Source organism: Pantoea sp. SJZ147 (assembly GCF_007828605.1).
Taxonomy (GTDB): domain Bacteria; phylum Pseudomonadota; class Gammaproteobacteria; order Enterobacterales; family Enterobacteriaceae; genus Pantoea; species Pantoea allii.
Genome location: NZ_VIVB01000015.1, coordinates 1 through 110542 on the forward strand (window position 1 = coordinate 1; position 110542 = coordinate 110542).

The 110542-nt window shown below is 54.2% G+C and carries 118 protein-coding genes, 1 tRNA gene, 2 pseudogenes and 1 riboswitch (1 of these 122 cut by a window edge); of the genes and pseudogenes, 77 read left to right on the top strand and 44 right to left on the bottom strand.

Annotated features, from left to right (window positions below):
- Positions 1 to 729 precede the first annotated feature (729 nt).
- The 4 genes from FBY13_RS19650 (at position 730) to FBY13_RS19665 (ending at position 2370) form a co-directional block, all read left to right on the top strand.
- Positions 730 to 1038, top strand: coding sequence for a hypothetical protein (locus FBY13_RS19650; protein WP_063881032.1), 309 nt, complete (start codon positions 730 to 732; stop codon positions 1036 to 1038).
- 257 nt (positions 1039 to 1295) lie between these two features.
- Positions 1296 to 1535, top strand: a complete 240-nt coding sequence (gene ycgZ / locus FBY13_RS19655) for a regulatory protein YcgZ (protein ID WP_063877316.1) — start codon at positions 1296 to 1298, stop codon at positions 1533 to 1535.
- 142 nt (positions 1536 to 1677) lie between these two features.
- Positions 1678 to 1947, top strand: coding sequence for a hypothetical protein (locus FBY13_RS19660; RefSeq protein ID WP_063877315.1), 270 nt, complete (start codon positions 1678 to 1680; stop codon positions 1945 to 1947).
- A 150-nt stretch (positions 1948 to 2097) separates the two neighbouring features.
- On the top strand, positions 2098 to 2370 hold the full coding sequence (locus FBY13_RS19665) for a biofilm development regulator YmgB/AriR family protein (RefSeq protein WP_063877314.1): 273 nt from the start codon (positions 2098 to 2100) through the stop codon (positions 2368 to 2370).
- 106 nt (positions 2371 to 2476) lie between these two features.
- Here the strand turns inward: FBY13_RS19665 and FBY13_RS19670 are convergent, their stop codons facing one another.
- From FBY13_RS19670 to FBY13_RS19680, 3 genes are all read right to left on the bottom strand, one after another.
- Positions 2477 to 2674, bottom strand: a complete 198-nt coding sequence (locus FBY13_RS19670; protein ID WP_109716871.1) for a hypothetical protein — start codon at positions 2672 to 2674, stop codon at positions 2477 to 2479.
- A gap of 128 nt (positions 2675 to 2802) precedes the next feature.
- Positions 2803 to 3063, bottom strand: a complete 261-nt coding sequence (locus FBY13_RS19675; RefSeq protein WP_063877312.1) for a hypothetical protein — start codon at positions 3061 to 3063, stop codon at positions 2803 to 2805.
- A gap of 323 nt (positions 3064 to 3386) precedes the next feature.
- A complete protein-coding gene (locus tag FBY13_RS19680; RefSeq protein WP_145394939.1) occupies positions 3387 to 5315 on the bottom strand; it encodes a methyl-accepting chemotaxis protein in 1929 nt (642 codons plus the stop codon).
- A gap of 1010 nt (positions 5316 to 6325) precedes the next feature.
- On the opposite strand from FBY13_RS19680, the gene FBY13_RS19685 reads away from it, so the two are divergent.
- The 6 genes from FBY13_RS19685 (at position 6326) to FBY13_RS19710 (ending at position 14277) form a co-directional block, all read left to right on the top strand.
- Positions 6326 to 7870, top strand: a complete 1545-nt coding sequence (locus tag FBY13_RS19685) for a methyl-accepting chemotaxis protein (protein WP_145394940.1) — start codon at positions 6326 to 6328, stop codon at positions 7868 to 7870.
- A gap of 461 nt (positions 7871 to 8331) precedes the next feature.
- A complete protein-coding gene (locus FBY13_RS19690) occupies positions 8332 to 9810 on the top strand; it encodes a SulP family inorganic anion transporter (RefSeq protein ID WP_145394941.1) in 1479 nt (492 codons plus the stop codon).
- Between the two features lie 203 nt (positions 9811 to 10013).
- Positions 10014 to 11519, top strand: coding sequence for a transcription antiterminator (locus FBY13_RS19695; protein ID WP_253851870.1), 1506 nt, complete (start codon positions 10014 to 10016; stop codon positions 11517 to 11519).
- Complete coding sequence (locus FBY13_RS19700) at positions 11512 to 11985, top strand: PTS sugar transporter subunit IIA (protein ID WP_145394942.1); 474 nt, start codon at positions 11512 to 11514, stop codon at positions 11983 to 11985. The genes FBY13_RS19695 and FBY13_RS19700 overlap by 8 nt, the downstream gene beginning before the upstream one ends.
- A gap of 21 nt (positions 11986 to 12006) precedes the next feature.
- A complete protein-coding gene (locus FBY13_RS19705) occupies positions 12007 to 13416 on the top strand; it encodes a PTS fructose transporter subunit IIC (RefSeq protein ID WP_063877306.1) in 1410 nt (469 codons plus the stop codon).
- A gap of 3 nt (positions 13417 to 13419) precedes the next feature.
- Positions 13420 to 14277 carry a ketose-bisphosphate aldolase gene (locus FBY13_RS19710; RefSeq protein WP_063877305.1) on the top strand — a complete coding sequence of 286 codons (858 nt, stop codon included), beginning with the start codon at positions 13420 to 13422 and terminating at the stop codon, positions 14275 to 14277.
- Positions 14278 to 14502: 225 nt separating this feature from the next.
- Here FBY13_RS19710 and FBY13_RS19715 read toward each other — a convergent pair whose 3' ends face one another.
- Positions 14503 to 15087, bottom strand: a complete 585-nt coding sequence (locus tag FBY13_RS19715) for a phage repressor protein CI (RefSeq protein WP_063881031.1) — start codon at positions 15085 to 15087, stop codon at positions 14503 to 14505.
- 426 nt (positions 15088 to 15513) lie between these two features.
- Between FBY13_RS19715 and FBY13_RS19720 the strand changes: the two genes are divergently transcribed.
- The 17 genes from FBY13_RS19720 to FBY13_RS19795 all read left to right on the top strand — a co-directional run bounded on the left by FBY13_RS19720 (position 15514) and on the right by FBY13_RS19795 (position 25755).
- A complete protein-coding gene (locus FBY13_RS19720) occupies positions 15514 to 15894 on the top strand; it encodes a hypothetical protein (RefSeq protein ID WP_145394943.1) in 381 nt (126 codons plus the stop codon).
- Between the two features lie 68 nt (positions 15895 to 15962).
- The gene (locus FBY13_RS19725; RefSeq protein WP_063877303.1) at positions 15963 to 16181 is read left to right on the top strand and encodes a DUF2732 family protein; all 219 of its coding nucleotides are present in this window, start codon (positions 15963 to 15965) and stop codon (positions 16179 to 16181) included.
- Positions 16181 to 16408 (top strand): TraR/DksA family transcriptional regulator, encoded by a 228-nt coding sequence (locus FBY13_RS19730; protein ID WP_096011190.1) that lies wholly within the window; start codon positions 16181 to 16183, stop codon positions 16406 to 16408. Before FBY13_RS19725 ends, FBY13_RS19730 begins: the two co-directional genes overlap by 1 nt.
- The gene (locus FBY13_RS19735; RefSeq protein ID WP_255474511.1) at positions 16405 to 18501 is read left to right on the top strand and encodes a replication endonuclease; all 2097 of its coding nucleotides are present in this window, start codon (positions 16405 to 16407) and stop codon (positions 18499 to 18501) included. The genes FBY13_RS19730 and FBY13_RS19735 overlap by 4 nt, the downstream gene beginning before the upstream one ends.
- 206 nt (positions 18502 to 18707) lie before the next feature.
- Positions 18708 to 18899, top strand: a complete 192-nt coding sequence (locus tag FBY13_RS19740; protein WP_063881030.1) for a hypothetical protein — start codon at positions 18708 to 18710, stop codon at positions 18897 to 18899.
- Between the two features lie 720 nt (positions 18900 to 19619).
- Entirely contained in the window at positions 19620 to 19823 is a 204-nt protein-coding gene (locus FBY13_RS19745) for a tail protein X (RefSeq protein ID WP_063877299.1), read from the top strand.
- 5 nt (positions 19824 to 19828) lie between these two features.
- Complete coding sequence (locus FBY13_RS19750) at positions 19829 to 20053, top strand: HP1 family phage holin (protein ID WP_096011187.1); 225 nt, start codon at positions 19829 to 19831, stop codon at positions 20051 to 20053.
- Complete coding sequence (locus tag FBY13_RS19755) at positions 20037 to 20546, top strand: lysozyme (RefSeq protein WP_145394944.1); 510 nt, start codon at positions 20037 to 20039, stop codon at positions 20544 to 20546. Before FBY13_RS19750 ends, FBY13_RS19755 begins: the two co-directional genes overlap by 17 nt.
- Entirely contained in the window at positions 20543 to 20977 is a 435-nt protein-coding gene (lysB, locus tag FBY13_RS23790; protein ID WP_145394945.1) for an Rz-like lysis system protein LysB, read from the top strand. Before FBY13_RS19755 ends, lysB begins: the two co-directional genes overlap by 4 nt.
- Positions 20859 to 21134 (top strand): Rz1-like lysis system protein LysC, encoded by a 276-nt coding sequence (lysC, locus tag FBY13_RS23595; RefSeq protein WP_241568272.1) that lies wholly within the window; start codon positions 20859 to 20861, stop codon positions 21132 to 21134. Before lysB ends, lysC begins: the two co-directional genes overlap by 119 nt.
- Positions 21064 to 21534: a phage tail protein gene (locus FBY13_RS19765; protein WP_145394946.1), complete on the top strand. Its 471-nt coding sequence runs from the start codon at positions 21064 to 21066 to the stop codon at positions 21532 to 21534. The genes lysC and FBY13_RS19765 overlap by 71 nt, the downstream gene beginning before the upstream one ends.
- A 92-nt stretch (positions 21535 to 21626) precedes the next feature.
- Positions 21627 to 22211 (top strand): phage baseplate assembly protein V, encoded by a 585-nt coding sequence (locus FBY13_RS19770; protein ID WP_145394947.1) that lies wholly within the window; start codon positions 21627 to 21629, stop codon positions 22209 to 22211.
- Positions 22208 to 22558, top strand: a complete 351-nt coding sequence (locus FBY13_RS19775; RefSeq protein WP_063877293.1) for a GPW/gp25 family protein — start codon at positions 22208 to 22210, stop codon at positions 22556 to 22558. Before FBY13_RS19770 ends, FBY13_RS19775 begins: the two co-directional genes overlap by 4 nt.
- Positions 22559 to 22561: 3 nt before the next feature.
- Positions 22562 to 23470 carry a baseplate assembly protein gene (locus FBY13_RS19780; protein ID WP_063877292.1) on the top strand — a complete coding sequence of 303 codons (909 nt, stop codon included), beginning with the start codon at positions 22562 to 22564 and terminating at the stop codon, positions 23468 to 23470.
- Entirely contained in the window at positions 23463 to 24071 is a 609-nt protein-coding gene (locus tag FBY13_RS19785) for a phage tail protein I (RefSeq protein WP_145394948.1), read from the top strand. Before FBY13_RS19780 ends, FBY13_RS19785 begins: the two co-directional genes overlap by 8 nt.
- Positions 24068 to 25147 (top strand): phage tail protein, encoded by a 1080-nt coding sequence (locus FBY13_RS19790; protein WP_145394949.1) that lies wholly within the window; start codon positions 24068 to 24070, stop codon positions 25145 to 25147. Before FBY13_RS19785 ends, FBY13_RS19790 begins: the two co-directional genes overlap by 4 nt.
- Complete coding sequence (locus FBY13_RS19795) at positions 25147 to 25755, top strand: tail fiber assembly protein (RefSeq protein ID WP_145394950.1); 609 nt, start codon at positions 25147 to 25149, stop codon at positions 25753 to 25755. Before FBY13_RS19790 ends, FBY13_RS19795 begins: the two co-directional genes overlap by 1 nt.
- On the opposite strand, the gene FBY13_RS19800 is transcribed toward FBY13_RS19795, so the two are convergent.
- From FBY13_RS19800 to FBY13_RS19810, 3 genes are read right to left on the bottom strand one after another with little or no spacing between them, the layout of a single operon-like run.
- Positions 25718 to 25966: a tail fiber assembly protein gene (locus FBY13_RS19800; protein ID WP_145395015.1), complete on the bottom strand. Its 249-nt coding sequence runs from the start codon at positions 25964 to 25966 to the stop codon at positions 25718 to 25720. The two genes, FBY13_RS19795 and FBY13_RS19800, sit on opposite strands and share 38 nt — an antisense overlap.
- Positions 25967 to 26299: a hypothetical protein gene (locus tag FBY13_RS19805; RefSeq protein WP_145394951.1), complete on the bottom strand. Its 333-nt coding sequence runs from the start codon at positions 26297 to 26299 to the stop codon at positions 25967 to 25969.
- Positions 26299 to 26757 (bottom strand): phage tail protein, encoded by a 459-nt coding sequence (locus FBY13_RS19810; protein WP_145394952.1) that lies wholly within the window; start codon positions 26755 to 26757, stop codon positions 26299 to 26301. Before FBY13_RS19810 ends, FBY13_RS19805 begins: the two co-directional genes overlap by 1 nt.
- On the opposite strand from FBY13_RS19810, the gene FBY13_RS19815 reads away from it, so the two are divergent.
- Together FBY13_RS19815 and FBY13_RS19820 are read left to right on the top strand one after the other, a co-directional pair.
- Positions 26728 to 27435 (top strand): hypothetical protein, encoded by a 708-nt coding sequence (locus FBY13_RS19815; protein WP_145394953.1) that lies wholly within the window; start codon positions 26728 to 26730, stop codon positions 27433 to 27435. The genes FBY13_RS19810 and FBY13_RS19815 overlap by 30 nt on opposite strands.
- The gene (locus FBY13_RS19820) at positions 27432 to 27620 is read left to right on the top strand and encodes a hypothetical protein (protein WP_145394954.1); all 189 of its coding nucleotides are present in this window, start codon (positions 27432 to 27434) and stop codon (positions 27618 to 27620) included. Before FBY13_RS19815 ends, FBY13_RS19820 begins: the two co-directional genes overlap by 4 nt.
- A gap of 168 nt (positions 27621 to 27788) precedes the next feature.
- On the opposite strand, the gene FBY13_RS19825 is transcribed toward FBY13_RS19820, so the two are convergent.
- Positions 27789 to 28007, bottom strand: a complete 219-nt coding sequence (locus FBY13_RS19825) for a hypothetical protein (protein WP_145394955.1) — start codon at positions 28005 to 28007, stop codon at positions 27789 to 27791.
- 772 nt (positions 28008 to 28779) lie between these two features.
- On the opposite strand from FBY13_RS19825, the gene FBY13_RS19835 reads away from it, so the two are divergent.
- From FBY13_RS19835 to FBY13_RS19875, 9 genes are all read left to right on the top strand, one after another.
- On the top strand, positions 28780 to 29358 hold the full coding sequence (locus FBY13_RS19835; RefSeq protein ID WP_028722820.1) for a recombinase family protein: 579 nt from the start codon (positions 28780 to 28782) through the stop codon (positions 29356 to 29358).
- 80 nt (positions 29359 to 29438) lie between these two features.
- Positions 29439 to 30608: a phage tail sheath protein gene (locus FBY13_RS19840; protein WP_063881029.1), complete on the top strand. Its 1170-nt coding sequence runs from the start codon at positions 29439 to 29441 to the stop codon at positions 30606 to 30608.
- Positions 30609 to 30620: 12 nt separating this feature from the next.
- Positions 30621 to 31133 (top strand): phage major tail tube protein, encoded by a 513-nt coding sequence (locus FBY13_RS19845; RefSeq protein WP_063881028.1) that lies wholly within the window; start codon positions 30621 to 30623, stop codon positions 31131 to 31133.
- A 53-nt stretch (positions 31134 to 31186) separates the two neighbouring features.
- Positions 31187 to 31483, top strand: a complete 297-nt coding sequence (locus tag FBY13_RS19850) for a phage tail assembly protein (protein WP_109716888.1) — start codon at positions 31187 to 31189, stop codon at positions 31481 to 31483.
- 32 nt (positions 31484 to 31515) lie between these two features.
- On the top strand, positions 31516 to 31638 hold the full coding sequence (locus FBY13_RS19855) for a GpE family phage tail protein (protein ID WP_063881026.1): 123 nt from the start codon (positions 31516 to 31518) through the stop codon (positions 31636 to 31638).
- A complete protein-coding gene (locus FBY13_RS19860) occupies positions 31631 to 33718 on the top strand; it encodes a phage tail tape measure protein (protein WP_145394957.1) in 2088 nt (695 codons plus the stop codon). Before FBY13_RS19855 ends, FBY13_RS19860 begins: the two co-directional genes overlap by 8 nt.
- A 6-nt stretch (positions 33719 to 33724) precedes the next feature.
- Positions 33725 to 34228, top strand: a complete 504-nt coding sequence (locus FBY13_RS19865; protein ID WP_145394958.1) for a phage tail protein — start codon at positions 33725 to 33727, stop codon at positions 34226 to 34228.
- A gap of 1 nt (position 34229) precedes the next feature.
- Positions 34230 to 35387, top strand: a complete 1158-nt coding sequence (locus FBY13_RS19870) for a contractile injection system protein, VgrG/Pvc8 family (protein ID WP_145394959.1) — start codon at positions 34230 to 34232, stop codon at positions 35385 to 35387.
- Positions 35388 to 35460: 73 nt separating this feature from the next.
- Positions 35461 to 35682: an ogr/Delta-like zinc finger family protein gene (locus tag FBY13_RS19875; RefSeq protein WP_063881022.1), complete on the top strand. Its 222-nt coding sequence runs from the start codon at positions 35461 to 35463 to the stop codon at positions 35680 to 35682.
- Positions 35683 to 36061: 379 nt separating this feature from the next.
- On the opposite strand, the gene FBY13_RS19880 is transcribed toward FBY13_RS19875, so the two are convergent.
- On the bottom strand, positions 36062 to 36592 hold the full coding sequence (locus FBY13_RS19880) for a hypothetical protein (protein WP_145394960.1): 531 nt from the start codon (positions 36590 to 36592) through the stop codon (positions 36062 to 36064).
- Positions 36593 to 36731: 139 nt separating this feature from the next.
- Between FBY13_RS19880 and FBY13_RS19885 the strand changes: the two genes are divergently transcribed.
- The 4 genes and pseudogenes from FBY13_RS19885 to FBY13_RS23930 all read left to right on the top strand — a co-directional run bounded on the left by FBY13_RS19885 (position 36732) and on the right by FBY13_RS23930 (position 39257).
- Positions 36732 to 36923 (top strand): toxin-antitoxin system HicB family antitoxin, encoded by a 192-nt coding sequence (locus tag FBY13_RS19885; protein ID WP_145394961.1) that lies wholly within the window; start codon positions 36732 to 36734, stop codon positions 36921 to 36923.
- Between the two features lie 542 nt (positions 36924 to 37465).
- Positions 37466 to 37759: pseudogene (locus tag FBY13_RS19890) on the top strand (DUF1493 family protein); the annotation flags it as partial.
- Positions 37760 to 38796: 1037 nt separating this feature from the next.
- A complete protein-coding gene (locus tag FBY13_RS19900) occupies positions 38797 to 39162 on the top strand; it encodes a hypothetical protein (RefSeq protein WP_145394962.1) in 366 nt (121 codons plus the stop codon).
- Entirely contained in the window at positions 39159 to 39257 is a 99-nt protein-coding gene (locus FBY13_RS23930) for a tail fiber assembly protein (RefSeq protein ID WP_145394963.1), read from the top strand. The genes FBY13_RS19900 and FBY13_RS23930 overlap by 4 nt, the downstream gene beginning before the upstream one ends.
- 21 nt (positions 39258 to 39278) lie before the next feature.
- Here the strand turns inward: FBY13_RS23930 and FBY13_RS23795 are convergent, their stop codons facing one another.
- Positions 39279 to 39410 (bottom strand): hypothetical protein, encoded by a 132-nt coding sequence (locus FBY13_RS23795; protein ID WP_255474512.1) that lies wholly within the window; start codon positions 39408 to 39410, stop codon positions 39279 to 39281.
- Between the two features lie 79 nt (positions 39411 to 39489).
- Here FBY13_RS23795 and FBY13_RS19910 point away from each other — a divergent pair, with 79 nt between their 5' ends.
- Entirely contained in the window at positions 39490 to 39666 is a 177-nt protein-coding gene (locus FBY13_RS19910; RefSeq protein ID WP_145394964.1) for an ogr/Delta-like zinc finger family protein, read from the top strand.
- 73 nt (positions 39667 to 39739) lie between these two features.
- Here FBY13_RS19910 and FBY13_RS19915 read toward each other — a convergent pair whose 3' ends face one another.
- Positions 39740 to 39928 carry a hypothetical protein gene (locus tag FBY13_RS19915; RefSeq protein ID WP_063881017.1) on the bottom strand — a complete coding sequence of 63 codons (189 nt, stop codon included), beginning with the start codon at positions 39926 to 39928 and terminating at the stop codon, positions 39740 to 39742.
- A gap of 94 nt (positions 39929 to 40022) precedes the next feature.
- On the opposite strand from FBY13_RS19915, the gene FBY13_RS19920 reads away from it, so the two are divergent.
- Positions 40023 to 40700 carry a hypothetical protein gene (locus FBY13_RS19920; protein ID WP_255474513.1) on the top strand — a complete coding sequence of 226 codons (678 nt, stop codon included), beginning with the start codon at positions 40023 to 40025 and terminating at the stop codon, positions 40698 to 40700.
- 10 nt (positions 40701 to 40710) lie between these two features.
- Positions 40711 to 41139, top strand: coding sequence for a hypothetical protein (locus tag FBY13_RS19925; protein ID WP_063881016.1), 429 nt, complete (start codon positions 40711 to 40713; stop codon positions 41137 to 41139).
- 206 nt (positions 41140 to 41345) lie between these two features.
- Here FBY13_RS19925 and FBY13_RS19930 read toward each other — a convergent pair.
- Positions 41346 to 41421: transfer RNA gene (locus tag FBY13_RS19930), tRNA-Ile, on the bottom strand.
- Positions 41422 to 41729: 308 nt separating this feature from the next.
- On the opposite strand from FBY13_RS19930, the gene mug reads away from it, so the two are divergent.
- Positions 41730 to 42245: a G/U mismatch-specific DNA glycosylase gene (gene mug / locus FBY13_RS19935; RefSeq protein ID WP_063880980.1), complete on the top strand. Its 516-nt coding sequence runs from the start codon at positions 41730 to 41732 to the stop codon at positions 42243 to 42245.
- Positions 42246 to 42315: 70 nt separating this feature from the next.
- On the opposite strand, the gene rpoD is transcribed toward mug, so the two are convergent.
- The 3 genes from rpoD to rpsU all read right to left on the bottom strand — a co-directional run bounded on the left by rpoD (position 42316) and on the right by rpsU (position 46923).
- Complete coding sequence (rpoD, locus tag FBY13_RS19940) at positions 42316 to 44160, bottom strand: RNA polymerase sigma factor RpoD (protein WP_063880979.1); 1845 nt, start codon at positions 44158 to 44160, stop codon at positions 42316 to 42318.
- 685 nt (positions 44161 to 44845) lie between these two features.
- Positions 44846 to 46591 carry a DNA primase gene (gene dnaG / locus FBY13_RS19945; RefSeq protein ID WP_145394965.1) on the bottom strand — a complete coding sequence of 582 codons (1746 nt, stop codon included), beginning with the start codon at positions 46589 to 46591 and terminating at the stop codon, positions 44846 to 44848.
- A gap of 116 nt (positions 46592 to 46707) precedes the next feature.
- Positions 46708 to 46923, bottom strand: a complete 216-nt coding sequence (gene rpsU / locus FBY13_RS19950) for a 30S ribosomal protein S21 (RefSeq protein ID WP_001144069.1) — start codon at positions 46921 to 46923, stop codon at positions 46708 to 46710.
- A gap of 278 nt (positions 46924 to 47201) precedes the next feature.
- On the opposite strand from rpsU, the gene tsaD reads away from it, so the two are divergent.
- Positions 47202 to 48215, top strand: a complete 1014-nt coding sequence (gene tsaD / locus FBY13_RS19955; protein ID WP_145394966.1) for a tRNA (adenosine(37)-N6)-threonylcarbamoyltransferase complex transferase subunit TsaD — start codon at positions 47202 to 47204, stop codon at positions 48213 to 48215.
- 35 nt (positions 48216 to 48250) lie between these two features.
- On the opposite strand, the gene plsY is transcribed toward tsaD, so the two are convergent.
- Positions 48251 to 48850, bottom strand: coding sequence for a glycerol-3-phosphate 1-O-acyltransferase PlsY (plsY, locus tag FBY13_RS19960; RefSeq protein ID WP_063880976.1), 600 nt, complete (start codon positions 48848 to 48850; stop codon positions 48251 to 48253).
- A gap of 108 nt (positions 48851 to 48958) precedes the next feature.
- Between plsY and folB the strand changes: the two genes are divergently transcribed.
- Both folB and bacA read left to right on the top strand, forming a co-directional pair.
- The gene (folB, locus tag FBY13_RS19965) at positions 48959 to 49318 is read left to right on the top strand and encodes a bifunctional dihydroneopterin aldolase/7,8-dihydroneopterin epimerase (RefSeq protein WP_063880975.1); all 360 of its coding nucleotides are present in this window, start codon (positions 48959 to 48961) and stop codon (positions 49316 to 49318) included.
- 193 nt (positions 49319 to 49511) lie between these two features.
- Complete coding sequence (gene bacA, locus FBY13_RS19970) at positions 49512 to 50330, top strand: undecaprenyl-diphosphate phosphatase (RefSeq protein ID WP_063880974.1); 819 nt, start codon at positions 49512 to 49514, stop codon at positions 50328 to 50330.
- A 32-nt stretch (positions 50331 to 50362) separates the two neighbouring features.
- On the opposite strand, the gene FBY13_RS19975 is transcribed toward bacA, so the two are convergent.
- Both FBY13_RS19975 and FBY13_RS19980 read right to left on the bottom strand, forming a co-directional pair.
- A complete protein-coding gene (locus FBY13_RS19975) occupies positions 50363 to 51580 on the bottom strand; it encodes a multifunctional CCA addition/repair protein (protein WP_145394967.1) in 1218 nt (405 codons plus the stop codon).
- 157 nt (positions 51581 to 51737) lie between these two features.
- Positions 51738 to 52358 carry a TIGR04211 family SH3 domain-containing protein gene (locus tag FBY13_RS19980; protein ID WP_063880972.1) on the bottom strand — a complete coding sequence of 207 codons (621 nt, stop codon included), beginning with the start codon at positions 52356 to 52358 and terminating at the stop codon, positions 51738 to 51740.
- A 265-nt stretch (positions 52359 to 52623) separates the two neighbouring features.
- Between FBY13_RS19980 and FBY13_RS19985 the strand changes: the two genes are divergently transcribed.
- The 3 genes from FBY13_RS19985 (at position 52624) to hldE (ending at position 58311) form a co-directional block, all read left to right on the top strand.
- Positions 52624 to 53934, top strand: coding sequence for an inorganic triphosphatase (locus FBY13_RS19985; protein WP_145394968.1), 1311 nt, complete (start codon positions 52624 to 52626; stop codon positions 53932 to 53934).
- 29 nt (positions 53935 to 53963) lie between these two features.
- Positions 53964 to 56816 (top strand): bifunctional [glutamate--ammonia ligase]-adenylyl-L-tyrosine phosphorylase/[glutamate--ammonia-ligase] adenylyltransferase, encoded by a 2853-nt coding sequence (gene glnE / locus FBY13_RS19990; RefSeq protein WP_145395017.1) that lies wholly within the window; start codon positions 53964 to 53966, stop codon positions 56814 to 56816.
- A 70-nt stretch (positions 56817 to 56886) separates the two neighbouring features.
- Positions 56887 to 58311: a bifunctional D-glycero-beta-D-manno-heptose-7-phosphate kinase/D-glycero-beta-D-manno-heptose 1-phosphate adenylyltransferase HldE gene (hldE, locus tag FBY13_RS19995; RefSeq protein WP_145394969.1), complete on the top strand. Its 1425-nt coding sequence runs from the start codon at positions 56887 to 56889 to the stop codon at positions 58309 to 58311.
- A gap of 36 nt (positions 58312 to 58347) precedes the next feature.
- On the opposite strand, the gene FBY13_RS20000 is transcribed toward hldE, so the two are convergent.
- A complete protein-coding gene (locus FBY13_RS20000; RefSeq protein WP_063880968.1) occupies positions 58348 to 58680 on the bottom strand; it encodes an accessory factor UbiK family protein in 333 nt (110 codons plus the stop codon).
- A 171-nt stretch (positions 58681 to 58851) separates the two neighbouring features.
- A riboswitch (FMN riboswitch) is annotated at positions 58852 to 59000 on the top strand.
- 110 nt (positions 59001 to 59110) lie between these two features.
- Here FBY13_RS20000 and ribB point away from each other — a divergent pair.
- On the top strand, positions 59111 to 59767 hold the full coding sequence (ribB, locus tag FBY13_RS20005) for a 3,4-dihydroxy-2-butanone-4-phosphate synthase (RefSeq protein WP_063880967.1): 657 nt from the start codon (positions 59111 to 59113) through the stop codon (positions 59765 to 59767).
- Positions 59768 to 59951: 184 nt separating this feature from the next.
- Positions 59952 to 60734, top strand: coding sequence for a 4,5-DOPA dioxygenase extradiol (gene ygiD / locus FBY13_RS20010; protein ID WP_145394970.1), 783 nt, complete (start codon positions 59952 to 59954; stop codon positions 60732 to 60734).
- A gap of 39 nt (positions 60735 to 60773) precedes the next feature.
- Here ygiD and FBY13_RS20015 read toward each other — a convergent pair whose 3' ends face one another.
- The 3 genes from FBY13_RS20015 to tolC form a co-directional block, all read right to left on the bottom strand.
- A complete protein-coding gene (locus FBY13_RS20015; RefSeq protein ID WP_063880966.1) occupies positions 60774 to 61934 on the bottom strand; it encodes a glutathionylspermidine synthase family protein in 1161 nt (386 codons plus the stop codon).
- 8 nt (positions 61935 to 61942) lie between these two features.
- Positions 61943 to 62611 carry a DUF1190 family protein gene (locus tag FBY13_RS20020; protein ID WP_145394971.1) on the bottom strand — a complete coding sequence of 223 codons (669 nt, stop codon included), beginning with the start codon at positions 62609 to 62611 and terminating at the stop codon, positions 61943 to 61945.
- Positions 62612 to 62753: 142 nt separating this feature from the next.
- Positions 62754 to 64223 carry an outer membrane channel protein TolC gene (gene tolC, locus FBY13_RS20025; protein WP_063880964.1) on the bottom strand — a complete coding sequence of 490 codons (1470 nt, stop codon included), beginning with the start codon at positions 64221 to 64223 and terminating at the stop codon, positions 62754 to 62756.
- 211 nt (positions 64224 to 64434) lie between these two features.
- On the opposite strand from tolC, the gene nudF reads away from it, so the two are divergent.
- From nudF to parE, 5 genes are read left to right on the top strand one after another with little or no spacing between them, the layout of a single operon-like run.
- Positions 64435 to 65070: an ADP-ribose diphosphatase gene (gene nudF / locus FBY13_RS20030; protein ID WP_096011877.1), complete on the top strand. Its 636-nt coding sequence runs from the start codon at positions 64435 to 64437 to the stop codon at positions 65068 to 65070.
- A complete protein-coding gene (locus FBY13_RS20035; protein ID WP_063880962.1) occupies positions 65067 to 65492 on the top strand; it encodes a DUF1249 family protein in 426 nt (141 codons plus the stop codon). Before nudF ends, FBY13_RS20035 begins: the two co-directional genes overlap by 4 nt.
- Before the next feature lie 42 nt (positions 65493 to 65534).
- The gene (gene cpdA / locus FBY13_RS20040; RefSeq protein ID WP_145394972.1) at positions 65535 to 66362 is read left to right on the top strand and encodes a 3',5'-cyclic-AMP phosphodiesterase; all 828 of its coding nucleotides are present in this window, start codon (positions 65535 to 65537) and stop codon (positions 66360 to 66362) included.
- Between the two features lie 3 nt (positions 66363 to 66365).
- Complete coding sequence (gene yqiA / locus FBY13_RS20045) at positions 66366 to 66947, top strand: esterase YqiA (RefSeq protein ID WP_145394973.1); 582 nt, start codon at positions 66366 to 66368, stop codon at positions 66945 to 66947.
- A gap of 48 nt (positions 66948 to 66995) precedes the next feature.
- Entirely contained in the window at positions 66996 to 68891 is a 1896-nt protein-coding gene (gene parE / locus FBY13_RS20050) for a DNA topoisomerase IV subunit B (protein ID WP_063880959.1), read from the top strand.
- Positions 68892 to 68956: 65 nt separating this feature from the next.
- On the opposite strand, the gene FBY13_RS20055 is transcribed toward parE, so the two are convergent.
- Both FBY13_RS20055 and FBY13_RS20060 read right to left on the bottom strand, forming a co-directional pair.
- Positions 68957 to 69265, bottom strand: a complete 309-nt coding sequence (locus tag FBY13_RS20055) for a putative quinol monooxygenase (protein ID WP_063880958.1) — start codon at positions 69263 to 69265, stop codon at positions 68957 to 68959.
- Positions 69266 to 69296: 31 nt separating this feature from the next.
- Positions 69297 to 69878, bottom strand: coding sequence for an NAD(P)H-dependent oxidoreductase (locus FBY13_RS20060; RefSeq protein ID WP_063880957.1), 582 nt, complete (start codon positions 69876 to 69878; stop codon positions 69297 to 69299).
- A 154-nt stretch (positions 69879 to 70032) separates the two neighbouring features.
- Between FBY13_RS20060 and FBY13_RS20065 the strand changes: the two genes are divergently transcribed.
- Positions 70033 to 70803 (top strand): transporter substrate-binding domain-containing protein, encoded by a 771-nt coding sequence (locus FBY13_RS20065; protein ID WP_370513245.1) that lies wholly within the window; start codon positions 70033 to 70035, stop codon positions 70801 to 70803.
- Between the two features lie 327 nt (positions 70804 to 71130).
- Here the strand turns inward: FBY13_RS20065 and FBY13_RS20070 are convergent, their stop codons facing one another.
- From FBY13_RS20070 to FBY13_RS20095, 6 genes are all read right to left on the bottom strand, one after another.
- Complete coding sequence (locus FBY13_RS20070; RefSeq protein ID WP_063880956.1) at positions 71131 to 71991, bottom strand: ketose-bisphosphate aldolase; 861 nt, start codon at positions 71989 to 71991, stop codon at positions 71131 to 71133.
- An 86-nt stretch (positions 71992 to 72077) separates the two neighbouring features.
- Complete coding sequence (locus FBY13_RS20075) at positions 72078 to 72929, bottom strand: class II fructose-bisphosphate aldolase (RefSeq protein ID WP_145394974.1); 852 nt, start codon at positions 72927 to 72929, stop codon at positions 72078 to 72080.
- A gap of 9 nt (positions 72930 to 72938) precedes the next feature.
- Positions 72939 to 74030 carry a PTS fructose transporter subunit IIC gene (locus tag FBY13_RS20080; protein WP_063880954.1) on the bottom strand — a complete coding sequence of 364 codons (1092 nt, stop codon included), beginning with the start codon at positions 74028 to 74030 and terminating at the stop codon, positions 72939 to 72941.
- An 11-nt stretch (positions 74031 to 74041) separates the two neighbouring features.
- Positions 74042 to 74356, bottom strand: coding sequence for a PTS fructose transporter subunit IIB (locus FBY13_RS20085; protein ID WP_096011875.1), 315 nt, complete (start codon positions 74354 to 74356; stop codon positions 74042 to 74044).
- Positions 74357 to 74378: 22 nt separating this feature from the next.
- On the bottom strand, positions 74379 to 74849 hold the full coding sequence (locus FBY13_RS20090; protein ID WP_145394975.1) for a PTS sugar transporter subunit IIA: 471 nt from the start codon (positions 74847 to 74849) through the stop codon (positions 74379 to 74381).
- A gap of 18 nt (positions 74850 to 74867) precedes the next feature.
- Positions 74868 to 76430: a transcription antiterminator gene (locus tag FBY13_RS20095; RefSeq protein WP_145394976.1), complete on the bottom strand. Its 1563-nt coding sequence runs from the start codon at positions 76428 to 76430 to the stop codon at positions 74868 to 74870.
- 392 nt (positions 76431 to 76822) lie between these two features.
- Here FBY13_RS20095 and parC point away from each other — a divergent pair, with 392 nt between their 5' ends.
- From parC to ftsP, 3 genes are all read left to right on the top strand, one after another.
- On the top strand, positions 76823 to 79096 hold the full coding sequence (gene parC / locus FBY13_RS20100; RefSeq protein ID WP_063880950.1) for a DNA topoisomerase IV subunit A: 2274 nt from the start codon (positions 76823 to 76825) through the stop codon (positions 79094 to 79096).
- A 45-nt stretch (positions 79097 to 79141) separates the two neighbouring features.
- Positions 79142 to 79879, top strand: a complete 738-nt coding sequence (locus FBY13_RS20105; RefSeq protein WP_063880949.1) for a 1-acylglycerol-3-phosphate O-acyltransferase — start codon at positions 79142 to 79144, stop codon at positions 79877 to 79879.
- Positions 79880 to 80006: 127 nt separating this feature from the next.
- Positions 80007 to 81437, top strand: coding sequence for a cell division protein FtsP (ftsP, locus tag FBY13_RS20110; protein WP_063880948.1), 1431 nt, complete (start codon positions 80007 to 80009; stop codon positions 81435 to 81437).
- Between the two features lie 64 nt (positions 81438 to 81501).
- Here the strand turns inward: ftsP and FBY13_RS20115 are convergent, their stop codons facing one another.
- Together FBY13_RS20115 and dkgA are read right to left on the bottom strand one after the other, a co-directional pair.
- The gene (locus tag FBY13_RS20115) at positions 81502 to 82437 is read right to left on the bottom strand and encodes a flagellin (protein ID WP_096011870.1); all 936 of its coding nucleotides are present in this window, start codon (positions 82435 to 82437) and stop codon (positions 81502 to 81504) included.
- A 503-nt stretch (positions 82438 to 82940) separates the two neighbouring features.
- Complete coding sequence (gene dkgA / locus FBY13_RS20120; protein WP_145394977.1) at positions 82941 to 83768, bottom strand: 2,5-didehydrogluconate reductase DkgA; 828 nt, start codon at positions 83766 to 83768, stop codon at positions 82941 to 82943.
- Between the two features lie 192 nt (positions 83769 to 83960).
- Here dkgA and FBY13_RS20125 point away from each other — a divergent pair, with 192 nt between their 5' ends.
- Complete coding sequence (locus FBY13_RS20125; RefSeq protein WP_063880946.1) at positions 83961 to 84869, top strand: AraC family transcriptional regulator; 909 nt, start codon at positions 83961 to 83963, stop codon at positions 84867 to 84869.
- 12 nt (positions 84870 to 84881) lie between these two features.
- On the opposite strand, the gene FBY13_RS20130 is transcribed toward FBY13_RS20125, so the two are convergent.
- From FBY13_RS20130 to FBY13_RS20140, 3 genes are all read right to left on the bottom strand, one after another.
- Complete coding sequence (locus FBY13_RS20130) at positions 84882 to 85544, bottom strand: DedA family protein (protein ID WP_063880945.1); 663 nt, start codon at positions 85542 to 85544, stop codon at positions 84882 to 84884.
- A gap of 220 nt (positions 85545 to 85764) precedes the next feature.
- Entirely contained in the window at positions 85765 to 86955 is a 1191-nt protein-coding gene (gene metC / locus FBY13_RS20135) for a cystathionine beta-lyase (protein ID WP_063880944.1), read from the bottom strand.
- 77 nt (positions 86956 to 87032) lie between these two features.
- On the bottom strand, positions 87033 to 87839 hold the full coding sequence (locus FBY13_RS20140; protein ID WP_063880943.1) for an IclR family transcriptional regulator C-terminal domain-containing protein: 807 nt from the start codon (positions 87837 to 87839) through the stop codon (positions 87033 to 87035).
- Between the two features lie 186 nt (positions 87840 to 88025).
- Here FBY13_RS20140 and FBY13_RS20145 point away from each other — a divergent pair, with 186 nt between their 5' ends.
- The 6 genes and pseudogenes from FBY13_RS20145 to pcaC all read left to right on the top strand — a co-directional run bounded on the left by FBY13_RS20145 (position 88026) and on the right by pcaC (position 93075).
- Positions 88026 to 88715, top strand: a complete 690-nt coding sequence (locus tag FBY13_RS20145; RefSeq protein WP_096011867.1) for a 3-oxoacid CoA-transferase subunit A — start codon at positions 88026 to 88028, stop codon at positions 88713 to 88715.
- Between the two features lie 10 nt (positions 88716 to 88725).
- Entirely contained in the window at positions 88726 to 89379 is a 654-nt protein-coding gene (locus FBY13_RS20150; protein WP_096011866.1) for a 3-oxoacid CoA-transferase subunit B, read from the top strand.
- Between the two features lie 10 nt (positions 89380 to 89389).
- Positions 89390 to 90592, top strand: coding sequence for a 3-oxoadipyl-CoA thiolase (pcaF, locus tag FBY13_RS20155; RefSeq protein ID WP_145394978.1), 1203 nt, complete (start codon positions 89390 to 89392; stop codon positions 90590 to 90592).
- A 3-nt stretch (positions 90593 to 90595) separates the two neighbouring features.
- On the top strand, positions 90596 to 91936 hold the full coding sequence (locus FBY13_RS20160) for a 3-carboxy-cis,cis-muconate cycloisomerase (RefSeq protein ID WP_145394979.1): 1341 nt from the start codon (positions 90596 to 90598) through the stop codon (positions 91934 to 91936).
- Positions 91933 to 92688, top strand: a pseudogene (gene pcaD, locus FBY13_RS23800) (3-oxoadipate enol-lactonase); the annotation flags it as partial. The gene FBY13_RS20160 and the pseudogene pcaD, both read left to right, overlap by 4 nt.
- Positions 92689 to 93075 (top strand): 4-carboxymuconolactone decarboxylase, encoded by a 387-nt coding sequence (gene pcaC, locus FBY13_RS23805; RefSeq protein ID WP_241568456.1) that lies wholly within the window; start codon positions 92689 to 92691, stop codon positions 93073 to 93075. It begins immediately after the preceding pseudogene.
- A 9-nt stretch (positions 93076 to 93084) separates the two neighbouring features.
- Here pcaC and FBY13_RS20170 read toward each other — a convergent pair whose 3' ends face one another.
- From FBY13_RS20170 to pcaH, 3 genes are read right to left on the bottom strand one after another with little or no spacing between them, the layout of a single operon-like run.
- Positions 93085 to 94017: a LysR substrate-binding domain-containing protein gene (locus FBY13_RS20170; protein WP_109716916.1), complete on the bottom strand. Its 933-nt coding sequence runs from the start codon at positions 94015 to 94017 to the stop codon at positions 93085 to 93087.
- Positions 94018 to 94077: 60 nt separating this feature from the next.
- Complete coding sequence (gene pcaG / locus FBY13_RS20175; RefSeq protein ID WP_145394981.1) at positions 94078 to 94698, bottom strand: protocatechuate 3,4-dioxygenase subunit alpha; 621 nt, start codon at positions 94696 to 94698, stop codon at positions 94078 to 94080.
- A complete protein-coding gene (gene pcaH, locus FBY13_RS20180) occupies positions 94695 to 95435 on the bottom strand; it encodes a protocatechuate 3,4-dioxygenase subunit beta (protein WP_063880935.1) in 741 nt (246 codons plus the stop codon). The genes pcaG and pcaH overlap by 4 nt, the downstream gene beginning before the upstream one ends.
- A gap of 231 nt (positions 95436 to 95666) precedes the next feature.
- Between pcaH and FBY13_RS20185 the strand changes: the two genes are divergently transcribed.
- A complete protein-coding gene (locus FBY13_RS20185; protein ID WP_145394982.1) occupies positions 95667 to 97559 on the top strand; it encodes a bifunctional sugar phosphate isomerase/epimerase/4-hydroxyphenylpyruvate dioxygenase family protein in 1893 nt (630 codons plus the stop codon).
- A gap of 285 nt (positions 97560 to 97844) precedes the next feature.
- Positions 97845 to 99221: an aromatic acid/H+ symport family MFS transporter gene (locus tag FBY13_RS20190; protein WP_145394983.1), complete on the top strand. Its 1377-nt coding sequence runs from the start codon at positions 97845 to 97847 to the stop codon at positions 99219 to 99221.
- 32 nt (positions 99222 to 99253) lie between these two features.
- On the opposite strand, the gene FBY13_RS23810 is transcribed toward FBY13_RS20190, so the two are convergent.
- Positions 99254 to 99703 (bottom strand): hypothetical protein, encoded by a 450-nt coding sequence (locus FBY13_RS23810; RefSeq protein ID WP_255474514.1) that lies wholly within the window; start codon positions 99701 to 99703, stop codon positions 99254 to 99256.
- Here FBY13_RS23810 and FBY13_RS23815 point away from each other — a divergent pair.
- The gene (locus FBY13_RS23815; protein WP_255474515.1) at positions 99702 to 99833 is read left to right on the top strand and encodes a hypothetical protein; all 132 of its coding nucleotides are present in this window, start codon (positions 99702 to 99704) and stop codon (positions 99831 to 99833) included. The genes FBY13_RS23810 and FBY13_RS23815 overlap by 2 nt on opposite strands.
- Positions 99834 to 100111: 278 nt before the next feature.
- Here the strand turns inward: FBY13_RS23815 and malI are convergent, their stop codons facing one another.
- A complete protein-coding gene (malI, locus tag FBY13_RS20200; RefSeq protein WP_145394985.1) occupies positions 100112 to 101128 on the bottom strand; it encodes a Mal regulon transcriptional regulator MalI in 1017 nt (338 codons plus the stop codon).
- Positions 101129 to 101194: 66 nt separating this feature from the next.
- Positions 101195 to 102697 carry a PTS transporter subunit EIIC gene (locus tag FBY13_RS20205; protein WP_063880931.1) on the bottom strand — a complete coding sequence of 501 codons (1503 nt, stop codon included), beginning with the start codon at positions 102695 to 102697 and terminating at the stop codon, positions 101195 to 101197.
- A gap of 306 nt (positions 102698 to 103003) precedes the next feature.
- Here FBY13_RS20205 and FBY13_RS20210 point away from each other — a divergent pair, with 306 nt between their 5' ends.
- The 4 genes from FBY13_RS20210 (at position 103004) to FBY13_RS20225 (ending at position 106427) form a co-directional block, all read left to right on the top strand.
- Positions 103004 to 103234 carry a hypothetical protein gene (locus FBY13_RS20210; protein ID WP_145394986.1) on the top strand — a complete coding sequence of 77 codons (231 nt, stop codon included), beginning with the start codon at positions 103004 to 103006 and terminating at the stop codon, positions 103232 to 103234.
- Positions 103235 to 103617: 383 nt separating this feature from the next.
- Complete coding sequence (gene exbB, locus FBY13_RS20215) at positions 103618 to 104343, top strand: tol-pal system-associated acyl-CoA thioesterase (protein ID WP_172823913.1); 726 nt, start codon at positions 103618 to 103620, stop codon at positions 104341 to 104343.
- Positions 104344 to 104348: 5 nt separating this feature from the next.
- Positions 104349 to 104771 carry a TonB system transport protein ExbD gene (gene exbD / locus FBY13_RS20220; RefSeq protein WP_145394987.1) on the top strand — a complete coding sequence of 141 codons (423 nt, stop codon included), beginning with the start codon at positions 104349 to 104351 and terminating at the stop codon, positions 104769 to 104771.
- Positions 104772 to 105104: 333 nt separating this feature from the next.
- Complete coding sequence (locus tag FBY13_RS20225) at positions 105105 to 106427, top strand: MFS transporter (RefSeq protein WP_063880927.1); 1323 nt, start codon at positions 105105 to 105107, stop codon at positions 106425 to 106427.
- On the opposite strand, the gene FBY13_RS20230 is transcribed toward FBY13_RS20225, so the two are convergent.
- The 3 genes in view from FBY13_RS20230 to FBY13_RS20240 are tightly spaced (at most 6 nt apart) and all read right to left on the bottom strand, a layout consistent with a single transcriptional unit that may run on beyond the window.
- Positions 106424 to 107398: a spore coat U domain-containing protein gene (locus FBY13_RS20230; protein ID WP_145394988.1), complete on the bottom strand. Its 975-nt coding sequence runs from the start codon at positions 107396 to 107398 to the stop codon at positions 106424 to 106426. The two genes, FBY13_RS20225 and FBY13_RS20230, sit on opposite strands and share 4 nt — an antisense overlap.
- Positions 107395 to 109842: a fimbria/pilus outer membrane usher protein gene (locus tag FBY13_RS20235; protein ID WP_145394989.1), complete on the bottom strand. Its 2448-nt coding sequence runs from the start codon at positions 109840 to 109842 to the stop codon at positions 107395 to 107397. Before FBY13_RS20235 ends, FBY13_RS20230 begins: the two co-directional genes overlap by 4 nt.
- A gap of 6 nt (positions 109843 to 109848) precedes the next feature.
- Positions 109849 to 110542: the 3' portion of a molecular chaperone gene (locus FBY13_RS20240; RefSeq protein WP_145394990.1), read on the bottom strand. 5 nt of this gene lie beyond the right edge of the window; the window shows 694 of its 699 coding nt (coding positions 6–699); its start codon lies off the right edge, out of view — the gene reads right to left on this strand; the stop codon is at positions 109849 to 109851.

Genomic DNA, 110542 nt, shown 5'->3' on the forward strand with positions numbered 1-110542 from the left:
GTGAGAGTTCCATAAAAAAGGGTCCATGATGAACATGAACCCTTTTTACACCTGCCACTGGATCGGTCAACCGATCCTTAAATGATCGGCATTAGCCGCCTGGCTTACTTTTTTTGATGCGCGGCGTGGCGACGGCGATCCCAAACCAAGGCAAGCCATCAGCCTTAACATGGCGAATATATCGGCTGGCTGGCGAGCTGTTGTGTCTCCTTAATTCTCCTGCCACTTCACAGGCTAAAAAAAACAGGCCCGTCAGCAGGCCAGGCATTTTTGGCGATTTTCATCGTGCTTCTGTCCGTTGAAACACTAACTCGCATACTCTGTAGGGTTATATTTTTCGGGTTATCTGGCGTTTTATATCAGTATCAGAGAGGTTGTCTGGCGAAAATAATAAAGCAGGGCGGGCTACAATACGGAACCGACTTTTATTGTCAGCCTGCCCAGACGAAGACAGAACAGCAGATACCCTGCGAAGCCTTCTGGCATCGGCTCTGGCACGGTAAACCCTGGCCAGATCCTGTTTAAGATTATTCTATTTCGTGATGTTTATTAAAATTTAAAACTATAAATTTTTTATTTTTCATAAAGTTAAAAAATGCATCTCAAAGGTAAGATATTCAGGTGGATGGAATAATCCTGGGGCCGTCAGGAAATATTTTTGTCATCTGTCATGTCACCACTAAAATAAATGATATAGCCATAATTAATCTGTTATGTGAGGAGGAGAACGTGTTATTTCACGACGATGAGAAAGGTCATCTTATTCTTGGCGAAGCCGTGGTCAGCCTTGCTCTCGGTGACAGAGAAATAAGTATCGATACGCTTATCGCAGAACTAAACCAGATGGCGGAAGAGGAAACCCGAGACAGTAGGTTGGCGGAAATTTGTGATGCCCGCCACTGGCTGAAACAGTTCAGGCTGTCGCAGGTGCGTTCAGATTCAGGACTGCGTTGGCTGATGGCCGCGAGCCAGGACGAAAGCGGTAAGCCGCATGAAAATGTGATTCGTCTCAGGCCTGAAGAAGACGAAGACAGATAACGTGGTGAGCAAAGGTGTACAAAAGGGGCAACGATTTCACCTCGTCATGTACAAGATCGGCGTCAGGATGGATGCGGGGCGAAAAAGTTAAGGATCTGATACTCACGCAAGTGACTGTTATAAATGGCATAGCACTTTTTGCACCATTCAGCGTGCGGCGGGCACCCGGAATTCCTGTACAATTTTCCAGATGTTGTATAAGTTTAGTGACCAAGGCTTGGTTAGAGTTTACTCACTTTCACATCTGGAGGTTTAACATGCGTCAGAACGAAACTACGTCGAACACCGTACGTGATATTGCCCGTTATTTTGGCAACGACACGCAGCCTTCTGAAAAAGAAACACTGGGTCAGGTTATTCTTGAAATACTGCACGCCGGTAAGAGCCTGAATCGTAAGGCCATCTGCAGCTCGCTTATCCGTCGCCTCAGCCAGTCGACGGGCCCGCAGGAAGAGCAGCATTATCAAAAACTTATCGGCATGCTTTTTGACCGCTGAAATGAGTGCCGCGTTGCGTTAACCGATTACAACGTCCCGCAGCATTAATCTGAACGGCCAAAAAAGCAGGTCATTAGAGGCCTGAGCGTTTGAGGCTGGGTTGCCCGTTTTTAGAGGGCACAATGTCATCAGAGATGCGGGTATGCAGAAAGATAAACTTGAGAAACTCACCGAGATAGTGATGGGCGAGGCGGTGACTGCGCTACTGGACAGTAATGACAAAATCAGTGGTGCCACGCTCGCTAACAGACTGAAGTCTATGCTGGTAAATGAAGCAAATGCAGCACGGCGCGAGGCGATTGAGGTCGCGCTTGCTGAAGTGCGAAGTGAATTTGCTTCTGCGCGCGATCCGATGGAGTCTGCCGTTCTGGCATTTGGTCAGAGCGTTTCTGACAGTCGCCGCAAGCATTGATGATGGCTGATCCCTTCTCATAAAAAACCTGTTACTTACCCAAGAGTAGTTTCAATAAAGACTACTCAGGACAAGCACATCCCCACTTCGTCCAACTGGCGAGGGTTATGATGTGTTCACCCTAAACTGAGACTGATAAGAAGACTCATCATGCAGAACAACATCGACATTCAGCAAAGCACGACTGAAGTGGAAATTATGCGCCTCTTTCGCAGTGCGGGCGACAAACTTCAGGCTGAAAGTGCAGTGCTGGATGCAGTGATTCGTAATATTGTCATCCACGGGCAAAAAGTCACCAGCAAAGCCATTATTATCAGTTTAATCGCCGAACTGGAGTGTACAGAAGACGTTGTACAACTGGATGTGCTTCGTAGCTGTCTGGAGATCGTGGTAGGGCGGACACCTTCAGACGAACAGCCATAAACGCCTTTCACCGCAGGGAAGACCTACGTGAAACAGCGATGTTGAGAGCCGGGTTTGCGACAGTGACTGCCCGGCATCCCCAGTAGGTAAGGGCAGTAATTAAAAATCAGTGAAGCTGTTTTGAGAGCAAGCGAATCGCCTCCTGGCACGCTCTCTTTTCATCGTGCTCTGTGCTTTGCTCACTGAAGTTGTGCAGCGAACGCAGTATATCCTGCAGATGGACTTCGCCATCCGGTTTAAGCAGACGGGCGACTATCCTGCCAATAACGGTGTAGATATCTTCAGATGCGGTGTCGTCGCTCATCTGACCTCTGTCAGCCAGAGAAGGGGCTGCTGGGTTAGCGCTGTAATCATGTTGGTAACGTTAATGGCATCTGATCGGGCGCACGACGCACGACGGCTAAAAGGGGCATCCGTCGCGTCGCGCAAGACTTAGTGAAGGTGATGAAGGTGAGTGACGTTGGTTTCAACGGAACTGTTGTTTTCAGACTGATGGGAAAACATTTCTACGCGTATCTCCTCCATGGCCCGCAAGGCTGCACGAAGCCTGACTTCATCCTGCTCCGTATCCAGAAACTGCTGCAGCCTCTCAAGGAGAATGCTCCACGAAATAGCCGCATCCTCATTCAGTAGCTGCGTCACCATCTCACCGATGATGATATCCGTCATTTTTTCGTCAAAAACGTTATTCATATTCTCCCCGAATGGCGATTCTGAGACCGCAAGGTTAGCACAGGTTAGCCCGGCGGATAGGTGCTCAGCATCAAAATGAGAATCCACCGACCCGACTGTGACGACGCCGTTCCCCTGATGTTAATGCGCGGCAGGCTCACCGTTGACTGGTCTTGTGTTTTTTACGGCCAACAGAATAAGTTTCTTTCGGTTATCATTCAATTCATCATCTGTGCGATTTGCGTATTTCTGTCGATAAAATTTGCCCGGACTCTGCCGGGCAATGGTAAGCAAATCGCCCGCGCGTGGGTAAAACGCGGGCGGCAGTGTACAGAGAGACGCCTTTAAGCCGTACGGAATACAGACACCATATCGCGCAAATCACCGGCTCGTTTTGCCAGTTCATCCGCAGAAGAGGCTGACTGTTCAACCAGAACGGCGTTTTGCTGTGTCACCTGATCCATCTGATTGACCGCAATATTAATCTGGCTCACGCCGCTGCTTTGCTCTTCAGAAGACGATGAAATATCGCGGATCAACTGGGAGGTTTGTTCAATCGCCTCAACACTTTGTTTCACTTTGCTGCCTGCGTCCTGCGCCAGCGTTAAACCTTCATTCGATTGCACAACGGACTGCTCGATCAAGCCTTTAATCTCTTTCGCTGCGCTGGCAGAACGCTGTGCAAGCGCCCGCACCTCAGCGGCGACGACGGCAAAACCTTTGCCCAGTTCGCCCGCGCGCGCGGCTTCAACAGCCGCGTTGAGCGCCAGGATATTTGTCTGGAAGGCAATACTGTCGATCACCGATGTGATTTCTTCGATTTGTCCTGAACTGCTGCGAATTTTCTGCATTGTCGCCATAACCGAGGTCATCGCTTCGCCGCTCTTCAGGGCAGCGCTGGTTGCGGATACCGCCATATCAGACGCGTAGCGCGTGTTATCCGCATTTTGCTTAATGATGGAAGAAAGCTGTTCCATGCTGGCGGCCGTTTCTGCCAGTGAAGCCGCCTGTTCTTCAGTGCGGGAAGAAAGATCGTTATTACCCATCGCAATTTCTTCAGAGGAATGTGCAATGGTTGACGCGTTATTTTTGATATTCGACACCAGATGAGAAAGACGCTGCTGCATTTGTGCCAGCGCATTCAGTAATTCAGCAATCTCATTTTTACCCGACACGGTTATCGCAGTTGTTAAATCACCCGCCGCCACTTTACTGGCAAGCGAAACGGCTTCTTTAACCGGGCGGGTAACGGAACGACTAATCATCACCGCCACAAATATTGCCAGTAACGCAACGGCCAGCAGTGCGGCCAACAAGATATATTGTGACTGACGACGCTGATCGATTTGGTCGTTAAGTGTTTTGCCCAGTTGCAGGCTCAGTTTAACGCCAAGATCGTTATAGGTGTTGATGGCCTGGGTAAACGCTTTTACATACTCTACTGGGGTAATTTGAACATTTTTTGCAATAAATACGCCATCGGCCATGTTAAGGACGTTCGCTGAACGCTGGTAAGCATCAACGGCGATTGGGCTGAATTCCGATTTTAAATCCGGCTCGACGGCAAACGCTTTATTCAACACGTTGCTGAATTTTTCCAGCGCCGCTTTGCCACCGTCAATCTGGTATTCCATAGCACCGCGTGCGGATTCTGCTGCTTTATCACCCGCCGCAATCACGGATGTCCCCGCGGCCCTGATGCGTCCGAGGGTTTCGGTTAACTCAGGCAATCTGCCATATATACTCATAATAAGTTGATAAGTATTCAGGTCTGCATCTAAAGAAAGGCCATACAGATCCAGAATATCTTGATTAGTGTCCAGTAAGTTCTGAATCACCTGAGCATGGCGTGACAGACTGGTGGCGAGTGTCAGTTTGCCAGACGACACGTCTTGCTGAAGCTGCGACCAGGCTGTTTTGACCTCATCAAAACGCTGGGTCGGCTGGGCATGAGTATCATACTGATGTAACTCAGCGGCGATTTTTGCCGTCTGCGCATCTATCTGAGCGGCAAGTTCCAGGCGTGGGGCGTTATCATATTTATTCAGTGAAATAGCAATAGCACTTTCAGCGCGGTGACGTTGAATCAGGTTAAGTAAAGTCAGGATCTCTTTTTCGACAGGTACGCCCTGCAGCTCTTGTTTCTTAGCATCGATGGCCTGATTACCCGTCTGGATAAATAAATAGGTTGGTAAGGCAAATAAAACCAAGGCAAAAATTCCCAGTATCAGAAATTTTGTCGGTAGACTGATTTTATCGAGAATATTTTTCATTTATTGAATTCCAGGTGAAATGGTGTCTTTTGATGAAGATCATCAAAAATTATTTTTTTAGTCTTTTTATAATCTGATACAAGAATGCATATTTATCATGGCTTTGCGTCTAAAAAAGCAGGCGTAATGTGCCTGTTTAAACACGCGGGGGAGATTCTACTTTCCATAGTGAAGAGTATTATAGAATGCGTCGTGTTATTTTCCATGATCGAAATGCACAATATTTTCTTTTGGATGGGGTTAAGCCAAATTAACGGTTTTTATCAGCGTTATTCTACTAATCATAAATAGGTATTGGGTTGGTGGTGATTTATAAATACGCTTGGCGATCTAAAAAATAAAAAATATTAAAGTTTTAATAAGCCGCGCCGATAATGCGCGCGTTTAATTACAGCGTGTATTTCAAGGTAATATTTATAAAGCATGCTAGCATGCGCCCACGCAAAAATTAAAGTGATAACACGTTACGTTCGTCTCTCTACCGTCAAAAGAGAGGCGTGACGCGCGGCTGGTACCCTGCGATCCCTTTACCTTGTGGGCCGACCCAACAATAACAACCTGTGCCATAACGCTCAGGTAAGATGATGCCGTGGGGTCAACAGAGCCTGCCGTTTTCATGTGCTGATGCGGGCTTATCTTCCTCTTTTGCTGGTACGACATCCTGCGGTGCTGAGGTGCTACCTGACCGTTCATACGCCACCGGCAGTGCAAATCGCGGTAATGAGCGCGGCAAACCGAACGATTATGCTGCAGAAATGAGTTTGATATTATTTTTTCTGCACTGAAAGCATGCGGGTAAACTATTTTTAATAAATTTGTTGTTTGTAAATATGTTTATTTATTACATCTTATTAGTTTATAAAATCACATCCGTCAAACTTTTTTATAAATTAAGAAAAAATCATAATTATCAGTGGGTTGTTATTCTATAATTATTATTAATGCTTTTTTTACTGGGGTTTTTTTTAATTTAACCGATACCTGTTTTTCACCATAAACAGGGACTCCAAATGAAAATCTCTACGCGCCTGACTATCAGCTTTGGGCTGTTAATTACGCTGTTTATTATATGCACATCGGTGGCCTACACTGGCCTGAATAATGCCCGTGACGGCATGGATGATGCCGTCAATGTCAAAATGAAGAAATACCGTCTGGGTATGGATATGTACGGTGGGTTACGCGATATGGCGGTGATTGTGCGTAACCTTGCACTACTCAACGAAGCCGATCAGATGCAAAAAGAATGGCAGCGCATCGTTACGCAAAAAGCCCGCTATATCGATAACCGGGAGCGGCTTGCCGCCATGGTCGCAAAAGATTCAACCCCGCAGGCCAGAGAAGCCTTCGATAAAATCGTGAGCAGCGAAGGCCCTGTTCTGGCGGCCCTGGAGCACGCGGGACAGCTGGGGTTGCAAAACAAACAGCAGGAATCGGTAACCTATCTCATTAAAACCGTCAGGCCGTTGCAGGGCCAGTTGCTGGACGCGTTAAAGGAGATGACCAATATTCAAATGGAGGACAGTGAGCAGTCGGTGGAAAGCACCAGTCAGAACGTCCGCAAAGCAACGTTGATTTTAATGATCCTTGCCTCGCTTTCCGTTGCGGTTTCCGTGGCGGCGGGCTTCATCATTACTCGCGTGTTAATGCGTCAGTTGGGCGGCGAACCCGCGCAGGCGCAGGCGCTGTCTGCCGCCATTGCCAGTGGTGATCTCACGGCCCCGGTCACCTTGCGCCATAATGATTCCACCAGCCTGCTGGCCTCACTGGCGAACATGCAAACCAGCCTGCGAAGCCTGGTTACGCAAATTAAAGAATCGGCGGGATCGGTAGCATCCGCCTCCGACGAAATTGCACAGGGCAATACTGAACTGTCATCACGCACCGAACAGCAGGCCGCCGCCCTGCAGGAAACGGCGGCCAGTATGGAGCAGCTTACCGCGACGGTGAAAAGTAACACCGCCAGCGCTCAACATACCGCTACCGTGGCCAGAGATGCAGCGATGCTGGCCCGCACCGGTGAGTCAGAAGTGCAGTTAATGTCCCACACCATGAATGAAATCGCGCTCAGCGCGACCAAAGTTCGCGACATCACGGGTGTGATTGAAAGCATCGCGTTTCAGACCAATATTTTGGCGTTAAACGCAGCGGTTGAAGCCGCCCGTGCCGGTGAAGAAGGGCGCGGGTTTGCCGTTGTTGCGGGCGAGGTCAGAACACTGGCGCAGCGCAGTGCCACCGCAGCAAAAGAGATCAAGGAACTTATCGAACGCGCCGTAGAGCAGGTGGACAGCGGCGTGCATGTGGCGGCGGGCACCGGAGAAAGCATATTAAAAGTCGTTGGCATGGTGAACGAGCTTGCGGGGGCAATGGACGAGATTTCAATGGCCTCGTCGGAGCAGATGCAGGGGATTTCTCAGGTCAGTATTGCCGTCAGTCAGATGGATGGCGTCACCCAGAACAACGCCGCGCTGGTTGAAGAGTCTTCATCTGCTTCGCAATCCCTGTCTGAACAGGCACATTCGTTACGTGGGATGGTTGAAGCCTTCAGGGTGTAGCTGCGCGTCAGAGCGGTTTGTCACCTCAGACTAACCGCTCACTCATGCCTTGCTTTGCCAATGAAAATGGCCCTGTGGCAGGCACTGTTTTCAACATTAATAAACATTATTTTTACAACGGCTTAGCGGGAATTTTACCTGCGGCTTACCCGTGTTTTTCCGGCGTTAAGGCAAATTTTGGCTTTCAGTGCGGGTGATTTTTTGTGTAGAGTATCTCCCTGAACGGGGCATTGCCTGACATGACTGATGGCAATGTGACTGCAGATCCTTGCTGCAGCCAGCCCATGCTGATAAGGAGTTTTTAATCGTTATGCGTATTACGCCACCCTGAGTTTTCCCCCTCCTTTGCCGTCCTGAACCTGTCCGGACGCGCATCACTAACATCCCGTCTGTGGATGTGATTCTGTCTGTCTGAAATCTGCCCTTATGGGTTAACTGCATCCAAAATTTGAGAAAATACTATGTTGCTGTCCTCGACGAGAAAGGACTGGCTGGGGAACGTCCGTGGTGACGTACTGGCCGGTATTGTTGTCGCGCTCGCGCTGATTCCTGAAGCGATCGCCTTTTCTGCCATCGCCGGTGTCGATCCCCAGGTCGGCCTCTATTCCGCATTCTGTATCCCGGTGGTTATCGCCTTTTTTGGCGGGCGTCCGGCGATGATTTCTTCGTCCACCGGTGCGATGGCGCTGCTTATGGTTACGCTGGTTAAAGAGCATGGGCTGGCGTATTTGCTGGCGGCGTCGTTGCTCACCGGCGTACTTCAGGTGATTGCGGGTTATTGTAAACTCGGAAACCTGATGCGCTATGTGTCGCGCTCGGTGGTAACGGGCTTCGTTAATGCGCTGGCCATTCTGATTTTTCTGGCCCAGTTGTCGGAACTCACCCATGTAAGCTGGCATGTTTATGCGCTCACCGCTGCGGGCCTGGCGATTATTTATCTGTATCCCCTGGTCGATAAAACCCTGCCTTCTCCGCTGATCTGTATTGTGATGCTGACTGCGGCCTCTCTGCTGCTGCATCTGGATGTCCGCACTGTAGGCGATATGGGCAAGCTGCCTGACAGCCTGCCGGTTTTTCTGCTGCCCGATGTGCCTTTTAACCTGAATACCTTGCTGATTATTTTGCCGTACTCCGCAGGCCTTGCCATCGTGGGATTACTGGAGTCGATGATGACGGCGACCATCATTGATGACATGACCGACACCACGGGCGACAAAAACCGGGAATGCAAAGGGCAGGGGATTGCCAACATTTGCACCTCTTTTATGGGCGGGATGGCCGGTTGCGCGATGATTGGTCAGTCGGTGATCAATGTAAAATCAGGCGGGCGCGGAAGGCTTTCCACGCTGACTGCCGGCATTACGTTGCTGGTGATGGTGGTGTTCCTGCGCCAGTGGGTCTCTCAGATCCCGATGGCGGCCCTGGTTGCGGTGATGATCATGGTTTCTGTCGGCACCTTTTCCTGGCGGTCGGTGGCGAATTTGCGCACCCATCCTCTCTCAAGCAGCGTGGTGATGATCGCCACCGTATTAGTGGTGGTCTTTACTCACAATCTTGCATTTGGCGTCATCGTGGGCGTGCTGATTGCGGCATTAAATTTTGCCACCAAAGTGGCGCGCTTTATGGCAGTCAGTTCAGTGCGAACAGGCGAGTGCCGTCACTATACCGTCACCGGGCAGGTGTTTTTCGCCTCCGCCGACCGCTTTGTCCGCTGTTTTGACGTTCAGGAGACGCTGGAAAAGGTGGTGATTGACGTCACCCATGCTCATTTCTGGGACATCACCTCTGTGAATGCGCTTGATCGCGTGGTGGTTAAATTTTGCCGCGCTGGGGCAGATGTAGACATTCGTGGCATGAACGCTGCGACACAAACCGTTGTCGATCGCTTTGGCGTACACGATAAACCCGAAGAAGTTGAAAAAGTCTTTGGCGGGCATTAACCGTTCCGGGCCTGATGCTCAGGCCCGCTCATCCTGACGCTTCTCGGCAAGCGCTATGTTGCATGAATGGAACCGGGTTAGCAGCATGCTGTTCACTATTATGGTCATATCAACGCCAGGGTTTGGTATTTCTCTACCGGAACAAGGCAGATATAACGGTAATGACCGAGCATCTGGACCATCTAGCGAAGCCGGGAGTCAACGTGCTAACCAAAAGACAAAAGGCGTTAATTAATCTTTTAGCTTCTCAGGGCGAATGGCGCTCGGCAACGGATATTGCCCAGACATTGAACGTTTCAGCCAGTACGTTGCGGCGCGACGTGGATGCGGTCAATCACTATTTTACCGACAAGGAGAGTCGTATCCTCAGTAAGCCCGGCCTGGGATTGTTACTGGAAAATGGTTTTGCTCTACCTGTGGATCTGCATGGGGAAGAGGTAAAAGGTTTGTTGAAGAATAAAAGGCTGGTAGCCATCACAACAGACCTGCTTACCTGTTCTCCATTACCGCTAACGCTGAGCGCCTTAGCGGAAAAATATTTTATCAGCCGCTCTTCCATCGTGGCGGATTTAAGAAAAATTGAGGTCTGGTTAACGCCCTTTTCACTGAGCATTACCCGAAGCCATAGCGGAACCTGTATTACCGGCAGCGATCGGGATATTCGTCTGGCGCTGAAAGAGATTATTACCTTCAGCGTGATGAGCGATTACCCTGTCGCCGACAGTCGCATCGATCGTTTTTCGCGTGTTCAGCTGGTGGAGGAATTTGGCAGTGACAATGTGGCCTGCTGTATTAACCTCATCACTTATATAGAAGAAGCGCTGCACTGCTCAATCAGCGAACCCTATTATACCAACCTGTTTTCCCATCTGCTGGTGACGATAAAAAGGGCGCTTAACGGCACGCCACCGACGCCGACGGATTCGGACATGACAGGTTATAACAATCAGGAATGGTCAGTCGCCCGGCAAGCGGTCAGATGGCTTGAGGAAAAATACGCGGTCTCCTTCGCGCCAGTAGAGGTGCATTACATTTATCAATATCTCATCTCGTCTGGTCGGCATCCGTTTAGCGCCGGTTTTCAACCCTCAACGCACTATGACGACGACGCCGTGAACTACGCCACTACCTTAACAACGCGGCTGTCTTCTTTATTAAAAAAGAATATTTGCAGCGACAGCGTGCTGCTTAATGCGTTGGTGTCACATGTGAAGCCCATGCTTAATCGTCTGGCCTACCGCATTGTTATTCACAACCCATTGCTGGATGAGATACGTAAAGAGTTTGCCGCGGTGTTTAACGTCGTCAAACAGGCCGCATTCCAGCTTAATCAACAGTGGGGGCTGCCAACGGCGTCCGATGATGAGATTGCCTATCTGACCATTTATATCCAGAACGCGTTAGAAAAGTGTCATGCGACGAAACGCGTCATGCTGGTGTGTTCCAGTGGCATTGGCACATCTCAGCTGCTTTCCAGCCGAATCAGCCGCGCCTTTCCGGAATGGGAGATCGTCGACATTGTGCCGGGTGCCCGTCTGAATGAGGCGATTAAGAAAGCCAGGTGCGACTTAATTATTTCGACCATCAGGCTTGAAGAGACTGAACATCCCGTTGCCTATGTTTCTGCCCTGTTTTCAAACAGAGACATTTTACGGGTGATGGAGTGCCTTAATAAAGACAGTCATGGTAACGGAGGAACGGATGCATAATAAAATCGTAGTGGCCGATCTGTTAAATCAGACCTGTGTATTTATGAATCTTGAGGCCAAAAATAAAGACGAGGTTATTGAGAAATTAACGGCAAGCCTGTGTGAATTAAATATTATCAGCAATAAAGACGGTTTTATTCACGATGTCATGCTACGTGAAGCATTAGGCTCCACCGGATTCGAAAATCAAATCGCGATTCCGCATGGGAAATCACCGTGGGTCAATGAAACCCGAATAGCGGTGGCCAAACTGGCCTCTCCCGTTGAGTGGGAAACCATGGACGATTCAGCCGTCAGGCTGGTGATTCTGTTTGCGGTGAAAGAAGCGGACAGCGGCGCCGGGCATATAAAACTGCTGGCGAAAATTTCTATTGCGCTTGGCGATGATGATGTCGTCGAGGCATTACTAAACGCAGAAACGAAAGAGGAGTTGTTTAATTTATTAGTCAATAACACCCAGGGGTAAGCCTTTCACCGGGAGAAAATAATGAATATTATTGCGATTACCGCCTGTCCCACAGGCGTAGCACACACCTATCTGGCGGAAGCCAATTTAAAAAAGAGCGCCGAGAAAAAAGGAATCACGATCCTTGTTGAAACACAGGGTGCCGTTGAGAGCGATTATATTTTTACGGAAGACGATATTAAACGTGCCGATATCGTTCTTATTGCCGCGGATAAAATGATTGATCGCTCCCGCTTTATCGGTAAAAGCATTATTACCGTATCGGTTACCCGCGCGGCCAGAGATGCCGCTGGGTTGCTGGACGATATTTTGTCGGGTGCCTTAACCGGAGAAATCTGCACTGTCACGCCACAAGACGCGACCTCACCGGGCAGGGAAAAAGACAAAAAAACGACCCTGTCGAGCATCTATGTACATCTGATCACAGGTGTAAACCTGATGATTCCTTTTGTTGTCGCGGGCGGTATTTTAATTGCTCTGAGTTTCTCTTTCGGTATTACCGCGGCAACGCCTGGCGATCCCCGCTATAACCCGATAGCAAAAATGCTGGCCGATATTGGCGGTGGTGCCGCCTTTGCGTTAATGCTGCCGATTCTTTCATTGGGTATCAGCAAGTCGATTAGCGGCAACATGGGCATTGTTTCGGGCGCGGTGGGCGGCATGTTGGCCATTCACACCGGATCGGGTTTTCTGGGTGCGTTACTGGCGGGCTTTATGGCCGGCTATATCACGCTGTTGGTGGTGAAGTACATTAACCTGCCCACCGCCATTGCCGGACTCAAACCCATCCTGATTGTGCCCCTGTTGAGCGTGTTCCTGACCGGTGCGCTGATGATTCTGGTGGTCGGCCAACCCATCAAGCTGCTGTTGCAGAGTCTGACCGCCTTCCTGACCGATATGGGAAATGCCAATGCGGCTATCTTCGGATTGCTTATCGGGATGATGGTGGCTTTCGATATGGGCGGGCCGCTAAACAAAACCGTCTGTATGTTCGCGATTGGTTTGATGTCGACGGGAATCTACGAGCCCATTGCGGCATGTATGGCCGCAGGCATGGTTCCTCCGTTGGGCATTGCCCTTGCCACCACGCTATTTAAAAAGAAATTCAGCCCTCAGGAGCGCGAAACCGGCAAGGTGACCTATGTGCTCGGCCTCTCTTTTATCACCGAAGGTGCCATTCCGTATGCGGTCGCTGATCCGCTACGCGTTATTCCTGCCATCGTTGCCGGCTCGGGACTGGCCGGGGCACTGTCGATGATGCTCGGTTGTGCTTCCCGCGCGCCCCACGGCGGGATCTTCGTGATGTTCATACCCAACGTCATTACGCACGTCACAGGCTATCTGTTTGCCATTCTCGCCGGTGCGCTGTTTACCGCACTGATCCTCAGAGTGATTAAGAAAGATCATCCGCAACATTTACCGCAGGAGTGAATTATGTTGATTAATATGAAAGCGTTACTGAAGGTGGCACAGGACAATCAATTTGGCGTCGGTGCCTTTAACATCGCCTCCGCTGAGTTTGCCCGGCTGGTGATTGAGGTGGCGGAATCCCTGCAATCTCCCGTCATCCTGGAAGTGCATCCCGAAGAGCACGCTTTTGTCGGTGACAGTTTTATCACCTATCTGAGAGAGCTGGCTGTTAACGCCTCTGTACCGGTGGTTATTCATCAGGATCACGGCCAGACGCTGGAGCATATCTTAACCGCCATCCGCACCGGCTATACCTCGGTGATGATCGATGCTTCCGGCCTGCCGTTTGAAGAGAATATCGCCCTGACGCGTGATATCACCGCCATTGCCCACAAAGTTAACGTCTCGGTAGAAGCCGAGCTGGGTACGATTGGGGTGGCAGAGGGGAGCGCGGAAGGGGGGCACAGTGAGATTCTTTACACCGATCCCGACCAGGCGGAGCGGTTTGCCAGAGAAACCGGGGTAGATACGCTTGCCGTGGCCATTGGCACCTCACATGGTTTGTATCCCGTCGGTAAACAGCCGGTACTGGATATTGACCGTCTTAAAGCCATCAGGCAGCGGCTGACGATTCCGCTGGTCCTGCACGGCGGCTCGGGTAACAAAGACAGCGAGGTCGCGGAGTCGATTAAGTATGGCGTGGGGAAAATCAATATCTCCAGCGATATGAAAAAGGCGTTTTACGTCGCGCTACAGGAAGAGTTGCAGTCAAACGGGCATGAGCCCAGCGCGCTGTACGTCCGTCCAATGGCGGCGGCCAAAGCCGTGGTGGAGCACAAGATGCGGCTTTTCTCTTCTGTGGGGAAAGCCGGGCTGTATTAACCGTTAACGCTTGTCGCTCTGGATGCGCACGCGGTGGTTAACACCTGTATTGCCCCAGGCGCAGCAAACGCAAGCGGTGATCAAGCAGCCGCTGCGCGGGCGGCTGTTCGTTCTGGCAGCCGTGAACGGATAGCTGTTTTTTATGGACGGGCGGCCCGCGTGGTGTCGCATTCTGTCGGCAACGCGTTGACAGTGATAAGACGTTGCAGGTCGCAATAAGCCGGTTTACTGAATCGTCAGAACGACGCGCCCAATAAGCCTGATGTCATCAATTCCGCAATCAAATGCCACGCCTATCCCGCTGACGTGCACTTTCCTGACCGGAATGCGCGTCAGCGTCCTGACGCTGGCGGTCCCTTCAATTTCAACCAACCAGACGCCGTCATGCATATCTTCAAAATCGGTATCAATGATGTATTGGGTGGTTTCCGCTAACAGTAAAAAAGCATTACGCGGCTCCTGCTTCAGCGGTGCGTATAACGCTTTATCCAGCATCACATAGCCCGCTTCCTCGATTTTTCCGCTGATTAGCTTTTTTCTAACCAGCGTCGGCGTATCAGGTTTGCTTTCCGAGAATTTTGAGCCTTTGCCCGTAATCAGCCACTGCAAATCTGCACCGGTTTCCATCACGCACTGTAAAACGATATCTGACGGAAAAACATCACGTTTATAGCGCGCAGACAGGCTACTTGCCGCAATTCCAAGGTGATCTGCAAGCTGCATTTTCATGGTAAAGCCATAGGCATCGACGACGCGATCCAGAGCTTCTGCGCTCGAGTTCGGAAATTTGAAATTAGTATAAACGCTCATTTTCATTGACACTTAGATTTAGTCTAAGTATCCTCCGGTTTAAGTTAGTCTTTGAATGATGTGACAGGGTGCGGCTGTATCTGATAACGAAGGATTTTGCCTGATGAGGCTCATTTTTACAATCATCATGCCAGAACCTTATCGCCACACTGAGACACAGGGTTAACGCAGTCAGGACAGGCTGAATGCCGCGTAAAAGGGCGTTTTACTCAGAAGAACCGCGCTCAGGCCGCTGTTGCAGCGGAAATGCGCAGTTTAAGAAGCGGGATGAATCGCGGTGAGCAGAACGCTGTCGTTTCGCTTAATGCTTAACAAACGTGATGGATGAGACAGGCGCGAAGCCGCCGCCCATCACAGGCGACAGTCACCTCGGCGATGACATTGATTTGTCATCAACAGCAGATGCAACGTTTATCGGAGGAGCCTATGAACCGCACCGTCCAGGTCATAAGTGAGTCACCTGCCGCTCTGAATGCTCAGGAGGCTTTCACAGCAGAACACTCCAGTCACGGCGAAAAAATGACGTTTGATGAGTTCCGTCAGCGCTGGCGGTTGCTGCGCGATAACAACCGAAACCCATCGCTTCGTTATTTCAATCATCAACATGACGACTTTAAATTTTGCGTATTAACCCTGGCTAACCGCGACTGTCCGGGCATGTTCAGGCGGGAGGAGATTGGCAAGCCCTTCCAGTATTTCGACCAGGCACGCCGTGAGCACATCATTATTGCGATGAACAAGCTGGCGCGCTGGGGAAACAGGTTGCCGCGTCAGTTCTCCACGGCGGACTGCTTTCTGTCTGAATAAATAAATCACCCACCACTCAATGACGTAAACCCGTCGGGCATCGCTTTGCCCAAAATCTGGAGAGAAACATGATGAATAGCGAGACACATTCAATGAACAACGTGAGCCACTTTACCCTGAACAAACTGCTCGATAACGAGCGTAAAGCCTGTGCATTGGCGGTGGCCAAGCGGTTAAGCGCCATGGCATCGCATATTACGCGGCAGACGTTAAACGGCATTGAAGCCGCAGAGCTGTTGCGATCTGAGGCTGAACGTTATGAAAACGAATCAGGTGAGATGCGCTGATGGCGGATGCGATTGATATTGCGCAGCAGCGCAGCGAAGAGATTCTGGCGGAGCATATTGCTCAGGTTACGCAACGTCCTGTGGCGATCGGTGCCTCGTTCTGTGAAGAGTGCGATGCGCCGATTCCTGAAGCGCGTCGTCGCGCGCTCCAGGGCGTAACCCGCTGCCTGCCTTGTCAGGAACTCAGCGAGTTAAGAACGCGCCTTCATTTCGGGCATGCACGATGATGTCGTTCGCTTACCCATGGAACGCCCCGCGGCTGGCAATCGCCAGCCCGTATCCTACCCATGACCAGCAGCAGCACCGCAATCGCCAGATAGCGGCGTGGCTGCAGGGTCAGAAAAGCCTTGCTGCCCAGGCCCGGATTGTGCAACTGGACGTCAAACGCCGTCTCGCCAGTCTGGAACAGCAGCAGGGCACAGCCCGGGCCAATGCTTACTTAGCAAAAACCTTTGTTGAGCGCACATTGCCACGCGTTGAGTCTGTGAACCGACGTTATCAACTGCCTGATATGCGGCCGGGCGTTGTCGCCCAGTTAGCCCGCAGCCTGTCCTGCCAGCAAGGCGCCGCCAGAGCCGCGGGCACGCTGTGGGAGCTGATGAAACGGTTTAATCGCCTGCCGGATATGTCCCGTGCCGACACCGATTTGCTGGCGGGCGATATCGCCCGTTTTATTCATGCCGAGCTGGTGCAACTGCATTCCCAGGCCAGCGCTGAAACCGATTACCGTTATACCCACCGTCTGTATATGACGGCGGCGGTGATTACCCGTGAACTAGGCCAGATGCCGCCGTTGTGGGAAACCGTCAGTGCCCGCGTATTCTGCCCTGAAGACGTGACCTCGGCCATTCTGCGTATGCAGGCGGAAAAATGGTGGAAAGGGCAACTGCGTCGAATCAGTGCCTTCTGGCGTGAACATCTGCATATCGCGCTGGCGAACGTCAACAAAAAGCACTCGCCTTACGCCAGTCCGATGGCGGTGGCGGAATGGCGCGAGCAGCGTCGGCGCACGCGTGATTTCCTTCAGGGGATGGATCTTGAAGATGAAGAGGGCAATCGCATCAGCCTGATCGAAAAATATGACGGCAGCGTCGCCAATCCGGCCATTCGCCGTGCTGAACTGATGACGCGCATCCGTGGCTTCGAAACGATTTGTCAGGAGATGGGCTTCCGGGCTGGCTTCTATACCTTAACCGCGCCGTCTTGCTATCACGCCACCTTACAGAGCGGCCACCGTAATCATAAATGGCAGGGGGCCAGCCCGGCAGAAACACAGCGCTATCTCTGCACGCTCTGGCAGAAAGTGCGCGCCAAACTGCACCGGGAAAATATCGGTATTTTTGGGTTGCGCGTTGCGGAGCCGCATCACGATGGCACGCCTCACTGGCACATGCTGATGTTTATGCGCCCTGAGCACGTCGCTCGCGTAGACGAGATCGTGCGCCATTACGCCTGCCAGCAGGACAGCGATGAACTGACCAGCACAAAGGCACGCAAAGCCCGGTTTCATGTGGAGGCGATCGATCCGGCGAAAGGGAGCGCGACCGGTTACGTTGCCAAATACGTCTCCAAGAATATTGATGGCTATGCGCTGGACGGCGAGCTGGATAACGAGAGCGGTAAACCCCTGAAGGAGACGGCGATGGCGGTGTCAGCATGGGCGGCGCGCTGGCACATCCGTCAGTTTCAGTTTATCGGTGGCGCGCCCGTAACGGTTTATCGTGAGCTGCGTCGTCTGGCAGACAGTGACACCGCGCATGGCCTGAGCGTGGAATTTGCGGCGGTGCATGATGCGGCTGACGCCGGTCAATGGGCGGAATATATTCATGCACAGGGCGGTCCCTTTGTGAAACGCGATGCGCTTGCGGTGCGCACCTGGTATCAGCCCGCCGAAATCTGCAATGCCTTTGGTGAAGAAACCCAGTCAATTAAGGGCGTGTATGCCACGGCTGTCGGCGTCGAAACGCCCATTTTGACCCGGCTGAAAACCTGGAAGCTGGTGCCCAAACGTGCTGAAGAAGAGGACGGCGAAAAATCGCATTCCGCGTTGTTGTCTTGGAGTTCTGTTAATAACTGTACGGACCCCGCAGACCGCCTCTTCTTCCGTCGCCCGTTATCTGAGGCGCCGCGCACAGACGACCGGCGTGGAGAGAAAAAAGGAGGAGGGCACCCCTGGCTAAGCTGTCGGTCCACGTCTGCACCTGTCAGCGGCACGCGTTTACTCAGTAACGGAAGCGATGCTTTACCGGCGGTTCAGCCATTGTGCAGGATCTTGCCTCAGCCGGGACCTGACGAAAAAAGAGGGGTGAAAATTCCGTAGAATTACGGGGTAAATGAAGAAAATCTATTGATTTTTCTTACGCTTCTGGCAGGAGCAGGCACCAACCTGTCTGCCAGGTGGTCGGATAAAAGTTGATTCCTATCAACACGATATAATTTTTTACGAACTATCTTAAAACGCTTCCACAGTTAATGAATGCTATGCTACTGTATGTATGTACAGTGTTTATTTTGGGGGAGGGAATTGTGGGAAATGAATTACATGAGCGAGTCATGCTTGAACGCGTTGAACTTATCGCCAGGCTCACCAGCGAAGGAGCCTGCCGGGAACGAGACAGGGAAATAGCGTTAAATTTGATCGCCGAAATCGCTGCTAACTACACCCTTTCCGATAACCACTTTTCTGTTGTCTTCTCGGCTACGCCTTTAAAAAAATAATGACGGCGACGTTTTCACTGTGACATCAGCAGGGTTGCCCGTCGCCTGAGCCATCTCAACGGAAGAGAGGGTTCAGGCGCGGGCAACCGCCACGCCGGCCTGGAATGCTCCACCGTGCAACGCCCTTTTCATACCCGGTACTGTCGCCCACAGAAAAGCCATCTTGCCCGGCCGTTTGCCTTTATGCGCTGCCTCATCCATTGACTGCTGCCGCTCCTTCTTCGCGTTCGCCAGTTCCCTGTCGCTCTGCTTTTTTGTTACCGATTTGCCCTGCCTTTTATCACGGCGACTTTCCTCTGCCTGTTGAACGCATTCGATCGTTGCGGGTCATCGCTCATGTGTTCACCGCATCCCGGCCTTTTTCCGCCTTTCAGCTGGGTTATCCAGCCATTCCCTCCACGTCCTGCCCACCCAGCCTTGAGCGGACGGCCTTGCGTTGAGCAAGCGTCTGCCGAAGCACACACTACTCCTGACAAGTGCCGGCGACGGCAGGCGTGAAAAACCGTACAGGCCGCGCTGAGCAAATCCCCCACGTTTATGGCACCGCTCGGGTTATCCGGTAGTGGCATTTATCGGGCGTTTTGTGGCCTGACGATTCAATGCTGAAGACAGGTTTTCGCAGACCCGATCGGGCCTTTGAAGCCCGGCACCGCCTACAGCGGATGCGCTTGATTTATCACCCATTCGACCACGGCTTTTACGCTCATAAGGGGCCAATCAATGCTGATTTACGCACGACAGGAAGACACCGTCGATGAGATCTGCTGGCGTTACTACGGACGCACGCAGCAGGCGGTTGAACAGGTTTATGCCGCCAATCCCGGCCTGGCAGAAAACGGCCCAACGTTACCGCACGGATGCAAGGTGGTGTTACCGGAGCTGCCTCAGGCGGCCACCGGTGAAACCCTCAATCTGTGGGATTAGTGCCAATGGAAAAAATCAGTTCTCTGATTAATTACCTCATCGGGATTGTCCTGATGTGGTTTGGTCGTCACACACCGCAGGATATCGCCTTTATGGTTGGCTCTGGCGTCGCCGTTTTGACCATGTGCACCAATGTCGCGACGTTTTTTATCAACTGGTACTACCGTCGCAAAACCTTCGAGCTACAACAGCGCAACCTAAAGGGGTTAAGTTTTGAGCCAGACCGCTAAGCGTTGTGCGGTCGCGGCCGTGCTGGCCATGGCCGCGTTGGTACCGCAAATCAAGATGCTGAAAACCTCTGACGCTGGCCTGAGGCTGATTGCCGATGCAGAAGGCTGCCGCACCTCGCCTTATCAATGCAGCGCTGGCGTCTGGACCAACGGGATTGGTCATACGCAGGGCGTTACCCCGACCAGCGTGGTGAACGAGCGCCAGGCTGCAGTGAATCTGGTGTATGACGTCATGCGCGTTGAGCGCGGCATCGACCAGTGCATGACGCGTGAAATGCCGCCCCAGGTCTACGACGCGGTGGTGTCATTTGGTTTTAACGTGGGCGTCCGCGCGGCCTGTAACTCAACGCTGGCGGGATTGATCAACAGCGGGCGCTGGCACGACGCCTGTCTGCAGCTTAAGCGGTGGGTATATGTCAAAGGGACTTACAGCCCGGGCCTGAATAACCGCCGCCAGCGTGAAATGGCCTGGTGTTTACAAGGAGCAGCATGATGCGACTGGTTGCAGCGGTGATCGCTCTGTTGCTTAGCGCCCTGGTGTTAACGGGCTGGCGGCTCAGCGTCATGACTCATCAACGGGATGAGGCACAGCACAGGGTCAGTACGTTAACCGCCGACATTAGCCGGCGGGACACCGCACTGGCTCAGCTCAATGCAGATATGCAAGCCACCCGAAAACGTGAGGCGGCGTTGCGTCTGCAACAAAACCAGGCCAGCGCGCAGGCGCTTCATCGAGAAACAACCATCAGAAGAGAAACCGATGCCAATCCCGCTTTACGTGCCTGGAGCGCTGCTGCTTTGCCTGCTGACGTTATCCGGCTGCACAGCCGTCCCGCCTTCAGCAATGCCCGAGATTATCTGGACTGGTTGTCCACGCGTGACAAGTTGCCCCATTCCGGAGAACAACCTGCAAACGCAGGGTGATTTGGCGGCGGATAACCGCCAGTTAGAGGCTGCGCTCGCATCATGCGGGTTGCAGGTAGAGATGATTAAAGCGTGCCAGGAGCAGCATGATGTTGAAAGTGACCCAACTACGCCAGGTGCTGATAAACAGCGTTCCGCTGCTACAGCAAAATCCTGACAACCTGAATATAGCGATTCAGTCCGGAAACCTGGTTTCCACCTTAGCCAGCTCGCTGTCGTTTGAATACCACTTCCAGCTGGCTGTCACCATTACGCACTACGCCGATGATATCGATCTGATCATGGTTCCGCTGCTGACATGGCTTCGGGAAAATCAGCCCGACATCATGGTTTCTGATGAGAAACGTCGCACCGGCTTTACCTTCACTCTCGATGCGATGGAAGAAGGGCGTAACAGGGTGAATATCACTCTGCAACTGACCGAACGCGTCTGGGTTGAGCAGCAGAATGACGCGTTACACATCACTCATTTGCCGGAACCTGCGCTGCCAGAAAATGTAGAGCGGCCCTGGCAGCTCTATATCAAAGGCAAGCTGGTCAGTGAATGGACGTCATAGCGCCAACCGTTATCAGCTGACGCGCTGTTTAGTCATCTTTGAGCAAACGGCATTCGATTGCTGCTTTTCTCTCGCAACGTGAAACTAACGCCATGAATGAGCAAATATTAGAAATCAAGCGCTTGCTGCGCAATATGGTCCGCATTGGCACCGTCGCCGCCATCAATCTGGAGGAGGGAACCTGCCGGGTAAAAACCGGAGACAACACCACCAACTGGCTGCACTGGCTGAGTGCCCGGGCGGGAAGAACCCGTTCGTGGAATGCACCCTCGGTGGGCGAGCAGGTGTTGATCATGAGTCTGGGTGGCGAGCTGAACAGCGGCTTTGTGTTACCCGGCGTGTTCTCTGACGCCAGCCCGGCACCCTCGGCCTCGGCAGATGCGCTGCACTATTCCTTTCCCGATGGCGCGGTCATTGAGTATGAGCCTGCAACCGGCGCCCTGAAAGCCGAAGGGATTCAGACGGCGACCATTAAAGCGGCCGTCAAAATCCTGCTGGATACGCCAGAGGTGGAGTGCACCACGTTACTTAAAACCGCCACGCTGGAAGTCACACAGGGCGGCACCATGAAGGGCGATGTGTCGCACAGCGGCGGCAGCTTCGCCTCTAACGGCAAAGTGCTGCATACGCATCAACATCCGGGCGACAGCGGTGGTACCACAGGAGCGCCATTATGACGACAGCACGCTACACCGGCATGAGCCGCGAAACGGGCATGACGCTGGTTGAACTTGAACATGTCCGCCAGTCTGTGCGTGACATTCTGACGACGCCGCTGGGATCGCGGGTGATGCGCCGTAACTACGGTTCACTGCTGTCGGCGCTGATCGACCAGCCGCAGAACGACCGGCTGCGCCTGCAAATCATGTCGGCCTGTTATATGGCGATTCTGCAGTGGGAGCCGCGCATCAGCCTGACTGCCATTAATTTTGAATCTGCGTTTGACGGCGGGATGGTGGTGGAAATCACCGGCAACCGTGCGGACACCGCGCAGGATTTTTCGTTAACCGTCCCTGTGAGTTGAATCATGCCTACTATCGATCTGAGCCAGCTGCCTGCGCCAACCGTGGTGGAAACGCTGGACTATGAAACGCTGCTTGCCGAACGCAAAGCCACCTTGATTTCGCTCTATCCTGCCGATGAGCAGGCGTCGGTTGCCCGGGTGCTGGCGCTGGAGTCCGACCCGCTGGTGAAACTCCTGCAGGAGAATGCTTACCGGGAGATCATCCTGCGCCAGCGCGTTAACGAAGCGGCCAAGGCGGTGATGGTTGCCTGGGCCAGCGGCAGCGATCTGGACCAGTTGGGTGCCAACAACGGCGTACTACGCCTGGTACTGACGCCGGCAGATAACACGGTTACGCCGCCTGTGGAGGCGGTGATGGAGCGGGATGAAGATTTTCGCGCCCGCATTGCCGCCGCGTTTGAAGGGCTGAGCGTCGCGGGCCCATCGGGTGCCTATGAATTTCATGCCCGCAGCGCTGACGGGCGCGTGGCGGATGCTTCTGCTATCAGTCCCTCTCCGGCCAGCGTCACCGTTACGGTGCTGTCCCGTGAAGGTAATGGCACGGCGGGCACAGACCTGCTGGCGATCGTGGATGCCGCGCTGAATGAGGAAGATGTTCGCCCGGTTGCCGATCGGGTCACCGTGCAGTCGGCACAGATTGTGGATTACCGCGTCGAGGCCACGCTGTACCTCTATCCGGGGCCAGAAGCCGAACCTATTCGTGCCGCTTCAGAGGCAAAACTGCAGGCATTCGTGAACACCCAGGCACGTTTAGGGCGCGATATTCGCAAGTCTGCGCTGTATGCCGCGCTGCATGTTGAAGGCGTGCAGCGCGTCGAACTGGCGCAGCCGGTGGCCGATGTGGTGCTGGATAAAACCCAGGCCGCGTTCTGCACCGGCTACCAGATCACGGTAGGAGGGTCCGATGAGTAAACGCCTGCTGCCAACGGGTTCATCAGCCCTGGAAGTTGCCGCGGCTGAAGCCTGTGCAGCGCTGGAGTCCATTCCGGTTCCGCTGCGCAGATTATGGAATGCACAGACCTGCCCGGTAGAGCTACTGCCTTATCTGGCATGGGCCTGGTCAGTGGATCGTTGGGATTCGGGCTGGAGCGAAAGTACCAAACGCAGCGTGGTGGCTGCATCGGAATACATCCATAAACACAAAGGGACCATTGGCTCTTTGCGCCGTGTGGTGGAGCCGCTTGGTTATCTGATTCGCATTAAAGAATGGTGGCAAACCAATGAAGCGCCCGGCACCTTTCGCATTGATGTCGGCGTGCTGGACAACGGCATTACCGAAGCGATGTACAACGAGCTGGAACGGCTGATTGCTGATGCCAAACCGGTCAGCCGTCATTTGATTGGCCTGTCCATCAATCTGGATTCTACGGGGACTATACCCGTAGCGGTTGCCAGCTACAGCGGCGACGAGTTAACCGTTTATCCCTATACACCTGAAGTTATCACCGCAGGCGGTTCCGGTTACACCGGCGCAGCGGTCCATCTTATTGACCTGACGGAAGTGAGAGCATGACAACGAAATATTTTGCCCTACTGACCAATCAGGGCGCGGCAAAGCTGGCCAATGCCGCAGCCCTGGGTACCCAACTGCAGATTACCCAAATGGCGGTGGGTGATGGCGGCGGCACTTTGCCAACGCCGGACCCTGCGCAGACCAAACTGGTTGGCGAAAAACGCCGTGCTGCGCTGAATTCACTGAAGGTGGATGCCGTGAACAGCAGCCAGATTATCGCTGAACAGATTATCCCTGAAGGCGAAGGCGGCTTCTGGATTCGCGAGATTGGTCTCTATGACGCCGATGGCGTAATGGTTGCCGTCGCGAACTGCGCGGAAACCTACAAGCCACAGCTGCAGGAAGGCAGTGGCCGTACTCAGACCGTGCGCATGATTCTGATTGTGAACAGCACCAGTGCCGTCACGTTGAAGATTGATCCTTCGGTTGTGCTCGCCACGCGCCAGTATGTGGATGACAACGTCATCGAGGTGAAAGCCTACACTGACGACGTGATGAAGAAGCACGTCGATACGGCCAATCCTCATAGCCAGTATCTGCAAACGGCTAAAGCGCTGGCAGAAATTAAAGATGCGGGGCTGGTGGCGGAGGTTCTCAAAAACCTCGGTTTGGGAGAAGGCTCCGCTTTGCCGGTTGGCGTACCTGTTCCCTGGCCATCTGAAGTACCGCCATCAGGCTGGTTAACCTGTAATGGTGACGCTTTTAGCGCAGCTGATTACCCGCTCCTGGCAAAGGCATATCCATCGCTTAGATTACCGGATTTGCGTGGGGAGTTTATTCGTGGTTGGGATGCTGGTCGAGGCGTTGATAGTGGAAGAAATATTCTCTCTTATCAGCAAGGTTCAGTTGTGGTCGGTGATGATGGTGTAAGTACAAATACACTCGTCACAATAAATAATTTAACTGATAAGGCTAAATGGGGCTACGATAATACACAGTTACCAAGCATCTCAGGTATGTATGTGGCAATGACGCCAGCTACAAATGATTATTCATCTAACACTTTTCCTGTGGGTGTTTATGGCATAAGTCGCCCAAGAAACCTGGCATTTAATTATATTGTGAGAGCAGCATAATGAATGATACAAAAAAAATTTTTGACGAAAACGAATTAGCCACCTCAGAAACCATTTTAGAAGTATTTAATTATGACGCTATTTATAGAGAATACACAAATACGTCAAAGGAATATATTGCAAAAGGATTGAGTGTTCCTGCATTTTCTACAGTCAAGTCTCCGCCCCCAAAAAAAACAGGAAAAACTTGCATATATAAGGATAATGAATGGTGCTTGGTTGATGACCATCGTGGTGAGGTTATATATAGCATTCATACTCATGATGAAATAACAATAAATGAACTGGGATCTTACCCTAAGAACACTACGAATTTGAAACCCAATACAAAATTTGATGTATGGGACGGTAATGCATGGATAACCGATAAGCGCGCTCAGCATGAAGCCGAATTGGACGCCAGCGAACAGAAGCGAAAAGTATTGTTGGCTAACGCAAAAACACAGATTGACCTCTGGCAGTCTGAACTGCAGTTAGGCATGCTAATAGACAAAGATAAGGTCAGCCTGATCGACTGGCTGAACTATATCAGGAAATTAAAAGAAGTTAAAATTACTGACGCCCCAGATATCACATGGCCTGTGCCACCGGAGGCACCGGCCAACTGACGTCAGGAGCCGTCGAAACATCGACGGCTTTTACTGCTGATATGTAGGACATCCATGCTGATAATTGTGATTTATCATTATCGCTAATATCCCCAAGCAACATTTTAATCCGCCAGTCGGATTTCGTCTTTTCAATATCGTCTAAAATACTTCGCCGATGCTTCTGAGCGTTAGCAATATCGGCTTCATGCTTAGTCGCCAGATCTTCGATCTAACTATCACTATTCCATTTATCATATTGAGAAGCTGGCTTTTTGGGAGTTACACTTTTTAGATATTCACCTAACTCTGTTATGGTAAACGTTCTCGCCTCGATGATCGAAAATATACTCCCAAGCGAGAAGGTTTTTAGTTCTGCAAACAACCATGCCATTTTTTTATCTAAGGGCGCATCGATGCATGAATTAGCAGGAAGTCCTACTCCTACAGCCATAGTTTCGGTAGTAGTTGAGAGATACTCACGTGAAATACAATCAAAGTTATAAACGATAATTTCACCAGAATTAACCGCCAATAAATCTTCATCTAAATCGATTTTTTTCATTATGCAGCTCTCACAATATAGTTAAATGCAATGTTGCGTGGGCGAGTTTCATTGCCACCTCTGCTACCTGTAGTGATAACTGAGTCATATGATGAACTGTCGCCACCTGCCGGAGTCCAGTAATTTTGCCCATAACTTCCATTCATATAAAGTTCATGATTGTGCTCTCTGAAATCATCATCCTGCATAGTTAATAATGCGCGCCCACTATCGACGCCTCGACCATCATCCCATCCACGAATAAACTCACCCCGTAAATCTGGTAATTTAAGCGATGGATAAGCTTTCGCCAGGAGCGGGTAATCAGCTGCGCTAAAAACGGCACCATTACATTTTAACCAGCCTGATGGTGGTATTTCAGACGGCCAGGGAACAGGCACCCCAACCGGCAAAGCGGAGCCTTCTCCCAAACCGAGGTTTTTATCCAAATGCAATTGTTGATAAAAAGCCTGGAGCATCCTAAAAACCTCGGTTTAAATGAAATGCTTTTGGGACGATTGTTGAAAGTAAATCTTTTCAGCCAAAGTACGACTTACGTTAAGCCGGCTGCTCGATTGCTAAAAATAATCGTTACGGGCGGAGGTGGCGGTGGCGGTGGTACTGTCGCCGTTGGAACAAATCAGGGGGCTGTGGGTTCAGGTGGTGGAGCAGGCGGCACCGCAATCTCCTGGTATTCAGTTGATGAGCTCGAATTTCCCATATTGATAACGGTTGGTAGAGGCGGTTCAGGCGGAGTAGGAAGTAATGAGCCGCAATCAGGACAAAGCAGTAGTTTTGGACGATATCTTTCCGCATCAAGCGGTGCCAGAGCTGCGAGCGGAACTGCATTTAACTATGGAGAGAATCGCCTGCTTTCAAATGGTGGAGGTGGACAGGGTTATGGCGGTAATCATATGAACGTTAAAGGCTCTGCAGGAACTCCTGCTATAACCTTAAGCTCGGGCTATGAGAGTGGAGGCGGTGGGGCATCGTATTTTTGTGCGGGCGGGAATCCCATCGCTGCCGGCTCAGCTTTTTCCGGTGATCCAGGCGCATTAGGTTCAGGAGGAGGCGGAGGATTTTCCGTAAGTAATTCATCTGCTCAGACTGGTGGGAATGGAGGCGATGGATTGATTATCATTGAGGAATATGCATGAAAACGTATGCAAGAATTGAAAAAAATATAGTTAAAGAACTATTTTCCACTGAGGAGAAAATCACAAAGCTTTTCCATCCCGATATGCAGTGGGTGGATATTACAGCAAGCGGGGTGAAAATATGTGAAGGCTGGAGTTATATAAATAACACATTCATTCCGGAAAAAAAGATTAACATCATATAATTAAAAACCCGCATATGCGGGTTTTTTTTGAAAGCCAAACACTATTAATCGCTTAAAAAATGCATTAACAAAAAATCATGAAGCCGTAGGTAAACTCAACATTTACAGTAAATCAGCTTAAAGGAAACAGGCTTAGAATTCTAACTCATTGTTAAAAAATAACTTTAACTAATAAATTATTTTTTCCTTCGCTAATGGATAGATCATGCTGAACTCTTTATCTTGATAAAATAAACCATCAGCTTTATTTAAAAACATACCTGGCTGGCAAAAAACACCACTTTCAATTTTCACCATAGTGAAGCCGGATATGTCAAATTCATCGTCCCTGATAATAATATTTTCGACATAATTACTACCTGTTTGAATAAGTGCGAAATTAGCCATCTGTTACCACTCCACTATGAGGAAACCGGGCTGACCTACAGCACCGTTACCATTGATGCCAGTAGATCCACCTGCGCCGCCAGCACCAAAACCGTCTCCAATGTAACCATTTTGGCCTCCAGCACTGCCATTGCTTGAAGATCGCACTGACCCTCCGCCTCCACCGAATGGACAAGATGCGCCTGCACCGCTATTCCCCGTTCCAATTACTAAGAGAGTTTTGTTACTGTCTCCTGTACCATCTCCGCCGCAGCTCCCCCGAGGGTAACCTGCACCACCAGCCCCGCCGTATTGTGCTGAACCACCGCCACCAGGGTCTCCGCCGTTTCCAGCGTTAAGCGTCAAGTAACTTCCAAAAACGGTATTGCCGCCGGTTCCTCCTGACTTACCATCTGAGTTATATGTAGTAGTGCCACCAATGCCACCCGCCCCGATAATCACATCAACTATCTCTCCAGATTTAACGGTTATGGCGCGCTTGATAACTGACTGCCCAGCACCACCACCTCCAGCTCCACCGCCAAATTCACTGGTGCTGGTTCGGCAACCGCCGCCACCGCCGCCGCCGCCGCCAGCACATCCGGATAGATAAATAGTCGTTACACCATCAGGCACCTGGAACTTACCGCTACTGATGAATTGTTTAACGCCTCGAGAACGCGAAATCTCATTTTGGACTGCTTCTACAAAACCGAGGTTTCCGCGAAACAAACCCCTGGCCCCTGTAACCTGCACAATGGCAAACTCCTCACCTTTTACCGGAGAAAAAACGATGCTGATTGGCTATGTCAGGGTGTCAACAAATGACCAAAACACCGATTTGCAACGGAATGCGCTGCAGAGCGCAAATTGTGAACAGATTTTTGAGGATAAAATCAGCGGCAAGACCAGTGAACGGCCTGGTTTAAAGCGGGCGCTGCGGACGTTAAAAGAGGGCGATACTTTGGTGGTGTGGAAGCTCGATCGACTGGGTCGCAGCATGCGTCATCTCGTTATGCTCACCGAAGAGTTGCGCGAACGCGGGGTAAACTTCCGTAGCCTGACGGACAGTATCGATACCAGCACACCGATGGGCCGCTTTTTCTTTCATGTGATGGGCGCACTGGCGGAGATGGAGCGCGAATTGATTGTCGAGCGAACGCGTGCCGGGCTGACCGCAGCGCGTGAAAAAGGGCGCATTGGTGGCCGGCGGCGCATTATGACACCGGAAGTCGTTGCCAGAGCGGAACGCATGATGGCGAATGGCGCCACGCTTCATCAGGTTGCGCTGGTATTAGATGTCTCACCCAAAACAATTTATCGTTATATTCCAGCGCCAAAACAGCACCATTTACGCGGTTCTTCTTACTGAACGATCAGCAAACCGCAATCGAATGCATCCTTCCCACTGACCTGACAATCTGAGCACACCCTCAACACGGAGTGCTACAGATGTCTGATTTTCATCACGGTGTCCGCGTCGTCGAAGTCAATGACGGTACACGCACCATTTCAACAGTTTCAACCGCCATTGTTGGCATGATCTGCACCGCAGAAGATGCTGATGCAACGGCGTTTCCTCTTAACACACCTGTCCTGCTGACCAACGTGCAGGCAGCCGTCGGTAAAGCCGGTACAAAAGGCACCTTAGCGGCAGCGCTGCAGGCGATTGCTGACCAGGCGAAGCCGGTTACTGTCGTGGTTCGCGTTGCAGAAGGCGCGAGCCAGGCTGAAACCACCTCTAACCTGATTGGCTCGACGGATGCGAACGGTAAATACACCGGCATGAAGGCGCTGCTGAGCGCGCAAACGCAACTGGGTGTTAAACCCCGCATTCTCGGCGTCCCAGGCCTGGACTCGCTGGAAGTGGCGACAGCGCTGGCCAGCATTGCCCAGCAGCTGCGTGGCTTTGCCTACGTGTCTGCCTGGAACAGCAAAACCATCTCGGATGCCATGAAGTACCGCGAAAACTTCAGCCAGCGCGAGCTGATGGTGATCTGGCCAGACTTTATGGCCTGGAACACCGCCACGAACAAATCTGAAATGGCTTATGCCACTGCACGTGCACTGGGCCTGCGCGCCAAAATTGACAACGACACCGGCTGGCATAAAACCCTGTCCAACGTGGGCGTCAATGGCGTAACCGGTATCTCCGCAGACGTTTTCTGGGACCTGCAACAGACCGGCACCGATGCCGATCTGCTGAACGAAAAGTGTGTGACCACGCTGATTCGCAAAGACGGTTTCCGTTTCTGGGGCAACCGTACCTGCAGCGACGATCCACTTTTTGCCTTTGAAAACTACACCCGCACGGCACAGGTGCTGGCCGATACCATGGCCGAAGCGCACATGTGGGCCAACGACAAACCGCTGACGCCGGTGCTGGTGCGCGAAATCATCGCTGGCATCAATGCCAAGTTCCGCGAGCTGGTCAGTGCTGGTTATCTGCTGGGCGCAAACTGCTGGTACGACGACAGCGCGAACGATAAAGAGACCCTGAAGGCGGGCAAACTGTTTATCGATTACGACTACACACCGGTGCCGCCGCTGGAAGATCTGACCCTGCGTCAGCGCATCACCGACACCTATCTGGCGAACTTCGCCGCATCCGTAAACAGCTAAGGAGCCGGATAAATGGCACTGCCACGTAAACTTAAGGGGTTGAACCTCTTCAATGATTCGAACAGCTACCAGGGCATCGTCACCGCCGTGACGCTGCCGAAGCTGTCACGCAAGCTGGATACCTACCGCGCTGGCGGTATGAACGGTGCGGCGTTCATCGATAATGGCCTGGACGATGCCGCGCTCGATATGGAATGGACGCTGGGCGGGATGGATGAGCTGGTGTTAAGCCAGTGGGGCGCAACCGCCAACGTACCGCTGCGTTTCACCGGTTCTTACCAGCGCGATGACACCGGCGAAGAAATTGCCGTGGAAATCGAAGTGCGCGGTAAGCACCAGGCCTTTGATTTCGGTGAAGCCAAACAGGGCGAAAACGCTGAGACCAAAGTCACCAGTAAAAACACCTATTTCAAACTGACCTGGAATGGCAAAGAGCTGATCGAAGTCGACACCGTCAACATGGTGGAGAAGGTCAACGGCGTCGATCGCCTGGAACAGCGTCGTAAAAATCTCGGCCTGGTGTAATAAAAAAGGCCGGCGCGTCCTGCGCTGGCCCTCTTTATCCTGATGGAGAAAAAATGGAACAGCTTGATAAACCAGAACTGAAAGAAAACCTGGTGGTGCTGGAAAGCCCGATTTCACGTGGTGATGTGGTGATCAGCCAGGTTGAGCTGGTGAAACCAACGGCAGGATCGCTGCGTGGCGTGCGACTGGCCGACCTGGCCTCGTCTGACGTGGATGCCCTGTTAATGGTGCTGCCCCGTATCACCCTGCCGTCGCTGACCAAAGCGGAGTGCAACGCGCTCGATCCGGTGGACCTGATTGCCCTGGGCGGCAAGGTGATTGGTTTTTTGTCAGCGAAATCGGCTGGGTAAGCTGGCCCCGCGATCTAACGGTCAATGACCTGATGGCCGACATTGCCAGCGTTTTTCACTGGCCACCCTCAGAAATGTATCTCATGTCGCTGGAAGAGTTACTCGACTGGCGGCATAAAGTGATGATCCGCAGTGGAGTAACCTCTGATGAGTAACACGCTCAAGCTGCAAGTGCTGCTGGAGGCGGTTGATCGGGCCACGCGCCCGTTCAATGCCGTGCGTAAAGAAACAGAAAGGCTGTCTGCGGATATCCAGGAAACGCAAGACCGTCTGGCAGAACTTAACGCCAAATCCGCGCAGATTGAAGGGTTCCGTGATACCCGAAAAGAACTGACGCTGACCCAACAAAATCTTAAAAACACCCGGGCAGAAGCGGCAGCACTCGCCATTGAACTGAAAAACACCAAGAACCCCACCGTTGAACAAGCACAGGCGCTGGAGAAACTGCGCCTGTCTGCCAACGCGTTACAACAAAAGAACATTCAGCTGCGCCAGTCGGTGCAGGATCAGCGCCAGTCGCTGAATGACGCCGGGATTTCCACGCGTCGTCTGAGCAGCGAGCGCCAGAAGCTGAACCAACAAACAGAGCGGACCCAATCCACCCTTGATGCGCAGGGCGAGTCGATGGGGTTGCTGAATCAGCGCCAGGATAAGCTCAATCGTACCCGGGATCGTTACCGCGCCGGCATGGCGCTGGCGGATAACGTGCAAGGTGCCAGCAACAAGGCCAAAGACTTCGTCGAGAAGGGCCGCAAGGTTATCGATTATCTGTCACCTGCCGATGCGAATAACGGTAAGGATCAGGCGGCATCCCTGTCTGTTAATCCGAACAACAGCGGTGCGCAACCGGATATCGCTGAGCTGAATAAGGCGATGGCCAGCATCGGCCCGGTGGCAAAACAAGCCGGCGTCAGCGTCGGTCAGGCGTCGGCGATGATCGGCGTGCTGGCCGAAAACGGCATGACGGGCAGCGCTGCGGGCGCAGGCGTCGGTGCGATGTTGTCGCACGTGCAGGCACCTGATGACAATGCAGACAGCGCACTGAAAGCGTTGAATGTTGTTACCGCAGACAGCGAGGGCAACAGTCAGCCGATTTTCACGGTGCTCAGCCAGGTGCAGACGGCGTTTGAGAAAAACAAAATCGATGCAGCCCAGCAGGCAACCTATCTGCAGGCCATCTTTGGCGAACAGGGCGCGGCTCCTGCCGCTGTGCTTATGAAAGGTGCCGCCAGTGGACGTCTGGATCAACTGTCTCAGGCGCCGGCGGCTCAGCAGCCGGTTGATGACTCTGTTGACACCAACCTGCAAACCATCAGTCAGGACGGCTTATCCGTACAGTCCGTTCTGACCGGCGTGATGAATATCAATCCCCAGCTTTCGGACAGCCTGCTGACGCTGGCGGCCAGTGGACTGACGTTGGTGGACTCACTCGCCAGCGTGGGGAATATTGTCTGGCCGGTCATTAGCGGGTTGAGCACCATCATGGCGGGCGCTGAACTGCTGGGCGGTGCGTTTGCCATCATCGGTGGCGCGATTACGGCGACGCTGGGCGCAATTACGCTGCCGGTTGTGCTGCTTGGCGCGGCTATCGCGGCGGGCGCGATGCTGGTTTATCAGTACTGGGAACCGATCAGCGCCTTTATCAGCGGCATTGCTCAGGGCTTCAGTGCGGCGATGGGGCCAATAAGTGACGCGTTCGCGCCGCTGAAGCCGGTATTTGACTGGTTCAGCAACAAAGTCTCTGAGCTGGGCTCCTGGTTCTCAAAGCTGCTGGAACCGGTGAAGTTTTCTCAGCAGGAACTGGCCTCGGCAGGGGAGATGGGACAGCGCTTCGGCAATATGCTGGCGACGGCACTCAAATTACCCGGCGAAGCCCTGAATCAGCTGCGGGGCGGCATTGACTGGGTGCTCGGCAAGCTTGGCATCATCGATGAGAAATCTGACAAGGTGAAAGACAAGCTGCCTCCGCCCAAAATGCGCGAACAGGACGACGAGGATGAGGACAACGCGGATGCCCGTCCGGCCGCATCGCGCGCCAGCCTGAACAGCACGCTCAATCAGCCTTTGCCCTCGGTTAACAGTTCAAACGTGGATAACCGGCAGCACACGGTCACCAACAATATCAATGTGACGGGCGACCCACAGGCGATTGGACAGGCCGTCGCGCAGGCTTCCACGGTATCGCCGTGGTCCACGGCTGATCGCAGCTATAACTCCATGTTTAGTCTGGATTAATTAACCATGATGATGATATTAGGCATGATGCCGTTTGTACGGCAAACCCTGCCCTTCGACAATTTGCAGCATGACATTACCTACCGCTGGGCGAAAAACAGCCGCGTGGGCCGCCGTGAGTCGACTCAGTTTTTGGGCGGCGGCGACGATAAAATCAAGCTGTCTGGCGAACTCAGGCCTGAAATCACCGGCGGCAATGTCACCCTGTTGGCACTGAAGACCATGGCCGATGAAGGGCTGGCGTGGCCGCTGATTGGCGGCAATGGCATTATTTACGGCATGTTTGTTGTGACGGATTTCTCGGCCACGCATACCGAATTCTACAGCGACGGCAGCGCGCGCAAGATAGGCTTTACCCTCAACCTGCTGCGGGTAGACGATTCACTAACCAGTATGTTCGGGGACTTAAAAAGGCAGGCGGAAGAACTGCAAAACCGGGCCAGCGACGCAGCGCAACGGGTCGGCTCTGTCATCAACAGCGCCGCCTCTGCGCTGAACGGAGGGCGCTGAGATGAGCGATATCGTCCCGATTCCCGTGCCCCTGCGCGTTGCGCCTACGCCGGACTTTAGTATCAAAATTGAGACGAAGGATAAAACGGAAGATATTCGCCCACGGCTGATTTCTCTGAAGTTGACGGATAACCGTGGTCTGGAGGTCGATCAGCTGGACCTGGTGCTGGACGACAGTGACGGCCAGTTGGTCATGCCGCCCTTTGGCGCGAAAGTGGTCTTAGAGATAGGCTGGAAGGGGCAGCCGCTTGCAAATAAAGGCTCCTACATCATTGATCAGGTCACCTACCAGGGCGCGCCGGACACGATAACGGTGGTCGCCCGAAGCGCCGATTTTAGCGGTTCGCTCGATGTTAAAATCACTGATTCATATCCGGACATGACGGTTGGCGAGGCTGTGGAGAAAATCGCGAAACGTAACGGACTTACCTCCGACGTGCGGCCGGAGATAGCCAAAAAAAAGATTAAGCATATCGATCAGACGCAGGAAACGGACGGCACGTTCATTACCCGGCTGGCTATGCTGGTTGGCGCTGTGGCGGCGATAAAAGATAAGACGCTGCTGTTCTTTGCCCCCGGGCATGGCGTGACAGCGAGCGGAAAGCCGATTCCACTCCTGAATCTGAACCGACAGGATGGCGATAAGTATGAGTACAAATTGTTTAAGCGCGACGATTACAGTGGCGTTGAAGCAAAATGGTACGATCAGAAAAAAGCGCAGCAGAAAGGGGTAACCGTCAACACGATACCGCCAGCAACACCGGCGGTGAACCCTGTCCATCCGGCGGCCAAAAATATCCCCACTATCGGGCAACAAGATCCGGGAAAAACCTATGTTTTTGGCAGCAATAAGAAGCTGTTCGTACTGAATACGCACTTCAATAGCCAGGGGGAAGCAGAGGAGGCGGCTAAAGCGAAGTGGCAGGAACTGCAACGTAACCGGGCTACGTTGAAGATCCTACTCGCGCTGGGTGCTGCTGAGCTGATTCCTGAAACACCGGTCAAAGCCCAGGGCTTTAAATCGGTCATCGATAATCAAAAATGGCTGATTACTAATATCGTGCATACCCTCGATAAAAGTGGATTTACCACCCAGTTGAACCTGGAGCTGATGATTGAAAACGTGGATTACGTCTTAGTGGAAAAACAAGCTGGTTAGATTTAGTCTAATTTTAGTTGCTTTTTGTTTAGTCTTTGGCTAATGTTGCACTATGCCAGAGAGGAGAACGACTATGATGCATTGCCCAAAATGTCAGACCGCCGCCCATACGAAAAGCAGTCGCTACGTTTCGAAAGAGACGAAAGAACGTTATCACCAGTGCCAGAACATTAACTGCAGCTGTACCTTTAAAACCCTGGAGAGCGTGTCCGGGATTATCGTCGAACCGGCGCAGATCAATACGGTGCCGGTGATGGCGAAAGGGAGCGATAACCCGTCACCGCAGCTGCTGTAAGCCCAACCCGCGAAAGCGGGTTTTTTTATGGATGCGGGTTGGGTGGGATGGCTGACAGACGTGGCTGAAGGCCAGCGCGCCGTTGACGTTTAAGGGGGCGACAGCGCCCTCTGGGAGTGCTGTTAATAACTGTACGGCGGGTGGGGCGCGCGGGCCCTTGGGGACAGTGGCAATAACTGTACGGGAATGAAAAGATTTCAGGAATGGCAGCACGACAAAATATATTTTCAGTGAATGAAGATGAATCGTGGCGGTATTTTCGGCAGAAGAAAACTCAGGGTTATAAAGCATTTTGGCACTGAGAGTGAGCCCACAGTGAGATTTTAAATTTTGCATGCGAATTCCCTTCTTCCCTGCGGAAGAAGGGAAGGGTTCAAAATCAGTGAACGATATGTGTAAATTTGCTCTCAATCATCACCAGCCCCGACTCTGTTCGCACAAAGCGCGGCGTGGTTAAGTCATCAGTCATGATGTTAACCATCTGAAATAACAAGCCGGTGATATGTTTTTGCAAGTCTGCCGGGGCCTGCTGATTCAGCAATACTAACGTTAACGCGCTGCAATATTGCCGCATCTCTTCCGAGTCTATCGAATCCCTGCTGCGACAGGCTTTGTCATCACCTTTCTCCAGCGTGAGGCATTTAATCAGTTGTTCTGGCAGTGGCTTGTCTAACAGAACTTTCAAGACTTCCAGTGCAGCGAGCAGACGACCGCACAGCGCCATGCGATCTGCAATATCATTACATTCAACCAAGGCATCGACATAGCGCACGCACGTATCCAGCACCTGAAAGAGATCGTGCGTGGTGCCGAGCGGCGTTTTCAAGAGGTTTGAGATCGCAGATTCGATAACTGGCTGAATGTCCACGATTTGATGATGGGCGGTTGTGTTACTATCGGTATTAGCCATAGCGTTGTTTCCTTAAAGCTGAACGTTGTGGTCAGACGCTCCGGTATGTGTTGCATCACTGCCGGGGCGTTGCTCTCATAAAAGACCTCATGATAGTGTGGTCTTTTGCAAGACTTAAAATGAGGGAATAGGTCAATACATGTCAATAATAATGCGTGAAAAAAAACCAAAAGGTGGAGGCAAGTCCCCACAATTTCAAATGCGCATTGATCCCGCCTTGAAAAAACAGCTCGATGCTGTTGCAACTGAAGAAGGAATTAGTCTGGCAAACTGGTTGAAAAACCTGGCGAGGGAGGCATTAAAGGCAAGGGGAATTGAGCCGAAGGGATAAATTTGTGCGTGAAATGTTGAGTTAATTATATGTGTGGTAAATGAAAAAAGCTAAATTTCGCTATTGTGAAGTTTTTAATGTGGCCATTACAAGTTTGATAAAATAGCTGAGGCTTTGATGGAGTTGTGAGTAAATGAAGCTTTTTATTGTATGGTTACTGCAATCTTTTTTCTATCTTGTACCAATCATAGTCAGTGTTGTTGGTGCTTATTTTATTGTGCGATTTGTTCAATTTTACCCATTGGGGTTTGTGGTTGCCTGGGTCGGTATTGTTGCTTATTTTTATATAAGATATAGTAAGTGGGTTTAACCTCAACCGTATAATATTCTTCATGGGGATTTTCAAAATACCATGAAATTTTAATAGTTATCTGTAATATGATGTTCAGTGAATCGGGCCTTACCCATATTGACTTGCTCAAAGTAAATAATCAGCATGTAAGATCTTTATAAATGAATGAAAAATCTAAGCTGCGTGCTTACAGGATTAGCTATGAGATAACATTCAAATACAATAAGATTGTCTGAAAGAAGAACGGATGATGATAATGGACGAGACAGAAAAAGCAGTATTCGATCTTGTTGAGACCTACAATGGCCGCAGCATATTTACCTTTAAGCGGTATCCGCTCAAACATAACACCGATCTTAATGAAGATTTTCGAATGGACCCGTTAGATGCCTATGATTTACTGGAAGAATTCACAGGGAAATTTTCAATTAACCCAGATGAAATCAATTTCACTCGCTATTTTCCCGAAGATAATGGCAAAGCAGAAAAGGCGTTGACCATTCAATTACTGATTGACTCGGCACGAGCAGGTCACTGGACGGATGAAGAAAAATTAAAAACAGAAAATACCTTACCCTCAAACTCAGACAGGAAAATAATGAAAAAGGGAAAAAATAAGACGATTTATATTTTAGCAGTCATTATATGTTTTCTGATTCTTCCGGAAATAGTGGTTCGTACACTAACCCCTGAACAGCTCGTCAGACTCAGCGATTTCACAAGTCTGGGCGGGATTTTTAGCCACCTCCTTTCGTTAATGATTTTTCTCGGTATAGCATCGATTTTGCTGGGTATTGCCGCTATCTATCTGGCAAAAAAAATCTACCGATATTTAGTCAGATTAAAAAAATAACAGATCCGCTATGCGTGCTTCCCGCTTTACGAATGTACTCAGGGCAGGAATGTACTCAGGGCAGGATTGTGGTAAAGCTAAAACGTTGAGCGAAAGTAGTCCGGAGAGCTTAAAGGATCTATGGACCTGTTTTACAGTGGTTGGTCTGCGCAAACTTATTGGGTCAACGTGAGAATAGTAAAGCGTGCCATTCTTAGCCTAACAGGAGGAGTAACAGGAGCGTAGCTATCCTGAGCCATGTTTTTCTCCGATATGCGGATTTAGCCTGAGACATAATCCCGGTATTATCTTTAACCAGGTTGGCCCTTTTTATCATTTTCACTGATTTTCGTGGTGGGATACATCACCAATACATAAGCCCCGATTCCGCAGATCAGTACAGCGAGAGGTCCTACGATCCGCATGACACCTTCATTCATAAAGCCTGTATAGAACATACCAAATACAGTTGCTGTCAAAACCAGTGTTCCCACTATCTCGGAAACAAATTTGAATGACAGTTTAAAGATTCTCGATAGCACGTAATAACGCCTCCGTTCTGTTGGGCTCTTTCCGCAACATTCTTCCATTTCTATCAGGTGCTTCAAAGGTTCTTCAAAAAGGAAGTAGAGTATATCGTAATTATGTATACGTAGCTTCTGCCACAGTGTCGTTACGCTGAAAATCGACCCGTCCGTGGTGCTGGCAACGCGGCAGGCTGTGGATAACGCGTTAACTGAGGTAAAGGCGTGTACCGACAAGGCGCAGGCGCACATGTTGCCGCCGATAATTCCCATAAGCAGTACCTGCAAACGGCCAACGCGCTGGTGGAAATCAAAGACGCGGGACTGGTAGCCGACGCCCTTAAAAATCTCAGCCTGAACAATGGCGTTAAGCATGGCGTTGCAATAGCGGCAGATATGATGGCGGGGGTGGATAAGCTGTTGAGCGTTGATGCCGTTATGCGTCTTTTCAACAAGCGAGCCTTAGCGGGCAACGACTATATCCGCATTGCCGACGAGACATGGCGGACGCTGTGTAATGGCCAGGCGGCAGGAAAATCGCCCCGGAGAGCGAGAAAGCGCTGCTGGAGTAACAGAGAACCTACCGCGTGAAGCTGAACCGCTTCGAGACCTCAGCGGCAACGGATATCAGCTGGCCGGAAAAGCCTGAACAGGAAAATCCCCGTTACAGCGGGGACTATCAGTAAAAATTTTAGAGGCGGGAAGGCTTAATTTTGCCATTCAATCATATCATCCAGCCGTTTTAAAATGTCGGGGAAGTAGCTCTCGTTGATGCCGAAATCGCCTTTAACCTGAACGCTGTCAGCATGCGCTTCAGGACGAAGGTCATATTCAATCATTACACCATCGTCGCCGACGTCACAGTGCCTGTGGCGGCCTCAGCCCGGAACAATTTGAAAACCAGAATCTCGCTTAGGATTGTGTCCACATTACGTGGGTAAGAGCAAAGAACGTTATAACCAGTGCCAGAACATTAATTGCAGTTGTACCTTTAAGTCGCATGAGACTGTGTCAGAAATTATTATGTCACCAGGTAAAGTTAAAGCCGTTCCGCCACATCCAGGCAGAGGCCAGCAGCAGCCCCTATGGTTATGATCGTAATGAAGCCCGGTTAGCGGGTTTTTTTACAAGCAATGAGTCTGACTGCTTAAGTGTGAATGTGTTTTTCTTAGTTGGCCTCATCTTTCTTGGGAATATCATTATCTCTTGTTTTATCATCAGTGATCTTGCAAATAGGTCTGTAGTGAAGACTTGAGATCTTCTTCCTGTCTTTTACTGGCTTTCTCTCTGCTCGCTCTCCCGATATTACAGGCCAATTGGAAAGAAATTCTGAAAGTGTTTCCAGAAAATGATGCATTTACATCTTCCTCCATTTTCTTCAGTCTATAAACCCGAGCTATTTTAGCATGGAGCTATTATTCACTGCGTTGAATTACAAGGAGGAGGTATTCATGGTTACAGGATTACCAGCGAGTGAAGAACCCGGTCGCTACTACACTTTTCAGTCACGATTACCACACGGCGAATTCTTTGAAATTCGCCCACGATTTCTGCCTCATGGTGCGAAGCCTATTGTTGATGATGAAACCGGTATGTGTATCGGCTACTCAGTATCTCAGGCTCCAGGGTTGTGGCAGGTTTATGATACGGAAGGAAATTTTTTTCGGCTTGAAGAGGCACCGTTAGAGTCTCCCCTCATTGACCCAACCGATTTGGTGTTGCTGGCGGCAGGAGCATTTCGTATTTTTCTTGCCGGGAGAGCTTTACTACAGAGTGGAGTTCGTGCAGCCGTAACTGTAAATCTTAGCCATGCCACGATCAGCCTCTTGCGCGGAAGGCTAAAAATAGGCCTTTCGGCTCGCTCTTTGAAGATGACGGAAAGCGCAGCAAAGCACATGTATGAACCTGGTCGATATGTGCCTTTACAGATACAGGAAAAAGCCATTCGATATGGAACACGTATGCCAGACCCACTTAGAAAACCAGGGCTTTTCAGATATGAAACCCGTATGTACCGGCTGGTAGAAGATAAACAAAAAAAAGGAAGTTATTTCTATAAACCCTACCGGCTTGAAGTTCTGGTAAGAGAAAAAGACTGGACTATTATGCACTTTCAGTACATGCCTTAAAGGTGAACGGATGATCGATATACAGAGCGGAACCCTACATCTCAAGTTAACCCCTTATGAAAGGATACCTGAGCCTGAAGAAGCGGCATATGACCGGATCATGGTCTGGGTTGAGTTTTCTGTTCCTTCGCTTAAAACTGAATTCCGTGCGGAGTTTGCTGCGGGCCAGCTTGAGATATTTCGGGATGATTTAAAAAAGCTGCATCAGTCGCTGATATTTCAACAGAAGAATTCGGATGTCGTTCTTAGCTGTCTGTTTAAGCAGGTCGAGTTGACATTCATACAGTCAGATTCGGGTAATGCTGTAGGCGTAAACATGGTGCTAAGGCCTGAGGATCATGCTGATAGTGTCATGCTTACAGACTTTTTTGGACTGGATGAAAGTTACTTCCCTGCGATTTTGTTTGGACTGGATGAAATCATAAACTGGTCAACCTGATACGTTCAGATAACACAGTTACTTTATACATTTCTAAAGATTTTCCGCTTTGTTGAGCCGCTGTGTGCGGGCTGCTCTGAGTGAACAGCAATGGCACAATTAGAATGTCGAGAAAATCCACCGCCATTTTATCGCCACTTAAAAGCAAAAAACAAAAAAGCCACCCTTGCGGGGTGGCTTAACTTCATGATTTTCATCACTAAATCTGGTGGCCCCTGCTGGGTTTGAACCAGCGACCAAGCGATTATGAGTCGCCTGCTCTAACCACTGAGCTAAGGGGCCAATGGAGCGGGGATTATAAAGTATCTGTCCGGGGCAATCCAGCGTTGATCGGCTGGTTGCTGAAATAAGCAGCAATGTTTTACTTGCTGATAACTATGATAAAACAGACAAAAACCTCTGGCTGACAGGCGGCGACATAACCGGCACTGTTATCCTTAATTGTCTTTCCCTGCTTAACAGTGAAAAAAGCCAACCCAAACCACGACGCTGCCCGCCAAATGCGCTTTAATCAGTGACAAGACGATGACTAACAAGGACCCTTTGCGTGAGCGACAGTGGGGCGCGCAGGCGCAAAGCCAGGAGGCAACATGAGCGAACACAATATTAGCGATATCATTGCATCAGATCTGAACGTGCTGTTTTGCGGCATCAATCCCGGTCAGTCGACGGCGCACACCGGCTATCACTTTGCCCATCCCGGCAACCGCTTCTGGAAGGTGATTCATCTGGCAGGATTTACCGAGCAGCAGCTGAAGCCGGAAGAGGAGCAGCGCTTACTGGAAACCGGCTGCGGCATCACGATGCTGGTCGAACGGCCAACCATCCAGGCGAATGAACTGGCCAGTGATGAGCTGCGTGATGGTGGTCAGCGGCTGATGGATAAGGTGCTGCGTTATCAGCCTGCTGCCTTGGCTATCCTGGGCAAAGATGCCTTTAAACGCGCGTTCCGTCAGAGCAAGGTGGAATGGGGCGAGCAGCCGATCTACATGGGGAAAACCCAGGTTTGGGTGTTGCCGAATCCGAGTGGGTTAAATCGTGCATCGCTGGAAGAGATCGTGGCGATGTATCGTCAGATGTACGATGCGCTGAAGACACGAGGCTGAAGATAACGCGTGAAAAGTGGGGCAGGGCGGCAGAAATAAAAAACCCCGGCGAACCGGGGTTTTAACTGACTTAATCGTCGAGGAAGCTGCGCAGCACTTCCGAGCGGCTCGGATGGCGCAGTTTACGCAGGGCTTTCGCTTCAATCTGACGGATACGCTCACGGGTAACGTCAAACTGTTTGCCCACTTCTTCTAACGTGTGGTCGGTGTTCATATCGATGCCGAAACGCATGCGCAGCACTTTGGCTTCACGCGCGGTCAGGCCAGCCAGCACGTCGTGGGTGGCAGAACGCAGGCTCTCAGAGGTGGCAGAGTCCAGCGGCAGCTCCAGCGTGGTGTCTTCGATAAAATCACCCAGATGTGAATCTTCATCATCACCAATCGGCGTCTCCATAGAGATAGGCTCTTTGGCAATCTTCAGCACCTTGCGGATCTTATCCTCTGGCATCAGCATGCGCTCAGCCAGTTCTTCTGGCGTTGGCTCACGGCCCATCTCTTGCAGCATCTGGCGCGAGATACGGTTGAGTTTGTTGATGGTCTCAATCATATGCACCGGAATACGGATGGTACGCGCCTGGTCAGCGATAGAACGGGTGATAGCCTGACGAATCCACCATGTGGCATAAGTTGAGAATTTATAGCCGCGACGGTATTCAAACTTATCAACCGCTTTCATCAGGCCGATGTTACCTTCCTGAATCAGATCGAGGAACTGCAAACCACGGTTGGTGTATTTCTTCGCGATGGAAATCACCAGACGCAGGTTAGCTTCGACCATCTCTTTCTTGGCACGACGCGCTTTCGCTTCACCAATCGACATACGACGGTTGATGTCTTTAACCTGCTCGATGGTCAGGCCGGTTTCTTCTTCAATCTGCGCCAGTTTCTGCAGAGAGCGCATCACATCATCCTGCACGTCCAGCAGTTTTTCAGACCAGGGCTTGTTCATTGCCAGTGCAGCTTTGAACCAGCTCTCGTTGGTCTCGTTACCGGTGAACAGCGTAATGAAGTTTTTCTTAGGCATTTTGCACACTTCAATACACAGCTTCATGATCAAACGTTCCTGAGTACGGACGCGTTCCATCATTTCACGCATGTTGTTCACCAGGTAGTCGAACTGCTTCGGTACCAGGCGGAACTGCTTAAAGACGTCAGATAAGTTCTGGATCTCGGCAACAGAGGCAGCGTGGCTGCGTCCTTTGCTTTTGATCACATCACGGGTGGTTTCGTACTGGGTGCGCAGGTCAGAGAACTTCTCGCGTGCCAGTTCGGGATCGATAGAGTTATCGTCATCCGAGCTGTCATCATCGCTCTCTTCATCTTCTTCATCGTCGTTATTACGATCGGCTTCAGACAGCTCAGAACCGACGTGCGTTGCGGTCGGTGCCAGGTCTTCTTCTGCGTTAGGATCAACAAAGCCAGTGATTAAATCTGACAGGCGCGACTCACCTGCTTCAACGCGATCGTACTGATCCAGCAGGTAGGTAATGGCTTCCGGATATTCAGCGACGGAGCACTGAACCTGGTTGATACCGTCTTCAATACGCTTGGCAATGTCGATTTCGCCTTCGCGGGTCAGCAGTTCAACGGTACCCATTTCACGCATATACATGCGAACCGGGTCAGTGGTGCGGCCAATTTCAGATTCAACGCTGGATAATACCTGAGCGGCAGCTTCCGCGGCATCTTCGTCAGTATCGGAGCTGTTTTCATTCAGCATCAGATCGTCGGCGTCCGGGGCTTCTTCAACCACCTGGATGCCCATGTCGTTAATCATCTGGATGATGTCTTCGATCTGATCGGAGTCGACGATATCTTCCGGCAGATGGTCATTGACCTCAGCATAGGTCAGATAGCCTTGCTCCTTACCACGGGTGACAAGAAGCTTGAGCTGTGACTGCGGGTTTTGCTCCATAAGACGGTATCCACACTTCTGTTAATTAGATTGGTGTCGGTCGGCAGCGTGCCAACAATAGCAGTGAAGGCCTTTATTCTTGCCGCTGCCTTCGTCGCGGCCTGGGCTTTGCCCATTAGTAATCGGCACTTAAGCCGCAAATTTTATGTCGGGCCTGGCTTACTCGCCATTTTTGTCTCTGGACGTGCTCGTCATCCTCACGTACTTCAGTACGCTCCGGTGACTGCGCGCTTGCAGAAACAAAACTTGCTTCGCCGCCGACGGCCCGAGGGCGGAAGCTGGCTTACTCGCCATTGTTGCTTCCGGAAGTGCTCGTCATCCTCACGTACCTGAGTACGCTCCGGTGACTGTGCGCTTGCAGAAACAAAACTTGCTTCGCCGCCGACGGCCCGAGGGCGGAAGCTGGCTTACTCGCCATTTTTGTCTCTGGAAGTGCTCGTCATCCTCACGTACTTGAGTACGCTCCGGTGACTGCGCGCTTGCAGAAACAAAACTTGCTTCGCCGCCGACGGCCCGAGGGCGGAAGCTGGCTTACTCGCCATGTTTGCTTCTGGACGTGCTCGTCATCCTCACGTACTTCAGTACGCTCCGGTGACTGTGCGCTTGCAGAAACAAAACTTGCTTCGCCCATCAAATTTTTAAGCCTGCCGCTTCGGTTACAGGAAGCAGCAGGCTGGATAATGCATCATTTCTTCGCGAAGGCCTGGCTCAGTGTCCAGAGTTCGCGGCGCTCGTCGCTACTCAGCCCGTGCGTGCGTTCACGCGCAATCAGGAACTCCAGTCGTTCTTCCAGTGCCGAGTCATAAATGCTCGCAAGGGAGTCCTGAAATACCGCTTCGCTTTCCTCATCCACTATCATGTGGTTCCAAACGGCCAGTGTTTCAAGCGTCTGGCTAAAATTTGTTCCGCGATATAACTCTAGTAGCTGACCTGTGGTCAATCCAGGATTCTCGTTACAACGCGTCACTAATTCGATAAATAGCGGTAAACCGGCCATTTTCGACTCGGAAAGCCCATCCAGAGACGGCACCAGTGTTGCCAACTGCGGATTCTGGATCAGCAGCGCCACTAATACACGCATCGTGGTGCGTTTGAGTGGCGGGGCCACCGGTGCGCTTCCGCCCGGTGCCTGCTTTGGCATCAGCTTTTCAAGCTGAGAGTCATCCAGAATACCTAATTTGTTACCCAGCTCCTGACGCAGATAAATGCGCAGTGTTTCACCGGGAATCTGTGTGATCAACGGCAGCGCCAACGTACTTAAACGTGCTTTGCCGTCGCGAGAGCTCAAATCTACCTGAGGTAGCAGGCTGTCAAAAAGAAACGAAGAGAGCGGCATCGCCTGCTCCATCCTCGCCTCAAATGCGGCTTTACCCTCCTGGCGAACCAGCGTATCCGGGTCTTCGCCATCGGGTAGAAACATAAAGCGTAGCTGACGACCGTCATTCATGTAAGGCAATGCTGTTTCAAGTGCACGCCATGCGGCTTCACGTCCGGCACGATCGCCGTCATAACAGCAAATCACGTTGTCCGTACTGCGAAACAGCAGCTGAATATGTTCAGCTGTCGTGGATGTCCCCAGCGATGCCACCGCGTAATCCACGCCGAACTGCGCCAGGGCAACCACATCCATATAACCTTCAACCACCAACAAGCGTTTAGGTTCAGGATGATTTTTTAACGCTTCATACAGACCGTAAAGTTGACGGCCTTTATGAAAAACAGGCGTTTCAGGTGAGTTCAGATACTTAGGCGTATCATTACCCAGCACGCGGCCGCCAAAGCCGATGACGCGGCCTCGCTTATCGCGAATCGGAAACATCACGCGCTCGCGAAAGCGGTCATAAACCCGGCCTTTGTCATTACTGACCAGCATGCCTGCTTCCATCAACGACTCGCGATCTTCAGGCTGTTTGCCAAAGCGTTTCAGGACGTTGTCCCAACCGGCGGGCGCATAGCCAATCGCAAAATGGTTGATGATGTCGGCGCTCAGACCGCGATGCTCAAGATAATCGCGAGCTGACTGGGCGCTGGATTGCTGCAAACTCTGCTGATAAAACCCGTTCAGGTTTTCCATCAGTTGGTACAGGCTCTGGCGCTGATGGCGTTCCATCGGGCTTGGCCCGTTGCCGGCTTCGTAAGGTACGTCTAAACCATGGGATGTGGCTAACTCTTCGATGCTCTCAACAAACTCAAGCCGATCATAGTTCATCAGAAAATCGATGGCGTTACCGTGAGCGCCGCATCCAAAGCAGTGATAAAACTGCTTTTCGCCATTTACGGTGAAAGAGGGCGTTTTCTCATTATGAAAAGGACAGCACGCGTGATAATTTTTTCCCTGCTTTTTCAGCTTAACGCGAGCATCGATTAACTCCACGATGTCCGTGCGGGCAAGTAAGTCATTGATAAATACGCGTGGAATTCGTCCTGCCATAAGCCCCGTTTTTTCAGCTCATAAACGACAACAAGCCGCGCTTCCTTTCGGAAAGCACGGCCTTTTACTTGACTCGGTCTGCGTTTATCACGCTGTGGAGGCGAACCTCCGGGAAATTAGTACAGACGAGTGCGGCGTGCGTTTTCGCGAGCCAATTTTTTGGCATGACGCTTAACTGCAGATGCTTTAGCGCGCTTACGTTCGGTCGTTGGTTTTTCATAAAATTCACGACGACGAACTTCAGCTAAAACGCCTGCTTTCTCGCAGGAACGCTTAAAGCGACGCAGTGCTACGTCAAATGGCTCGTTTTCACGTACTTTAATTACCGGCATGTAACTCTCACCTCAATAAAATTCGGTTTTGCTGCTGACTGCGGCGTCAGCACATTTCAAAATGGTGCAGCATTTTACTCCAACTCGCGTCGGCTTGTAAAGCACCATGGATAATTTAGAACCAACAGGAGCGATTGCCTGTGCGGCTGCCGGTTTTTTCCAGGGGCGGAAGTATAGCGCACTCTTTAGGCAGCGGAAAATGACTTTTTGCGTGGATGGGGTCCTCTTTTCACACAAGGGCTATGCTAAACTGCGCGCCGCAAGAATGAGGTGAAGCCATGCGAATTCTGGGTATTGAAACATCGTGCGATGAAACCGGCATCGCAATCTATGATGACGAGGCTGGCCTGGTGGCCAACCAGCTATACAGTCAGGTAAAACTGCATGCCGATTACGGCGGTGTAGTGCCGGAACTGGCATCGCGCGATCACGTACGCAAAACGGTGCCCCTGATCCAGGCGGCGCTGAAAGAGGCGGGTTTGCAGCCGCAGCAGATTGATGCGGTGGCGTATACCGCAGGCCCGGGTTTGGTGGGCGCATTACTGGTGGGCGCCACGATTGGGCGCGCGCTGGCCTTTGCATGGAAAGTTCCTGCCGTGCCCGTGCACCATATGGAAGGGCATCTGCTGGCACCGATGCTGGAAGCGAATCCGCCACCGTTTCCGTTTGTGGCATTACTGGTTTCAGGTGGTCATACCCAGTTAATCAGCGTCACCGGCATTGGCGAATACCAATTGCTGGGCGAGTCGATTGACGACGCGGCAGGGGAAGCCTTCGATAAAACCGCCAAATTGCTGGGGCTGGATTATCCTGGCGGTCCAATGCTGGCGAAAATGGCGCAGCAGGGCACCGCTGGGCGATTCACGTTTCCGCGTCCGATGACCGATCGTCCTGGGCTGGATTTTAGTTTCTCGGGCCTGAAAACCTTTGCGGCGAATACCATTCGTGGCAATGACGACGACGAGCAAACCCGGGCCGATATCGCGCGGGCATTTGAAGACGCCGTGGTGGATACGCTGGCGATTAAGTGCAAACGCGCGCTGGATCAAACCGGCTTTAAGCGTCTGGTTATTGCGGGCGGCGTCAGTGCAAACCGCACTCTGCGCGAGCAGATGGCCGTGATGATGCAAAAGCGCGGCGGAGAAGTCTTTTATGCCCGTCCTGAGTTTTGTACCGATAACGGCGCGATGATTGCTTATGCCGGCATGGTACGCCTTAAAGGCGGTACGCGGGGTGAGCTTGGCGTCAGCGTCAGGCCGCGTTGGCCACTGTCGGAACTGCCCGCCATTTGAAAATAAAAAAGCCGGTTAGCCGGCTTTTTTTACGCTTAGGGTTTCTTTTTCCGCTTCCAGATTTTGCTTTCCTGACCGCGCCACAGGCGCTGAATATTGTCATGATGACGCAGCAAAATCAGGCAGGAGAGCATAGAAACCGGAAAGGTGAACTGGGGTTTAAACCACCAGACATAAAACGGCGCAATCAGCGCGCTGACAATCGCCCCAAGCGATGAGTAGCCGCTCAGCAGCACGGTCAGCAGCCATGTTCCCGTCATCAGTCCGGTCAGGTCCCAGCCAATCGGAGCGATAGCACCAAAGGCGGTCGCCACACCTTTCCCGCCGCGAAAGCGAAAGAACACCGGGTAAATATGGCCCAGACAGGCGGCAATCGCCGTTAAGCCCAGATAAAGGGGTGAGACATGAAACAGGTACGCCAGCCACACGGGCACCATACCTTTCACAATATCGAACACCAGTACAGACGCAGCCGCCAGCTTGCCGCCAATACGCAGCACGTTGGTTGCGCCCGGGTTGCCTGAACCGTGGGTGCGGGGATCGGGTAAACCGGCAAGTTTGCAGACCAGAATGGCACTGGAAATTGAACCGCACAGATACGCGAAAATAATCATACCAAGCGCGAAAGCACTCATAACACCGTCCCGTTTCCTTTGGGGTCGTTTTGATCACGTCAAGCATGGATAATACGCACAATCTGCCGGAAGTGGTATCCGGCGCGACCAAAAACAGAGAGCATCATCATGGATATCGTCTTTATTGAACAACTCACCGTCTTCACCACCATTGGCGTTTACGACTGGGAGCAGGGAATACAGCAGAAGCTGGTGATCGATGTAGAGATGGCGTGGGATAACCGCCAGGCGGCCGCCAGCGACGATGTGAAAGACTGCCTGAGCTATGCCGACGTCTCCGACGCGATCCTGACGCATCTGACAGGACAGCGTTTTGCCCTGGTCGAGCGCGTAGCGGAAGAAATCGCGGATCTGTTGATGAACCGTTTCAATTCGCCTGGTGTGCGTATCAAGGTAGCAAAACCGGGCGCTGTGGCGCAGGCAGCGCAGGTTGGCGTGCGTATTCAGCGCGGGACTATTCCTAAATAATTACGATGTGATTGCCATCACAATGAAACCAAACCAAATTATTGTCTGTCTCAGGTGGTGCCGTTTCGTTGCGACTGACTAAACGGCGATTGAGCTTAAGGTTTTATTCAGAGTGAAGCAGATAAGATTAAGGCGATAGCGCTGCTGCTAGCGCCTTTTTAATGGTTTTAAAACGGACAGAGGGAATACATTGATGGCAGATCTTCATCAGCTGTGGGTAGCTGCAATCCTGGGCGTGGTCGAAGGGTTAACCGAGTTTTTACCGGTCTCTTCCACCGGGCACATGATTATAGTGGGGCACCTACTGGGCTTTGAGGGCGATAAAGCGGAAACCTTTGAGGTCGTCATTCAGTTAGGTTCCATTCTTGCTGTGGTCGTGATGTTTTGGCGGCGTTTGTTTGGATTAATCGGTATCCACTTTGGTGAAGTCAAACACGAAGGCGTGGGAACGGGTCGCTTAACCCTGATTCATATTCTGTTGGGGATGATCCCCGCAGTGGTAGTCGGGCTGGCGTTGCACGATCAGATTAAAACCTTGTTTAATCCGATTAACGTAATGTATGCGCTGGTGGTCGGCGGCTTACTGCTGCTGGCGGCGGAATTCCTGAAACCCAAACAGCCAAAAGCCGTCGGCGTGGATGATATTACCTATCTTCAGGCGTTTGCGATTGGCTGCTTCCAGTGTCTGGCGCTGTGGCCGGGCTTCTCGCGTTCAGGTGCCACCATTTCAGGTGGGATGCTGATGGGCGTGAGCCGCTATGCCGCATCCGAGTTCTCGTTTATCCTGGCCGTCCCGATGATGATGGGTGCTACCGGGCTGGATCTGTACAAAAGCCTTGGCTTCCTGTCGATGGCCGACTTCCCGATGTTTGCCGTTGGCTTTATCACCGCCTTTGTTGTCGCGCTGCTGGCCATCAAAGTCTTCCTGGAACTGATCAAACGTATCTCTTTCGTGTCGTTTGCGATCTACCGCTTTATCGTGGCGGGTGCGGTCTACATGATTTTCATGTAAGCCATTATGACGCGGCCGGGTGACTGGCCGCGTTAAGCTACGCGTTGTTCGACCGCGGCAATACGCCGTCGCGTTAACTCTTCCCGCACCTCAATGCCTTTAAATCCTGCCTCGACCACCGCCTTAGAGGACACCGCCTGAGCCAGTGCAAACGCACGTCGCAGGTAATCACCTTGCGGATAAGGCATGCTGGCAAGACCACCGCGTCCGCGGGCATCCGCTTCACTACACAGCGCCAGTTGGTTCACCCGTTCGGGTTTGCGCCAGGCATCAAGACGGTCAAATAACGCAACCAGAGATTCAGCAGGGCGCTGCTCAATGGTATGCATCATGTCGTGAAACTCCGTTACCAGCAGCGCTAAATCACGAATCGCATTGGGCACGCGTAAACGCTGGCACAGTGCGGCGACCAATGGTACGCCCGCCGCGCCATGCCCATGATGGCTGGGCCATTTTTCGACAGGGGTTAATGCCTTACCGACATCGTGGAACAGCGTCGCAAAACGCACGTCGATAGCGTCTGATAAGGCCGCTGACAGGGTTAAGGCCATCAACGTATGCACCCCGGTATCGATTTCAGGGTGCCATCTGGCGGGAGCGGGGACGCCGTACAGGTTATCGATTTCCGGAAACAGCACCCGTAAGGCACCGCAGTCACGCAGCACCTGGAAGTAGACCTGGGGATTATGCGAAGAGAGCGCTTTTTCCGTTTCTTTCCAGACGCGTTCGGCCGTGAGATAGGCCAGTTCGCCGCTCTCCGCCATTTGTTGCATCAGGGCCTGGGTTTCATCGGCAATGCGGAAGTTGAGATGGGCAAAGCGCGCGGCAAAGCGTGCAACGCGCAGCACGCGCAGGGGATCGTCACTAAAGGCATCGGACACGTGGCGCAACTGACGGGCAGCGATATCCTGTTGCCCGTGATAGGGATCATAAAGCTCACCCTTCTCATCCTGAGCGATGGCGTTAATCGTCAAATCGCGCCGCTGTAAATCCTGCTTCAGGGTGACGTCCGGTGCCGACCAGGTGGTAAAACCGGTATAGCCTTTGCCGTTTTTCCGCTCGGTACGCGCCAGCGCGTACTCTTCCCGGCTGTCGGGATGCAGGAACACGGGGAAATCGCGGCCTACCTGCTGATAGCCTTGTTCCAGCATGGTTTCTGGCGTCGCGCCAACCACCACCCAGTCTTTGTCTTTAACCGGCAATTTCAACAGCGCATCGCGTACCGCGCCGCCAACAAGAAAGGTCTTCACGCACAACTCCAGAGATAAATAAGTGAACTGCGCGTCCGGGGGCTTCCGGCACCTGAATCCAGACGGGCACGAACTCTATTGTTGCACAAATTCGGCATATTGCAGACAGGCCAAAAGGGGCATCTGGCGATCCCCTGATAGCGAGCTGTGGTGCAGACTAGTTCATCCAGCGATCGTTTTTCTTCCGGCGCGGCACCATATGCGGCAGCAGCAGACCGAGCAGCAGGCCCACACCGAGCACGCCGCCGCCATACATAAACCACTGCATGATGATCGTGCGCTGCTTGTCATCCAACTGAACGTTGGCGGCGCTGACTTTCTTCTGGGCCACAATCAGTTCGTTTTTAAGTTTCTGATTTTGCTCTTTTAAGCCGTTAATCACGCTGTCGCTGCTGGCGACTTTATTCTGCATTTCTGCCGTGCGCTGGTTCCAGCTGTTATCGATATTCGCTAACTTAGCCGTCAGGTCTTTCACCTGTTGCTCCAGCTGTGGAACCCGGGTGCGCAGGCTGGGGTTTTCACTCAGCTGCGACAGCGGGATCCAGACGGTACGGCCTTCGGCATCGCGCACCTGACCATATTTGGTGGCGTCATTGGTCTGCAGCAACTGGACTTGTTCACCGGCGTTCAGCTTGCCGAGCAGGCGAAACTGATCGCCAGGGCCGCTGCGAACCCAGGTGGATAATTCGTCAGAAACGTAACGTTTTTCATCAGCATGAGCAGGTGCAAGGGTGCTGAGGGCCAGCAAAGTGATTCCAGTGAGTGTGATTTTTTTCATTAGATTTCGTTTTGCTTAAAATGAAGATAATTTACCGGCACAGTCTGTAGAGGCTTCGCATAAATCTGAATGAGAACTATCCTGGTCTCATGACAGTGCGAAAAGGGTAGCGAAAGCACAAAGAAAGCAGAGACAGCCCGGCTTCTGTGCATTACTCTTCGCCTGAAAACCCCTAACCTTCAGCTCAGTGGATGCAGCAGAAGATAACCTGAAACAGGTAGGGAATATATCCTCAAGTACCAGCGGCGTTAGTGAATAAAAAAATATGACCATCGAGATCGAGCTTAAGTTCATTGCTAAACCAAATGCTGCCGGGAAACTGGCAGAACGGCTGGCGGCATTCCCGCATCAGCATCAGGCTGCCCGTCAGCTGACCAATATCTATTTTGAAACCGACGATAACCAGTTACGTCGATGGAATATGGGATTACGCATTCGTGGCGTGGACCAACGCTACGAAATGACGCTGAAAACCGCCGGCACCACGCTGGGCGGGCTTCATCAGCGAGGCGAATACAACGTTGATCTGACCGAACCGACGCTGGACATCAGCCGTCTGCCAGCCGACATCTGGCCGGAAGGCACCGACGTTACGGCATTACAACAGCGCCTGCAGCCGCTGTTCAGCACCCATTTTGAACGTGAGATCTGGGTGGTCACGGCGGGCAGCAGTGACGTCGAAATTGCCTGCGATCGGGGCGAAGTCACGGCGGGGGAGTTTAGTGAACCCTTGTCAGAGGTTGAGCTTGAGTTAAAAGGCGGCCAGCGCAGCGAGATGCTGACGTTTGCCCGGCAGTTAATTGCCGTGGGCGATCTGCGAATGGGCAGCCTGAGCAAGGCTGCGCGTGGCTATCAGTTAGCGAAAGGCAATCCGCCGCGTGAGTTAAAACCCTTTCCGCTGTTAAAAGCGGGGCCGAAAGCCACGGTGGAAGAGGGCATGGTCGCGGCCATGGCGGCAGGTCTTGACCACTGGCAATATCATGAAGAAGTGTGGCTGCGTGGCAACAAGCGGGCCAGGGAAGCGGTGCGTGAGGCGCTGGATGTGCTGCGTCAGGCATTCGCGCTGTTTGGTGCGTTAGTGCCGCGCAAGGCCAGCAGCGAGCTGCGTCAGAAACTCACTACGCTGGAAGAGACGCTGTTGAACGAGGATGTTGACGCCGACAGCTTCTGTTTTTCTGTCCTCTCTGTTGAAACCCAGTTAGCACTTACTCACTGGTTAGCCGAGTCGCACTGGCGGCAGTGGATTGATGAAAAAGGACAAACCAAGCTGAACGGCTCCTTTAAACGCTTTGGCGATATCATGCTGGGCCGCATCAATGCCGACCTGAAAGAAACCTTCAGCACCATTCACCAGACTAACGAGTATCAGGACAAGGCCACGCGTCTGGATCGGCAGTTGCTGGCGGTCCATTTACTGGCGGGCGCCTACTCGCCGGACGCGGTGCACGACTGGCTGGCGCCGTGGCAGCAGCTGCAGCGCGCAATCAGGGAGCAGCAGCACGCCAGCCTGGATTGGTTAAAGGCCCAGGCCATGAAACAGCCACCATTTTGGCTAACCAGCGGTTCGCCACGCTGAGTCATACCGCACGCTATCAGGGAGAGAACATGTTGCCATCCTTACCCAACCTATTGCGCACGCAGGCCGCGCAGGCCGTCGAACAGCTCGGTCTTGCGGATTCCGCCCTGAGTGAGGCACAGCTTGCCGGTCTGGCGTTCAGCGACTTTGTGCTGGATAACCTGCAGCAGAATCCGGACTGGTGGCAAGCCATCGCCGCGCAATCGCCTCAGGCCGACGAGTGGCAGCAGTATACGCAGTGGTTGGGCAGTGACATGGCAGCGGTGGACAGTGAAGCCAGCCTGATGCGCGTGCTGCGCCTGTTTCGTCGTCGCATGCTGGTTCGCATTGCCTGGATGCAGTGCTTACATCACGCCACGACAGAGCAGACGCTACAGCAGTTAAGCGTGTTAGCCGAGGTGCTGATCGACGCCGCACGCGCCTGGGTTTATCAGGACTGCTGCCGCGAGTTTGGCACGCCCTGCAATGCCGCAGGTGAGCCACAGCCGCTGCTGATCCTCGGTATGGGTAAGCTGGGCGGCGGTGAGCTGAATTTCTCGTCGGATATCGACCTGATTTTTGCCTGGCCGGAAAACGGCACGACGCGCGGCGGTCGCCGTGAGCTCGACAATGCGCAGTTTTTTACCCGCATGGGCCAGCGCCTGATTAAGGTTCTCGACCAGCCCACGGCGGACGGTTTTGTTTACCGGGTGGATATGCGTCTGCGTCCGTTTGGCGACAGCGGGCCGCTGGTCATGAGCTTTGCTGCTCTGGAAGATTATTACCAGGAGCAGGGCCGCGACTGGGAGCGGTACGCGATGGTGAAAGCCCGGCTGATGGGCGATGAGCAGGATCGCTGGAGCCAGGAGCTGCAGCAGATGCTGCGGCCTTTTGTGTATCGCCGTTACATCGATTTCAGCGTGATCCAGTCGTTGCGTAATATGAAAGCGATGATCTCGCGCGAAGTGCGCCGCCGTGGGCTGAAAAACAATATCAAGCTGGGGGCCGGTGGGATACGTGAAACGGAATTTATCGTGCAGGTGTTTCAGCTGATTCGAGGTGGACGTGAGCGCTCGCTTCAGCTCAGAGCCTTGTTACCTACGCTGTCGGCTATCGAATCCCTGGCATTGCTGCCACCTGAACAGGTCGCTGCACTGCGCGCTGCCTACCTGTTTCTGCGCAGGCTGGAAAACCTGCTGCAAAGCCTGACAGACGAGCAAACGCAAACGCTGCCGGAAGAGGCATTACCGCGCGCCCGTCTGGCGTGGGCGATGCAGTGTGATGACTGGTCCATGCTGAGCGCACAGCTGGATACGCACATGGCCGCCGTGCGGGCCATTTTCGATGAGCTGATCGGGGAAGATACACCGGATGTTGGCGATCGGCCCGAACTGGCCGATTTCAATATGCTCTGGCAGGACAGCCTGGAGGACAGTGAGCTGGCGCCGCTGGTGCCGCAACTGGATACCGCGCAGTGCCAGGCACTCAATCAGGCGCTGGAGGCGTTTCGCCAGGATATCAGCCGCCGTACCATCGGCCCGCGTGGTCGCCAGGCGCTGGATCAGCTCATGCCACGGCTGCTGAGTGAAGTGTGTTCGCGCAACGATGCCGCAGTGACCTTCAGCCGACTGGCACCGTTGCTGCTGAGCGTTCTGACCCGCAGCACCTATCTTGAACTGCTGACCGAGTACCCCGGTGCGTTACGTCACCTGATTCGCCTCTGTGCGGCCTCGCCGATGGTGGCAAGCCAGCTGGCGCGTTATCCCCTGCTACTGGATGAGCTTCTTGATCCCGCCACGCTGTATCAACCCACCGCCACCGATGCCTATCGTGATGAGCTACGTCAGTATCTGATGCGCATTCCCGCTGATGATGAAGAACAGCAGCTTGAAGCATTGCGCCAGTTTAAACAGGCACAGCTGTTACGCATCGCAGCGGCTGACATTGCAGGCACGCTGCCGGTGATGAAAGTGAGCGATCACTTAACCTGGCTGGCCGAAGCCATCATTGAATCGGTGGTGCAACAGGCATGGAATATGATGGTACAGCGCTATGGCCGACCGTCACACCTTGTGCATGAACACGAACGGGGCTTCACGGTATTGGGCTACGGCAAGCTGGGTGGATGGGAACTGGGCTACAGCTCGGATCTCGATCTGGTTTTCCTGCATGACTGCCCGCTGGAAGCGGTTACGCAGGGAGAACGCAGCATCGACGGCCGTCAGTTTTATCTGCGGCTGGCGCAGCGCATCATGCATCTGTTCAGTACCCGCACCTCGTCCGGTATTTTGTACGAAGTAGATGCGCGACTGCGTCCGTCGGGGGCGGCTGGCATGTTGGTCAGCACCTTTGAAGCCTTCGACGACTACCAGCGCAATGAAGCCTGGACATGGGAGCATCAGGCGCTGGTTCGGGCCCGCGTGGTGTTCGGTGAACCCGCCTTGAGCGAGCGCTTTAGCGCTATTCGCCGTGCCATTCTCTGCCTGCCTCGCGACGCAACGGCGTTGCAAACCGACGTCAGAGAGATGCGTGACAAAATGCGCGCGCATCTGAGTAATAAGCATAAAGGCCGCTGGGAAATCAAAACCGACGAAGGCGGCATTACGGATATTGAGTTTATCGCGCAGTATCTGGTGCTGCGTTACGCGGCCGCGCAGCCCGCCTTAACGCGCTGGTCGGACAATGTGCGGATTTTTGAACTGATGGCCACCCATCAGAAAATGTCAGATGAGGAAGCGGCTGCGCTTACCCATGCTTATGTCACGCTGCGCGATGCGCTGCACCATCTGGCGCTTCAGGAGCAGCCGGGGCACGTTGAACCCGACGCATTCGCGCAGGAAAAACAGGCGGTGAACGGCAGCTGGCAGCGCTGGCTACAGTCACCACAATCTCTCACGGTGTGAGGCTGATAGCACCTGTCGCAACTGTGTTATCATCCGCGCACTATTTTGAATGCAGTCTGGAGTGTCTGGAATGAAAGTTACTCTGCCCGCGTTCGGCCAGGCCTCGGTGCTGGTCGTCGGCGATGTCATGTTGGATCGTTACTGGTACGGCCCCACCAGCCGTATTTCTCCTGAAGCCCCGGTTCCGGTGGTGAAAGTAGAAACCGTTGAAGAACGCCCAGGCGGCGCCGCTAACGTGGCAATGAACATTGCTGCGCTGGGTGCCGGTTCCCGTCTGATCGGACTCACCGGTGAAGACGATGCGGCTCAGGTACTGAGTAAAACGCTGAAAGATGTTCGTGTTGACTGCGATTTTGTCACGTTAAAAAGCCATCCCACTATTACCAAACTGCGTGTGCTTTCGCGCAATCAGCAGCTTATCCGCCTGGACTTTGAAGAAGGGTTTGAGCAGGTGGATGCCGCGCCGATGCACGAAAAAATGCGGCAGTCGCTGTCCCGCAGCGGTGCGGTGGTGCTGTCGGATTACGGCAAAGGCGCGCTGGACAGCGTTCAGCAAATGATCACGCTGGCACGCGAAGCGAATGTGCCCGTGCTGATCGATCCAAAAGGCACGGATTTTGCGCGCTACCACGGTGCGACGCTGCTGACGCCGAACCTGTCTGAGTTTGAAGCCGTGGTCGGCAAGTGCAAAACAGAAAACGAGATTGTTGAGCGAGGTATGCAGCTCATCGCCGACTGCGACCTTTCCGCCCTGCTGGTCACCCGTTCTGAGAACGGTATGACGCTGCTCCAGCCCGGCAAGGCTCCGCTGCACCTGCCTACGCTGGCGCAGGAAGTCTTTGACGTTACCGGCGCCGGGGATACCGTGATTGGCGTGCTGGCCGCAGTATTAGCCGCGGGTGACTCGCTGGAAGAAGCCTGTTTCCTGGCTAACGCTGCCGCAGGCGTGGTAGTGGGCAAGCTCGGCACCTCGACCGTCAGTATCGTCGAACTGGAAAACGCGATTCGCGCGCGTCCTGAACGCGGCTTTGGCATCATGACCGAAGCTGAACTCAAAGACGCCGTTGCGATGGCACGTCAGCGCGGCGAAAAAGTGGTAATGACCAACGGTGTCTTCGACATCCTGCACGCCGGGCATGTTTCGTACCTTGCCAACGCGCGCAAGCTGGGCGATCGCCTGATTGTCGCGGTAAACAGCGATGCGTCCACTAAGCGCCTGAAAGGCGACAGTCGTCCGGTGAACCCGCAGGAAAACCGCATGATTGTGCTGGGTGCGCTGGAAGCGGTGGATTGGGTGGTGCTGTTTGAAGAAGACACGCCTCAGCGTTTGATCGCCAGCGTGCTGCCCGATCTGTTAGTGAAGGGCGGAGATTACAAACCTGAAGATATCGCGGGCAGTAAAGAAGTCTGGGCAAATGGCGGTGACGTACGCGTGCTCAATTTTGAAGATGGTATCTCGACCACCAACATCATCAAAACCATTCGCGGCGACTGAATGATGATGGCGGGAGCCTGCGCGCCCGCCATCCCTTTATTTAGCGGTCTTGTCAGCAGGGTTGGCTGCCGGAACGATTGCCGGTGCCGGGCCGGGTGTGCTGGTGGCAGTGGGCGCGGCAGAAGCCGAACTCTTGCTTTCCAGCTGAGCCAGACGTTGCTCCAGCGCCGCCAGTTTTTCCCGCGTACGCAGTAACACCTGAGTCTGTACATCAAACTCTTCACGGTTGACCAGATCCATGCGGGTCATTTGTGCCTGCAGCGTCTGCCGGATTTTCTTCTCGACATCATCGCCAAATTCACGAACTCCCTTCGGCAGCGCGTCATGAACCTGACGGGCCATTTGTTCAATTTTTTTCGTGTCGATCATGATGGTTTCCTGATTACGGGTTGCTATGGCAGCATTTTACCAACGCTATGGTGACTTAAGTGTAATGCCTGAATTGAAAAGGTTAAACCTGAAATCCTTAGCGCAAAAAATGCTAAAGCAATAATGGCTTTCTGCATTGCCGCCCCGAATGGGAAGCGTTATAGTTAAAACGCTTATTCTCAGGGCGGGGCGAAATTCCCCACCGGCGGTAAATCAGCCCAGGCTGACAGCCCGCGAGCGCTTCACTCTCATGGTGAAGGTCAGCAGATCCGGTGAAATTCCGGGGCCGACGGTTAAAGTCCGGATGGGAGAGGGTAACGACATTTGTCAGGCATTATGTCTGTTTTGCGTCATTGCTACGTCTTTAAGGCGTCACTCCTAAGCTTGCCCTGATTCTGGTAACCCAATACATTTATAAGGTTTTATTACCATGAATCAGACTCTACTTTCTGAATTTGGCACGCCGAAACAGCGTGTAGAACGTGCTATCGCAGCGCTACGCGAAGGTCGCGGTGTGATGGTGCTCGACGATGAAGATCGTGAAAACGAAGGCGATATGATTTTCGCCGCTGAAACCATGACCGTCGAGCAGATGGCGCTCACCATTCGCCACGGCAGCGGCATCGTTTGTCTTTGCCTGACCGAAGAACGCCGCCAGCAGCTGGCGTTGCCGATGATGGTGGAAAACAATACCAGCGCCTACGGCACGGGTTTTACCGTCACCATCGAAGCGGCGAAAGGCGTTACCACAGGTGTTTCCGCCCAGGATCGTCTCACCACTATTCGCACCGCAATCGCCGATAACGCTAAGCCAGAAGACTTAAACCGTCCTGGCCACGTTTTCCCGCTCCGTGCACACGATGGCGGCGTTCTGGCCCGTGGCGGTCATACGGAAGCGACCATTGATCTCGTTACGCTGGCGGGCTTTAAACCTGCAGGCGTGTTGTGTGAACTGACGAACGACGACGGCTCGATGGCCCATGCGCCTGAAGTCATCGTCTTCGCGAAACAACATGCTATGCCGGTGGTTACCATCGAAGACCTGGTCGCCTATCGTCGCGAGCATGAAACGCGTCAGGCCAGCTAAGCGTTTTCTCATCAGGCCAGATATTCTGGCCTGATTGTTTCACCTGGCACCGCCTGTTTTTCCCTCTGTTGTACCCTTCCATATTGTTCAAATTTCCTGAAAGACAACATCATGCTTATCCGCGTGATAACGTCTGCAAAGAGCGTATCGTAGTGTTTATTGAGTGAACATATTAAGGATCGCTATGAACCAGGTACGTATGCCGGCACTGTTTTTGGGACACGGCAGCCCGATGAACGCGCTAGAAGAAAACCGCTACACCGAAGCCTGGCGTCAAGCCGGTGCCACGCTGCCACGACCACGGGCGATCCTGGCCATTTCGGCTCACTGGTACACCCAGGGAACGGCGGTCACCGCGATGGAGAAGCCGCGCACCATCCATGATTTTGGCGGTTTTCCGCAGGCGCTTTTTGATACCCGCTATCCCGCGCCGGGTTCGCCTGAGCTGGCAAACGAAATCGCTGAGATTTTATCGCCTGTGCCGGTTTATCAGGACCATGCATGGGGATTCGATCACGGCTCGTGGGGCGTACTCATTAAAATGTATCCTGAGGCGGATATTCCGGTAGTCCAGCTTAGTATCGACAGCGGCAAGCCTGCGGCCTGGCATTTTGAGATGGGCAAAAAGCTGTCTGAACTGCGCGATCGCGGTGTCATGATCGTTGCCAGCGGCAATGTCGTGCACAACCTGCGTAAGGTTCTGTGGGGCGGCGGAAACGCTTATGACTGGGCGACCGGATTCAACGACTATGTGCGCGATAATCTGGCGGTTCAGGCCGAGGCAGATGCACATCCGCTGGTGAATTTTATGCAGCATCCGGATGCGGCGTTATCCAATCCGACGCCGGAACACTTCCTGCCGCTGCTGTATGTGCTGGGATCTCGCCATGCAGACGAGGCCGTCACCGTCCCTGTCGAAGGCATGGAAATGGGCGCTATCAGTATGTTGTCGGTGCAGGTCGGCTAGCGTGAAAACAGGCCAGCGTGCTGGCCTGGATAAGAACAGTCAGTCGATGAACGCGTGCGGATAAAAACGCGAAAGATCCTGGGTGATCAGGTCGCGATCTTCACGCAGGCCGATGCCTGCAGGCTGATCGTCTATCAACCAGCTGCCAATCAGGGTGTAGCTGTCACCAAATTTTGGCAGAGGGTGAAACTGCTGGACGATCATGCCTTCTTCGCCGTAAGGACCGTCCACACGGGCGATCTCTTTGCCGTTTTCCACAATACGAATATTGGCACCTTCGCGCGAGAACAGCGGTTTGACGACGTACTTGTCCATCGGTGGCACATCGTCTTCGGCAAACCAGGCGGGCAACAGGTTGGGGTGATTCGGGAACATCTCCCACAGCAGAGGCAGCAACGCTTTGTTTGACAGGATGCTTTTCCAGGCAGGTTCCAGCCAGCGTACGCCCGCATCGGCCAGCTTGGTAGAAAACATCTCGCGCAGCATAAATTCCCACGGATAAAGCTTGAACAGATTGCTGATGACCTGATCCTGGGCATCCGTAAACTGGCCTTTCTCCCCCAGCCCTATCTCATCGATGTAGAGAAATTCGCTCGGTAGTCCGGCTTCCGTGGCACAGTCCTGTAAGTATTGCACTGTGCCGCGATCTTCATCGGTATCACGGCAGCAGGCGAAATGCAGCCAGTTAAACCCCTGTTGCTGATGAAGCACCGTAAAGCGGTCGATGAGTTTCTCTTGCAGGCTGTTGAACTGATCGCTGCCTTGCGGCAGCTGTCCAGCGTTGAGCTGATCTTCCAGCCACAGCCACTGAAAAAACGCCGCTTCATACAGCGACGTGGGCGTGTCGGCATTGTTTTCCAGCAGTTTGGCATCGCTTTTGCCATCCCAGGCAAGGTCAAGGCGCGAGTAAAGCGAAGGCTGACGCTGTTGCCATGAGTCGCGCACGAAGTCCCAGGTGTGCTTAGGGATGCGGAATTTGGTGAGCAGCGCTTCGCTGTTCACCACTTTTTCCACCACCTGCAGGCACATCTGATGAAGCTCGGCGGTGACGTCCTCAAGATAATCAATCTGCGCCAGCGTGAACTGATAGTAAGCATCTTCACACCAGTAAGGCTCACCGTGCATGGTGTGAAAACGAAAACCAAACTCCGTGGCTTTTTCCCGCCAGCCCGGGCGCTCTGAAATCGCGATGCGTTGCATAAACGGGTTTAGCCTCCCAGCGAACGATTAGAGGTGCCGGTGGCACTGCTACGCTGCATACTGTTTTGCTTGGCGACCGTTTCACCAAAGCCACCGCGCGTGATGGTTGAGGTCGTGGTCGGCTTAGGCGCCATGGCGGTTTTAGGAACCGTCATGGTTTTACCGGAAGTGGCGTTACCGTAGTTACGACCGGAAGCATCGACAAACTGACCGTTAGCCGGGCTGTTTGGCGTTTTAGGTGAGAACAGCGGCTGCTGCGCAAAACCTGCTCCGCCGCCCATCATGCGGCCCATCATATAGCCCGCCATCAATGGCATCCAGAAGCTGCCGCTTTGCTGCGACTCGGCGTTAGTGCTGCCCACGCCCGCCTGAGCAGGTGCCTGCTGACACTGGTTTTCACCAAATTCCGCCACACAGTCTTCACGCGTTGCGTATTTCGGTGCGGTGCGTTCAGCTTCTTTTTTCGCATTGTTAAACGCGGTGGTGCATTGCGCATTCTGGCCAGGGTTGGCTTTTGCGCAATCATCAGCGTTCTGATAAAGCGAGACGGTTTCATCGTTTTGTTCACAACCTGCCAGCATAAATACCGCTGATACAGCGATAGCAACAGGCGTTAAGTGTCTTGCTTGCCAGCTCTTACGAAAGGCGTCATAGCGGATCGTTTTAGTCCGTTTCATTATAAATATCCTGTGCCCAAAGGTAGCGCATAGAATAGGGGATGAGTGGCGAGAAATGAAGCTAACGGCCAGGCAGGACGGGGATCTTTACTTAGTTATACGTTTTTAAGAGAAGCGGGCCGCAAAGCAGCCCGCAACCTGATTAGTGACCGAATGGATTACGGCTGCTCTTATGGGCCGCAGGGCGCACTGGCGCCGTCGCGGTTTCTGAAGAGGACGCGATATGATCGTCACCCAACACCTGCTGAACGTTTTGCGGCTGAACGGTTTCAGGTGACGTGGAGATCTCTTTGCCTAACTGGCTGTTGAGAATACCCAGACTCTGCTCGTTTAGCGTACCCAGCGCATAGCTGATGTTCAGCTGGTTAATCAGATAGCTGTAACGGGCATCTGACAACTGCTGTTTCGCGTTATACAGGGTTGAGGTGGCGTTCAGCACATCAACGATGGTACGCGTACCGACCTGATAACCGGCTTCCATTGCGTCTAATGAGCTTTGCGCAGAAACCACGGCTTGTTTATAGGCCGCAATGCTGCTCGCTGACGCATTTACGTTGTTGTAAGAAGACCGCACCGTCTGGACAGCGGAACGGTGCGCCGCTTCCAACTGCTCGCTGGCGCTGACAAAGCTGTATTGCGCCTGTTTCACCTGCGAGGTCACGCTGCCGCCGCTGTATAGCGGAAGCGTAAAGCTCAGGCCGACTTTACTGTTTCCGGTAATCGAGTCGGTTGAGTTTGCACTCTGTTCAGCGCGGCTTCCGCCGTACTTGCTGTTAGACAGGCCGGTTGAGGCAGTCAGATCGAGCGTTGGCAGGTGGCCTGATTCCGCAGAACGAATCTGCTCACGGGCTAAATCCTGATTCAGGCGAGCAGAAAGCAGATTAAGGTTACGGCTTTCTGCCTGCTTGAGCAGCGAGTTAACGTCATCAGGTTTGGTGGTTTTAAAGCGATCGATATTCAGCGAGGCCAGCGCCAGGTAGTCCATGCCGGTGATCTGACGCAGGGACTCCACCGAGTTATCCAGGTTATTCCGCGCCGTCACTTCATTCGCCAGCACGCTGTCATACTGTGCGCGGGCGTTCTGCACGTCGGTAATCGCAACCAGGCCCACGTTGAAGCGCTGAGTGGTTTGATCCAGTTCGCGGTAGATGGACATCTTCTGCGCTTCGACGTAAGAAAGCGTATCAATAGCTTTCAACACGTTGAAATAGGCCGTGGCGGTATTCAGAATCAAATCCTGCTGAGCAACCTGATACGTGACGTCCTGAATACCGGCGGTTTTTTCCTGCAGAGTCAGCGCGCGCCATTTTGACATGTCAAAAATGGTTTGCGTCAATTGCAGTGTGCCACTGGTCGTGTTGGAATGAATACCGCTACTATCACGATAGCCATTTGCATAGCTATAGTCTGCACCCAAACCCAGCTGTGGTAATAAAGGGCTGCGCGCTTCGTTGATTTTCTCAAACGCAGCATCGCGAGTGGCAGCGGAACTCCGCAGATCCGGGTTGCTTAAACGCGCTTGTTGGTAAACCTGAAGCAGGTTTTCCGCCTGGCTGGCGACGCTGAAACCGCCCAGGCTCAGCCCAATAAATAATGGGAGCAGTTTTTTCATTTGCATTCCTTTTGTTGCAGCAAATCGCAATGATAGTGCCGCCGGTAAGCCAAAAATTATCGCAGATTCTAGCAGAGGGCAACTGTGAGATAAGGTGGCTGAACGTGCCATATTTGTGTGTTTCAGGTAAATAACTCAGTAATGACTGTTTGAATGGTGCCTGGGCTTGTGTTTTATCTGTGTCATCCCAATCTGCAAAAGGAACCCAATGATGAAGGACAATAAAACATCACCTGTGACTTTCACAAAAAATGATGTAGAAATTATTGCACGAGAAACAGCCTACGACGGTTTTTTTTCCATCGTTCGCTACCGCTTTCGTCACCGTCTGTTTAAGGGCGGGATGAGCGGGGAAGTGACCCGTGAAGTTTTTGAGCGCGGTCATGCTGCCGTACTGCTACCTTATGATCCCATCCGTGATGAAGTGGTGCTGATTGAACAGATCCGCATCCCGGCCTTTGACTGCAGCCCAACGCCGTGGCTACTGGAAATGATTGCGGGCATTATTGAGCAAGGTGAAACCCCGGAACAGGTAGGACGCCGTGAAGCCTTAGAAGAAGCCGGTCTGGACGTTGGCCGGGTGAAGCCCGTGTTGAACTATCTTGCCAGCCCCGGCGGCACCAGCGAACGTTTATCGGTAATGGTCGGTGAAGTGGATGCCAGTCTGGCAACAGGATGCCATGGTCTGGAGGAAGAGAATGAGGATATTCTCGTGCATGTGGTCAGCCGTGAACAGGCCTACCACTGGGTGGAACAGGGGATTATTGATAACGCGGCATCTGTCATCGCCTTGCAATGGCTGGCACTGCACCATAAAGAACTTCGAGAAGAGTGGACGCAAAAATGAAACAGCGCTATACCCCTGATTTCCCCGAGATGATGCGGCTGTGCGAGACCAATTTCGCCCAGTTACGCCGTCTGCTACCACGCGATGACGAGGCAGGCGCATCGGTGATCTATCAGGTAAGTGGCGCCCGCTATCAGTTAACGATTGAAGAATCCACCCGTTACACCACGCTGGTCGAAATTCGTCAGACGGTCCCGGCGGTGAGTTACTGGAGCCTGCCGTCGATGTCTGTCAGGCTGTATCATGACGCTATGGTCGCTGAAGTGTGTTCAACACAGCAGATCTATCGGTTTAAAGCGCGTTATGATTACCCGAATAAAAAGATGAATCAGCGTGATGAAAAACATCAAATCAATCAGTTCCTCGCTGACTGGTTACGCTACTGTCTGACGCATGGCGCGATGGCAGTACCGGTTTGCTGATACGTATAATGCATTGAATGGCGTAGAGACGAAGGAAACGCTTTGGATAGCCTGCTAACTCTTCCTGCGACAACGGGGTCCGAGTTTCGGATTCTGCAAGTGACGGACACACACTTGTTCGCAGGAAAACATGAATCGCTGCTGGGAGTGAATACCTGGTCGAGTTATGACGCGGTGCTGGATGCGATCATCGCGCAGCAGTGCGATTATGATCTCATTGTAGCCACCGGCGATCTCTCTCAGGATCACTCGGTCGAAGCCTATCAGCATTTTGTTGAGGGCATTTCGCGCTTGCCTAAACCCTGCGTCTGGCTGCCGGGTAATCATGATTTTCAGCCCGCGATGGTAGATACGCTGGCCAAGGCCGGGATTAACACCCATAAACATGTACTGATGGGGGAACACTGGCAGGTGGTGCTGCTGGACAGCCAGGTCTTCGGCGTGCCGCATGGCATGTTAAGTGACTATCAACTTGACTGGCTCAATAACGCGCTCGCGCGCTTTCCCCTGCGTCATACGTTGGTGCTGCTGCACCATCATCCTCTCGCTTCAGGCTGCACCTGGCTTGATCAGCACAGCCTGCGCAATCCGCATCAGCTTGATGCCGTGCTACAGCACTATCCGCTGGCAAAGACGTTGGTATGCGGCCATATCCATCAGGAAATGGATGTGGACTGGCACGGCCGACGCGTTCTGGCAACGCCTTCCACCTGCGTGCAGTTCAAACCGCACTGCACCAGCTTCACTATTGATACCGTTGCGCCGGGCTGGCGCTGGTTTACGCTGCACGATGACGGTCAGCTAGAGACGGAAGTTAACCGGCTAACCACTCAGGCGTTTTGTCCCGATCTTGACGCTGAAGGATATTGACGGATGAAGGCACTGCTTTACCTGCACGGCTTTAACAGTTCACCGCTTTCAGCAAAAGCCACGTTGTTTAAACAGTGGCTGAGCCACAACCATCCTGATATTGAGATGATTGTGCCGCAGCTTCCCACGTTTCCGGCCGATGCCGCCGCGATGCTGGAAGATATTGTGCTGAGCAACAGCGGGCGCGATATGGGGCTGGTAGGCTCCTCCCTGGGCGGTTATTACGCGACCTGGCTGTCACAGTGCTTTATGTTGCCTGCGGTGGTCGTCAATCCCGCCGTGCGGCCATTTGAGTTGCTGGTGGATTTTTTAGGGGAAAATCAGAATCCCTACACCGGCCAGCAATATGTGTTAGAGTCTCGCCACATTTACGATCTGAAAGTGATGCAGATTGAACAGCTGGAAGCACCTGATTTATTGTGGTTGCTGCAACAAACCGGCGATGAAGTGCTCGATTACCGCCAGGCGCTCGACTATTACAGCGCGTGTCGTCATACGGTGGAAGAGGGCGGAAATCATGCATTCACTGGATTCGAGCGCCATTTCCCGCAAATTCTGGACTTTCTGGGCCTGAATCACTCTTGAGTAACGCGGAAATCGCAACCATTTTCTTCTTCTAATCAGACAGTTACCATGAGTCAATCAAGCTATAATGCGGGTGACATTGAGGTCCTGACTGGCCTTGAGCCGGTTCGCCGTCGCCCGGGAATGTATACCGATACGACGCGGCCTAACCACTTAGGTCAGGAAGTGATTGATAACAGTGTCGATGAGGCACTGGCGGGCCATGCCAGGCGCGTAGAAGTGATTTTACATGCCGATCAGTCGCTGGAAGTCATCGACGATGGCCGTGGCATGCCGGTGGATATCCATCCGGAAGAAGGCGTCCCGGCCGTGGAGCTTATTCTGTGCCGGCTGCATGCGGGCGGCAAATTCTCGAATAAAAACTACCAGTTTTCCGGTGGCCTGCATGGCGTCGGCATTTCGGTGGTTAACGCCCTGTCCAAACGTGTTGAAGTCAACGTGCGCCGTAATGGCGAGATCTATTTTATCGCCTTCGAAAATGGCGACAAAGTGCAGGATCTTACGGTAACGGGCACCGTTGCCAAGCGCAACACGGGTACCAGCGTCCATTTCTGGCCGGACGAGCACTTCTTTGACAGCCCGCGTTTCTCGGTATCCCGCTTATCCCATCTGCTTAAAGCCAAAGCCGTGCTGTGTCCGGGCGTGGAAATTGTCTTTAAAGACAAGCTAAACAATACCGAACAGCGCTGGTGCTATGACGATGGCCTGACCGATTACCTGTGTGAAGCCGTGAATGGCCTGCCGACGTTGCCGGAAAAACCCTTTGTCGGCACCTTTGCCGGTGATATTGAAGCGGTTGACTGGGCGTTACTGTGGCTGCCGGAAGGCGGTGAGCTGCTGACGGAAAGCTATGTCAACCTGATTCCCACCATGCAGGGCGGTACCCATGTGAATGGGCTGCGCCAGGGCTTGCTGGATGCCATGCGTGAATTTTGCGAATACCGCAATATTCTGCCGCGCGGCGTTAAGCTGTCTGCGGAGGATATTTGGGATCGCTGCGCCTATGTGCTGTCAGTGAAAATGCAGGACCCGCAGTTTGCAGGGCAGACAAAAGAGCGTTTGTCCTCGCGCCAGTGCGCGGCCTTTGTGTCTGCCGTAGTAAAAGATGCTTTCAGCCTGTGGCTGAACCAGAACGTGCAGGCAGCGGAACAGCTGGCGGAGCTGGCGATTTCCAGCGCCCAGCGCCGTATGCGTGCGGCCAAGAAAGTGGTGCGTAAAAAACTGACCAGCGGCCCGGCCCTGCCAGGAAAACTGGCGGACTGTACCGCGCAGGATCTGAATAAAACCGAGCTGTTCCTGGTGGAAGGGGATTCGGCAGGCGGATCGGCGAAGCAGGCGCGCGATCGTGAATATCAGGCGATCATGCCACTTAAAGGTAAGATCCTGAATACCTGGGAAGTCTCATCTGATGAAGTGCTGGCCTCGCAGGAGGTGCATGATATTTCGGTGGCGATCGGTATCGATCCCGACAGTGAAGACCTGTCTCAGCTGCGCTACGGTAAAGTCTGTATTCTTGCGGATGCCGACTCGGATGGACTGCACATTGCCACATTGCTCTGCGCTCTGTTTGTGAAGCACTTCCGCACGCTGGTAAAAAATGGCCACGTCTATGTGGCGATGCCGCCACTTTATCGTATCGATCTGGGCAAAGAAGTGTATTACGCGCTGGATGAAGACGAGAAAGAGGGCGTGCTGGAGCAACTGAAGCGCAAGAAGGGCAAGCCAAACGTGCAGCGTTTTAAAGGGCTGGGTGAAATGAACCCGCTGCAGCTACGCGAAACCACGCTCGATCCCAATACGCGACGTCTGGTACAGCTCACCATCAGTGACGATGATATTGACCAGACCTTGCGGGTCATGGATATGCTGCTGGCGAAAAAGCGTTCCGAAGACCGCCGCAACTGGTTACAGGAAAAAGGCGATAAAGCGGACATTGAAGTGTAGTTCGCCGCCAGATGCAAAAAGCCCCGGCCATCGCCGGGGCTTTTTCATGTAAGCGCCGCAAAAAATTATTTACCCGGCTCAAGCACCAGAATTTTCACGTCCGTCACATAGTCTTTAATCGCAGTACGATGGGCTTCCATATGCGGCATCTGCTGATGTTGATCAAGATGGCGTAGCGTTTCCCACTGCTCCAGCATAAAAACCGAATCGGGTGAATTGTGCTTCCACGGCACCTGCGCCTGATGATCGACCAGAGGGCTGTACTGGTGACAGCCTTCTTCTTCCAGCACGGTAGGAATCACCTGGTGAAACGCATCCAGCACTTTCTGACGACAGCCTGGTTTTACACAAATTTCAGCAACGACGGTTAACATTCACTTTTCCTCTTTCTGGATGAAACGCTATTTAAGCAAAAATCTCGCTGAGGTGCGTGCGATAACGTGCAATATCGCGTGGGACATCAGGCTGTTTCATCACGTCGTTACAGATAAAGGTCGGCAATGCTTCCATACCCAGGAACTGATTCGCCTTGTGGAAATGCAGATAGAGTCCGTCTACGCCAACGCCTTCAAAGAACTGCTCGGGGTCGGTAAAAGCCTCGAGGGGCGCGTTCCAGGTGAGGGACAGCATATATTTTTTGCCCTGAATCAGCCCGCCTGAACCGTATTTTTTGGCGTCGTCAGCACGTGTGCGTCCATCGCTGGCGTAAAGCTTACCGTGGCCTTCGGTGAAAACCTCATCAATGTAACGTTTCACGGTCCAGGGCTCGCCCATCCACCAGCCCGGCATTTGGTAAATGACCACGTCACTGTCGACATATTTTTGCACTTCTTCGGCCACGACATAATCGCTGTCGGCAACGGTAATCGTCACTTCATGGCCCAGATCACGCAGTTGGCTGGCGGCCACATCGGTCAGTGTATGATTCAGCTCGCCTTTAGAATGGGCGAAGGTTTTACCGCCATCGATAATTAAAATTTTACTCATTCAGCTTCTCTCCCCTATACGTCAATGGGGATAGCTTAGGGGGAGACGTGCCGGAGAAAAATGCGAGAATGATCACAACACTTTTGCGAATAGCGCAATAACCAGCGGGGTTATGTCACCATAACGGCGCAAACCCATCTTCGAAAAAAATATAATGATGAAAAAAACACTCGTAATCATGTTACTGCTGGCGGCGACCGGCGCTCAGGCCGAGTCTCGTCTGGACACCATCCTCAGCAGTAAAACCCTCAAAGTCTGCACCACCGGGGACTACAAGCCTTACAGCTTTCTGAAACCTGATGGCAGCTATGAGGGGCTGGATATCAGTATGGCCCAGTCGCTGGCGGCATCACTTGGGGCGAAGGTGCAGTGGGTTCCCACGACCTGGAAAACCCTGACGCAGGACTTTCTGGCTAAGCAGTGCGATATCGCCCTGGGTGGCGTATCGGTCACGCTGAAGCGCCAGCAGACCGCCTGGTTTGCGCAGCCGTTGGGCGTGGACGGTAAAATTCCGCTGGTGCGTTGTGCGGATAAAACGAAGTACCAGACGGTCGAACAGATGAACCAGTCCAGCGTGCGTCTGGTTGAGCCAGCAGGGGGCACGAACGAGGCGTTTGTTCACAGCCACTTACCTCAGGCCTCGTTAACGCTGTTTCACGATAACGTGACCATCTTCCAGCAGCTGGTGGACAACAAAGCCGATGTGATGATCACCGATGCCTCCGAGGCGCTGTACCAGCAAAAACGCTTTCCGACGTTATGTGCGCTCAACCCGGATAAACCGCTCCAGTATGGCGAAAAGGCCTATATGATTCCGCGTGATGATATGAGCTGGAAGCAGTATGTCGATCAGTGGCTGCATCTGAGCACCGCGACCGGGGAATATGCGCAGATCGCCCAGCAGTGGATGGGTGTGATGAAGTAAGGAGAAAGCAGGGGGTTCCCCTGATGTGTTAACGCCGGGCTTCAAAACTGCAGATAGCCGTCCGAAACGGCGCACATGCGTCACTGTGCCCACCGCCACGGGAGCGGAACAGACAATTCGCAGCGCTGAGCAGAGCGAGGAAGCCAGAATTTGCCCGCAGGACGCGGGCAAAAAGCGGAGCCGGTACAGGAAGTACCGTCTCCGCTGGTTCGTCAGGCTGACGAACGCCGCGAAGGCACCGCGTTAGCGGCGCGAGGACGTCAGATCCGATACCGTGGCGGTGGGAACCGCACGGAACACCAACCACACATTTTTACCCTTCAGTACTCAATACAGCGACGCTTTTCCCAGTCCGCCAAACAAATTCATTTTGTAGCGGATCACCGCTTTAGCGGCTTCAATCGCTTCGGGATAGATAACGTTAGGGTCCCACCAGGTTTCACGGGTTAAGACTTCGCGGACTTTCTGGAAGTAGGCATATTTCATATCGCTGGAGATATTGATTTTACCCACGCCCAGCGTAACCGCTTCAGCCACTTCCGCATCCGGATTTGCCGAACCGCCGTGCAGCACCAGCGGAATGGACACGCGTTGCGAGATATCCCGCAGGATGTGCATTTGCAGTTCCGGTTTCATATCTTTGGGATAAATACCGTGCGCCGTGCCTATTGCCACCGCTAAGGTATCCACGCCAGTGCGCTGCACAAAATCTTCCGCCTGCGCCGGCTCGGTATAAATCACCTTACTGACGCCACCTTCTACCGACGTACCGGTATCGCCAATGGTGCCCAGTTCGCCTTCCACGGAAACGCCCACCGCATGGGCCAGTTTCACCACTTCTTTGGTCAGCGCCACGTTTTCTTCATAGGGCAGGAGCGAGCCATCAATCATGACCGATGTAAAGCCACACTGGATGGCCCGCAACACATGGGCAACCGAAGCGCCATGATCCAGATGCAGGGTAAAAGGCACGCGGCTTTTCAGGGTGCGCTCCCGCACATAGCCAAAAAACGCATCCGTCACGAACTCCAGTTCGCTGGGATGAATAGAGATAATGGCCGGGGTATCGGTGGCTTCGGCTTCTTCCACCACCGCGCGGATAAAACAGCTGTCAGCCACGTTAAATGCGCCTATAGCAAAGCGGTGTTGACGGGTGGGGCTTAACATCTCTTTCATTGAAATCAACATGTTAAATCTTCCTCAGCTTGTTTTACGACAAAGGGATGCCCTGCGCTGACGTTCAGCGACGCGCACCGGGTTACAGCAGAAAAAAATCAGATCTGATTCGCGGAGCCGGAGAAGCTCAGATAGTCATGCACGACTGCGCGACAGGCGGACGCCATCAGCGCCATCAGGTCAGGCAGTTCAGCAGAAGGATGCTGTTTAAGCGCCTGTTGGATCGCCTGCTTGCCGGCATCAAAAACGGCTGCACCGACGTTAATCTTGGCGACGCCGTGCTGACTGACGCGACGAATCGCCTCCGCAGGCGTTCCGCTGCCGCCGTGAAGCGCAAGGGGGACCGGCGAGACGGCATGCAGTTCAGCCAGACGCTGAAAGTCGATTTGCGGTTTGACGCCAGCGGGATAGAGCCCGTGCGCGGTACCAACCGACACCGCTAACAGATCGATGCCCGTTTGTTCCAGAAAGGGCAGCACATCCGCCACCTGTGTCATTTTTACCGTGGCGTCCGCCAGCGCATAAGTTGGGGCATCGGCGATATGCCCCAGTTCGCCTTCCACACAAACGCCAGCGGTGTGAGCCATCTCGACCACCTTTGCCGTCTGGCGAATATTTTCTGCCAATGGCTCGGAAGAGGCATCGATCATCAGCCCGGTAAAACCGGCGCGAAAGGCCTGCCCAATCAGCGCAAAGTCTGTCCCATGGTCGAGCGCCAGGGCGACCGGCACGCTGGCATCCGCCACCAGCGCCTGAACCAGCGGCACGGCAACAGCGGGCGGAAAATGACGACTGTGTCCCTGATAAACATTCAGGATCAGGGGCGCACGTTGCTCCTCCGCCGCCTGCACGGCCGCACGGGCGCTTTCCAGGTTAAAACAGTTGATGGCCAGTACCGCGTATTGGTGACGGGCGGCCTGCGCTATCAGGTCATTCATTGCCGCGTACATACGCACTCCTTATTCCAGTGTGAATTTAATGTCGTCATCGCGAACGCTGTGGTCTTCCACATCGTCAAACTCCTCGTCGGCTTCGGTGACCGGCTTTTTCAGCAGCGATAACATCACGCCACAGATCGTGCTGCCGATACCGAGCGCCAGACAGAACAGCCAGGGTTTGGTAAAGAGGGGAACCACGAACATACCGCCATGAGGCACAGGCGCTTCGACGCCCCAGACCATAATCAGCCCACCGGCGACGGCGGACGCCACCACACAGCTGCCGACGACACGAAACAGATCGCGGGCAGCTATCGGGATCACACCTTCGGTGATCATGCAGATCCCCATCGGAAAGGCCGCCTTCAGCGCTTCTTTTTCCGCGCGGGTGTACTTATGGCGGGTTAACAACCAGGAAAGGGTGATACCAAAAGGGGGGATCATCGAGCCGACAAATTTGACCGCTTCCGGTCCATAAATGCCGTCGACCAGCATGCCATCCGCAAACAGCGACATGGTTTTATTCACCGGGCCGCCGAAGTCGAAGGTCGCCATCGCCCCAAGAATCGCCCCCATGACGAATTTAGAACCGCCTTGCATGGATTCCAGCAGCGCAATCAACGCCTTCTGTAGCCAGACGATGGGTTGGCCGATAAAGGTCATCATCAGAAGTCCGGCGATAATGGTGCTCAGCACGGGCAACACCATGATGGGCATCAGCCCCTGCATCGACTGTGGCAACCGGATAGTGCGCCGCAGCAGAATCACCGTATAACCCACCAGGAAGCCACCCAGGATGCCGCCGATAAAGCCGGTGCCGATCTGACCGCAGATAAAGCCCACGATTAAACCGGGTGCAAAGCCAGGCCTGTCGGCAATTGAATAGGCGATGGCGGCGCTGATCAACGGCACGATCAATCCCATGCCCCAGCCGCCCATCTGGTTCAACATCCAGGCTATCGTGCCGGGATGTTTGCCAACGTCCGGTCCGCCGATCACCTGGCCCAGGGCGATACAGATCCCGGCGGCGACAATCAGCGGGATCATCCAGGAGATCCCGGTCAACAGATGGCCTTTGATCTCCTGCCCATACTGTCTTTTGTTATCGTTCATTGTGGATCTCCTCAGGCGCGCGCCAGTGAATCCGCCACTTTTTCCAGAAACTTGATCGGCGACTTGATCACCACTTCGGTTTTCACCCTGACGATCGGTTTGCCGCGAAAGCGTTCTTCACCGTTGATCTTCACGTCTACCGCCAGAATGACCACATCGGCGGCGGCGATGGTGTCGGCATCCAGGGCATTTTCGGTACCAATGGTGCCCTGCGTTTCCACGTGGATGGTGTGACCAAGGGCATGTGCACCCTTGATCAGTTTTTCGCGCGCAATGTAGGTATGCGCGATGCCCGCCGTACAGGCGGCAACACAGACGATGTTCATGGTCTACCTCGGACGTGTAGGATTAACAGAGGTCGGTTTCGGCGTACTGACTGAACAGCCGAATGATTTCGCTGGGGTCATTTTCCACCAGCAACTGCGCTATCACCTCATCATCGGCCAGCGCACTGGCCACCTGGGACAGCAGGCGAATATGGGGAGTATTTTGATCTTCAAGACGCACGGCAAACAGGATAATGCAGCGCACCTTACTGCCATCCAGCGTTTCCCACGGAATATCCTGTTGGCTACGCCCAATGGCTAATGTGGTTTGTTTAACGGCTGACGATTTACCGTGCGGAATGGCAATATGGTTTTCAAACCCTGTCGATCCTTCCGCTTCACGTAGCCAGACGTCCTTGATAAAAGCCGCTTTATCGCTGATGGCGTCGTCACTGAACAGCAAATCGGTCAGTTCAACAATCGCCTCCTCTTTACTGCTGGCTTGCAGGTTGAGATTGACGCGGCGCGGCGTAAGAATGCGAGAAATATCCATCTGTCAGACCTCATTCAGTTAATGTTCAGCCAGGACGCTGTTAACGGCCTGCGGCAGTTGGCTGCCAATCATGGCGTCAGTCACACGACGAATGTCGTCGTCATTGAAAAACGCGGTCACATACACGGTTGGAAACGTCGCGATATCAAGATGAATGGTAGAAATCACCAGGTCCACCGGCTCTTGCTGGCAAAAATCGCCCAGGTTACTGGCAGAAATGACGCCCGCAATAATCCAGTCCGGGAACGCGCGCAGAATACGGCTCTTAAGGAGATGCGAAGTGCCCACGCCGCTGGAACACACCAGCAGAATACGTTTGTGGGCGATTTGCCGTTCCAGCGCAGCCTGAAAATGAACACACAAATAACCCACTTCATCATCAGCGATGGACGCATAATGAAAACGTGTCGCGGTAATCTGCATGGCCCGCTGCGTCAGCGTAAAAATTTCACTCAGCTCGGTTTTAATATCATCCAGTAACGGATTGCGAATACGAATATGATATTTAAGCCGGTTAAGTAATGGCTTAATATGAAAAAGTAAACCTTCAAATAATAAAGGATCGGTGGTGAGATCCTGTTGAATGAGATCTGAGAAACAGTGAATTAATTCAAGCGTTATATTGCGCGATTCTTTATTCGAAAATTGATATTGCGGCAGCATATCGCTACCGCGTTCCTCAACAACAATGCCGGAAGAAATAATGTACTGATAAATAAATCCGATCTCATCAGCCGGTACTGACTGTCCTAAACGTTGTTCAATCTGTACCACCATTTGCCGGGCAATCTTCAGGATACGGTTGTCCATTTCCTGGGCGCTCAGCGCCAGCGGCAGGGATAAGGCCTTACCCTGCGACATGCGGTGGATCATGATCAGGATGTGGGTCGACAGATTGATGTAGTAGGCATCGCTCAGGGGATAGCCAAGTTGCTGCTCCATGTGCTGCAGTAAGGTCTGCACAAAGGCCACATCTTCTTCGCCAAAATAGTGAATCAGCGCCTGGTAACTGCCCGGGTCCAGCCGTGGCAACGGCGTATTACTGCCAACGTTATGCTGCATAACATCGTTAATCAGCGATACCATTGCCTGGCGCAATGCCTGTTCGCTGCCTTCCACATGGGTGCCGCTCTGACTGCGCACGACCTGGAGTTCCAGCGGCTGCAGCCACTCTTCAATCACCTTTAAATCGTTGACGATAGAGGCATGGCTGATGAAATAACGTTCAGATAATTTACTGATTGAGGTTTCTCGCGGGGCATCCCTCAGCAGCTGCGACAGAATTTTCACCCGGCGTGCATTGTTGCTTAGCCCCTCAGACCAGTTTTCTTCACTGGCGAGGTGCTGCTGTAAAAGCAGGCGTTGCTCTCTGTCGTCGGTTTGCAGCATCACACTGCGTCCGGGCAGCTTGATCAACGGCACCTGCCAGTCACTCAGCCAGATTTCCAGGCGCTGTAAATCGCGATAAATACTTTTTTCCGACACGCTCAACTGCTGGGCTAATTGCGTTAAAGCCAGCGGCGTGCCGGCCTGTAGCAGTAATTTCAGTAAGCGATGTTGTCGTGAAGTCAGATTCTGCATTCAGTCACCTGTCTATTATTTCGTTAGCGGTGCTTAAGTGGCAATTCGTTTAATCCAACCTGGCATAAAAATAAAATAACCTGATGTCGATGAAAGGGAATGTAGGGCGAGAAAGGCGAATCAACAATACTAAATGTTGTCCCGGAAGCAGGACAGGATTAATACGCGCGACGTTCGCCAGTGATTAATTGCGAGCGCGGTCACAAACTATTAGAAATAAGATGCTGAGCATTTTGTCTGGAGCGTCGTTTTTGGCATGCAATAAACAGGGAAAAAACCCTGAGCTGACTGCGTCAGGACTGTGACTAACACCCGCGAATAAGGTACTATCCTCGCCAAACAACCGCCGGGTGATCCGCCGTTGCGGGTCACGATGTGAGGATGAGGACTTAATGAGCGAATTGACGCAGGATGGTGCAGAGCGTCTTGCCCTGCATACGTTTACTGAGAATGCGTACTTAAATTACTCCATGTACGTCATCATGGACCGCGCGCTGCCTTACATTGGCGACGGTTTAAAGCCCGTGCAGCGCCGCATTGTCTTTGCGATGTCAGAGCTGGGACTGAACGCCACAGCCAAATTTAAAAAATCCGCCCGTACCGTGGGTGACGTGCTGGGTAAATACCATCCTCATGGCGACAGCGCCTGCTATGAAGCCATGGTGCTGATGGCGCAGCCTTTTTCCTACCGCTATCCGCTGGTCGATGGTCAGGGGAACTGGGGGGCACCGGACGATCCCAAATCCTTTGCCGCCATGCGTTACACCGAATCGCGCCTGTCTAAATATGCCGAAGTGCTGCTGGGCGAGCTGGGTCAGGGCACGGCCGACTGGGTGCCAAACTTTGATGGCACCATGCAGGAGCCGAAGATGCTGCCGGCGCGGCTGCCGAATATTCTGCTGAACGGCACCACCGGCATCGCCGTGGGCATGGCAACCGATATTCCGCCGCACAATTTGCGTGAAGTCGCCCAGGCCGCTATTGCCCTGATTGACGATCCCAAAACCAGCCTGGATGCGCTGCTGGAGATCGTGCAGGGACCGGATTTCCCGACCGAAGCTGAGATCATTACGCCGCGTGAAGAGATCCGTAAAATCTACCAAAACGGACGCGGCTCGGTTCGCCAGCGTGCGGTGTGGAAGAAAGAAGAGGGTGAAGTGGTGATCACTGCGCTGCCGCATCAGGTGTCGGGCGCACGCGTGCTGGAGCAGATCGCCAACCAGATGCGCAACAAAAAGTTGCCGATGGTAGAGGATCTGCGTGACGAATCCGATCACGAAAACCCCACCCGACTGGTGATCGTACCGCGATCCAATCGCGTCGATCTGGATCAGGTCATGAACCACCTGTTCGCCACCACTGACCTGGAAAAAAGCTACCGCATTAACCTCAACATGATCGGGCTGGATAACCGTCCGGCGGTGAAAAACCTGCTGGAGATCCTGTCGGAATGGTTGGTGTTCCGCCGCGACACCGTGCGTCGCCGTCTGAACTACCGGTTAGATCGCGTGCTGCGTCGCCTGCATATTCTTGACGGTTTGCTGGTGGCCTTCCTCAATATCGACGAAGTGATTCACATCATCCGTACTGAGGATGAGCCGAAACCGGTACTGATGTCGCGCTTTGAGATCAGTGAAACCCAGGCCGAAGCGATCCTTGAGCTCAAGCTGCGCCATTTAGCGAAGCTGGAAGAGATGAAGATTCGCGGCGAGCAGAGCGAACTGGAAAAAGAGCGCGATCAGCTGCAGTCGATTCTGGCGTCCGAACGCAAAATGAACACGCTGCTGAAAAAAGAACTGCAGGCCGACAGCAACAGTTTTGGCGACGATCGCCGCTCACCATTGCGTGAGCGTGAAGAAGCCAAAGCACTCAGCGAAACTGAGCTGGTTCCCTCCGAGCCTGTCACCATTGTCCTGTCGCAGATGGGCTGGGTGCGCAGTGCCAAAGGGCATGATATCGATCCGGCAGGGCTGAGCTACAAAGCCGGTGACAGCTATCTGGCGGCGGCGCGCGGTAAGAGTAATCAACCCGTCGCCTTTATCGATTCAACCGGACGCAGCTATACGCTCGATCCCACCTCGCTGCCGTCGGCACGGGGTCAGGGCGAGCCGCTAACCGGTAAGCTGACGCCACCGCCGGGTGCTGTCGTTGAACAGGTGCTGATGGAGCCAGAAGAGCAGCGTTTGCTCATGGCTTCTGATGCCGGATATGGTTTTATCTGTACCTTCAACGATCTGATTTCGCGCAACCGTGCGGGCAAAGCGCTGCTGACCCTGCCTGAGAATGCGCGCGTGATGACGCCAATGGCCGTGCATCACGAAGACGACATGTTGCTGGCCATTACGCAGGCCGGCAGGATGTTAATGTTCCCGGTAGGCGAGCTGCCGCAAATGTCGAAGGGCAAAGGCAACAAGATTATCTCCATTCCGTCGGCGGATGCCGCAGCGGGAGTCGATAAACTGGCCTGGCTGATGATACTGCCACCGGGCAGTGCGATTACGCTGCACGTTGGCAAACGCAAGCTGCTGTTACGCAGTGAAGAGTTGCAGAAGTTCCGTGCCGATCGCGGCCGTCGTGGCACGTTGCTGCCGCGTGGCCTGCAGAAAATTGATCGGGTCGAACTGGATGCACCGGCACGTCCTGACAGCGCCGACAGCGACGCGTAATTCACCCGGCTGGCTGATGGCCAGTCGTGTCATATTGAGGAAACTATGTTACTGATATTACGTACTATTATCGTCGTGATTTATTCAACCCTGTTAAGTATTTTCGGGTGCATCTGGTGTCTGTTCTCGCCACGTAACCCGCGCCACGTCGCGACCTTTGGTCACCTGTTTGGCAAATTATCGACCCTGTTTGGCCTTAAAGTAGAGCTTCGCCGCCCCGAAGGCGCGGAAAACTATGGCAACGCGATTTACATCGCTAACCATCAGAACAACTACGATATGGTGACGGCAGCCAAGATTGTGCAGCCCACGACGGTCACCGTGGGTAAAAAAAGCCTGTTATGGATACCCTTTTTTGGGCAGCTTTACTGGCTGGCCGGTAACCTGCTGATCGATCGTGACAACCGCGCCAAAGCACACGGTACGATTGGTGAGCTGGTGGATCAGTTTAATAAAAAGCGCATCTCATTCTGGATGTTTCCAGAGGGCACGCGCAGCCGCGGTCGCGGATTATTACCGTTCAAAACCGGGGCATTTCATGCCGCCGTTGCGGCGGGCGTGCCGGTCATTCCGATTGTGGTCTCGAATACTCACGGCAAAATTAACCTCAACCGCCTGAAAAACGGACTGGTGATTGTAGAGATGCTGCCGCCGGTGGACGTCAAACAATTTGAGGCCACTTCAGTCCGTAAACTGGCGACGCACTGTCGTGAATTAATGGCGGCAAAGCTGGAAGAGCTGAACGCCGAAGTCGAAGAACGTGAAAAAAACGGTAAAATCTAACCGATAAGTCCTTTGTCGGACTATTCTGCATGGATGCCCCACGGCGGGTTTCGCTCGCCGTGTACGCAGCACAGCAATAAAAACAGAGTTGGCGTTTCAGCGCCACGCGTAAAAGGTCTGAAATTCAATGTCTTTCAGCAGACGTCAGTTTATCCAGCTTTCTGCCGGTGTGGCGCTCAGTGCCACGGTTATGCCTCATGCGGCGCGTGCCGCGTCTGCGCGTGGTGACACGCCGCTTCCTGTTCCACCGCTACTGGAATCGCGCCGTGGTCAGCCGCTGTTTTTAACCCTGCAGCGCAGCCACTGGTCGTTTAACGGTGATAACAATAAAGTCCCGGTCTGGGGCATTAACGGCATGTATCTGGGCCCGACGGTGCGCGTGTACAGCGGTGATGATGTCAAACTGATCTACAGCAATCGCCTTAACGAACCGGTTTCCATGACGGTCAGCGGCCTGCAGGTGCCCGGTGCACTGATGGGCGGTGCGCCGCGTATGATGTCAGCCGGCGTTGACTGGGCACCGGTGCTACCGATTCGCCAGAATGCCGCCACCTGCTGGTATCATGCCAATACGCCAAATCGTATGGCCCCGCACGTGTATAACGGCCTGGCGGGCATGTGGCTGATTGAAGACGACATCAGCAAGCAGTTACCGCTGCCGAAACACTATGGCGTGGACGATTTCCCCCTGATCATTCAGGACAAACGGCTGGATAACTTTGCCACGCCGGTTTATGACCCGCCGGGCGAGGGCGGTTTCCTGGGAGACACATTGCTGGTCAACGGTGTGCGCAATCCTTTTGTTGAGGTCTCGCGCGGTTGGGTACGTCTGCGGTTGCTGAACGCCTCCAATGCGCGACGTTATGAACTGAGCATCAGTGATAACCGCCCCTTTACGGTGATCGCCAGCGATCAGGGCTTCTTGCCGTCACCGGTTGCGGTACAGCGCTTAACCCTGGCACCGGGCGAGCGGCGCGAAGTCTTAGTGGATATGTCGCAAGGGGATGAAGTCTCCATCACGGCAGGCACGGCGGCGGGCATTATGGATCGCCTGCGGGGTTTCTTTGAACCCTCCACGATTCTGACCTCAACGCTGGTGCTGACGTTACGGCCTACCGGCCTGCTGCCGCTGGTCACCGATAACCTGCCGATGCGTTTACTGGCCGATCAGATTCTGGACGGTGCGTCGGTGCGTACGCGGGAGTTCCGCATTGGCGACAGTATGCCGGGCATCAACGGTGCCGTATGGGATATGAACCGCATCGACTCCACCGCCCAGCAGGGCACGTTCGAGCGCTGGATTATTCGTGCCGATCGTCCGCAATCCTTCCATATTCAGGGCGTGATGTTCCTGATTAAGAGCGTGAACGGTGCCCAGCCGATGGGCGAAGATCGCGGTTGGAAAGATACCGTCTGGGTGGACGGCGACGTCGAGCTGCTGGTCAGCTTTACGCAAAGTTCGTCAGAGCATTTTCCTTTTGTCTACCACAGTCAGACCCTGGAACTGGCGGATCGCGGTACGGCAGGCCAGTTACTGACGCAACCCACGCTGTCTTAAGGAAGACGGAAAACACTTGCTTCGCCAGGGCAGGACAGTGCCTCCTGCCCGTCCCATCCGGAGATTACGTTCGAAGAAGCTGCAGCATCAGCTGGGGCATCTGGTTGGCCTGAGCCAGCATCGCCACACCGGCCTGCTGTAAAATCTGCGCCTGTGACAGCGCCGACACTTCTGTCGCGTAATCAACATCCTCTATCCGGCTCCGCGCGGCAGTGAGGTTGGTCACCATGCTCCCCAGGTTGGCGATAACAGACTGAAAGCGATTCTGGTCGGCCCCCATCAGGCTGCGTTGCGTGTCAACGGACTGAATCGCCCGGTCAATATCAGCCAGAGGCGATTTCCCCGTCGCCGTCCCGTTCGCGCCGCCGGTCACTGCGCCTTTCAGGACGTCGAAACCTTCCGCAGCAACCGTACGTGCAACCCCGTTGACGGTGTCACCTGACGTCATCTGCCGGACGTTGAGCGTCGTGCCGGTTGTTCCCGCTTTCAGTAGGTTATACCGGTCACTCGAGTCGATATCGATGCTAATAGTTTCACCGTCTTCCGCACCTACCTGAAAGCGATACTCTGACGCACCCGAGCCGGTATTTAGCACCTTAATGCCATTGAAATCCGTTTGCGCCGTAATGCGGTTAATTTCCTCCATTCGCTGATTCACTTCGGTCTGAATCGAGTCGATATCCGCAGCGGAGTTGCTTCCATTTTGTGCCTGTACTGTCAGGTCACGTATACGTTGCAGGTTGTTGTTAATTTCATCGAGCGCGCCCTCTGCAGTTTGCGACAGAGAAATGCCATCACCGGCGTTTCGGGTGGCAACCGTCATTCCGTTGATCCTTGAGGTCAGACGGTTAGCAATCGCCATCCCGGCAGCATCATCTTTAGCGCTGTTAATGCGTAGTCCGGAAGAGAGGCGTTCAATGGCCGTCGACATTGCGTTTTGCGAAATGAAAAGGTCATTCTGAACGATCAATGACAGGATATTGGTATTGATAACCGACATGACAGACTCCCCGGTTGAAGACGTTACGCTTAACTTCACTGCGCCATAACGCCGCGTTCCCTTTAACGGGTTGCGGGCAGGCAGCAGAGCCAGGCTAAAAGGTCATAACGTTAATCATTATCACCCGGGTTATCAGACAGGCACAGTCAGTCATTCCGGCGGTGTGTTGCAAAGATTGTCGCGCTCATAGTAAACGGGGCCGCCAACAAGGTAAGCCCATTTTTACACGGCACAGATAACGTTAATGCTGCCGGATAAGGCAAGGTTTTAGAGGGGGGATTTGACTTAACGAGGCGCAGGATGTGGCGATGCGCAGGAGAGCCGCTCATCTTGTGCCGGGAAAGACGAATGCGCCGGACGCACGCTGATCATCAATGATGTCCTTTGACACAGATTTTAAGAAATCTTAAAACTCTCCGTTCCCGCGCAGCCATAAAAAAACCTCTCCCGGCCGGGAGAGGCGATGCGTACAAACCATCCTGTCAAATCAAGGCCGGCGACGGTCAGCCGTTGAACGTGTCCGGGTCTGGCCCCAGTCGATTGCCGCTGTCCAGCCTGGCAATCTCGCTCATTTCTGTCTTATCCAGGCGGAAATCAAACACCTTGAAGTTCTCTTCAATGCGCGCAGGCGTTACCGATTTTGGAATCACGACCAGACCACTGTCCAGGTGCCAGCGGATAACGATTTGCGCCGGGGTTTTACCGTATTTCTTCGCCAACGATTTGATGATGTCCTGATCGAATACACCTTCGCCACCCTGAGCCAGGGGGCTCCAGGATTCTGTCTGAATCTGATGCATGGCGTTCCATGCATGCAGGGTGCGCTGTTGCAGCATCGGATGCAGCTCAATCTGGTTGATCACCGGCGTCACGCCCGTTTCTTCCAGCAGTCGCTTCAGGTGCGGCTGATTAAAGTTACACACGCCGATGCTTTTAACCAGGCCCTGTTGCTGGAGTGCGATCATGTTCTTCCAGGCTTCAACATAGTGATCGTTTTCCGGGCACGGCCAGTGCATCAGATACAGATCGACCTGGTCCAGCTTGAGCTTTTCCAGGCTGGTTTCCAGCGCCTGCTGGACATTTTGCTGGTCGTTGTTCCACAGCTTGGTCGTGACAAAGATATCGTCACGCGCGACGTCAGTTTCCTGTAACGCCTGACCAATCGCCTCTTCGTTTTTGTACGCGGCGGCGGTATCAATGGAACGATAGCCGACCTCCAGCGCTTTCAGCACGGCGTGACGCGCATCTTCGACGCTGGCTTGCCACACGCCAAGTCCCAGTTGCGGCATCATGTTACCATCGTGCAGTTTGATAATAGGTTGGTCTGCCATGACATGCTCCTTACATTTGCAGTAAACCAGTGAATCTTCGCTGTGCTTAAGTCTAGCTAACAATTTGCAGGCTGCTTGTGAACCGCACAGGATAACCCTGCCTGATCCTGTCAACTTCTTGCCTGATTCTCCATTTTGCTGGCGAATTAACCAGGTGCGCGGCAAACTGCTATTTTATTTTCTGGAGTGATTATGCCCCACGACGCATTGTGCCAACGTCTGGCTCAACAGGTGGTCACGTTGATGACCCACGGGCGCGAACAGCTGTGCCCGGTAGAAAACGTCTCGCTGATCTATGCCGGTCAGTATCGCCCGCGCACGCCGATCATGTATCAGCCCGGCATCGTTATCCTGTTTCAGGGAAGTAAAACCGGCTATCTCGGCAGTACGGTTTTTCAGTACGATGCCACAAAGTATTTGATGCTGACCGTACCGCTCCCGGTCGAGTGCGAAACCTGGGCGTCACCCGAACAGCCCTTAGCCGGGATGTGTCTGAACGTGGATACCGCCAGTTTGCAGGACCTACTGATGGCGATTGGTGATGATGAAGGTTTCCAGCCGCAGCCGCTTACCTCTGGTATTCACGCCGGCTGGCTAACCGAGCCGATGTTATGCGCCGCAGAGCGCCTGCTGGATGTGATGACACAACCACGGGATGCCCGCGTGCTGGGACCGGACATTGTGCGGGAAATTATTTATTACGTGCTGACCGGGCCGATTGGCGGGGCGCTGCTGTCGCTGGTCAGTCGTCAAACGCAGTTCAGCCAGATTGCCCGGGCGGTGCGGCGCATTGAACATCACTATGCTGACAATCTCAGCGTGGAGGCACTGGCGGCAGAGGTGAATATGAGCGTGTCGGCGTTTCACCATAACTTTAAGGCGGTGACGCAGACGTCGCCGTTGCAGTACCTTAAACGTTATCGCCTGCATCAGGCGCGGCTACTGATGTTGCATGATGGCCTGAAAGCCAGCGTGGCGGCGGTGCGCGTCGGCTATGAAAGCCCCTCGCAGTTTTCACGAGAGTTTAAGCGCTATTTTGGCGTGACGCCGGGAGAAGAAGTGAATCGGGTGCGTCAGACGGTAGCCGAATCCGCCGGCTGACGCAGCCCATGCTCAGGCGTGTTTTTGACGACGCTTTTTCCAGATAACGATGATGCTGCCGACCAGTCCTACCACCAGTAGCACCATCGGTAATATCATCAGGATCGCCATCACCTGATCTTCGTGACGTTTAATAAAGGGCACCTGGCTGATACCGTAACCCATGGTCACTACGATGCCGACCCACAGCAGGCCGCTCAGCCAGTTAAATAACTGGAAACGGCCATTGGACAGCCCGGATATACCTGCCATGGTCGGTAACAGGGTGCGAATAAAAGCCAGAAAGCGGCCAACCAACAGCGCCATCAGGCCATGACGGTTAAACATATTCCATGCGCGTTGATGATATTGCGCCGGGAGCTGCATCAGCCAGCTCTTGACCAGTTTCGTGTTGCCTAGCCAGCGTCCTTGCAGATAACTCAGCCAGCAGCCCAGACTGGCGGCAGTCGTCAGAATCAACAGCGTCGGGAAAAAATCCATCACCCCTTTGGCGACCATGGCACCTGCCAGCAGTAGCAGACTGTCACCGGGCAAAAAAGAAGCAGGCAACAAACCATTTTCCAGAAACAGCGTCATAAACATGACGCTGTAGACGATCCAAACCACATCTGGATTGGCCAGCGCGGCGAAGTCTTGATGCCAAAGCGCGTGCACAATCTCGTGTAAAACACCCATTAGCTATCCCATTACGTCACAATAAGACTTACTCGTTCTGTTCAGACCTGCCTGACCTCTTACTTCCACCACCGCAACAGCGTGCGGTGGAAGGGTAAAATGCTGCGGTTCTTCTGCTGGCTGAACACTTTTTTTATAAACTGAATGTTAACAGCTAACCAGCCATGACCGGGTGTTATATCACGACGGTCGGCGCCTGGTTTATATCATGTTTACTATTTTAGCGCGTCAGGCGATCAAAGCCTGCCTCAAGATCGACCCGTAAATCATCCACATGTTCCAGGCCGATATGGAGCCGTATCAGCGTGCCCTCGACGTCCACGCCACCGGCCGGGCGAATGGCCGCCAGCTCCTCAGGCTGATTGGCTAAAATCAGCGACTCATAACCGCCCCATGAATAGGCCATGCTGAAATGATGAAAATGGTCGAGGTAATTCGCCAGCTGTTCACGGCTGAGTTTTTGCTGCAGGACAAATGAAAATAAACCGCTGCTGCCGTTAAAGTCACGCTGCCAGAATTCATGTCCCCGGCAGGAAGGCAGTGCCGGATGGTTAACACGCGCCACTTCAGGTCGCGCAGCAAGCCATTCTGCCACCTGTAACGCGCTCTCTTCGTGCTGGCGCAGGCGCACGCCAAGCGTACGCAGGCCACGACTTGCCATGTAAGCCGTATCGGCATCCACCATCTGACCCATCAGGTAGCTGTTTTCGCGCAGTTGATCCCAGCAGCGGGCGTTGGCGACAGCGGTGCCAATCATGGCGTCACTGTGACCAATCAAGTATTTCGTGCCGGCCTGAATAGAAATATCCACGCCAAGGGCCAGCGGGCTGAACAGCACCCCAGCCGCCCAGGTGTTATCGATCATAATGATGGCGTCGGGCGCTTTAGCGCGCACCGCCGCGACGATAGCGGGAACGTCCTGCACTTCCATCGTGATGGAGGCGGGGGATTCCAGGAAAACCACGCGGGTATTCGGTTGAATCAGTGCGGCGATGTCACCACCGATACAGTGATCAAACCAGGTGGTGGATACCTGGAGTTTGCTCAGTATTTTCGTGCAGAAGTCCTGAGTCGGTTCGTAAACCGCCCCACTCATTAAAATGTGGTCGCCCGCTTCAACGAACGCGAGGATGGCATTGGAGACGGCTGCCGCGCCGCAAGGGTAGAGAACACAGCCCGCGCCGCCTTCCAGCTCCGTCATGGCATCCTGCAGGGCGAAATGTGTCAGGGTGCCGCGACGACCATAAAACAGCTCGCCCTTCGCACGCCCTGCGGTGGCACGTTTTTTCTCAGCCACGGTATCAAAAACCAGCGAAGAGGCGCGCTGAATCACCGCGTTCACCGAACCCTGGGTATAACGCTTGTTGCGTCCAGCGCTGACGAGTGTGGTATCAATTTTTTTCGTGGTCATAGCTCTCTACTTTGCCGCTTGCAACTCAGACTTCACGTTACCACGAATTCAGCAGCGGCGTTGAGCGGCTAAACAGATTATTGCCGCAGCAACAGCGAGATTTCGCGGGCTGCCTCCTGCAACAGCGGTAAATGGTGCTGGCGCAGCATATCGGCGGAAACCTGTCCGGCATGCACGCCCACATTCAGGGCGGCCACGATCCGGCCATCCGGCGCGCTGAGCGGCACGGCCAGCGATCGTAGTCCGATTTCCAGTTCCTGATCGTTGATGGCGTAACCCTGCTGCCTGACGCGCGCCAGCTCCTCACGCAGCGCACTACTGCTGACCAGCGTGTGGCTGGTGTAACGCAGTTGGGTTAAACGCGCCAGATAATCATTTAGCGGTTCGCTGGCAAGCCCACTTAACAGCACTCTTCCCATGGAGGTGGTGCTGGCCGGTAAGCGGCTGCCGATATGCAGGTCGATCGTCATGATGCGCGATGCTGACGCACGGGCGATATAGAGAATGTCATCCCCGTCCAGTACCGCCATCGAACAGGATTCGTTCAGCGTCTGGCTGAGCTGGCGCAAAACCGGCTGTGAGGCGCTCGCCAGCGGCGTAGCCCCTAACCAGTTGTGACCCAGAGAGAGCACACGCGGACGCAGTTCAAAGTTTTTACCATCCTCCGCATACACAAACCCCAGCTTGCTCAATGTATAGAGACAGCGCCGCACGGCCGCACGGGGAATGCCGGTACGCTGGCTGATTTGCGACACGGACATCAGACGCCGCTGTGGCGTAAACGCCTGTAGCACCTCCAGTCCCCGCGCCAGTGAGGCCATAAAGTTGGGATCGCCTTTCCAGGGATCGCTGTTAGCGCGCAGTGGTTGTTGTTCATCCGTCATGATGTTCTCCCGTGAGTAGCTGGAGCCGTGCACGCCTGTGTGCGCGATCACAATGCCCCGTTTCAGTCTGTCGTTGACCGATAATCGCACACTATTTCGATTATCGGTATTGTTTGCTGTCACAGAGCGATCTACTTTTTGACTATTCAACACAAACCGGCCTGAGCCGGGCTAAAGGAACAGCAGATGATCGATAAAAGTGTGGCAACGCTGGCAGAAGCCGTTGCGGTGATACCGGACGGGGCCAGCATCATGATTGGCGGGTTCGGGCCCGCAGGCCAGCCCCTGGAACTGATTGATGCGCTGATCCACAGTGGCGTCCGTGGGCTGACGGTGATCAGCAATAACGCCGGTAACGGCGAAAGCGGCCTGGCCGCACTGCTCAAAGCAGGCTGCGTCGATAAGATGATTTGTTCCTTTCCACGTCAGGTCGATTCGTGGGTCTTCGACGAACGCTATCGCCGTGGGGAAATCGCCCTTGAGCTGGTACCGCAGGGCAACCTTGCAGCCAGAATGCAGGCAGCCGGGAGCGGCCTGGGCGGGATTTTCACGCCGACCGCCTTTGGTACGCCGCTGGCGGAGGGCAAGGAAACACGCGAGATCGACGGTCGCCACTACGTGTTTGAAAAACCGCTTAAGGCCGATTTTGCCCTGATAAAAGCGCACCAGGGCGACCGCTGGGGCAACCTCGTTTACCGCAAAGCAGCACGAAACTTTGGGCCGGTGATGGCCATGGCCGCCACCACCACGATTGCCCAGGTCGCAGAACTGGTGCCGCTTGGGCATCTCGATCCAGAAAACGTCGTCACACCGGGCATTTTTGTGCAGCGGCTGGTGGCCGTCGCGCATCCCGTCACCCTGACCGTTTCCGCCTGAGGAACAGACTATGCAAAAACTCACCCGAGACCAACTGGCCCAGCGCGTGGCGCGTGATATTCCTGAAGGCGCTTACGTTAATCTGGGCATCGGCCTGCCCACCCGCATTGCCAACTATCTGCCTGCGGACAAAGAGATCTTTCTGCACAGTGAGAATGGCCTGCTCGGCATGGGGCCCGCACCCGCAGCGGGAGAGGAAGATCCGGAGCTGATCAACGCCGGGAAAGAGCGGGTGACGCTGCTGCCTGGCGGCTGTTTTTTCCACCACGGCGACTCGTTTGCCATGATGCGCGGCGGGCATCTGGATATCTGCGTGATGGGGGCGTACCAGGTGTCGGTTAGCGGCGATTTGGCTAACTGGAGTACCGGCGCGCAGGACGCGATTCCTGCCGTGGGCGGGGCGATGGATCTCGCCATTGGCGCGCGCAAAGTCTATGTGATGATGGATTACCTGACCAAAAAAGGCGAGTGCAAGCTGGTGAATCAGTGCAGCTATCCGCTCACCGGTCTGGGCTGCGTCAGTCGTCTTTATACCGATATGGCGGTGATTGATATTACCCCGCAGGGACCGCTGGTGGTGGAGTGCTGCCCCGGACTGAGTTTCGACGCGCTGCAGGCGTTAACGCCGGTGCGCTTATTGCAACCTGAACTGGCGACCGCCTGAGGAGAGACTGATGCAACAGGCATTTATCTGTGATGCGCTACGTACTCCTTTTGGCCGTTACGCGGGCGCGCTTGCCAGCCTGCGCGCTGACGATCTGGCGGCCTTACCCTTAGCCGCGCTGTTAGCCCGCCAGCCTTCCTCGCTGGCGCAGGCCATTGATGATGTGATCTACGGTTGCGCCAACCAGGCCGGAGAAGATAACCGTAACGTCGCGCGTATGGCCCTGTTACTGGCTGGGCTGCCGTCCAGCGTGCCGGGCACTACGCTCAATCGCCTGTGCGGCTCGGGGCTGGATGCCATCGGCACGGCGGCCCGGGCGATCAAATGCGGTGAGGCCAACGTGATGATTGCGGGCGGCGTGGAAAGTATGTCGCGCGCGCCCTATGTGACTGGCAAAGCAGAAAGCGCGTTTAGCCGTTCCCTGAAAATGGAAGACACGACGATGGGATGGCGCTTCATTAACCCACAGATGCGCGCCCGCTTTGGGGTCGATACCATGCCGGAAACCGCAGAAAACGTTGCGCGCGAGTTCGCTGTCAGCCGCGCCGATCAGGATGCCTTCGCCCTGCGTAGTCAATTACGTACCGCCCGGGCGCAGGAAATGGGGCTGTTTAGTGACGAACTGATGGCGGTGAGCATCCCGCAGCGCAAAGGCGACGCCCTGAACGTCACCTGTGACGAGCATCCGCGCAGCACCTCGCTGGCGGCGCTGGCAGGCCTGAAAGGCGTGGTCAGCCCGGAAGGCAGCGTGACGGCGGGTAACGCGTCGGGCATTAACGACGGCGCCTGCGCCTTGCTGCTGGCAAGCGAGCGCGCGGCGGCAGAACATGGACTGACACCGCTGGTGCGGGTGGTGGCGATGGCGGCCTGTGGCATTGAGCCGCGCATTATGGGCTATGGCCCGGTGCCTGCTGTGCGTAAAGTGCTGGCTCAGAGTGGCCTGACGCTGGCACAAATGGACGTGATCGAATTAAATGAAGCTTTCGCTGCTCAGGCGCTGGCGGTGACGCGCGAACTGGGGTTAGCCGACGATGCGGCCCATGTGAATCCCAACGGTGGCGCGATTGCGCTGGGGCATCCGCTGGGCGCATCAGGCGGCAGGCTGGCCATGACGGCAGCTTACCAGCTGCGGCGCACCGGCGGCCGGTACGCGCTCTGCACCATGTGTGTAGGCGTTGGGCAGGGAATCGCACTCATTCTGGAACGGGTATAACCAATGTCTCTTTACCGCGCCATGTTTATGGCTTCTCCACTTAGCGACAGCTTCAGCGATACGGCCCTGCTCCAGGGAATGCTGGATTTTGAAGCCGGGCTGGCACAGGCGCTGGCAGTAGCCGGGGTGATCGATCACGCATCCGCCCGCTGTATTCAGTCCTGTTGCCGGGCGCAGGCGATCGATCGGGCGGCGCTGACGCAGGCTGCGGGGTTGGCTGGCAACCTGGCGATTCCGCTGGTGAAACAGCTTACGGCCGTAGTGGCGGCGACGTCGCCCGACGCCGCGCGCTATGTGCACTGGGGCGCAACCAGTCAGGATGCGATCGACAGCGGTCTGATGCTGCAACTGCGCGCCGCGCTTAACGACACGGCGGTGCTGCTGGACCGGCTGATTGCCGCACTGGCTCTTCAGTGCGAGCGGCACAGCACGACGCTGATGGTTGGCCGGACCTGGCTGCAGCACGCTTTACCGGTGACGTTGGGCCTGAAGCTGGCGGGCACGCTGGATGCACTGGTGCGCTTCCGCGCGCGGCTGGTGGCCATGCGGCCCCGGGTGCTGGCGCTTCAGTTCGGCGGGGCGGCAGGCACGCTGGCGTCGCTGGGGGAAAAGGGCGAGCGCGTAGAGCAGGCACTGTCCGAGGCGTTGGATCTGCCGCGTAGCGCCACGCCCTGGCACGCTCAACGCGACAGGATCACTGAACTGGCTGGCTGGTATGCCGGTCTTACCGGTACGCTGGGTAAACTGGCCCGGGACATGTCGCTCCTGATGCAGAGCGAAGTCGGTGAAGTCAGTGAACCCCAGGCGCCGGGGCGCGGCGGCTCTTCTACCATGCCGCACAAACGTAATCCGGTGCTCTGTGCCGCGATTCTCAGCGCCGCCAACCGGGTTCCGGCCCTGATGTCGGGCCTGTATGCTGGTCAGGTTCAGGAGCACGAGCGTGCGCTGGGCGGCTGGCAGGCAGAGTGGCAGAGCCTGCCGCAGCTGACAGAGCTCAGTGGCGCGGCGCTGGTGCACAGCACGGAACTGATCGACGGCCTTGAGGTGCATGAAGAAGCCATGCAACGTAATCTCGGTCTGACGCAGGGATTAATTATGGCCGAAGCGGTCACGCTGGCGCTGGCAGAGTCGCTGGGACGGCAACAGGCACACCATCATATTGAGCAGTGCTGCCGCCGGGCGCTGGAGACGCAGCAGAGTTTGCTGACCATTCTGTGTGCAGATGACACCGTTGTCTCGCACCTGAGCCGGCCTGCACTGGAGACGCTGCTCGATCCGGCCACCGCCACGGGCAGCGCATCGCGCTTTATTCACCAGGTTTTAGTGGCTGCGAGGGAATCATGACGCTGCATTACGTACTTGAGGGGCCAGACGATGCCCCGGTTATTCTGTTCAGCAACTCCTTAGGCACCACATCAGAGATGTGGCAGCCGCAGCGCGATGCGCTGATCAACCAGTATCGCATCCTGCGTTACGACGTTCCCGGCCACGGCGCCTCGGCACCGGACGGACAAACCCGTTCGCTGGAACAACTGGGAAGCAAGGTTCTGTCGCTGCTGGATACGCTGGGCATCGACAGGGTGCACTTTTGCGGCATTTCGATGGGCGGGCTGACCGGACTCTGGCTGGCGCGTTTTCATCCTCAACGCCTGATGACATTAACGGTCGCCAACAGTGCGGTAAAGATCGGCGAGCCTGCGGCCTGGCAGCAGCGGGCGGCACTTGTCCGTCAGCACGGCATGACCGCTATCACGGAGAGCGCGGCTGCACGCTGGTTCACGCCGGCATTCTGTGAACGCGCGCCCGCGACGGTACAAAGCCTGCTATCGCAGCTCAGCGCCTGCGATGCCGAAAGCTATGCCGACTGCTGTGAAGCCCTGGCGACAGCCGATTTGCGCCATGAACTGGCGGCGATTTCGCTACCTGTGCTGGTGATTGCCGGACGGGACGACAAGGTCACCACGGTGGCCGATGCGGATGCGATGGTTGCACAGATTCCGGGCGCGCAGCGTGTCGTGCTGCCCGCCTCGCATCTGTCCAGCGTGGAGGTGTGGCTGGCGTTTAACCGCGCGCTACAGCCTTTTATTGACGCTCAGCTGACGCAGGATCAACGCTATCAGCAGGGCATGAGGGTGCGGAGGGCCGTGCTTGGCGAAGCCCATGTTGACCGTACGTTGGAAAACCTGTCGCCGCTGAATGACGAGTTCCAGAACTTTATCAGCCGCTATGCCTGGGGCGAGATCTGGACCCGTCCCGGCCTGACTCGCCATACGCGCAGCCTGATCACCATCGGCATGCTGATTGCGCTCAACCGGGAAGCAGAGCTGAAGATGCACCTGCGGGCCGCGTTTAATAACGGCGTCAGCCGGGATGAAATCAAAGAGCTGCTGATGCATGCTGCGCTCTATTGCGGCCTGCCGGCCTCCAACGCTGCATTCCATCTGGCGCAGACGGTGTTCGATGAGCAGGATAGCGCGCGGTAAACGGCGATGTCAGACAGGCACGTCCAGCACCCGTTGCCGCAAGGCCGCCACCAGTTGCAGCTGCTCAGGTGGCGGCGTTTGCTGCTGGCGGGTCAGGATGCCGACCGCTTCAGCCATGCCCTGGCTGGGAAGCGGCAAGGTGCGTAGCTGGTTGCTGGTCAGGTCGTCGCGCACCGCGCCGTAGGGCACCAGCCAGACGTAACCGTGACCCAGCGTCAGACGGCGGGCCAGCGTGGTGGACAGGGTTTCCACTGCGCCATCCGGTAAGGTCAGGCCATGGCTGGTCATCAGTGATTCGGCGTTCTGGCGCGGCACCGTCCCGCGAGGAGACAGGATCAGCGGCCAGCTGAGGGCTTCGGCCAGCGTCACGCCGGCGTGCAACAGTGGATGGTGCGGGGCCACCACCAGGCGCAGGGTTTCCAGATACAGCAGCTCGAAATTCAGCCCCTCCATCAACACCGGTTCGGCCATGCGGCCAATCCCCAGCGCCATCTGTCCCGATTTTATCCCCATCAGCAGGGCATCGTTCGCCAGCGTGCTGACCTGGATGCGCCAGCCGGGATAGTGCTGCTGCAGGCTGGCTAACACTGGCGCAACGACGCTGATTATGGCGGTAGGCAGCGCGCCAAGGTGCAGCGGCGCGGGCTGAGGCGCGCAGCCGGGTCGCATGACCTGGTCAGCAATATTCAGGGCATCCAGAATACGAATGGCGTCGTGCAGGAAACGCGCGCCGCTGGCGGTAAGCTCGGTTCCCTGGCGGCTTCGCAGTAACAGTTGCTCACCGGTAAGGAATTCGAGTTCGTTAAGGGTTTTGGACAGGGCGGGCTGGGTAATGCCCAGATGGAGGGCGGCACGACCGAGCGTCCCCTGCTGCGCGGTGGCAACAAAAGCGTGAAGATGACGCAGGCGCACGCGCTGACTAAACCGGGAAACCCTATCCATGGCTCATGTTATGAATTTGCCGCCGAAGCGGCAAGAACAATGTTGCAAGGAAGTTAAGAATCAGATGTCAAAGAACACGGTTTCGTTTTCACCCTGCAGCCAGATATCGAAGCGGTAGATCGTCTCATCGCCGCGCTGCTCACGCTGCGCCAGTAAGGTGCTGCGTCGCGTTTCCCATTCAATTAAATTCAGCACCGGATCGCTGGCATTTGCCGCCTGTTCATCGGCGAAGTAGAGCCGGGTATTCAGGCCGATGTTAATGCCCCGAGCCACAATCCACAGGTTAAGGTGCGGAGCCATGGGGCGGCCATCGCGCCCGGTCACGCTACCGGGTTTAATGGTGTCGATACGCCAGATACCGCTGTCAAAATCCGAGCAGGTCCGCCCCCAGCCACGAAACGCCGGGTCCAGCGGTTTATTGTGCTGCTGGTCAGCGGGGTGCTGATAGCGTCCCTCGGCATTGGCCTGCCACACTTCAATCAGCACATCGCGAACCGGCGTGCCGGAACCGTCGTAAACGCAGCCTTCAACCACAATGCGCTCGCCGCGCGTTTCCGGCTGGGTCAGCACCTCACTAAAGTTATTTTCAAAAATATCAAAGCCTGCCGCATGGGGCGCCAGGCCAATGTGCACATAAGGGCCGGCGGTTTGCGACGCCGTTTCGGCAAGATAGCGTTTCATGATGCGGCTCCCTGGGTCCGGTTTTCGAACCAGGTCGCACGATGACCGCGCAGGACCAGGTCAAAGCGATAGGCCAGGCAATCCAGCGGCACAGCGGAGTGCGTATCCAGTTCTGCAATCAGCGTTCGCACGGCGTCCTCGCTGCCTACCGACTGAACAATCGGACAGCGGCCTACCAGCGGGTCGCCCTCAAAATACATCTGGGTAATCAGTCGCTGGGCAAAGGCTTCGCCAGACAGGGAAAAATGAATATGCGCCGGCCGCCAGTCGCTGACCTGATTGCGCCAGGGATAAGGGCCGGGCTTGATGGTGCGAAAACAGTAGTAACCGTTGTCGTCTGTCAGCATACGACCGCAACCGCCAAAGTTAGGATCGATAGGCGCAAGATACTGATCTTTTTTATGACGATAGCGTCCTCCGGCATTGGCCTGCCACACCTCAACCAGGGCATTTTTTACTGGCTGACCAAACGCATCACGCACGTAGCCATGCACGATAATGCGTTCGCCGATGGGCAAACCCTCTTTCGCGTAATTGAGGATCAGGTCACTGTCTCGTGGCCCAAGCTCCTGGCGGGTAAACACCGGTGCGGTAATTTCTGACAATGAGTTTTGCAACGAAATCAGTGCATTGCGCGGGGATCGCAACAGGCTTGTTTTATACAAGGGCGCGAGGGCCGGTGGGTGATCACGGTAATCACGATGGACCAGTTCGCGGGCGGGCCAGTCATTTTTCATCCAGGCATCCTTTATTATTTTTCGGCTACAGAGCAGGAAGTGTAGGAAGCGCAACTTGTAAAAGAAAAGTGAAAAATTGTCGGCTTTGTCATAACCAAAAATCATGACTAGTTACACATTGACGAAATGTTCCAACTGGTTCATAACAATTGCCAATCTCCGTCAGTGGAACACCTCGCTGCTGACTGGCTGCTTTAAGGTCACCCGGTGACCGTTTATCTGGAGGCAACAATGAAACGTTCTATCGCAACGGTCTCGGTATCGGGCACGCTGCCGGACAAACTGCGGGCCATCGCCGCCGCAGGCTTTGATGGCGTTGAAATTTTCGATAACGATCTGGTCTATTATCCCGGCTCACCCGTGGAAATCCGCCAGCTGTGTGAACAGCTCGGGCTGGAGATTTTGCTGTTTCAACCCTTCCGTGACTTCGAGGGCGGCCCGCGTGACAGGCTGGCGCACAACCTTGCGCGCGCGGCGCGGAAGTTTGAAGTCATGCAACAGCTGGGCTGTCAGCGGATGCTGCTCTGCAGCAACGTCTCACCCGACTGCAGTGACGATTTCGCCACTCAGGTCAGCGATCTTAAGGCACTGGCAGAGCTGGCGGAGCAACACGGTATTACTCTCGGTTATGAGGCGCTGGCCTGGGGACGCCATGTCAGCCTGTGGCGCGATGCCTGGGCCAGAGTCGAGGCCGTCAACCATCCAGCGCTGGGCATCGTGCTCGACAGTTTTCACATTTTGTCGCGCGGCGACAGCCTTGACGGGCTGGACGTGGTGCCGCCAGAGAAGATTGTGTTTGTGCAACTGGCGGATGCGCCGCTGCTGAAAATGGACGTGCTGTCATGGAGTCGCCACTTCCGCTGCTTTCCCGGCCAGGGCGAATTCAATCTGACCCAGTTTATGACGCAGCTGTCTGCCCATGGTTACCGGGATGCCTGGTCGCTGGAGATTTTTAACGACGGGTTCCGTGCTTCGCCGGTAGTGCCAACCGCCCAGGACGGTTATCGATCGCTGCTGTGGCTTGAGGAGCAAACGCGCGACTGGCTGATCAAACAGCCGCTGCTGCCCAGTGCGCTGGCTTCCCTGGCCGGAGACGGGCTGTTTCACTCTGCGCCCCAGCCGCCGCTGCTGTCACTGGAGTTCATCGAATTTGCCGTCAGCCACAACGACGCACTGGCCCTGGGGCAATGGCTGACGCAGCTTGGCCTGGTTCATGCGGGGGATCATCGCTCCAAGCAGGTGGCGTTGTATCGCAACGGCAAGGTGCATGTGATCCTGAATGCCCAGCCGGAGAGCCAGGCCAGCGGGTACTATCATCAACACGGCATTTCGCTGTGTGCGGTGGCGTGGCGGGTTCGCGGAGTCGATAAGCTGATTAAACGCGCGCAGGACTATGGTTACGCCATCTGGCAGGGAGAGACCGGCCCGAACGAACGCCAGATACCGGCGCTATGTGCCCCCGACGGCAGCCTGATTTATCTGGTGGAAGATGAGCCAGCAGGTCAGGACGGTTACCACAACGATTTTCATTTAACGCACCGCACAGCGCCGCAGCCTGCGATGCAGACGATCGATCATTTGGCGATTGCCCTGCCCGATGACACACGTGATAACTGGATTATGTTCCTGCGCAGCGTGCCGGGTTTTGTGCAGGATACCGAGTGGGAACTGCCCGATCCGCTGGGTCTGGTGCGCAGTCGGGTGCTGCGGAGTCCCAACGATGCGATTCGCCTGCCGCTGAATATGTCGGTCAGCCGGGAAACCCAAATTGCCCGTGCCTTAACGACCTATCAGGGCGCAGGATTACAGCACGTCGCCTTTGGCTGTGACGACCTGTTTAGCGCGGTAAAAGCCGCGCGCGAACGCGGTCTAAAAACCTTACCGATTCCCGATAACTATTATCAGGACCTGATGGCGCGCTTCGATCTCGATGCCGATTTTCTGGCGCAGCTGCAACGCTACGATGTGCTGTATGACCGTGATGAACAGGGCGGGGAACTGCTGCACGTCTATACCGTTCCCTATGAAAAAGGCCGCTTTTTCTTCGAGTTGCTGGAACGGCGTGGCGGCTATCGCGGCTTTGGCGCGGTCAATGCGCCCGTGCGGCTGACCGCCATGCGGTAATCCTTCGACGGGCCAGTTTCGCTGGCCCGTTATCCTGCACCTGTCTCCTCTGTACCGCATCCCTCCGCCTGAAAACACGCCCGATCCCGCTCACAATCCTTAGCGGATAACGGGAGCCATGCTGTCAGAAAAATTGCCTTATATAACAATCTGTTAACGCGATAATGAACTTTATTTAACGCATTGTTGCGCGATAAACGCACAAAATTTCGATTATCGCCGTTTATCGCCCTACAGCGCCTGCATATAGTAACCCCACATAACGTATTTCACCGGAGAGTCACCGTGGCGGAAAGCAAAACAATTGATGTTCGGGCGTTAATCGACAGCCGCCCGCTGGGGATGTGGCAAAAGATGGTGGTGCTGTTTGGCTTCTGCATCATCGCCCTTGATGGATTTGATATTGCCATCATGGGATTTATTGCACCTGAATTAAAAGCCGACTGGGGCATCACCAACCGCGAGCTGGGGCTGATTATCAGCGCAGCGCTGGTGGGACTGGCGCTGGGCGCGATGCTCTCTGGTCCCCTGTCTGACAGGCTGGGCCGCAAAGTGGTCATTATTAACAGCGTGTTCTTTTTTGGTGCCTGGACGCTGATCACCGCCTTTTCGCAAAACATGGAGCAGATGATCCTGTTTCGCTTCCTGACCGGTCTGGGATTGGGTGCGGCGATGCCCAATGTGGGTACGCTGGTGGCTGAGTTTGCGCCTGCCAGACGGCGGGCCTTTCTCATCACCGTGGTGTTTTGCGGCTTCACCTTTGGTGCCGCGCTGGGAGGCTTTGCCGCTTCATGGCTGATGCCGCACTTTGGCTGGCACGCCGTACTGATGCTGGGCGGCATCCTGCCGATGCTGTTCGTGCCGTTGCTGCTCTGGGCGCTGCCGGAGTCGGTGTGCTTTTTAGTGGTCAGGCGCGCTGCCAGCAAAAAAATTCACCGTATTCTGGCTAAGCTGGCGCCGGATCTGGACCTGCAACAGTGCAGCGTCGAGCTGCCGCCCGTCAGCAAAGCGAACGCGCAGCCGGTAAAAGTGGTACTCAATGACGCGTATCGGTTTGGCAGCCTGATGCTGTGGGGCGCCTATTTTACCGCCCTGTTTTTGTTCTACACCCTGGGCAGTTGGCTACCCATGCTGATTAAAGATAACGGTTTTGACGTGGTACAGGCTGCGATTATTACTGCGCTGTTCCAGGCAGGCGGCACCTGCGGTTCGCTGTTTTCGGGTTGGTTAATGGACAGGATTGAGTCGCACCGGGCGCTGTCGCTGATTTACGGTGCGGGCGCGCTGTTCACGGTCGGTATGGGATTTTCGCTTGCGCACCCGGTGCTGCTGGGCGGTTGTGCCATGATGATCGGCTTTTGCATCGGTGGCGCTAACACTGGAATGAATGCGCTCTCGGCCAGCTTTTATCCGACCGAGGCCCGCGCGACCGGCTCCAGTTGGATGCACGGCGTGGGACGCATCGGCGCGATTCTGAGCGCGTTGGTCGGGGCAGAGATGCTGGCGCTGGGCTGGGGATTTGCCACCATTTTTGCCGTACTGGCTATTCCGGCGTTGTTAACGGTGGCGATGATTACGGCAAAAGGACGTTATCAGCAGCGCCAGGCCGCCAGCAGAAGCACGCCTTCCCGCTGGGGAATTAGCCCAGGGGATATCCGCTAATCAGGGCTATGTTACGCCCAGATGCTGTCCGCTCAGGGCACACAGCCGGTTGAGGTGGTCGGCGTGTTCAGCGGCGGGCTCACCCCGGATGGCATTTCTTGATATTGCCGTCCGGTGCAGGGCGACGACGGTGGCAGCGGGTGCTGTCTGAGCAATGTGTCAGGCGAGAACAAAGAGGGTTCTGCCGGGCTGGCACGGACGGGCTGCTCTGGCTCGGGATCGGCCCGGAAGGGCGGACTTACCTGGCTTCTTTTCTTCTTACCTGAGTGATGGTCGTGACGAAAACGCTTTAACCTGCCCGGCGGGGCCGCGCTGCGTGAGGCATGGATGAAACGAATCAGTGCCACGCTGCGCAACTGGCGACTAAAACATTTAACCATCCCGGATGAGGGTTTACCGGATTCATAACAGCGCCTGAAAAAGTGCAAAGTGATCAGGGTATTGGTGGCGGCATAGCAGGCTCCCGAACAGTGTGAAGCCATGTTTGAACCGGGTAGCAGCAGTGATACAAACAAAAAACAGCGAGACAGCCAGAGCAGCATCGTCCGGTCTGGCGGCGGGCAGGGATCGGATGACGTCTCGCTTGCCTGGATTAAGGCGTTACTGGCGTGAGAAAGGGTGCCGTCAGGCCCGGCGAAAACGGGAGCGGGAGACAGGCGTGATGGGCGATCTCCCTCACGAGTAAGGTCAGCGTGGTCATGCGGTAAACGGCGGCCTCGTAATGAAAGCCACGGTATTGTCCGACGTAAAAGCGAAAGTAGGCTGGTTATGATTGCATTGCTCATAGTCTGTTTATCATTCTGTTTGCGCAACAATCGTGCGCGGGGATTCCCCCTGCTCACGAAAGCGATTTTTCACTGACTCGCTTCTCTGACAATGGAAATGCCGATTTATGCTGACTCTCGTGTAATTAATTGGCCCGATAATAAAATACGCTGCGTTTGCCGTTCGGGTTCTTTCACCTGACGCAGGATAAGTTCCGCCGCCTGTCGCCCGGTTTCTTCACTGGCGGAAGAAACATAGGTGAAAGAGGGCGAGGTCAGGTTCACGTGCAGCATGTCTTCAAAGCCCACCAGCGCGACCTGTTGGGTCAGGAACACATCTTTACCCACGGTGCGCCCCGTATGATGAATCCCTGAAATCGCGCCAATGATCGCATCCGGCGAGTGACAGAGCAGGGCGGTAATGGTGTTGTTCTGCTCCAGTAACTGGCGAGTGGCATAAGCGGCCGCCTGGGTATCGGCCCGACAGGACGGCGTAAACCCTTCCCGTAGTGCCAGCCCGTGCTGGGTCAGGGCACTGCGAAACCCGAGTAAGCGCTGTTGCCGGATCAGATCCCCTTCAATCCCGCCAATGTAAGCAATATTGCGATGACCGCGTTCTATCAGATAGCGCGTCGCCAGGTGCGCGGCCTGGCGGTTATCACGCATCACCAGATTGCACTTCTCTGCCAGCAGCGACTGCGATACCACCACCAGCGGCAAAGGGCAGTGCAGGAGTTGCTCGGGCAGGCTGGCGTTTCGCGTGTTTGACGCCAGATAGACGACCCCGGCGACGCCTTGCTGTTTAAACGAAAGCAGGCAGCGTGCCAGCGATTCGTCGTCGTCAGTGGGCTGGCCCAGAAACACCAGGTAGCCCTGCTTTTCAAGCTGCTGAACAATGCTTGCCATCACCTTGACAGAGAAACTGTCGCTGAAATCGCGCAGAATCAAACCGATAAGGTTAGAGGTACTGGCGCGCAGATTCGCCGCGGCCACATTCTGCACATAGTCGAGCGCATCAATGGCGGCGTGAACTTTCCTGATGGTGGCATCGGATATTTTTCCTTTCTGACGCAGCACCAGTGAAACGGTCGAAACCGAAACACCGGCATGTTTAGCAACGTCAGTAATGCTGACTCTCTTCAAACCTGCTCCCTGACATTCACGTCATCCGCCTGATACCGCTTTGCCCGTCGCCTGCAGAAACGCAGGCTAGGATTTGCCCACCATCCCGGACAGCGTCTGGGCAATAAACTGCGCTCTGGCACCAAAAATAATTTGTATTCCGTTATCGCCGACAAAAACCACGCCGCGCGCGCCAAGGTTATTAAGCCCTTCACGGTCGACCTCATTGCTGTTGGCTACTTCAAGCCGAAGGCGTGTAATGCAGGCGCCCACCGCGCTGATATTCTGCTCGCCGCCCAGCAGAACCATAATGTCGCTTGCCAGCTCTGCATCGGTTTTATCATCGGTCGTGGCCGTCACATCGGTTCGTCCTGGCGTTTTTACATTAAACCGGCGTATCACGAAGCGGAAGGTGAAATAATAAATCAATGCCATCGGCACGCCTACGATAACGGCACTGAGATAGTGAGTCTGGTAACCGTTAAGAGAGGGCACAATGCCAAAGGTAATGTAGTCAATCATTCCGGCCGAAAAGGACTTCGCGATATGAGCATGCAGCAGGTACATGGTCATATACGCCAGGCCAGCCATGATGGCATTAAAGACATACAGCAGGGGCGCGACAAAGATAAAGGTGAATTCTACCGGCTCGGTGATCCCGGTTAAAAAGCAGGTCAGCGCCGCCGAAAACAGGATACCGAAGGCGATCTTTTTGTTTTTCGTATGGGCTTCGTGATACATCGCCAGACAGGCGGCGGGCAGCGCGAACAGCATCAGCGGGTACTCACCTTGCATAAACTTGCCCGCATTTTGGTAGGTGTTGCTGCTAAAGGATTTCACGCCCTCTTCCAGCATCTTGAACCAGATGGTTTGATCGCCATGGATCACCTGGCCGCTTTTGGTCACGTAATCGCCAAAGGAGTACCAAAACGAAGGATACCAGATATGGTGCAGGCCAAGCGGTATAAGGGCGCGTTCGACCAGCCCAAAAATAAAGGTTGAGGCCGCCTGATTATCACCGTTAACGATAACCGACAGCGCATCAATCCCTGCCTGAATATGTTGCCAGACATACGGCATCAGCAGGCCAAGCAGGAAGGATAAAAACGCGGTGGCAATGGCGACAAAACGCTTACCGGAAAAGAAACCGAGAAACTCCGGGAGCTGCAGGGTATGGAAGCGGTTATAGCACCAGGCGGCCAGAATGCCGCAGATAAGCCCGCCAAACACACCCATCTGCAACGTCGGAATGCCGACGACCATGGCATATTTTCCGCCCTGAGCCGCCATTTCCGGTGTGATATGCAACATAGTGCCGATGGTAATATTGGTCACAAAGACGGAAACCGCGGCAGAGAGCGCGGCGATACCGGATTCGGAGGCCAGCCCTACCGCAGAGCCGATAGCAAACAGCATCGGCAGGTTATCGAAAATCACCCCGCCGGCATTCATCATCAGCGGCAACTCAAATTTATTACCAAATGCCAGTAGCAAGCCAGCGGCAGGCAGCAACGAAATGGGCAGCATGAGCGCCCGGCCAATCATTGATAGTTTTGATAACGACTTAACAAATCCTGAGAGCAGTCTCATGCCAGGTTTCCCCAATGTTGCGCTGTTATTAGCGTTTTTATAGTAGGTAGAACGTTTTAGTAGAACGTTCTACTCATCCTGCTGCAGGGGGATTTTGGCCGCAACATAATTTTTACATTCACCGAAACGAAAAACTTATTTTATGAGATTGATCGCTAATTAGCCGTTTTGGCGCATCTGGAGGCGGTAAAAACGCTGGGTTAACTGAGCAACCTCTGCTCAGGGTGTCAGCCAAAAGCCAAAAGCCAAAAGCCAAAAGCCCCGTGGTCGCGACAGTCACGCCACGCCATCTGTGTGCAACGCGGCATGAAGCATATTGTCTGGGCCTGGTGGCCTGGTAAAATCAACTCGCCGCCGCAGCCCAAAGCCCTGCGTTATTTCCTTGCAGGCCGTTATGTCGCCTGGGTGTGCGCGGATGGCTATAACGAGGGAACCTCCACTTCAGACCATCAATGGCAGAGCTGTTACCACGTATTCCAGCAGAGCGATGCGGCGAGGTCGGGCACCGGCACACTCACGTTGACCGTTGACAGGTGAAACAGGGTTTGATGAAACCGGCGGCAATAAGGCGAAGTGGGCAGCTGCTATCGTTCCTGTGCTAAAAACACAGTACCTTGTGGTGAAAGCTGACGTATGGGGCGAGATGGAAAAGAGCGCCGCGGGCCTGTGAACCGCTCGCCTGAAGCACTGGCGGCTCAGGCGTAATGCAGGCCATCCCAATACGAGCGTAATAAAGCCAGCGCGTAAAGACCCTGAGACTAAGCGTCCTTTTTCCAGTGCTGGCTCCATAGCCTAAACCCACAGCAGATTGTAAATACTAATGAGAACCACTATCAATTCGATTGATTTTTGCTATCATCTGCACTTATTCCGCATCCTGAATATGAAGTTGGAGAAGCCGCGTGGTAGCCAGTGATTTAATGCAAGCAGACCTTTCCGTATGGGGCATGTACCAGCATGCTGATATCGTGGTGAAGGTCGTCATGATTGGTCTGTTATTGGCCTCTGTTGTGACCTGGGCCATTTTCTTCGGTAAGTATGCTGAGCTGAGCGCGGCCAAACGTCGTCTGAAGCGTGAACAGCTGGCATTGGGTGAAGCCCGCAACCTGAATGATGCCGCGCGCGCCGCCCAGCAATTCAAAACCACCAGCCACAGTGCGGTGCTCCTTAACGACGCGCAAAACGAGTTGGAACTCTCTGCAGGCGTTGAAGACACGGCCGGGATCAAAGATCGTACCGCTTTCCGGCTCGAACGTCGCGTCGCTGCTTTCTGCCGACACGCAGGTCGCGGCAATGGTTTCCTGGCAACGATTGGTTCCGTCGCGCCGTTTATCGGTTTGTTCGGCACGGTCTGGGGCATCATGAACAGCTTTATTGGTATCGCCAAAACCCAAACGACCAATCTTGCCGTGGTTGCCCCCGGCATCGCTGAAGCCTTGCTGGCGACCGCGATCGGTCTGGTGGCCGCGATTCCGGCGGTGGTGATATACAACGTGTTTGCCCGCATGATCGCCAACTACAAAGCCTCGTTAGGGGATGTTGCTGCGCAAATTATGCTGCTGCAAAGCCGCGATATCGACCTGGGAAACCTGGCACAGCCTGAAGCCAACCGTCCTGCCGCCGCGCAAAAACTGCGTGTAGGGTAAGCGTTATGGCAATGCGATTAAACGACCCATCCGAAACCGATGGTGAAATGCACGAAATCAACGTCACGCCGTTTATTGACGTGATGCTGGTGCTACTCATCATCTTTATGGTCGCGGCGCCGCTGGCGACCGTTGATGTCCGTGTGAATCTCCCGGCGTCCACCAGTGCGCCCCAGCCGCGCCCGGAAAAACCGGTTTACCTCTCTATCAAAGCCGACAAGCAGCTCTATGTCGGCAACGAGGCGGTAAATAATGCGTCGCTGATTAACGTGCTGATGCAGCAGACGCAAGGCAAGAAAGACACCACGATTTTCTTCCAGGCCGACAAGTCTGTGGATTATGAAACGCTGATGAGCGTTATGGATGAACTGCGCACGGCCGGTTATTTAAAAATCGGTTTAATGGGAATGGAAACGGTCAAGAAGTGATGAGTCAGGCGGGGTAAACCCGGTTAGCCGCCCGCTGTGAACCGCAAGCCTTGACCCTTTTTCACTTCTCAGATGCAGTTAATACGCTTACCTGTCCCCACATCTTAAGCCCTCCTCAAAAAGCGCTCACTCTGTAGCGCTTTTTTTGTCTCTGCTTTTTTGCAGAATCTTCGATAGCCTTTTGTCAGTCAACGCAGGCAGATATGCTGCTGTAGCTCTTCTGTTAATTTTTTGTTACGGAAACTCACGAGTTTGTAAAGTGCAATGGTGATCAATGTCACATTAATCTGGCTTCTGGCAGGCTAAAACGGATAAAAAACCAAGGAAGCCGTGATGAGCCATAGTGAAACTTTACAAAAGCCGCCCAAGAGTGCGGCCAGAACCATTTTCAACGTTACCAGTGGTAACTTCCTTGAAATGTACGACTTCATGGTATTTGGCTATTACGCGACCGCGATAGCCAAAACCTTCTTCCCCGGTGACGATCCCTTCTCTTCATTAATGCTGACGTTGATGACCTTCGGCGCAGGTTTCCTGATGCGCCCGCTGGGGGCGATTATTCTGGGGGCTTACATTGACCACCATGGTCGTCGCAAAGGGTTGCTGTTAACGCTCGGCCTGATGGCAGTGGGTACGCTCACCATTGCGCTGGTACCGGGTTATGCCACGCTTGGCGCGGCGGCGCCGGTCCTGATTCTGCTGGGTCGTCTGCTGCAGGGCTTTTCAGCTGGCGTGGAGTTAGGCGGTGTGTCCGTGTATCTGGCCGAAGTGGCCCCAAAAGGACGCAAAGGGTTCTTTGTGAGCTGGCAATCGGGCAGTCAGCAGATCGCCGTGATTTTTGCTGCGCTGCTGGGTCTGGCGCTGAACCATCTGCTTTCCCATGATGAAGTGACCGAGTGGGGCTGGCGTATTCCCTTTGTGGTGGGCTGCCTGATCGTGCCTTTCCTGTTCTATATCCGCCGTATGCTGGAAGAAACCGACGCCTTCAGCCAACGTAAACATCACCCGGCGATGACAGAAATTATGCGTTCGGTTGCCAGCAACTGGGCACTGGTACTGGCGGGCATGCTGATGGTCGTCACCACGACCGTGATGTTCTATATGATTACCGCCTTTACGCCAACCTTTGGCAAAACGGTGTTGATGATGAGCGACAAGCAGGCGTTTATGGTGACGCTGTTCGTGGGTATTTCCAACCTGTTCTGGCTACCGGTGATGGGCGCGCTGTCCGATCGCGTCGGTCGTCGCCCCCTGTTGCTGACGTTTACCGTGCTGATGATTGCCACGGCCTGGCCCGTACTGCACTGGATGGTGGGGTCGCCGAGCTTTGCCCATCTGCTGGAGGCGGAATTATGGCTCTCCTTCCTGTACGCCAGCTACAACGGTGCCATGGTGGTTTATCTGGCAGAAATTATGCCGGCAGAAGTGCGCGCCGCCGGTTTCTCCATGGCCTACAGCCTGGCAACCGCGCTGTTTGGCGGCTTCACGCCAGCGGTGTCGAGTTATCTGATTCACGCCACGGGTGATAAGGCGATGCCGGGCGTATGGCTGACCTTTGCGGCCATTTGTGGGCTGATTGGCACCTTGCTGATTGGTCGAATGGTCAAACAGTACCGCGCGCGCCACGGCGGCACGCCGGTCAGCGCCGCACTTTAAAAGGCAATATCGACCACCACGCTGTCGCTGTAGTTGCCCGCAGGCGGCGTGTTTTGGGTGGTGAGGACGCGCGCAGTGTAGTTAAAGCTGCGCGTCAGTCCATCGGTGCTGACGGTATTCGCCGCCGCACTGCCAACGCGTTCTGTCCCGCTCGGTCCCCAACGATCGCTACTGGTTCCTTTGTAGATTTCGTAACTCAGAAGGTTTGTGCCGCTCGTCATATTGCGCACGCTGCCTGACGCATTGTTGCCATTGCTTAAGCCCACCGTGTAGGTACTGCCTTTACTGCATAATACATTGATGGTTTGCGAAACCGCCCCAAAGCTGGCGACCAGCGGTGCGCTCCCAAAGCTGATATTCGGTGCGGTAATCGCGGTGCAGTCGTTAGTCAGGACAACCGTCACGGTAATGGGAATGACTCCGTTGCCGGTCTGCGGGGTCAGGCAAGCGCCCAGGGCGGAAAGGCTGGTGCAAACGTTATAGGTGACGGCCATGTTCAGCGTCAGCGTATAGCTGCCCGCCGCCACGGTTTGCCCGGCGACGGTGCGTAAATAGACGGGAATCGCAAAGTTCAGGCTGCCCAGTAACCCCGCCAGATTAATCAACGTCGCCGAGCTATAGACAAAAGCCGACCCGCCAATCGTGAGTTCATTGGCGCAGGCGCTGTCGGTACACAGCCGTACCGGAATATTGTCGCTGCCGGTATCGCCGCTTCGTTTCAGCGTACCGCGCGTGCCGTTGGTGTTGCTGGCGCTGGTCAATTGAAACGTAATCTGGTTATTACCCAGCAGGGTCAGGGCCGTGCCCGATCCGCAGTTGACGTTAGCGTTGGTGGAGGTGGAACTGACGCTGGTATTTGCAACAAAGGTCGTTTCTGTGCCAAAGCTGGCGCTGGAGGCAGGCAGGGCACAGGCTGCATAACCCAGCGAGGGCAACAACAGCAGGCAAAGGAGTAGCATCAGGTTTTTCATGGCGTCATTCCGGCGGTAGCGTTATCAGGATTGGGTACCGGTGCACCTTTGGGCAACGGCGGTAGGGGGCAGGTCAGCGGCCCGTAGGTTTTTAATGCCTGGGGTTGACCGCCAGGCAGTGTCAGATCGGTTTCACAGGTTCGGCCATCGGGGGCGATGACCTTGATAGGGTTGTGCTCGCTGAGGTCGTCCAGCCAGGCGATGCCGTCCCAGCCAACGTAGCCGGTTGCCTGTCCCGGACGGATCACCTGGCTGGATACCGGCAGCGGCTGGTTATTGCCATCAAACAGAATCACGCTGGCGGCGCGTAAACGTTCAACCGGAAAATCCAGTAAAAATCCACTCTGACGCTTCACGGCAAAACGCTGCTCCACTTTGGGCGTGGTCATATCGGCAGGCAGATCGAGCGTATCAATGTCGTATTTGGCTGCGTAGTAGCTGCTGATTGACGGCACCAGCAGGTAGCCCTTGCTGTCGGTGCGTCCCATCGACTGATTTTCATAGCGGACATTCACGTCCGGGTAATTAGTTTTGACCACCACAAACGCATCGTTAATGGTGTTGGCGGCAAACACCTGATTATCCATCAACACCAACGAGCCGGATAAATCTGCCCACTGCGTCGTGTTGTCATCATCCCCATAAAAGCCAGCGGAGGTATCGATCTTATTGTTGCGGTAGCGCAGGCTGCCCTGACGATAATCGCCGCTGTTGCCGCCCTGATTGGCCCAGGATGCATCCCAAGCAACTCCCCCATCACTGGGCATGGCGCGGGACAAATAGGCCCGCTGATTATTTTGGCCTTGCTGATCGCGCTCAAGGCTCAGGGAGGCATTACTGTTTTCACCAAACGGGATCACCAGCGAGACGGCACCGCTCCATTCGCCCTGTTGCCTGTCACGGCTGGCGGAAATGTACAGGCTGGCATTGCCCCACAGATTTTTACTCCACGACAGGTTCCACAGGCTGGTACGCTGGTTATCGCCGCTGGAGATATCGATATAAGCTGCGCCCAGACTGCCATAACGATTGAGCGATATGCTGGCGCTGTACTGCGCGGTCCGTCGCGCCAGGCTGTAACGGTTGTCAGCATAGGCACTGTTGCTCTGGTTGCTCAGCAGGGCCAGATTACCAAAGCCGGCGTTGCGGACGGTGTGCTGGGTGCCCAGGCTGAAACGGCTGTTGTTGTACTGATAGCCCCAGCTGTACTGCGCACCCGACTGACCCTCCAGACGACTCTGCGCCGCTGCGCCGTTAATCACGCCCCAACTGCCCACTTTGAACTGCGCGCCCGCGCCGCCCATTCCCAGCTCATTACTGCCTTCCGCGTGGGTTTCCAGCGTGAGCCAGTCCGTCATGCCATAGCGCCACGAGCCGCTCAGGGCTGCCGCACCGTAATCGGCATTTTTGATGCCGTAATTTTGACGTATCGCACCCGCTGAAAAGGCGTAATCGGACAGGCCGGGCTTGAGCAGATTACTGGAAACATAAAACGGCAGCGTGGTGACGACCTGGCGACCGACGGCATCCGTGGTGGTAATGACGGCGTTCCCTGCGCCATTCACAAAGGGCACGTTGGTCAGCGACCAGGGACCGGGCTGGACGTTGGCCTGGGTGGATCGATAGCCGTTTACAAACAGGTCAACCGTCGAGGGCACCGCCGCCTGACCGGAAAAGGCGGGCAGGGGATAGGTAACCAGATCCGGTCGTACGCTGAAATCGCGCGCAACCTGTATGCCGCCAAGCCGGACGCTACTGGTCCATGCCAGCGCATCGGTAGTGAGGTCGCCAACCCGCCAGCTCAGGATGGCGTTTTCATTTTCATTGCTCCACCAGGTGTCATAGCGGATATAGCCCTCATCCTGGTAGCGATTTTGCCCTTCCAGCTGCTGTTGCCAGACGCCATTACTGGAGAAATGCCCTGCCTCACCAAACAGACGCAGTTCATTCCAGGCCGCCAGCCGTGTGCCCGCCACGTCGGTGCGCGTGACGTAGAGATCGTAATTGATCAGGGCACCGTTACTGACGCGTCCAGGAAAGCGCGGCCCGTTGTTGCTCTCACCCAACGTCTGGGCTGGCAGCCAACCGGGCGGAACGGTCAGCAGCAAGCGCTGGCGGCGATCGTCATAATCCACTTTCACCTCCGCCAGTTGATTGACATCAACCTGCTGCTGCCCCTGATATTTTTCGGCAGGGATTCCGGCACGCTGGAGATCGCCCGCCCGCACCAGAAAATGGCCGTTTCGCTGCTCGACCGGCACGATATCGCCCCGCGCCTGCTGGTTCACTACCAGCTCTAACATGTAACGCTGGCCGGTAGGACGGTTATCCACCGACGGAGGGGGCGGTAGCGACGTAAAGGTTTCAGCCCAGAGATAACCGGGCGTCAGACAACACAGTCCCGCGATAGCCAGCGCGACGGGATGCGGCGAAAACTGCATCATTGCAACTTACTGAGCCGCAGCGCTGCGCCACTGCCCGTTATTGGTCTCTGCGCTCAGTTCACCGCTTACGGAGGACGTTAACGGAAAGCGCTGCGTGCTGTTGGCCAGCACATAGCCATAAAGTCCGTTTCCAAGTCGCTGACCGCCAACGGTGACATTACTGAGTCGTGCATGGCCGTTGCCGCGATTCGTCAGTTCCAGATAGCGTTGGCCGCTCGCGTTGACCTGACGCCAGCTGAGTGCCGACTTCGCGTCATCGCGGCTCAGACCGGAGCCATAAACAAAGAGCGGAACCGAATAACGCATCTGAAAATTCAGCCCGGCCTGGTTGTCGCTGACCGATCGCGGGGTAGGGATTTCATCCAGCACCACGCGGTAGGCCACCTCTTTACCTAGGGAAGGCGGTAGCTGTTTAATCAGGCGGACGAGCTGCTTCTGACCGGGTTCGATGCGCACCAGTGGCGGGCTGGCGACGACCTGCTGCTGAGTTTGATACTGCTCCTGGCTGTTGGTCTGCTGCCAGGCGAAGATGCGCACCTGCATAAGCGTCGTGCTGCTGCCACGGTTTTCCAGCCACAGCTCGCTGGCTTTCTCCTCCGGATTTATCGCCGGGTCGATGGGCCAAATCATGACAGAGTTAGCGCCCTGCGCCTGTGGCAACAACACGAGTGTGAACAGAAAAAACAGGGCGCGCAGGGAT

What these genes read in the sequence shown, in the direction of transcription:
- FBY13_RS19665 (WP_063877314.1), top strand. Translation starts at nt 2,098, where the DNA reads ATGCAGAACAACATCGACATTCAGCAAAGCACGACTGAAGTGGAAATT.
- FBY13_RS19670 (WP_109716871.1), bottom strand. Translation starts at nt 2,674, where the DNA reads ATGAGCGACGACACCGCATCTGAAGATATCTACACCGTTATTGGCAGG.
- FBY13_RS19885 (WP_145394961.1), top strand. Translation starts at nt 36,732, where the DNA reads ATGTCAATAATAATGCGTGAAAAAAAACCAAAAGGTGGAGGCAAGTCC.
- FBY13_RS20095 (WP_145394976.1), bottom strand. Translation starts at nt 76,430, where the DNA reads ATGCAGAATCTGACTTCACGACAACATCGCTTACTGAAATTACTGCTA.
- FBY13_RS20090 (WP_145394975.1), bottom strand. Translation starts at nt 74,849, where the DNA reads ATGGATATTTCTCGCATTCTTACGCCGCGCCGCGTCAATCTCAACCTG.
- FBY13_RS19720 (WP_145394943.1), top strand. Translation starts at nt 15,514, where the DNA reads ATGAACCGCACCGTCCAGGTCATAAGTGAGTCACCTGCCGCTCTGAAT.
- FBY13_RS19860 (WP_145394957.1), top strand. Translation starts at nt 31,631, where the DNA reads ATGAGTAACACGCTCAAGCTGCAAGTGCTGCTGGAGGCGGTTGATCGG.
- FBY13_RS20080 (WP_063880954.1), bottom strand. Translation starts at nt 74,030, where the DNA reads ATGAACGATAACAAAAGACAGTATGGGCAGGAGATCAAAGGCCATCTG.
- rpoD (WP_063880979.1), bottom strand. Translation starts at nt 44,160, where the DNA reads ATGGAGCAAAACCCGCAGTCACAGCTCAAGCTTCTTGTCACCCGTGGT.
- FBY13_RS20070 (WP_063880956.1), bottom strand. Translation starts at nt 71,991, where the DNA reads ATGTTGATTTCAATGAAAGAGATGTTAAGCCCCACCCGTCAACACCGC.
- ycgZ (WP_063877316.1), top strand. Translation starts at nt 1,296, where the DNA reads ATGCGTCAGAACGAAACTACGTCGAACACCGTACGTGATATTGCCCGT.
- FBY13_RS20125 (WP_063880946.1), top strand. Translation starts at nt 83,961, where the DNA reads ATGCCCCACGACGCATTGTGCCAACGTCTGGCTCAACAGGTGGTCACG.
- FBY13_RS19770 (WP_145394947.1), top strand. Translation starts at nt 21,627, where the DNA reads ATGAATGAGCAAATATTAGAAATCAAGCGCTTGCTGCGCAATATGGTC.
- FBY13_RS19700 (WP_145394942.1), top strand. Translation starts at nt 11,512, where the DNA reads ATGCATAATAAAATCGTAGTGGCCGATCTGTTAAATCAGACCTGTGTA.
- FBY13_RS20145 (WP_096011867.1), top strand. Translation starts at nt 88,026, where the DNA reads ATGATCGATAAAAGTGTGGCAACGCTGGCAGAAGCCGTTGCGGTGATA.
- FBY13_RS19785 (WP_145394948.1), top strand. Translation starts at nt 23,463, where the DNA reads ATGAGTAAACGCCTGCTGCCAACGGGTTCATCAGCCCTGGAAGTTGCC.
- metC (WP_063880944.1), bottom strand. Translation starts at nt 86,955, where the DNA reads ATGACCACGAAAAAAATTGATACCACACTCGTCAGCGCTGGACGCAAC.
- mug (WP_063880980.1), top strand. Translation starts at nt 41,730, where the DNA reads ATGAGCGAACACAATATTAGCGATATCATTGCATCAGATCTGAACGTG.
- pcaH (WP_063880935.1), bottom strand. Translation starts at nt 95,435, where the DNA reads ATGAAAAATGACTGGCCCGCCCGCGAACTGGTCCATCGTGATTACCGT.
- FBY13_RS19815 (WP_145394953.1), top strand. Translation starts at nt 26,728, where the DNA reads ATGCAATTGTTGATAAAAAGCCTGGAGCATCCTAAAAACCTCGGTTTA.
- FBY13_RS19865 (WP_145394958.1), top strand. Translation starts at nt 33,725, where the DNA reads ATGATGATGATATTAGGCATGATGCCGTTTGTACGGCAAACCCTGCCC.
- FBY13_RS20130 (WP_063880945.1), bottom strand. Translation starts at nt 85,544, where the DNA reads ATGGGTGTTTTACACGAGATTGTGCACGCGCTTTGGCATCAAGACTTC.
- hldE (WP_145394969.1), top strand. Translation starts at nt 56,887, where the DNA reads ATGAAAGTTACTCTGCCCGCGTTCGGCCAGGCCTCGGTGCTGGTCGTC.
- tsaD (WP_145394966.1), top strand. Translation starts at nt 47,202, where the DNA reads ATGCGAATTCTGGGTATTGAAACATCGTGCGATGAAACCGGCATCGCA.
- FBY13_RS19750 (WP_096011187.1), top strand. Translation starts at nt 19,829, where the DNA reads ATGGAAAAAATCAGTTCTCTGATTAATTACCTCATCGGGATTGTCCTG.
- FBY13_RS19725 (WP_063877303.1), top strand. Translation starts at nt 15,963, where the DNA reads ATGATGAATAGCGAGACACATTCAATGAACAACGTGAGCCACTTTACC.
- FBY13_RS19840 (WP_063881029.1), top strand. Translation starts at nt 29,439, where the DNA reads ATGTCTGATTTTCATCACGGTGTCCGCGTCGTCGAAGTCAATGACGGT.
- FBY13_RS19920 (WP_255474513.1), top strand. Translation starts at nt 40,023, where the DNA reads ATGGTTACAGGATTACCAGCGAGTGAAGAACCCGGTCGCTACTACACT.
- FBY13_RS19820 (WP_145394954.1), top strand. Translation starts at nt 27,432, where the DNA reads ATGAAAACGTATGCAAGAATTGAAAAAAATATAGTTAAAGAACTATTT.
- FBY13_RS19685 (WP_145394940.1), top strand. Translation starts at nt 6,326, where the DNA reads ATGAAAATCTCTACGCGCCTGACTATCAGCTTTGGGCTGTTAATTACG.
- FBY13_RS19925 (WP_063881016.1), top strand. Translation starts at nt 40,711, where the DNA reads ATGATCGATATACAGAGCGGAACCCTACATCTCAAGTTAACCCCTTAT.
- FBY13_RS19850 (WP_109716888.1), top strand. Translation starts at nt 31,187, where the DNA reads ATGGAACAGCTTGATAAACCAGAACTGAAAGAAAACCTGGTGGTGCTG.
- exbD (WP_145394987.1), top strand. Translation starts at nt 104,349, where the DNA reads ATGGCAATGCGATTAAACGACCCATCCGAAACCGATGGTGAAATGCAC.
- bacA (WP_063880974.1), top strand. Translation starts at nt 49,512, where the DNA reads ATGGCAGATCTTCATCAGCTGTGGGTAGCTGCAATCCTGGGCGTGGTC.
- FBY13_RS19810 (WP_145394952.1), bottom strand. Translation starts at nt 26,757, where the DNA reads ATGCTCCAGGCTTTTTATCAACAATTGCATTTGGATAAAAACCTCGGT.
- FBY13_RS20235 (WP_145394989.1), bottom strand. Translation starts at nt 109,842, where the DNA reads ATGATGCAGTTTTCGCCGCATCCCGTCGCGCTGGCTATCGCGGGACTG.
- FBY13_RS19675 (WP_063877312.1), bottom strand. Translation starts at nt 3,063, where the DNA reads ATGAATAACGTTTTTGACGAAAAAATGACGGATATCATCATCGGTGAG.
- FBY13_RS20060 (WP_063880957.1), bottom strand. Translation starts at nt 69,878, where the DNA reads ATGAGTAAAATTTTAATTATCGATGGCGGTAAAACCTTCGCCCATTCT.
- ribB (WP_063880967.1), top strand. Translation starts at nt 59,111, where the DNA reads ATGAATCAGACTCTACTTTCTGAATTTGGCACGCCGAAACAGCGTGTA.
- FBY13_RS20185 (WP_145394982.1), top strand. Translation starts at nt 95,667, where the DNA reads ATGAAACGTTCTATCGCAACGGTCTCGGTATCGGGCACGCTGCCGGAC.
- FBY13_RS20085 (WP_096011875.1), bottom strand. Translation starts at nt 74,356, where the DNA reads ATGAACATCGTCTGTGTTGCCGCCTGTACGGCGGGCATCGCGCATACC.
- FBY13_RS20105 (WP_063880949.1), top strand. Translation starts at nt 79,142, where the DNA reads ATGTTACTGATATTACGTACTATTATCGTCGTGATTTATTCAACCCTG.
- FBY13_RS19880 (WP_145394960.1), bottom strand. Translation starts at nt 36,592, where the DNA reads ATGGCTAATACCGATAGTAACACAACCGCCCATCATCAAATCGTGGAC.
- FBY13_RS20140 (WP_063880943.1), bottom strand. Translation starts at nt 87,839, where the DNA reads ATGACGGATGAACAACAACCACTGCGCGCTAACAGCGATCCCTGGAAA.
- FBY13_RS19660 (WP_063877315.1), top strand. Translation starts at nt 1,678, where the DNA reads ATGCAGAAAGATAAACTTGAGAAACTCACCGAGATAGTGATGGGCGAG.
- FBY13_RS19790 (WP_145394949.1), top strand. Translation starts at nt 24,068, where the DNA reads ATGACAACGAAATATTTTGCCCTACTGACCAATCAGGGCGCGGCAAAG.
- exbB (WP_172823913.1), top strand. Translation starts at nt 103,618, where the DNA reads ATGCAAGCAGACCTTTCCGTATGGGGCATGTACCAGCATGCTGATATC.
- FBY13_RS19825 (WP_145394955.1), bottom strand. Translation starts at nt 28,007, where the DNA reads ATGGCTAATTTCGCACTTATTCAAACAGGTAGTAATTATGTCGAAAAT.
- FBY13_RS20075 (WP_145394974.1), bottom strand. Translation starts at nt 72,929, where the DNA reads ATGTACGCGGCAATGAATGACCTGATAGCGCAGGCCGCCCGTCACCAA.
- FBY13_RS20065 (WP_370513245.1), top strand. Translation starts at nt 70,033, where the DNA reads ATGATGAAAAAAACACTCGTAATCATGTTACTGCTGGCGGCGACCGGC.
- tolC (WP_063880964.1), bottom strand. Translation starts at nt 64,223, where the DNA reads ATGAAAAAACTGCTCCCATTATTTATTGGGCTGAGCCTGGGCGGTTTC.
- dnaG (WP_145394965.1), bottom strand. Translation starts at nt 46,591, where the DNA reads ATGGCAGGACGAATTCCACGCGTATTTATCAATGACTTACTTGCCCGC.
- FBY13_RS19775 (WP_063877293.1), top strand. Translation starts at nt 22,208, where the DNA reads ATGACGACAGCACGCTACACCGGCATGAGCCGCGAAACGGGCATGACG.
- FBY13_RS19735 (WP_255474511.1), top strand. Translation starts at nt 16,405, where the DNA reads ATGATGTCGTTCGCTTACCCATGGAACGCCCCGCGGCTGGCAATCGCC.
- FBY13_RS19805 (WP_145394951.1), bottom strand. Translation starts at nt 26,299, where the DNA reads ATGAAAAAAATCGATTTAGATGAAGATTTATTGGCGGTTAATTCTGGT.
- FBY13_RS19980 (WP_063880972.1), bottom strand. Translation starts at nt 52,358, where the DNA reads ATGAAAAAAATCACACTCACTGGAATCACTTTGCTGGCCCTCAGCACC.
- FBY13_RS19795 (WP_145394950.1), top strand. Translation starts at nt 25,147, where the DNA reads ATGAATGATACAAAAAAAATTTTTGACGAAAACGAATTAGCCACCTCA.
- glnE (WP_145395017.1), top strand. Translation starts at nt 53,964, where the DNA reads ATGTTGCCATCCTTACCCAACCTATTGCGCACGCAGGCCGCGCAGGCC.
- FBY13_RS19745 (WP_063877299.1), top strand. Translation starts at nt 19,620, where the DNA reads ATGCTGATTTACGCACGACAGGAAGACACCGTCGATGAGATCTGCTGG.
- parC (WP_063880950.1), top strand. Translation starts at nt 76,823, where the DNA reads ATGAGCGAATTGACGCAGGATGGTGCAGAGCGTCTTGCCCTGCATACG.
- yqiA (WP_145394973.1), top strand. Translation starts at nt 66,366, where the DNA reads ATGAAGGCACTGCTTTACCTGCACGGCTTTAACAGTTCACCGCTTTCA.
- FBY13_RS20035 (WP_063880962.1), top strand. Translation starts at nt 65,067, where the DNA reads ATGAAACAGCGCTATACCCCTGATTTCCCCGAGATGATGCGGCTGTGC.
- FBY13_RS23795 (WP_255474512.1), bottom strand. Translation starts at nt 39,410, where the DNA reads ATGATTGAATATGACCTTCGTCCTGAAGCGCATGCTGACAGCGTTCAG.
- FBY13_RS20015 (WP_063880966.1), bottom strand. Translation starts at nt 61,934, where the DNA reads ATGCAACGCATCGCGATTTCAGAGCGCCCGGGCTGGCGGGAAAAAGCC.
- ftsP (WP_063880948.1), top strand. Translation starts at nt 80,007, where the DNA reads ATGTCTTTCAGCAGACGTCAGTTTATCCAGCTTTCTGCCGGTGTGGCG.
- FBY13_RS19845 (WP_063881028.1), top strand. Translation starts at nt 30,621, where the DNA reads ATGGCACTGCCACGTAAACTTAAGGGGTTGAACCTCTTCAATGATTCG.
- FBY13_RS19710 (WP_063877305.1), top strand. Translation starts at nt 13,420, where the DNA reads ATGTTGATTAATATGAAAGCGTTACTGAAGGTGGCACAGGACAATCAA.
- parE (WP_063880959.1), top strand. Translation starts at nt 66,996, where the DNA reads ATGAGTCAATCAAGCTATAATGCGGGTGACATTGAGGTCCTGACTGGC.
- FBY13_RS19855 (WP_063881026.1), top strand. Translation starts at nt 31,516, where the DNA reads ATGGCCGACATTGCCAGCGTTTTTCACTGGCCACCCTCAGAAATGTAT.
- FBY13_RS19870 (WP_145394959.1), top strand. Translation starts at nt 34,230, where the DNA reads ATGAGCGATATCGTCCCGATTCCCGTGCCCCTGCGCGTTGCGCCTACG.
- FBY13_RS19875 (WP_063881022.1), top strand. Translation starts at nt 35,461, where the DNA reads ATGATGCATTGCCCAAAATGTCAGACCGCCGCCCATACGAAAAGCAGT.
- FBY13_RS20000 (WP_063880968.1), bottom strand. Translation starts at nt 58,680, where the DNA reads ATGATCGACACGAAAAAAATTGAACAAATGGCCCGTCAGGTTCATGAC.
- FBY13_RS19690 (WP_145394941.1), top strand. Translation starts at nt 8,332, where the DNA reads ATGTTGCTGTCCTCGACGAGAAAGGACTGGCTGGGGAACGTCCGTGGT.
- FBY13_RS19730 (WP_096011190.1), top strand. Translation starts at nt 16,181, where the DNA reads ATGGCGGATGCGATTGATATTGCGCAGCAGCGCAGCGAAGAGATTCTG.
- FBY13_RS20230 (WP_145394988.1), bottom strand. Translation starts at nt 107,398, where the DNA reads ATGAAAAACCTGATGCTACTCCTTTGCCTGCTGTTGTTGCCCTCGCTG.
- FBY13_RS19765 (WP_145394946.1), top strand. Translation starts at nt 21,064, where the DNA reads ATGATGTTGAAAGTGACCCAACTACGCCAGGTGCTGATAAACAGCGTT.
- FBY13_RS20150 (WP_096011866.1), top strand. Translation starts at nt 88,726, where the DNA reads ATGCAAAAACTCACCCGAGACCAACTGGCCCAGCGCGTGGCGCGTGAT.
- FBY13_RS19705 (WP_063877306.1), top strand. Translation starts at nt 12,007, where the DNA reads ATGAATATTATTGCGATTACCGCCTGTCCCACAGGCGTAGCACACACC.
- FBY13_RS19985 (WP_145394968.1), top strand. Translation starts at nt 52,624, where the DNA reads ATGACCATCGAGATCGAGCTTAAGTTCATTGCTAAACCAAATGCTGCC.
- nudF (WP_096011877.1), top strand. Translation starts at nt 64,435, where the DNA reads ATGAAGGACAATAAAACATCACCTGTGACTTTCACAAAAAATGATGTA.
- dkgA (WP_145394977.1), bottom strand. Translation starts at nt 83,768, where the DNA reads ATGGCAGACCAACCTATTATCAAACTGCACGATGGTAACATGATGCCG.
- FBY13_RS20170 (WP_109716916.1), bottom strand. Translation starts at nt 94,017, where the DNA reads ATGGATAGGGTTTCCCGGTTTAGTCAGCGCGTGCGCCTGCGTCATCTT.
- FBY13_RS23810 (WP_255474514.1), bottom strand. Translation starts at nt 99,703, where the DNA reads ATGGCTTCACACTGTTCGGGAGCCTGCTATGCCGCCACCAATACCCTG.
- folB (WP_063880975.1), top strand. Translation starts at nt 48,959, where the DNA reads ATGGATATCGTCTTTATTGAACAACTCACCGTCTTCACCACCATTGGC.
- FBY13_RS19835 (WP_028722820.1), top strand. Translation starts at nt 28,780, where the DNA reads ATGCTGATTGGCTATGTCAGGGTGTCAACAAATGACCAAAACACCGAT.
- FBY13_RS19680 (WP_145394939.1), bottom strand. Translation starts at nt 5,315, where the DNA reads ATGAAAAATATTCTCGATAAAATCAGTCTACCGACAAAATTTCTGATA.
- FBY13_RS20055 (WP_063880958.1), bottom strand. Translation starts at nt 69,265, where the DNA reads ATGTTAACCGTCGTTGCTGAAATTTGTGTAAAACCAGGCTGTCGTCAG.
- pcaF (WP_145394978.1), top strand. Translation starts at nt 89,390, where the DNA reads ATGCAACAGGCATTTATCTGTGATGCGCTACGTACTCCTTTTGGCCGT.
- FBY13_RS20225 (WP_063880927.1), top strand. Translation starts at nt 105,105, where the DNA reads ATGAGCCATAGTGAAACTTTACAAAAGCCGCCCAAGAGTGCGGCCAGA.
- FBY13_RS19780 (WP_063877292.1), top strand. Translation starts at nt 22,562, where the DNA reads ATGCCTACTATCGATCTGAGCCAGCTGCCTGCGCCAACCGTGGTGGAA.
- FBY13_RS19915 (WP_063881017.1), bottom strand. Translation starts at nt 39,928, where the DNA reads ATGCATCATTTTCTGGAAACACTTTCAGAATTTCTTTCCAATTGGCCT.
- FBY13_RS20020 (WP_145394971.1), bottom strand. Translation starts at nt 62,611, where the DNA reads ATGAAACGGACTAAAACGATCCGCTATGACGCCTTTCGTAAGAGCTGG.
- plsY (WP_063880976.1), bottom strand. Translation starts at nt 48,850, where the DNA reads ATGAGTGCTTTCGCGCTTGGTATGATTATTTTCGCGTATCTGTGCGGT.
- FBY13_RS20210 (WP_145394986.1), top strand. Translation starts at nt 103,004, where the DNA reads ATGAAGCATATTGTCTGGGCCTGGTGGCCTGGTAAAATCAACTCGCCG.
- rpsU (WP_001144069.1), bottom strand. Translation starts at nt 46,923, where the DNA reads ATGCCGGTAATTAAAGTACGTGAAAACGAGCCATTTGACGTAGCACTG.
- FBY13_RS20160 (WP_145394979.1), top strand. Translation starts at nt 90,596, where the DNA reads ATGTCTCTTTACCGCGCCATGTTTATGGCTTCTCCACTTAGCGACAGC.
- pcaG (WP_145394981.1), bottom strand. Translation starts at nt 94,698, where the DNA reads ATGAAACGCTATCTTGCCGAAACGGCGTCGCAAACCGCCGGCCCTTAT.
- FBY13_RS20115 (WP_096011870.1), bottom strand. Translation starts at nt 82,437, where the DNA reads ATGTCGGTTATCAATACCAATATCCTGTCATTGATCGTTCAGAATGAC.
- lysB (WP_145394945.1), top strand. Translation starts at nt 20,543, where the DNA reads ATGATGCGACTGGTTGCAGCGGTGATCGCTCTGTTGCTTAGCGCCCTG.
- FBY13_RS23815 (WP_255474515.1), top strand. Translation starts at nt 99,702, where the DNA reads ATGTTTGAACCGGGTAGCAGCAGTGATACAAACAAAAAACAGCGAGAC.
- FBY13_RS19715 (WP_063881031.1), bottom strand. Translation starts at nt 15,087, where the DNA reads ATGAGCGTTTATACTAATTTCAAATTTCCGAACTCGAGCGCAGAAGCT.
- FBY13_RS20205 (WP_063880931.1), bottom strand. Translation starts at nt 102,697, where the DNA reads ATGAGACTGCTCTCAGGATTTGTTAAGTCGTTATCAAAACTATCAATG.
- ygiD (WP_145394970.1), top strand. Translation starts at nt 59,952, where the DNA reads ATGAACCAGGTACGTATGCCGGCACTGTTTTTGGGACACGGCAGCCCG.